The following is a 112,430-nucleotide window of genomic DNA, read 5'->3' as shown; positions in this document are numbered from 1 at the left end:
TAGGTACGCGTCACGTCATCCGAGAGGGTGTCCAAACAGAAGAGGAGCGTGCGCGAGATCAAATGCAGATGATCCGCGAGTTCAGCCGGGGAAACAAATCCTCGGCACGCTTCCATCAGCCAGTCGCTGAGCATTGCGTGCGAGAATCTGATGGCTCCCAGAACATCCACCTGCGGGATACTCCGGTGCACCAGGTCTCGAATATGGAAAGCCGCTTCCGGTGTTACCTGCCAGTGCACGAGTTTACCGTCGAAGATCTCGACGAGCCCGGTCAGCACCGTCGATTCGGTGGCGATGCGCAGTGTGTCGAACTGTGCGGGGCCACCGCGGAACGCCGGATATTTCTCAGTGACCAGCTCGGCGAGCGTGTACGCCTTTTCAATGGCCCATTCGACCGCCTCGGCGCCGATCACATCGATGGCGTCCACCACCGACTCCGACGACACCGCGGGCTGCAAGGAGCCGTAGCTTCCGCTTCTTCCACTGCTGAGGCTGGATACCCATCGGCCTTTGACTCGCACGGTTGCACCTCAGCTGATAGGGGCGGTCATGGAGCATCCCGGCAGTTCAGCCCAGGGAAAAACACCGGCCGCCGTCACCAAGTCCGCCGGGTTCACTTGGGCGTTACCTTGCCGAAAGGAGAGACAAACAAAATCAACGTAAAGTGAAGGTAGACCGACCTGTCTGCTAGTGTCAAGACATGTCTACCGCTGTACGTCCTTCCCCCCGCCGCCGGCTGTTGGACACCGCCCACCGACTGTTTTACGCACGGGGCATCCATGAGAGCGGCATCGACCGGCTGATCGCCGAGTCCGACGTGGCCAAGGCCACCTTCTACAAGCACTTCCCGTCCAAGGACGACCTGATCGCGGCGTACCTGGACGAGCGGAGCGAGCGGATGCGGGCCCGGGTCGTCGCTGAACTGCCCGGCCGGTCGGACGACCCCATCGAGCAGGTGCTGTGTGTCTTCGACCTGCTCGCGGAGAACTTCGGGTCCCCCACCTACCGAGGCTGCGCGTTCATCAACGCGGCGGGCGAGTGTCCCTCCGTGCCCGCCGTGCTGGAAGCCGTGGCCCGCCGGCGCCGCTCGCTCAGGGAGCTGTTCGCCGGTCTCCTGGACCGGGCGGGTCTGCGGGACACCGACGATCTGGTGGCTCAGCTCTGCCTGATCTACGACGGTGCCGCGGTGTCCGCCCAGCTCAAGGACGCGGAGGGCTCGGAGGTGCACCGCTGGGCGCGATCCGCGGCGGCTGCCGTGATCGCGTCCCGGCGGACCTGACCTCGCACCTGTCCGGCGATCTCCGCCGCACCGCCGCGGCTATCCGGCGATCTCCGCGCGCACCGCCGCGGTGATCTCGTCCGCGCCGATGACGATCCGATCGACCGTGCCGGCCGTGTTGCGGAGGTCGGTCCGGACGGCCGCATCGGTGATGCCGGGCAGATTCACCTCGACGTTGATGCGGGCGGTGACGGCCGCGGCGCGGACGGCCTCGGCAGCTGCGGCCACGTCCGCGAGCACGCTGCGGTTGCCTATCGTCCTGAGTTCCCGGGCCGCCGGGAGGAGGGCGTGGGCGAGACCTATCACGGCAGTGGGCGGCTGTGCCGCGAGGGTCAGGGCGCGGGCGATCGCCGCCGAGCGCGTCCGCCGGGCTTCCGGTGTGCCCTTGGGCAGGCCGTATGCCTTCGCCACAGCGCCGAACGCCTGCGCGTCGTCCTGTGCCGACCGGAGTGCGTCCGCCCGCCATCGGTCCGTCGCGTCGATCAGCTCGGTGATCCGCTCGGCGTGCTCGGCGTATCTGTGGCCGGTCGTGTAGCGGGCGACCATGCCGAGCAGCGCGGCGGCGACGGCCGCGTGGAGCCCGGCCGCGGCGCCGCCGCCGGGAGCCGGGACTCGCGCGGCGAGCGCGCCGAGGAACTCGCCGATCGTCTCGTGCTGCACGGAGAGCTGCGTAGCGGGCTGTGTGGCGGGCCGCGTGGTGCGCTGCGTAGAGAGCTGCATGGAGAGTCCTTGTCGTTCCTGGTCACAGCGGAATCGAAGCGAAACCGGCTCGGCGCCGGGCCCCGCTGCTCGCTACACGGGAGAGGACGTCCACAGGAGCGGGTCGGACTGATTGATCGCGAAGGGCAGGAACTCCTCGATCAGGCCGCCCGTGCCCCACTGGTCGTTCTCCTCCGGCGTCGCGGGCCAGACGCGTCCGCAGTAGTCGTCCTGGTGTGTCAGCGTCTTCAGTTCCGACGTGTACTCGGCCACGTTCCCGTTCGGGTCGACGAAGTACGAGAAGGTGTTGTCGCCCGGGCCGTGGCGTCCGGGCCCCCACACCGGGCGGACGCCCTGTCGCACCAGACGGCCGGTGCCCCGCAGGTATTCGTCCAGGCCGCGCATGTCGAACGCGATGTGGTTGAACGAGGAGTGGGGTGCGCGGGTGATCGCGATGATGTGGTGGTCGCCGCCCACGCGCAGGAAGGCCATGAAGTCGCCCAGCCAGTCGATCACCTGGAACCCGAGGTGGCGTACGTAGAAGGCGATCGTCTCCTCGATCTGTGCGCTGTTGAAGACGACATGGCTGACCTTGCGGGGTACCGATTCGCCGGGTTCGAGGGCGCGGAAGGGCCGGGGGGTGAGGTCCGCGCTGACTTCGATCAACCGGCCGTCGGGGTCGAAGACGCGCAGCCCGTAGCCTCCGCCGGGGGTGTCGAGCGCGCCCGGCGCGCGGTCGAGGAACATGCCTGACGCGAGCATCGATTCGGCGATCCGGTCGACGTCCGCGCGGTCCCGCACGGCGAGCGAGGCGAGGTCGAGATGCTTCTCCTTCGCGGCGCGCAGCCTCAGGACATAGGGCTCGGGGCTGCCTTCGGCGGCGAAGAACACGACGTCGCCGTCCCGCTCGACCTCCCGCAGTCCCCAGATGCCGCCGTAGAAACCCACCGAGGCGGACAGGTCGGGCACCGCCTCGGCCACGTACCGGACATGAGTGACCGGCGAGACCGGCCATTCGGTGGCCGGCTGACGAAAGGGTGAGGTCTGGTTCATGTGTGACTTGTTCAAGTGTGTCTTACTCATGTGCGTCTTACTCATGTGCTTCTCGTTCATGTGAATCGTGTCTCCGTTCCAGGATGGGCCCCGTGGGCCGTGCCCGGCGACTTCCGTTGCCGTCGCCGTATGCGCGCCGTGTCAGACGACACGGTTGCGAAGCTGTCCCAGGCCCTCCACCTCGGCCTCCACCACATCGCCCGACGTGAGGAAGCTGTCGGTGCCCTGGCCGACTCCGCCGGGTGTTCCGGTGGCGATGATGTCGCCGGGTTCGAGGGTGGTCATGCGCGAGGCGTACTCGATCTGCTCGGCCGGGCTGAAGATCAGGTTCCCGGTGCTGCCGTTCTGCTTGATCTCCCCGTTCACCGTCAGCCGCAGCCCGAGGTCCAGGTGGTCCGGCACGAAGGCGGCGGGGACGAACACCGGTCCCATCGGGGCGAACCCGTCGTGGCTCTTGCCGCCGAACCAGTCCGAGCGCAGCCTCTCGCGGTCCGGGCGGATCAGCAGATTCCGTGCGGAGAAGTCGTTGGTCGTCATGAAACCGGCGACATGGTCCAGCGCGTTCTCCGCCGTGACCCGCCTGGCCCGGCGCCCTATGGCCACCGCGAGTTCCACCTCCCAGTCCAGCTGGGTGACTTCCGGCGGAATGGGGATGTCGTCATAGGGACCGGCCAGGCAGCTGGGCGCCTTCAGGAACAGATACGGCCGGGCGCCCTCACGCCGGCCGGTGAAATCCCGTGCCTGGTCGATGGGCGTGTCATTGAATCCGTACGTCCGTGCCGCACGCATCTCCTGGACGTGGTCCGGGTAGTTCTGGGCGGCGTGCAGCATCTTGCTGGGGCGGGGAATCGGCGGCAGGATCGCGCATCCGTCGGCGACCAGTGGATAGCGGTCGGTGTCCAGGCCACTCCCGGTGATGCGGCCCGTCAGCGCGCACAGGTGGTCGAAGGTCCGTGTCCAGTCCGCGAGCAGATCCAGGACGCCGAATCGCGGGGTGTCCGGAACCAGGTCCACGGCGGCTGCGGCGGCGGCCCCGCGCAGGTCCCAGAGCTGTCCCCCGAGCAACAGGGCGGGTAGGGGCACGTCTGACTGCCGTACGGTCATCAAGGCGAAGTCCCCGAGCAAGGGGCTGCCTTGTGTCACCTGTTGCCGAACGGGGGTCATGGGGTGCCTCCTTCATGTGGGCCCGTCGTGCCGCGACCGTTGGTGGCGGGGAGCCGGAACAACCGGCGTGCGTTGCCGTCGAGGACGAGTTCGCGTTGTTCGGGGGGCAGGTCCAAGGCGTCGATCGCGGTGAGCGTGTCACTGATGAAGGACGGGCCGCCGTCCTGGCAGAAGGGCGCGTCGGTGCCGAAGAGGGATCGGGACGGGCCGAAGAACTCGTAGCCCGCCCGGAGTCCTGGTGCCCACCCGTTGAGTGCGGTGTCGGCGTAGAAGCGCCGGTAGTGCTCGCTTGCGGGAGCCTTGAGCCCGGCGTCCACGGCGAGCGGGTTGACGCCGCCGGGGCCGGTGAATATCTGCCGGAATCCGAGGTCGAGGCGGCCCGCGAACATCGGGAGCATGGCGCCGAAGTGGTGCAGCACGATCTTGAGGTCCGGCAGGGTGTCGAAGATGCCGGAGAACACCATGCGCGCGGCGAACGCGCTGGTCTCGTAGGGCCAGCCGAAGGTGAACCACACCTCGTCCTCGGAGGCGGACTCGGCGGTGTAGTCGGCCGCGGCCGCCGTGCGGTACGGGTGGACGAGGATCGGCAGGTCGAGGCGGGCCATCGCCTCGAACACCGGCCGGAACCGCGGGTCGCTGAGTGGCCGGCCACCGGCGTTGGTGAAGATCTGGATGCCGCGTGCGCCGAGTTGCTCGTGGGCGTGGTGGAGTTCCTGGAGCGCCAGGTCCACGTCGCCCATCGGCAGCACGGCGGTGAACGCGGGGAACCGGTCCGGATGTGCCGCGCACAGCGAGGCCAGTTCCGTGTTCGCCAGCCGGGCGAGTTCGGCGGCCACCGGGGGCGGGGCGAGGGAGTCGATCGGCGGGTTGCCGAAGTTGAGGATCTGCTGGAGGTCCGGAAATGCCTCCAGTGAACGCAGCCGAGCGTCCATGTCCCACAGCTCGGGGAGCCGCTCGAACAGCCCGAGAGCCGGATGCCCGGGGGCCAGCTCACGAAAGCGTTCGAGAACCGGGCGAGGCAGGAAGTGGCTGAACGCGTCCAGCACGGGATCACCTATCTCTGAGGTCTCTGAAGTCCCTGAAAATTCCTGAAAGTCCCTCAAAAATCTCTGAAGGTCTCTGAAGGTCTCTGACGGTCTTGATAAGCCTGGACAGTCTTCTACATAATGCATAATTGATGATCGGGCCTGGTCAACGTCTGTGTCGACCAAGGTCATGTCGTCACTCGCCTCTCAGCGAGCGGTGCCGGAATCCTCCAGCCGGGACTCCAGCGCCTCGACGCGCGCGTACAGGTGCGCGGACATCGCCGCGGCGGCGGCGTCGGCGTCGCGGGCCTCCAGTGCGGCCAGGACGGCCGCGTGCTCGGCGTGCGCCTCCTCCGCGCTGCTGGCGTCGACCCCGAGGAAGGCGACGAACGACGAGGTGGCGGCCTGCTCCGCGGCGACGAGCTTCGCCAGCCTGGCATTGCCGGAAGCCTGGGCGATCAGCGCGTGGAACTCCGCGTTGAGGCGGATGAACTCCTGCTGCTCGACCCCCGGCCGGTGCATCCGGCCCATGATCTCGCCCAGCGAGGCCAGCGCCTGGTCCGACAGCCGCACCGCCGCCAGTCGCGCCGCCTGCGCCTCCAGTCCCCCCCGGACCTCGTAGCCCTCCACCAGATCGCGCATGGACGGGCTGAAGACGCGCACACCGCGCCGGCCTTCCCGTTCGACCAGACCCATGCGTTCGAGCAGGTGGAACGCCTCGCGCACCGGGGTGCTGCTGACTCCGAGCCGCGCGGCCACGTCGTTCTGGCGCAGCGGTTCACCGGCCGCCAGGATGCCCTGCCTGATCTCGGAGCGCAGTTGCTCCGCCACCCGCTGGGCGATGGTCAATGTCAAAGTGTCGGTCATCGCTCACATCCTCGCGCAATACCGGCGGTGGATCATGCACCGGGGGTCGGTCGGGGCCGCTGTCAGCTGCTGAGCGGGCTGCCGGGCGCCACCGGGAAGGCCAGTGGTCGCATCGGTGCGGCGGTGGCCCCGCGCAGACGCAGACCGGCGCCGACGAACACGAACTCGTGCAGCCGGGCCGCGGCCAGATCTTCCAGGTAGGCATTCTCCATGATCGGGATGCCGCACTCCCCCAGCAGATAGGTGTGCACCGGGTGCCAGTTCTCCGGGTCCACGGAGGGCATGACCTCCAGCGCGACATTGTCCGCCCCGATGATCATGGCCCCCGCCTCGGCCAGCAGCGCCGCCGCGGCACGGTCGAGTCCGGCCTCGTTGTGGAGGTACCGGGGGCCGTCGTGCCACACGCGCATCCGCCCGGTCCGGATCAGCACGACGTCACCGACGCGGATCTGCGTGCCCTGGGCCTCGATCACTCCCGCGAGTTCCTCGGCCGTGATCCGGTGGGAGTCGGGCAGCAGGTCGACGCCCGCGGCGCCCGCGACATCGAGCAGCACTCCGCGCGCGATCACCGGGGGGTGCCGCTCGGCTCCGTTCTTGAGCCAGTGCCGGCTGCCGAGGTCCCGCGCGGCCGTACGGCCGTTCCACACCGAGCCGCCCAGTCCGAAGTGATTGAGGGCGTCGAGATGGGTCCCGGTGTGCGTGTACATCGAGATGCAGTCACCGGAGTAGGTCACCAGCTGATTCTGCTGCTCCCCCACCCCGAGCGCGTTCTCGTTCACACTGCCGGGAGGCGTGTGCGACATCCAGATCTGATACGTCGGGTCGCCCAGCCCGGCCCACGACGGCATCCCCACGTGGTAGTCGACGGACAGGTCGTAGATCACGGACGGGTCGGCGGAGGCGAGTGCCGCCCCGCGTGACTCCGCTGTCATCAGGTTCAGCATGCCGATCTCGTCGGACGGCCCGAAGGGGCTGGCACTCACCTCATGGCGACGTGCCGAACGAGCGGCGATGCTCTCACCTGCGACGATCCGCTCAGTTGCGGTCATGGTGCTCTCCTCACTCTCCCCTTCTATCGATTATGCATTATGTTTACTGCATCTGCTTGCCGTCAAGAACGGTCACGAACGGAGAGCCATGCCTGACCTTGAGTACGCGGTGTCCGAGGGGCTTGAGTACGCGGCGTCCGAAGGGCTTGAGTACGCGGTGTCCGAGGGGCTTGAGTACGCGGTGTCCGAGGGGATCGCCACCATCCGCCTCAACCGCCCGGACAAGCGCAACGCCTTCACGCTGGAGATGGTCGACGCGTGGGCGGACCGGCTCATCGACGCGCAGCACGACCCCGACGTGCGCGTCATCGTCGTGACCGGTGCCCCCGGCGCCTTCTGCGCGGGAATCGACCTGTCCTGGATCGAGGACACCGGCCAGCGCCCACTCGACCACAAGCTGACCCTCAGCGAGCACATCCACCGGGTGCCGCTCGCCCTGGAGACCGTCGACAAGCCCGTCCTCGCCGCCGTCAACGGTGTGGCCGTCGGGGCCGGCCTGGACATGGCGCTGATGTGCGACATGCGGCTCGCCTCCGCCGATGCCACGTTCGCCATGTCCTACGTCAAGGTCGGCCTGATCCCGGGCGACGGCGGCTGCTGGCTGCTGCCCCGGCTCATCGGGCTCCCCCGGGCGCTGGAGCTGCTGCTCACGGGCGACACGGTCTCCGCCGCCCGCGCCGATCAGCTCGGCATGATCAACAGCGTGCACGCGCCGGAGGACCTGATGACCGCCACGTACGCGCTGGCACGCAGACTCGCCGACGGGCCACCTCAGTTGATCCGCATGATCAAGCGGACCGCGATCCAGTCCCAGCGGCTCGACTTCCGCACGAGTCTGGAGCTGGTCTCCTCGCACATGGGGGTCATCAGAAGCACCGAGGACTCCGCCGAGGCGTATCGCGCGTTCCGCGAGAAGCGGCCCGCCCGCTATCAGGGGCGGTGAGCGCGATGAGCGACGGCAGGACCGAACCGACGGCGGCCCTGGCCGGGGTCCGGATCGCGGACTTCTCCCGGATTCTCGCGGGCCCGTTCGCCACGATGATCCTGGGCGACCTCGGCGCGCAGGTCATCAAGGTCGAGCGGCCTGGCGGGGGCGATGACACCCGCGCGTGGGGACCGCCGTACGACGCCTCCGGCACCGCCACCTACTTCCTGGCGGCGAACCGCAACAAGACAAGCGTGGTCATCGATCTCAGTACTCCGGACGGCAGGAAGCGGGCCAGGGAACTCGCCGTCGATTCCGGCATCGTGGTGGAGAACTTCCGGCCGGGAGTGATGACCCGGCTGGGCCTGGGCTATGACGAACTGCGGGCCGAGCGGGCCGATCTCATCTACTGCTCGATCAGCGCCTTCGGTTCCGGGCCGGGAGCGGCACTGCCCGGCTACGACCTCATCGTGCAGGCGACCGGCGGGCTGATGAGCATCACCGGCGACCCGTCCGGCGAGCCCCAGAAGGTCGGCGTCGCGCTGGTCGACGTACTCGCCGGGCTGTTCGCGTGCGTGGGACTGCTGTCGGCCGTACGGCACCGCGAGCGGACGGGCGAGGGGCAGCTGGTCGAGGTGAGTCTGCTGGGTTCGCTCCTCGCGGCGCTCGCCAACCAGGCGTCGGCCTTCACCGCGGCGGGAAGTGTGGCCACCCGGCTGGGCAACCAGCATCCGTCGATAGCGCCGTACGAGACCCTGCCCACCAAGGACGGTGAGATCGCCGTCGCGGTGGGCAACGACCGGCAGTTCGCCACGCTGTGCGCGGAGTTGGGCGCCCCTTCCCTGGCCCTGGACGCCCGGTACCTGACGAACACCGACCGGGTCGCCCACCGCCCGGCGCTGCGGCGGGAGCTTTCCGCGCTGCTGGCCGGCGAGGCGACCGCGCGGTGGGCCCGCAGACTGGGAGAGGCGGGTGTCCCGGCCGGGCCGGTGAACGACATCGCCGGTGCGTTCGCCCTCGCGGAGTCGCTCGGGCTCGACCCGATCGCACATGTCGGGGATGTGGCGGTGCCCAGCAACCCCATCCGGATGTCACGGACCCCACCGACGTATCGGCTGCCGCCGCCGTCGCTCCCCGGTCATGACTGAGGGGGGTGTGCGGGGAGCGGGCCGGGTGGTGCGGCGGGCACTGGGATGGTCGCTCACCATGGCCGACGTCCTGCGGCTGATACGGGCGGACGCCCATCCGGTGTGCCTGTCCGGGGACTGGGCGGGAGGGTTCGACGTCGTGGCGTCGGAGCCGGTCGCGGTGCGGACGGGGACGGGGACGGCGGAGGACGTTCTCGACGCCCCGTTTCCCGTCGGGTCCTCGGACGGCTCGGCGGTGGGGGGCTCATTCGAGGGAGGGCGGATGTGCTCGTTCGGGGGTGGGTGGATCGGGTATCTCGGGTACGCCGCCACCGGGGAGGCGCTCCCGCCTCGTCCTGGTCATCGTCTTCCCACGCTCTGGTTCGGGTTCTACGACCATGTGCTGGTACGGGATCGGGTGACGGGCGAGTGGGTCTTCGAGGCGTTGTGGTCCGAGGAGCGGGGCCGGGAGATCGAGCGGCGCTTCGCCGAACTGGTCCGGCGGGCCGAGGCGGTTCCGCCGGCCCGCGCCTACACGTTCTCGCCGTTCCGACTGCTTCCCGGGGGTGACGAGCACCGGGAAGCGGTGCGCGGGGCGGTGGAGTACATCCACCAGGGGGACATCTTCCAGGCCAACATCTGCCTGCGGGCCGAAGCGGGATTCGCCGGTGATCCGCTGGACGCCTTCTGCCTCGCGGCCGACGGACTCCGCCCGCCCTACGCCGCCTTCATCGGTGTCAGCGACCCGGGCGATACAGGGTTTTCGGGTGATACGGGCGATACTGGGACGGCTGGGCGGAGCGGGAGTGCGGGGGTCCGCGCCGCCGTCGCGTCGCTCTCGCCCGAGCTGTTCCTGCGACGCGAGGCGGGTGCCGGGCGCGCGGTGGTCGCCAAGCCCGTGAAAGGCACGGCGCCACGGTCCGGTGACGCGGCCGAGGCCGCTGCTCAGCGGGCCGGGCTGCTGGCCTCGGCGAAGAACCGGGCCGAGAATGTGATGATCGTGGATCTCCTGCGCAATGACCTCGCCCGGGTCTGTGTCCCCGGCAGCGTCACGGTCCCCGTCCTGCTCGGCGCCGAACCGCACCCCGGGGTCTGGCACCTGGTCTCGACGGTCGAGGGGGTACTCGCGCCGGGCAGGTCCGACGGCGACCTGATCCGGGCCACGTTCCCCCCGGGCTCGGTGACCGGCGCCCCGAAGGTCCGCGCCCTGGAGATCATCGACGAACTGGAGAGCACGGCCCGCGAGGTGTACACCGGCGCGGTCGGATACCGCTCCCCGGTCGCGGGCCTGGAGCTGAACGTGGCGATCCGCACGTTCGAGTTCGCCGAGGGCCGGTCGTGGCTGGGCGCGGGCGGCGGCATCGTCGCCGATTCCCGTCCGGACGACGAGTTCGCCGAGGCGATCCTCAAGGCACGTCCGTTGCTGGCCGCGATCGGGGCGACCCTCGGCACCGGGTCCATCGTCCCTGACTCGCCGGGGATGGTGGCGGAGTCTGACGCGGTCGGTTCGCCGGGGATGGTGGCGGAGTCTGACGCGGTCGGTTCGCCGAGCACGGTGGCGGGGCCTGACCCCTTCGGTTCGCAGAGGATGACGGCGATGCGCCACGCCGTCGGATCGGCGGGGACGACGGCGTTTCCCGACGCTGCAACGCGTCCTCGACCCACTGCGGGGGTCCGCACCGCCCTGAGGGTGTCGGACGGCAGGGCCAGGGATCTCACGGCGCATCTTGCCCGCCTGTCGGCGAGCGTGCTGACCCTCTACGGCAAGCGTCTCCCCGCTTCCCTGCCCGGTTCCCTGCGAGAGGCCGTGGCACGTCGCCCGACCGGCCAGCTGCACATCACGGTCCGTCCGAAGGGCGGCCCGCTACAGGTCACCGTCGAGGTGCTCCCGCAGTCGGGGACCGATACCGGTCCCCCGGCCGTACGACTGCGCCCAGCCGTCGTACCCGGTGGGATAGGTGAGCACGCCTACGCGGACAGGCGGCTGCTGGCCCTGCTGACGGCCCGGCTGAACGGCGCTCCGGACGAGCAGGTGCTGATCACGGACGGGACCGGTGAACTGCTGGAGACGGACCGGGCGAACGTCTTCGCGGTCATCGACGGTGTCCTGCTCACCCCGCCCGCCGACGGCCGCCTGCTGCCGGGCGTCACCCGCGCCGCGGTGCTGAGCGCCGCTCGCGGTCACGGCGTCCGGACCGGCCTCGCATCCCTGGTCCTGGGCGACTTGGCGTATGCCACAGAGGTCTTCGTCACCGACTCACTCACCGGCGTGACTCCCGTCGCGGCGGCCGATGGCTGCCCGGTGACGTGGCAGCCGGGTCCGGTGACCGCGGCGCTGGCACGGGCCCTGGCAGCCATGGCGACCATGCCTGTCGCCCACTGCCGCGCCGCATCCCCATCGACACGCCCCTCCGTCACTCAGAGGACCTGACTCATGGACCACATCTCCCGTCTCGGTGTCGTCGGCTGCGGCCTCATGGGCTCGGGCATCGCCGAGGTCGCCGCCCGCCGCGGCCTGGACGTCCTGGTCACCGAGACCACCGACGAAGCCGCCACCGCCGGCCGCACCCGCGTCACCGCCTCCCTCGACCGGGCCCTACGCCGCGCCAAACTCACCGAGGACGAACGCGATCACGCCCTGTCCCGCCTCACCTTCACCGCGGACCTCGACGCCCTCGCCGACCGCCAGATCGTCATCGAGGCCGCCGCCGAACACCGCGACCTCAAGACCGACCTCTTCACCCGACTCGACAAAACCGTCACCGACCCACACGCGATCCTGGCCACCAACACCTCCTCCATCCCGGTCATCGACGTGGCCACCGCCACCACCCGCCCCGAACAGGTCATCGGCCTGCACTTCTTCAACCCCGTCCCCGTCCAGCCCCTCGTAGAGATCATCCCCGCCCTCACCACCAGCACCGACACCCTCACCACCGCCCACCGCTTCGCCACCGAACAACTCGGCAAACAGACCGTCCAGGCCCCCGACCGCTCCGGATTCGTCGTCAACGCCCTCCTCGTGCCCTACCTGCTCGCCGCCGTCCGCATGGTCGAATCCGCCACCGCCACCCCCGACGACATCGACCACGGCATGGAACTCGGCTGCGCCCACCCCATGGGCCCCCTCCGCCTCCTCGACCTCATCGGCCTCGACACCGCCCAGGCCATCGCCGAGTCCCTCTACGCGGAATACAAGGAGCCCCTCTACGCCCCACCCCCGCTGCTGCGCCGCATGGTCGCCGCGGGCCGGCTCGGCCGCAAGAGCGGCCAGGGCTTCCACTCGTACTGAGCCCGTTCTCCTGAAGCAGGAGAACGGGACAACACAGCGGCCCCCTCTCGGCTCTGAAAGCCAGGAGGGGGCCGCTGTGTTGGGCCGGGGGGCGCGCTATGGACGCACTGCGGACGCGCGCTGTCTACGCGGCCTGCTCGGTGACGCGCCGCTGCCAGTCGACGGTCGCCTCGACCTGGTTGAAGGAGTAGAGATGTACGCCGCTCACCTTCAGCTCCGGGTCGGTCAGCGCGTCACCCATGCCGAGCAGCAGCCGCTCCGGCTGGTAGGCGTCGCCGCGGATCAGGTTGCCGACCAAGCCTCGCTGCTTGGAGAGGTACCTGAGGGAAGAGCCCACCCCTATGCGCAGCGAGAGTTCGGCCAGTTTCCGTGTGTTCATGGGTGCGGCCAGCCCGATGTGCAGCGGCAGGGTGATGCCCGACTCACGTGTGCGGCGCAGCCAGGCGACGAGTGCGGTGGGGTCGAAGCACAGCTGGCTCACCATGTAGTGGGCGTAGGGCTGCTTGCGGCGCAGTGCCGTGAGCAGAGCCTCGTCGGCGATCTTGGGGTGGCCTTCGGGATAGCACCCGACGCCGATCGAGGTGAGGCCGTGGTCCATCCCGGAGAGCGCCTCAAGGATCTCGGCGGCTTCGCTGAACTTGCCAGCCGGCTCGTCGGCGTCGCCGCCTATGACGTACAGACGGGTGATGCCGAGGTCGGTCAGACGCCCGACGAAGTCGCGCAGCTCGGCCTCATCCGCGACCTGCCGGGCGGCCAGGTGCGGGACGACCCGGTACCCGGCCCGTGCCGCGTGCGCGCTGTGCTCAAGGGTGCGCTCCAGCCCGAACTTCGGCGAACATGTGATGGTGACGGTCGTCCCCGCCGGCACCGCCTTGACCTTCTCCTCGGCTCCCTTGAGCGGGATGACCTCGATGGCCGCGGTACGGATCAGGTCAGCCATGGCGCTGCTGACAGGGGGGTGATGGCTCATCTGCGACGGCTCCTTGCTGGCTTGCTGGCTTGCTGGCTGCTGAATTTCTGGCTTGCTGGCTTTGCTGGCTTGCTGGCTTGCTGGTGAGGGTTCAGTGCTCGCGCGTCGGCCGGTCCTGACCGGTGCAGGCGAGGTCGAGGGTGACCGGCCGGGTGGTGCCCTTGACGGTCAGCTCCCCCGGGAGCCGGTAGCTGCCGCCGCCGGCCGAATCGATGCCCGTGGAGCGGAAGGTGATCCGGGGGTAGGTGTCGGCGGCGAAGAAGTCCCCGTTGCGCGGGTGCTGGTCGCGCTGGGCCCGCTGCGTGACGAACGGGACCCGCTAGCGGAAGACGACCGTGCGCAGACCGTCGAGGAGAACGCGGTTGTCGGCGTGCCAGCCGACCGCCCGGGAGAGGGCCAGGCACTCGTTGTCGCGCCCGAGCGCGGTGACCTGCGCCGCCGACATGGAGTGGTCGATCCGGGCCACTTCCTGCTCGATGATGGGGCCTTCGTCGAGGTCGGAGGTGACGTAGTGGGCGGTCGCGCCGACGAGCTTCACCCCACGCTCGTATGCCTGGTGGTAGGGACGGGCGCCTTTGAAGCTCGGCAGCATGGAGTGGTGGATGTTGATCGCGCGCCCCTCCAACTTGCCGCAGAGATCCCCGGACAGGATCTGCATGTACCGGGCGAGGACCACCAGGTCGATGTCCAGCTCGCCCACCAGCTCCAGGAGCCGGGCCTCGGCGGCCGACTTCGTCTCACGGGTGACCGGTACGTGGTGGAACGGCACGTCGAAGTTGTCCGCCATCACTCCGAGGTCGGGGTGGTTGGACACGACCGCCGGCACCACGATGTTCAGCGCACCGATCGAGGCCCGGTAGAGCAGGTCGTTGAGACAGTGCCCGAACTTGCTCACCATGATCAGGACGCGCTGTGGCTCACCCGCGCGGGTCAGCCGCCACGACATCATCAGCCGGGAGCCGATCGGTGTGAAGTCCCGGCGCAGCTCGGCGGGATCCAGTGCGCGGCCGTCGGTGTGCTCGAACTGCACGCGCATGTAGAAGCGGGCCTGGCGTTCGTCCCGGAACTGCTGGCTCTCCGTGATCGTGCATCCGTGCCCGGCCAGAAATCCGGCCACGGCCAGCACGATCCCGGACTGCTCCGGGCAGGAGAACGTCAGCACCAGCCCGGGGTCGGGGTTCTTGGGGGAAAGGGTCACGATGCCGGCCTCTCGGGCGTCGGGGTGATGGTCTCGACCGCGTTGTGGGCGGCGCGGATGGTGTTTCTGAGGAGCCACATGTCGGTGACGGGCCCGATGCCGCCCGGCACCGGAGTGACCGCCCTGGCGCGGGTGACCACGTCGTCCCAGGCGACGTCGCCCACGATCCGCGACTCGCCGTCGCCGGCTCCGCCGACGACATTGATCCCGACGTCCAGGACCACCGCGCCGGGCCGGATGTGCTCCGCCTTGATGAGTCCCGGCACACCGGCGGCCACGATGAGGACATCCGCCCTGCGGGTGTGGGTGCCCAGCTGTCCGCCGACGCTCGCCCACTCGTCCACGGAGGTGACCGCGGCTTCCCGGGCGAAGGCCAGGGACACGGCCGGTTTGCCGACGTTGTTCGAACGGCCCACCACCACCAGTCGCGCAGCGTGGTAGAACGCCGCCCGTTCCAGCCCTGCTTGGTCCAGCCACCAGTCCAGGACATGGAAGACGGCCGCCGCGGTGGACGGCACATACCGGGGCGTGCCCAGTGCCAGCAGGCCGGCGTTCTCCGGGTGCACGGCCTCGATGTCCTTGACCGGATCGAGCGCTTTGAACACCGTCGCCTCGTCGCTGCCGGCGGGCAGCGGGCGCAGCACGAGGATCCCTGACACCTCGGGGTCCTGATTGAGTCCCGCCACAGCGTCGATCACCGCGGACGTACTCGCGCTGCCGGGCAGCACCACCTCGCGTCGGGGTATGCCGAGCGCCGCCGCGGTCCGATCGATGCGTCGCACGTACGTCGCCGCCGCGGGGTCGTCACCGACCAGCACTGTGGCCAGGCCCACCGGCACGCCTGCCGCTCGGGCACCGCCCGCCTCGTCCGCGACCTGCTCACGCAAGGCGGCAGCAATCTTCCTGCCGTCGATGACCTCAGCCGTCACCACCGCACTCCTTTCGTCACACCGTCCGCCGCCCGCCAGGCGCGCTCGGGCATGTGTGGGCATCCGGTCGTGTTCGGTCGTTTCACGCGTCGCCCGGTGGTACCGGCGACGAACCCTGAGGCTGCTGGTGATGGCGCCCCGAAGGTGCTTGCTCGCGGCGCCCTGGAGGGTGCGTGTCCTCCTGCCCCGGAGGTGCTTGTTCTGGTGCCCCGGAGGTGCTTGTTCTGGTGCCTCGGAGGTGCTTGTTCTGGTGCCTCGGCAGGGACGGGCGTGGCGCACGCATCCGTGGGCGCACATGGCTGTTGTCGTTGAGAAACCGGTGCGCCGGGCCTCCGAAGGGCCACGTCGCCGGGTCGTTCTCGATCCCCGCCGCGCGCCGATGCCACCTGACGCCCTAAACTACGTCATCAAGAAGCTATAGAACAAGCTTTTCAGTGAGATATATTTCGGTGAGACACATACGACGGGCTCGCCCGGGTCGCCATCCTCCCCGCCGCGCACCGGACGCCGCGAGCGGCGCATATCCTTCTTGCATGGCTTCCCGAGGACCCCAGGCCAAGAGCGCTTCCCCGTCCCGGACAACGGGCGGGGACCGCCCCGACCCGCGCGGGCGCGACTTCGTCGATCACATCAGCGACGCGTGGCGTGCAACGCTGCCGTCGGCCGAACACCCCGAACTCGCTCTCGGCCGACGGGCCATCCGGCTCAGCACCATCCTCCAGGACCGTCTTTCCGTGCATCTGGCCAACTGGGACCTCACACGCGGCGACTACGACGTGCTGAATGTGCTCCGGTCGAGCGGGGCACCCTACGAGCTGCGCCCCACCGATCTCAAGGCGTCCTTGCTGCTGTCCTCGGGCGGAGTGACGAACATCCTGAACCGGCTTGAGGCGGCCGGCCTGGTCGAGCGGGAGAAGGACGGCCGCGACGGCCGCAGCTCCTGGGTACGTCTGACCAAGGCCGGAGCCAAGACGGCCGAGGACGTGTTCTACAGCTGGAGCGACACGCTGGCCGACGTCTTCCGCGCGGTGCCGCCCGAGGCCGTCCAGATCGCGACGGACGCGATGAGGGAAGTACTGATCGCGCTCGGCGATCTCGGACCCTCACCGGCGGCCAGTCGCGCGACGGGCGGGGACGGTCGCGGAAACGACGCGGCGCCGGACCGTCGCCCGAAGACCGGTCGCGACAGCGGCCGATGACCACAGACCGGTCGCGACGCACGAGCGACCGATAGCCGCACCACACCCACGCAGTCGCCGCAGGCCCGGACCTGGCCTGGTCCGGCCTGCTCCGGCCTGCCCTGGCCAGGGTCACGGCCAGGAGATCACACCCACGGCGCTCACCTGCGACGACCCGCTTCACGGCCCGCCTCAACAGTCGGAAACAAGCTTTTCATCTAGCTTTTCTCTGACGCAAGATGCATAGTGGAGCCACGCGGAGGAGCGAGCAGGCTCGGCATCGCCGTTGCCGCCTCCAGGCGGGCCACTCGGCTCCGCACGCGCTTCCAGACGGCACAGAGAGTCAGACGACGAGGTTCGACTTCTCAGGAGGCACGATGCCGGTCACCCCGGTGCACGACGGCACTCCCGCACCCACGCGGACACCCCAGTTGCTGAACCAGGCCAGGGTCCGACGACGACCAGCGCCTGCTTCACGCTAGATCCAGGGCTCCCGTCGCAAGGCGGCTGAGCGGATCGGCCGCACCTCACGCCGTCGCCCGGCGTCATCGCGCGGGCCGAAGGCCGCCTCGGCCTGCCGCGCAACCGCGTCACCTCACCCGATTCGGCACCCTCGGCCGCCGTTCGGAGCCCCCAGCCGCCGTTCGGAGCCCTCAGCCCGATTCGGCACACCCGGCATGAGCCGGCACCGGCACCCCTCAACAGCAGGAGAGAGCTATGCCCACAACGACCGTGCACGAGTACTCGCCGGTCCCGGACCGTATCGTCGCCCTCCAGGCGGCGGGCGCGAAGCGCGCGGCCCTGATCGACGGCCCCGGGGAGTACGCGGACGTCAAGCCGCGCACACCCGACAACGACGGGGACACCGAGATCCTGGGCACCACCACGGTGACGCACCGGTTCGTCGACGCTCCCGGAGACTCCGAGACGGTGCGCTGGCACTATGTCGAGGCGGGTTCGGGGCCGGTGGTCGTGTTCCTGCACGGCATCCCGGAGTCGTGGTTCATGTGGCACCGCCAGATCGACGCCCTCGCGGCCACCCATCGCGTGATCGCGATCGACCTCAAGGGATACGGGCAGTCCGAGAAGGGCACCGGCGACTACCGACAGGTGGGAGTCGCCGAGCAGCTCTCCGCCATGCTGACCCAGATCGGCGTCGACCGGTTCCAGCTGGTCGCGCACGACCGGGGCTCGGTCATCGGCGACTACTTCGCGGCGGCCGAGCCCGAACGGATCGTCAGCTATCTGCGCGCGTCCCAGCACCTGTATCACCTCAACCCCATCGTCCACCCGCAGGAGCGGCTCTTCACCGACCCGGCATGGGTGCAGACGCTGGCCAAGCCGGCCCAGCTGATCCGCACGCTCTACACCCTCGGCGCACGCGACACCGCGGCGGAGAGTGACATCGTCCGGACGATTCAGGAGTTCAGCTACGAGGACGTCGCCCGCGCGGTTCCCCGGTACTTCAACTCCTCCAGCTTCCGCAAGGAGTGGATCGACCGGCGTGAGCGCCTCATGCACGCCTGGGACTTCCCGGTGCTGCTCCTCCAGGGGTACGACGACGCGTTCCAGCCGCGCGAGTTCTACGAAGACGCGCACAAATGGGTGCCCAACTCGACGGTCGAGTTCATCGACGCGGGTCACTTCTTCCACTTCGAGAATCCGGCCGACACCACCGCGGCGATCGTCCGGTTCGTCACCGACAACTCATGACCTGCGCTCATGACCTGCGCTCATGACCTCCGCACGACAGCACGAAAGGACGGATCCGGTGTGAAGTGGTTCCTTGTCGTCCGGCCGTTCACGGTATCGATCGAGGAGTACTGGCCCGAGCTGGACGAGCATCTCGTCTGGATGAAGCAGCAGCACGATCTGGGCAACATCGTCCTCTCGGGCCCCGACTCCACCCGCCTGGTCGGCCTCTACCTGATCCGTGCCCGGTCGCTGGAGGCGGCGGAGGCCATCGCCGCCAGTGACCCGTTCACACTGAGCGGGAAGGCGCGCTACGAGATCACCGAGTGGGAGATCCACCAGGCTTTCGGTGTCGGTGCCTTCGCCGCCTCGGGAATCCCGCCCATCGACACTCACGCATAGTCACCTCGCGGGCGAGCAGCGGCTCTTCCGCGCCGACCGACGCCCACGACGGCGTATGGACCGAAAGAAGCACGACATGTCCGAGGCATCACTCGAAGACAAGATCAACCAGGCGGGCGGGCCCGTCAGCATGCTGCGTTCGTCGAACGCGGGCGCCTACCCCTTCCCGATCCCCAGCGAATACACGAACTGGCGTGACGAGCAGCGTGCGTGGCACGAGACCGCCGTCCTCTTCGACCAGTCGCACCACATGACCGACCTCTATGTGCAGGGGCCGGACGCCTTGGCACTCGTCAGCCACGTCGGTGTCAACAAGTTCACGGGGTTCGGTCGCAACAAGGCCAAGCAGTTCGTGACGTGCAACCAGGCCGGTCAGATCATCTCGGACTCCATACTCTTCGGCCACGACGACGACCGGTTCAGCCTGGTGGGAAACCCCTTCGGACTGGACTGGCTGGAGTACCAGGCGAAGACCGGAGGGTATGACGTCGAGATCACCCGGGACGAGCGGACCCTCGCCAACCGGCGGGGCCGCCTCATCTTCCGCTTCCAGTTGCAGGGCCCCGCCGCCCTGGAGATCGCCGCGAAGGCATCCGGCGGTTCGCTCCCGCGGATCAAGTTCTTCAACATCGGTGAGTTCGAGATCGCGGGCCATCCGGTGCGCGCGCTCAACCACACGATGGTCGGTGTTCCCGGACATGAGAACACGGGCCTGGAGATGTGGGGCCCGATGGAGCACGGCCCGGAGGTGTGGGCGGCCCTGTGCGCGGCGGGCGAGGAGTTCGGGCTTCGGCAGGGCGGCGCCATCGCGTACTCCACCACCGCGCTCGAATCGGGTTGGTACGGCATGTATGTGCCGGCGATCTACTCCGGCGACGACACCTTGCCGTACCGCCGGCATCTCAGGGCCGCCGGCTTCGAGGGCAACGCCTCGCTGGGCGGGAGCTTCGACACCCCTGGCATCGAGGACTTCTACTACACGCCGTTCGACGTCGGCTACGCCCACATCGTCAACTTCGACCACGACTTCATCGGTCGTGACGCTCTCCTGGAGCGCCGCGATGAGCCCTCGTCCAAGAAGGTGTGGCTCCGCTGGAACGACGAGGACGTGACCCGGCTGCTGGCGGGTGGGCTGTTGCCCGACGAGGGCGCCCGTACCAGGTACCTCAGTGTCCCGTACGGCGTCTACAACACGTTCCAGTACGACACGGTGACGTCGGGAGACCGCAGGGTCGGCGTGTCGAACCGCACCGGCTACACGGTCAACGTGGGTCACTGGTTCTCGCTGGCCATCGTCGACGAGGACATCGCGAGGGACGGTGCCGACGTCGTCGTACTGTGGGGAGAGCCGGACGGCGGTGCGACCAAGGCCGATGACGCCACCCACCGCCAGACCGTGGTCCGGGCGAAGGTGAGCCTGAACTCCCCCGTCCGGCCGTGAGGCGAGGGCCTTCCCGGCGGTTGGCCTGACAGAGTGCCGAGGTGTGATCGGGCCGTCCGTTCCGTGGGCGGCCCGATGAATGGCCCACGGTGCCCCTGCTCTCTCCCCGCCCCCGGTGTGGGTCGCTGCGATGCGATCCACACCGGGGGCGCCGGTCCACCGGGGAGTTGCCCTCAGCCCGGAAGGTCGTAGTAGATACCGAACCGGTCGGCGCACAGCTCGTCGAGCCGGCCGAGGAGACGTCGGTGAGCGGGGTGGGGCCAGTACTCGGACTTGAAGTCGTCTTCACTGGTCATACGCATATAGCAGCCGTGCGTGTAGCCATGTGCGAGGCCGGAGGGATTGCGATTCGCACCGAAGGTGAAATCGAGCACGCAGTCCAGGGCTCGGGCGGTCTCGGCGAACTCGGTCAGCGCGGACGTCAGGTTCTCCTCACGTCCTTCAAGTGCGTGGAAGACAACGAAGTGTTCGAACACCATCTTCTCCTCGGGACGAGCGCCTCGCGCAGACTGCGCGGATACGACCTGTGACGCCATCCCACTATTATGCATAATGCCTAATCCAGTCAAGATCGTGATCAACGGCACCCGTCGTAGGTGTGCGACGTCGGCAGCTCGACCCGGAGAGTCAGTCCGCCGGTGGGATTCGCGGTCGCGGTGACCGTACCCCGGTGGGAGGTGGCGATGGAGCGGACGATCGCCAGGCCCAGACCGTGGCCCGAACGGTCACTGCCGACCCGGGAACATGCCCGGTAGAAGGGCTCGAAGAGACGCTCCACCACTGCGTCGTCGACCTGTGGACCGGTGTTGTCCACTTCCAGCACCGCCGTCGCCCCGACCTGGAGGACGGCGAGATGGACCGAGCCCGCTTCGGGGATGTTGTGGGTGAGCGCGTTGTCGAGGAGGTTGAGGATCAGCTGGCGCAGGAGGGTGGCATTGCCCAGGACCTCGCAGCCGGGTTCGGTGTCCATGGTGAGGCGGACTCCGCTCGCCGCCGCCTGCTCAGCTCGGGCGGCGGCGGCCCGTTCCGCGAGGCCGGCGAGGTCCACCGGGTCGGGGTCGAAGGGGGCGTGGTCCGCGGCGGCGAGGTCGAGCAGGGCCCGTACGACGCTGATGTTGCGCTCGTTGGTCTCCTGGAGCAGTGGAGCCAGTTCGGCCAGTTCCTCGCCCGTCGGGGCGTCGGCGGCGATCTGGAGGGCGGCCCGGGTGGTGGCCAGGGGGGTGAGCAGTTCGTGGGAGGCGTTGGCGGCGAACCGCTGGTGTGCGGCGAAGGACTGTTCCAGGCGGGCCAGCATGGTGTCGAAGGTGTCGGCCAGTTGCTTCAGCTCGTCCTCTGGGCCCTGGGCGCGGATACGTTCCGTCAGGTTGCCGTCGGCCGCCTTGACCGCGGCCTCGCTGATGGTGTGCAGGGGGGCGAGCAGCCGTTTGGAGAGCAGCCAGCCGGTGCCGAGGCCCAGTGCCATCACCAGGAGCACTCCGCCGGACGACACCAGCAGAACCGTGTTCCAGACGTCCTCCTTGCTGGAGATGCTGCCCAGGTGTTCGACGCTCTGGCCCTCGGCCGGGGCGAAACTCCCCGGAGGGAAGGGCTCGGTGGTCGAGGCCGGGACGGGGGACGCGGGCCGGAAGAGGCCCTCGGGGGCGATGACGGTCCGGCTGAAGTCGTACGTGGGCAGAAAGCGCATGCCGACGTAGATGCTCGCGACCATCAGCGCGGCGCACACACCGAGGGCGGCGGCAAAGCCGAGGAAGAGCCGGCCGTGGATGCTCAGCGTCCGTTCCCGTGGCCGTGTCCGTTCCCGTGTCCGTGCGCGTGTCCGTGCCGGTGCGCCTGTCCGCTGCCTTCGCGTGCGCCCGCGCGGTCCTGGGCCGGGCCGTCTCATGGGGTGCCCAGGTAGTAGCCCACGCCGATGGTGGTGTGGAGAAGCTGGGGTTCGCCCAGTTTCTTGCGCAGGGTGTGCACCACGAGGCGGACCGCGTTGGTGAAGGGGTCGGTGTGCACGTCCCAGGCTTTGTCGAGGAGGTACTCGGCGCTCAGGACTCCGCCGTCGGCGCGCATCAGCAGCTCCAGGACGGCGAGTTCCTTCGGGGTGAGGCGGACCTCGGTGTCCGCGCGGGTGACCCGGCGGCGGTGGGTGTCCAGCCGCACATCGGCGAAGGTGAGGACCGGGGCGTGGGCCATGGGACTGCGGCGGTACAGCGCCCGCAGCCTGGCGACCAGCTCGGGGAAGTCGAAGGGTTTCGCCAGGTAGTCGTCGGCGCCGAGGCCGAGGCCCTCGACCTTGTCGCCCAGCCGTGCGGCGGCGGTCAGCATGAGGATGCGGCAGTCCAGGCCCATGGCGACGATCCGGCGGCACACGTCGTCGCCGTGGACCTCGGGCAGGTCCCGGTCGAGGACCACCGCGTCGTAGTCGTAGACGGTGAGCCGCTCCAGCGCCGCCGCCCCGTCGTACACCACGTCGACCGCGATCGCCTCCCTGCGCAACCCGATCTCCAGGACCCGCGCCATGTACTGCTCATCCTCGACCACCAGCACCCGCACCCGCGACAACCTTTGCTCCTGACCGGCGTGCTTACCGGCCTTGATCAGTGTGCTTACTACACCCGTCTTACCAAACGGGACCTTTGAACCGTGTATGAGACCTGTGCTGCGGGCCGCCGCGCGCAAACCTCCCTCAAAACTCCGTCCTCCTAGCGTGAGGGCCATGAATCTGTTCAAACGAGCCTGGTGGCGGCTTCGGGGCCAGCTGGGCAAGACCGTGATGCTCGTCGGTCTGTTCTTCGTCATCTGCACGCTGGTCCTGTCAGGGTTTCTGATCCAGTCCGCCGCGGCCCGCGCCGCGGAGTCGGCCAGGAGCAGCGTGGGTGTGGTGGCCACCATGCAGCTGGATCTGAACGCCTACCTGGACGCGGGCAAGGGGACTCCGGCCGGTGACGGCGGGCAGCCCGCGATGATCGGCGCCGACGCCGATCTGCCGCGTGCCCTGGTGGACAAGATCTGCGCATCGTCGGTGCTGGCCGCGTGCAATTACACGAACGACGGCGTGGCCGCCGCCACGGACCAGGTCAAGCTTCATCAGCCGGTTCCGCCACCGGCCGGCCAGGACACGACCGCGGTGGACTTCTTCAAGGCGGACGGTGTCCGTGCGCTGAACTCGGTCGATGACTTCCGCAACGGCGACTCGAAGCTGGTCTCCGGTTCGCCGATCACACCGGACAGCGAGAGCGACATGGTCGTGATCGAGGAGCGGGTCGCCAGGGACAACGGCCTCCAGGTGGGCGACGAGATCAAGCTCAACGCCAACATCATGAGGCCCGACGGCAGCCTGACCACCAAGGAAACCGACTTCGTCGTCAGCGGCATCTACCGGAACAGCAGCGCCGACCCCAGCACCTACGTCCCACCGATGATGGCGCCCTCGAACCAGATCTACGTCACCCCGGACGGCGCGACCCGCCTGGAAGGAAGGGAACTGAGCGCTGACGGCGGGGCCGTGAAGTCGGCCACCTTCACCCTGCGCGACCCCGATGATCTGGACCGGCTCAAGGAGGACGCGGAGGCGGCCGGTGCCGATCTCAAGATCTTCCCGCTGAGCGTCAACGACAAGCAGTACCAGACCCTGGTCGGCCCGATCGGCAAGACGGCGGACTTCGCCTCCCTCACCGTGTGGCTGGTCGCGGTCGCGGGCACCGTCATCCTCGCCCTGATCATCGCCTCGAACATGCGCGAGCGCCGCAAGGAGATGGGCGTACTGCTCTCCCTGGGCGAGAAGAAGCCCAAGCTGCTCGGCCAGCACCTGGTGGAGGTGGTCGCCTGCGCGGTCCTGGCGATCGGCTTCGCCACGGCCGGCAGTCAGTTCATCGCCCAGGGCGTCGGCGACCAGCTGCTCTCCGGTCAGGTCTCCTCCGCCGGGGACGCCGCCGACGACGAGGACCCCGAGCTGCACCTCACCGACCCCACCGGTGGTGCCAACCAGGAGGACACCCCGCCGGTCGAGCCCATCGACAGCATCGACATCAAGCTGGGCGCGGCCGACATCGGCGCCGTCGGCGCCACCGGTCTGGGTATCGCGGCCCTGGCCACGATCATCCCCGGCATCCGGGTCCTGCGCCTCAACCCGCGCGACATCCTCACGAAGGGCGACTGACATGCCGGACACCCCGACCCCGATCCTGCGTCTCACCGGCCTGAGCCGCACCTACCAGTCCGGCAACAGCCGCCGCACCGTCCTCAAGGACGTCAACTACTCCTTCGAACAGGGCCGGATGTACTCGATCGTCGGCCCCTCCGGCAGCGGCAAGACCACACTCCTCTCACTCGCCAGCGGACTCGACTCACCCACCGGGGGCACCGTCCTGTTCAAGGGCGAGGACGTCGCGGAGATGGGGCTGGGCCGGTACCGCAACCGCCATGTGGCCACGGTCTTCCAGTCACTGAACCTGCTCACCTACATGACGGCCGTCCAGAACATCACCTCCGCCATGGAGATCACCGGCGTGAAGGGCGTCCACAAGAGGAAGCGCGCCGCGGAACTCCTGGGCCTGCTCGGCGTGGAGGAGTCCGACCAGCACCGCCGCACGCTCCAGCTCTCCGGCGGCCAGCAGCAGCGTGTCGCCATCGCCCGAGCCCTCGCCTGCGAAGTGGACATCCTCTTCGCCGACGAACCCACCGGCAGCCTCGACCAGGACACCGCCGACGGGATCATCGAGGTGTTCCGGAAACTGGCGCACGACGACGGCAAGAGCGTGATCCTGGTGACCCACTCACGGCAGGTCGCCGACGCCTCCGACGAGGTGATCCGCCTGAAACGCGGCAAGCTCATGGCCGTGTGAGCCGGGGCCAGATGCGAGCGTGCCGACGGTCAGGGCCAGGTGTTCCGCCACGACCGCCCGGACCGCCCGGTCCAGGCCGGGTGCGGCGGCCTGTCGGCACTCGACGACCACGGCGACGTGCTCGGTGGGCGACGAGGGCCGGGGGGAAGGCCACCGCACCACCGGCACGGACCCTGGCACCGCCTTCACCAGCCATTCAAGGCGGATCGGGTCGCTGTCGCGGCCGTTGACGACGAGTACGTCCTCCAGTCGCCCCGTGAGATGCAGCTCGCCGTCGACGAGATAGCCCCGGCCCCGCGTGCGCAGCCAGCCGTCCTCGCCGAAGGTCCGTGCGGTGGCCTCGGCGTCACCGACGTACCCCGTGGCGACCGACGGGCCACGGACCCAGATCTCCCCGACAGCGCGGTCCGGGCATCGCGCCCCCAGCGCGTCGGCCACGGTGACCTCGTGGCCCGGGAACGGCCTGCCGCAGTTCATCACCGCGTTGACCGGCTCTCCGCCGCAGCCCAGGACGCGCACCCGGGACAGATCGAGACCGGCAGTCCGCGTGGTCATGGCGGGGGTCGGCCGGCAGTCCCTCCCGCGGGTTCCGGCTCGGCGGCGACCGGCGCGACCTGGTCTTCCGGGCGCAGCCCGGCGGCGAGCAGGTGCCCGGCCGAGGCGCGGACCGCGGCGAGCAGTTCGGCACGCGATATCGCCACCCGCTTTCCGTTTGTGCGGATCGTTCAGGGCTCCGGGTGCTCCAGTGCCGCGTCTCTGGCCTGCTGTTCGTAGAGGGAGAGGAGGTCGGTGTCACGCCAGCCGCAGCCGATGGCGGCCTGGATCCGCTGGTGCACCATGGACGCGACGGGCAGCGGCACTTCGAGGCCCCGGCCCTCGGCCAGACCGAGGTCGAAGTCCTTGCGGAGCAGTTCGTTGGTGAAGGTGGGCGTCCAGTCCCGTGCCGACAGTGCGGGGGTGCGGGCGCGGAGCCAGTCCGAGGCGACGACGGTGGAGCCGAGGAACTCCAGGAAGGCCGCGCGGTCCGTGCCTCCCTTCTCGGCGAGGGTGGTCACCTCGGCCAGCGCCTGGACGAGCATGCCGAGGTAGAGATTGTGGCACAGCTTGACGAGCCGGCTCTGGTCCTCCTGCCCGGCGTGCACGACCGCCTTGGCGATGGCGGCGAGGTGGGGACGGGCCAGTTCGTAGGCGTCGGTCGGGCCCGAGGCCACGATGGTGCAGTTTCCGGCGGCCACGACCTGGGGGTTTCCGCTGACCGGGGCGGCCACGAAGGCGACGCCGCGAGCCTGGAGCGCTGCGCGTACCCGCTGTGATGCGGCCGGGGAGACGGTCGAACAGTCGACGACGGCCTTGGGGGTCTCTTCGCCGCTGAGCAGTCCGCCTTCGCCGCTCACCACGTGTTCCAGGTCGGCGTCGCCGCTGACCATGACGAAGACGATGTCGAGCGGGGCCAGATCCGCGATGCTCGCGGCGACCTCGGCGCCTTTGGCGGCCAGTGGTGCGGTCTTGGCGGCCGTTCGGTTCCAGACGGTCAGGTTCCGGCCGGCGTCGAGGAGGCGTCCGGCCATGGCGGTTCCCATGCGTCCGGTGCCGAGCCAGCCCAGTCGTTCGGTCATGTCGTGGTCCTTGTCATCGGTCGGCCGGGTTGACGGAGAAGTCGACGCCGTTCCAGTAGCGGGTGCCCGCGACGAGGAGTTCATGGGCCGGGAAGCGGGTGATGACGCGGGGGCCGTCGGCCGTGACGACGACCTCCTCCTCGATGCGCGCCGCGGACGAGCCGTCCTTGGTGGGCCAGTAGGTCTCCAGCGCGAACACCATGCCCTCCTCGATCGGTACCGGGTGCTCCAGTGAGTGGTAGCGGCTGATCAGCGGCTGCTCCCACACCGACAGGCCGACGCCGTGGCAGTACTGGAGGCCGAACGCCTCTTCTTCGCTGGCGTAGCCCAGGTCGGCGGCGCTCGGCAGGGCGCGTGCCACATCCGCGCTGGTGGCACCCGGGCGTACGGCGGCGATGGCCTCGTCGATCGCCGCGCGGGCGCGTTTGTAGGCGTCGCGCTGCTGGGCGTTGGATCCGCCGACGTTCATGGTCCGGTAGTAACACGTCCGGTAGCCGTTGAACGAGTGGATGATGTCGAAGTAGGCCGTGTCGCCGGGCCGGGTCATGCGGTCGCTGAAGACATGCGGGTGGGGGCTGCATCGTTCACCGGAAATGGCGTTGACTGCTTCGACCTCCTCCGACCCACGCTCGTACAGCACCCGGTTGACCAGGGCGACCGCGTCGTTCTCGCGGGTGCCGACGGTCAGGAACCGGTACAGCTCGTCGTAGGCGGCATCGACCATGCCGGCGGCGTGGTCGAGCAGTGCGATCTCGTCGGCGGTCTTGATGCGGCGGGCCTGTTGCATCAGTTCCTGGCCGTTGACGATGTGCAGGCCCGTACGCTCCAGGGCGCGCAGGACGGGGATCTCGACGACGTCGACGCCGACCGGCTCGCCCGCGAGTCCGTTGTCCCGCAGCAGGTCGGCTATGCGCTGGGCGTTGCCCGCTTCGACTCCGACGCTCTCCGGGATGGATCCGCGCCAGCTGGAGATGCCCGCCCGCCAGTTCTCCTCAGGGATCCAGGTGGCGTGCGCCTTGTGCTGGCGGGCCGCGGAGCCGATGTCCCACAGGATGGGGTCGTGGCCGCGCATGAGCAGTGCGCAGCGGAACAGCTTGTCGCGGGCCCAGTTCCCGATGTGCGTGGCGGTGGTGTAGCGGATGTTATTCATGTCGAACAGCACGAGCGCGCCGAGGTCCGAGGCTTCCAGGGCGGCACGGGCGCGGGCCAGCCGTTCGGTGCGCAGCCGGTCGAAGTTGACGCGCTCCTCCCAGTCGACGCCGAGAACGGCGCCGGGGGAAGCGATGGTGGATGCGGTCATGAGAGGGATCTCCTTGGGGCGCATACCGGGCGGGCAGAGGTCAGAAAGTGCAGGGGTCATGCGGTCAGGGGCGGGTCGGTCGGGCAGCTATACGGGGGCGTACTCGCCGTCTTCGGCGGCGATGGCACGTGCCCGGGGTGCGGTCCCGCCGCGGCCGAGTGCGGACCAGGCGGCGTCCAGGATGTGCTGGGTGGTGAGTCCGTACTTCTCGAACAGGTAGGGTGCGCGGCGGGCGCCCTCGGCGAAGGTGTCGGGGACGCCGATGCGGCGCAGTGGGACGCCCAGTCCCGCCTCGGCGACTGCTTCGGCGACGGCCGAGCCGAGTCCCCCGATGACGCTGTGGTTCTCGACGGTGACGATCGCGTCCACCGACCCGGCGGCACGCAGGATGCCGTCGCGGTCGAGGGGTTTGATGACCGGCACGTTCAGCACGGCTGTCGCGATGCCCGCTTCGCGCAGGGTCGCGGCGGCCTGCAAGGTGGCGGGGAGCATCATGCCGCTGGAGATCAGCAGTACTTCGTCACCGGTGCCGAGCACCTCCGCGTGCTGGAGGGAGAAGGGGCGGTCCGGCTCGAAGATGGTGGGGATCTCACCGCGTTTGAGGCGCAGGTAGACGGGGCCGGGGTGGTCGACGACGGCGGGCAGCACGGAGCGGGTCTGCTGGGCGTCGGCGACATCGATGACGGTCATGTTGGGCAGCGCCCGCATGAGGGCCACGTCGTCGATCGCCTGGTGGCTCGGGCCGCCGGGTGAGGACAGTCCCGGCATGAAGCCGACGATGCGCACGGGCAGGTTGGGGTAGGCGATGGCGTTGGCGATCTGATCGAACGGGCGCCGGGTCGCGAAGACGCCGAAGGTGTGGACGAACGGGAGGAATCCCTGGCGGGCCAGTGCTCCGGCCATGGACATCATGTTCGCCTCGGCCATCCCGGCGTGGATGAACCGCTCCGGGATCTTCTCCTGGAACAGGTCGATCTCGCACTGCTTGGTGAGGTCTCCGGACAGGCACAGTACGTCGGGCCGGGTGGCGGCCAGTTCCACCAGGGCCTGCCCGTAGGGCTTGAGGACGGTTTTGAACGGCGGCTCAAACACAGGAGTTCGCCTCCCGGCGGGCGGTGAGTTCGGCGAGAGCGGCATCGGCGAGGGCCGGCGGCAGCTTGATGAAGTGGCCGTCCGCGTCCTCCGGCAGACAGTCCAGGCCGTGAACGGTGGAGGTCCGGCAGATCAGGACGCTGGGCCGCTCGGTCTCCGACTCGGCGACGGTCAGTGCCGCGGTGACCGCGGCGGCGTCGTGTCCGTCCACCTCCGTCACCTGCCAGCCGAACGCCGCCCACTTGGCCGCCATCGGCTCCAGTGTCGTGATGGCGTCCACCGGGCCGTCGACCTGCGAGTTGTTGGCGTCCAGGAGGACGTTCAGAGCGCCCAGGCGGTGATGGGCGGCGAAGACGGCCGCCTCCCACAGTTGCCCTTCCTCCATCTCGCCGTCGCTGATCAGGGCGTAGGTGTGGGCGTCACTGCCGTGCATGCGGTCGCCCAGGGCGAATCCGGCGGCGGCCGAGAGTCCCTGCCCGAGTGAGCCGCAGGTGTAGTCGAGCAGCGGCGAGCGCTCGGTGCCGATGGCCTCCACCGGCGAGCCGTCCTGCCCGTAGGTCTCCAGTGCCGACTCGTCCAGCAGTCCCAGTTCGACCATGGCGGCGTAGGGGGCGATCACGTAGTGGCCCGGGGAGCACACCATGCGGTCCTGGCCGGGCCTGGCCCGGGCGAACATGGCGGCCACCTGTTCCGCGGCCGACAGGGCCTGGCCGAGGTAGCCGAAACCCATCGGCGCGACCATCTGCACGGCGCGCAGCCGGATGGCGGTGGCGAGCCGCTCCACGCTGCCGACCGTCCAGGACGGCTCCGGTGCTGCCCGGGTCTGTGTGGTGCCCATCGTGACCTCCGTGGGAGAAGTGGCAGTGCGGTAAGGGGCGCTACTGCGTGAGTGGCAATGTGGCAGTGGTGGCAATGTGGTCATGCGGCTTAGCCAGATAGATGGTCCGTCCGTCGCCCGCCTGTGTCAACCCATGGGGACTGGCTGGGGAGCAGGGTCGGCGACCACGGGCATCCGGCGACGACCCGGCATGCGGCAAAATGGTCAGGCCAGGTGACCGACGAGAAGGGGATCCCACTGTGGACAGGGAGACGGGGCACAACGTCACAGCGCCGGGAGGACGCCGCCGCGGGCACGAGCTGGACGTGGCGCAGTTGCAGCCTGTCCGGGTGGAGCGGCTGGCCGACGAGGTGGCCGGCCAGATCCGTCGGCTGATCATCGACCAGAACCTTCAGGCCGGTGCCCGGCTGCCCTCGGAGCGGGACCTGTCAGGACTTCTACGGACGAGCCGGCCCACCGTGAGTCAGGCCCTGCGTCACCTGGCTTTCATGGGGCTGGTGGAGATCCGCCCCGGTTCCGGGGCCTACGTGCTGCGCAATCCCGCGTCGCTGATGGCCGCGGGACTGGACCTGATGCTCGACATGGAACCGGGCGCCGCCGGCCATCTGGCGAACCTGCGCCACTGGCTGGAGACGGTCGCGACCCAGCACGTGCTGCGCGGCGGGGTCAGCGAAGAGGCGCTGGCGTCGGTCGACGAGGCCCTGGAGCACCTGGAGCGGAGCCGCACCCCTGCGGCCTGGATCGCCGCGGACACGCTGTTCCATCTCGCCGTGGTGGGAACCGCGGGCAATCCGTATCTCGCGTCGATCTTCGAGAGCGTCCACTCGTCACTGATGTCGATGACCTACTCGGAATGGATCAAGCGGGGCGAGAGTCCGCCGTGGGCGGGCGGCAGCGTCCGTGACGTGCAGTGCCTGCTGCACCGGGACATCGCGCGGGCGCTGCGCGCCCAGGATCCGCTCGCGACCGAAGCAGCTCTCGCCGCCCACCAGCAGGCGCTGGTCGATCACATGGGTGAGGCCGCGAGGGACCGCCGGTCGTGACTTCGGGTCGGGTCGCTGTAGTGGGGTGCCGCGCGGCGCCACTGGGGCATACTCCGGGGCTTGACACGTCAGCGCAGCGAGGCGCGTCGTAAGCCAACAGGCTTGGCCGGTCGTCCGCATTCGCGAAGCGGCCAGCTCCTCACCGCGCCCGCCCTCTCTTCCCGGGTCGCGCCGGGGCGGAGCACCGTCCGGCCCGCGCAGCGAAGACGCCGGTGTCGCTCGGCGGCCATCGTCCAGCACAGCCCCTCCCACCTGCGCCCTCTGCTGACCTGGCGCCCGCATGGCCCGTCCGGCGGCGCGGCAAGATCCTGGTGCTGCGCCAGCCGGACGGGGTGTCGGTGCCGGTCGCGCCGTGGAACTTCCCGGCCACGGGCGTGTGCGCGAACGGTGGCGCCTCGCGGAGTGCCGGTCGCGCCGTGGAACTTCCCGGCCACGATGGCCGCCCGGAAGACCGGCCCGGCGCCGGCACCCCGGGTGCCACCGTCTACGCCGGCCCGCCCTCCCGCTCGTACAGCTCGGCCACGCAGGCGAAGTCGCGCTCGTCCCAGCCGCGTTCACGGCACTCGGCGTACATCTGCCGGGCGAGTTCCGTGACCGGCAGCGACTGGTCGACGCTCTCTCCGGCCGCGAGCGCCAGGTCGAGGTCCTTGAGCATGAGGGCGAGAGACGCGGTCGGGCTGTAGTCCCGTTCCGCCAGTGCGGTCGCCTTCGCCGTCACGAACGGCGATCCCACCGCACTGCGCTCCACGGCGTGCAGGAACCTGCCCCGGTCGATGCCCAGCCGTTCGGCCAGCGCGACGGCCTCCACCAGTGCTGCCATGCCGACACCCACCAGCATGTTGATCGCGATCTTGACGGACCGTGCCTCATCGGCCGGGCCCAGGTAGACGTGCCCGCGCCCCACCGACTCCAGCAAGGGCGCTACCCGCTCGTACGCGGTACGCGGTCCCGAGCACAGGAAACTGATCTGCCGTGACTCGGCGGCCGGTGCGCTGCCGCTGACCGCCACGCGGAGGAACGCGCACCCCGCTTCCTCGACCAGCTGAGCGTGTCCGGCGGACGCCGTCGGCGAGACCGTGCTGAGGTCCAGCACCACGGAGCCCTTCGGCAGTCCGGCGAGCAGGCCGTCCGGCCCGCTGAGCGCCTCGGTGAGATCCTCCGCAGTCCGCACGCAGGTGAACACCACGCCGCTGACCCGTCCGACACCGGCGGCGGAGTCCGCGGCATCCACACCACGGCGTGCCGCATCGGCCACCGCCTGGGGAAAGCGGTCGAAACCGGTCACCCGGTGGCCATCGGCCCTGAGGTTGCCCGCGATCGGGGCGCCAAGCCTGCCAAGTCCGATGAAACCCAGCTCACGGCCTTGGACATCAGTCTGTTCGTTCATTCCGTCACCACTTCGTGAGGAGATGTCGGCTTCGGTCGGGCCCCGGCGCCGAGTCTCACACCGCGCTCGAACCGATGTCAACAACTGGTCATGTGGCCAAGCCGCCGCACCAGAGACGCTCCAGACGCTCAGGTTGTACCGGATGCAACACGCACTCAGGGCTTCCACCGTTCTTGCCATACCCGACCTCGCTCGTGATACTTAAAGCGGCTAAGCCAGATGACCGGATAACGGGCGAGCGGACGCGGGGACACCGCGGGCCCTCCCGCTGCCGCCCGCCCTTGAGTCCCCGGGGCATCGCCGCGGGACGGAACAAGGAGGTTCATCCATGACAGCGCTGACCCAACCGGGTCATGGCCGCACCGTCCCCCCGGGCGGCGCGAACGGGCCCAGCGCGGTGGTCCGCCAGGACTGGTCGCACGCCGCCACGCCGTGGGCGCTCGCCACACGCGCCGACGGATTCGACCGGCTCGCCCTGCTCAACCCGGACATCGGGACCACGCACACCGACCTGGGGATCGGCCGGCTGGCGCCGGGCGGCAGAATCCAACCGCATGTCAACAGCTACGAGCAGGCCCTCTACGTCCTGACCGGCGAGTTCGCCCTCCAGATCGAGGAGCGCGCCTACCTGCTGCGGCCGGGCGACTTCGCCTTCATCCCGCTCGGGGCACTGCACGCCGTCGCGAACCGCTCCTCTTCGGAGGCGCGGTGGATGGACGTCAGCAGCCCCGTGACACTGCGCCGCGAGTCCGGGCGCAGCGACACCTTCTTCCCCGCAGGCGCCCCCGACCGCACGGCTGCCGCCGCACCGCCGGACTTCGCCGATCCCACACTGCGCCTGGTCGGCCACTACGAAGGGACCGAACCCGGTCACCTCGACACGGCCGTCTCCAGCCCGGCCCAGGGTCGCGCCTCGGCCGGTATGAACACCGCGCTCCTGGCCTACAGCGGCATCAGCGTGAAGATGCTGGTCGACAAGGAACGGGGCGCCCATCTGCTGACCATGTTCATGGTCGACTACGAGGTCGGCGGCGCGGCCCAGAACCACGACCACCCCTTCGAGGAGGCGTACTTCTTCCTCAAGGGCGAGACGGACTTCGAACTCGGCGGCGAGGTCCACCACTTCCGTCCCGGCGATGTCGCCTGGGCCGGGGTCGGCACCACGCACGCCTGCTACAACACCGAGGGCGGGCGCGTGCGATGGATCGAGACCCAGGCCCCGGTACCGCCGCAGCAGCACAGCTACCGCTGGCCCGCGGACTGGGACCGCTACCAGGCCGAACACTGCTGAGGAGGCAGAGAGACATGCTCGATCACTACGTGGTGTTCCGCCCTCTCGACGGCAACGGCCCGGCCCTGTCGGACGCCCTGCGCGCCTTCTGCGCGCACATCGCCGACCTGGACTGCGTCCGGGAACTGACCTGGGGCGAGAACACCAACCCCTCGGGACTCAAGCAGGGCTACACCCATGGCTGCTTCGTCCGGCTGACCGGTGAAGAGGCCCTGCGCGGCCCGTACTGGAACCACCCGGCCCACCAGAGGCTGCTGAGCGAACTCGACCGGCTGTGCGACGACCGGTTCGCGGTGGACTACCCCTCCCACGAAGGACGGCACCCATGACATCCGGGCAGGAGGGCGCCGACGGCGGCACATCCCTGGGCATCAGCCGGGCGGGCGCCACCACATGGCTGACCCTGCGGCGCCCGCCCGGCAACAAGCTCGACCTGGAGCTGACCCGGGCGCTGCACCGCGCCCTGACCGACGCCGACGCCGACCCTGAGGTGCGTGCCATCGTGCTCACCGGGTCCGACGGCGTCTTCTGCGGCGGAGCCGACCTTCCGGCCGTTCTCGCGGCTGATGTCCTGCACGAGTTCGCGGACGCGCTGGTCGACCTGTTCGGCGTGTTCCCGGACCTGGTGACCCCGGTCATCGCGGCGGTCAACGGCGACGCGCTCGCCGGGGGCTTCGGCCTGATGTGCAGCGCGGACATCGCCATCGCCGTCCATGACGCGCGGATCGGCACGATCGAGGCGCGGTTCGGGACCTGGCCGGTGGTCGCACAGGTCGCCGCGGCACGGCGCACCCCGTTCCCCGTACTGATGGCGAACGTGCTGACCGGCGTGCCGCTGTCGGCGGAGCGGGCCGCCCACTTCGGCATCGTGCACGAGACAGTGACCCCCGCCGAACTCGACCAGCGAGCCGCTGCCCTCGCCCGGGCGGTCACCGCCGCGGGCAGCGCGACGGCGGTGGGACGCCCTGCGCTCCACCAAGCACTCAACCTGCCGTACCGCGACGCACTCCGGGCCGGGGCGGAAGCGTTCGTCACGCTTGCCGATCCCAGGAACTCCGACAACGGATAGCCACCGGCGGGCTGGTGGTGCTCGGGTTCCGGGTCATGGTGAACCCGCACTGAGCTAGTCGTCCTGTTCTTCCTCTCCCCTCCCCCATGAGGGGATCCGTGGCCTCGCACCTGACTCCCGCGACCTCCCTGTCCGGAATCGTGGCCCTCCTGTCCGCTACTGCGGTTGGCCCGCCCCCCGCCCGGCGGGAAGGTGGACACCCACACCCACAACCACACCCACCCTCGAACCCGCCCTTCCGGAAGTCTGCGTGAAACACGTGAGTTGATCAGTTGATCAGTGAAAGGCGACTACGGCACGCATGAAGCTGCAACATCACTTGGGCGGCCTGGAGAATCTCGGCCCCGTCACCTTCGACCGCCGTGTCTTCGCCGAGGACTGGGAGCGGCGGATCTTCGGCATACATGTCGCCATGATGGGCCTGAGCGCCCATCTGCGCGACGCCCTTCCGGGCTATCCCGTCGAGGACGTGCCCACCTCCTTCTCCTCCGCCTGGACCTGGGCGGATCTACGCAAGGGTGCCGAAGCCATGCACCCGTTCGCCTACTTCCAGTACCGCTACTACGAGAAATGGCTCGGCGGCATCGCCGATCACTTCCTGGCCGAGGGCTATCTCACCGCCGAGGAATTGGAGGCGCGTACGGATGCCTACCTCCGCGATCCGGACGAGGAACTGCCCGGGGGCGGGGACGTACGCGTCGACGCCCAGGTGCTGCGCTATCTGCGCGAGGGTGACTCCCCTCGCCGAGGCCCGGCCCGCTCCCCGTCATTCGCCGTCGGGGACCTGGTCACCGTCAGGGACGTACCGCCGACCGAGCACACCCGGCTGCCCGGCAATCTGCGCGGCCGGACCGGCACCGTGGAGCGGGTCTTCGAGGGCGACTACGGCTACTTCTGCTCCACGGGCGCCGACGGCATCGGCGCGCCCATGCCCGTCTACGCCGTCCGTTTCGAACCGGCCAGCGTATGGGGTGACCTCGCCGAACCGGGCGCTGTGCTCTACGGCGAGCTGTACCAGGCGTATCTGACGCCCGCCACCGGGACCGCTGCCGCCCCCGCCCGCGACCAGGAGCATCCGGAGGAACCGAAGTGACCGTGCAGTTCGACCATCCCGAGGACCGTGAGGCCCGCAACGCCGCCCGGGTGCGTGCGCTGGAGGCCCTGCTCATCGAGAAGGGGGTGATCACGGACGCCACCGTGGACAAGGTGCTCGGCTACTTCGAGACCGACATGACCCCGCTCAACGGCGCCACCATCGTGGCTCGCGCGTGGACGGACCCGGCCTTCGCGGAACGGCTCGTCACCGACACCCCGGCCGCCATCGCGGAACTCGATCTGCCCATCGGCATGGACGGGGCCGAGGGTGAGCACCTTCAGGCGGTCGCCAACACCCCCGGCGTGCACAACCTGATCATCTGCACTCTGTGCTCCTGTTTCCCCTGGCCGGTGCTCGGCCTGCCGCCCTACTGGTACAAGGACCCGACCTTCCGCGCCCGAGCCGCCCGCGAACCCCGCGCGGTACTCCGGGAGATGGGGCTGGACCTCGACCCGTCCGTCGAACTGCGGGTCTGGGACAGCAGCGGCCACTCCCGCTGGTTCGTCATCCCCCGGCGGCCCGCCGGCACCGACGGCATGACCGAGGCGGAACTCGCCGCGCTGATCACCACGGAGGCGATGATCGGCGTCGCCGAGGTCCCGTCCCCCGCCGCCGCCTGACCCACCCCGGCCCCCTCGGAAGGCAGCCCTCATGGACACGCCCGTCACCGTCCGCCCGGTCATCACCACCCCCCTGCACGAAAGCTGTGTCACCGACACCCATGCCCCCACCTTCGACGCCGACTGGCAGCGTCGGGCGTTCGGCGTCGCCGTCGCCCTCTCGGAGTTCGGCCACTATCCGTGGGACGCGTTCCAGCAACGCCTGATCGCCGCCATCGGCACCTGGGAGACCAGCCCCACGGCCGAGCAGGGCGACTGGCGGTACTACGAGCACTGGCTCACCGCGCTGGAGCGTGTCCTCCTCGACCATGGCCTGATCGTTGAGAGCGACCTGCGCTGAAGGGCGAGTGCATCCTGAAATGAACAGCCCCGAATGGGCCGGCGCGATCCACGGGCGTGGACTGCGTGCGCTCGCCCGCGTGCTGGGCAGTACGTCGGTGGGGGGAGCGACCTTCGACGCCCCCGGTGTGTCCGCCTGCATCGTCCCGGCGGCGATCGACGAAAAGGGCGTGAACTTCGTCGCGCACACCGCGCGTGACGCACTCGTCCCCCGGCTTCCCCATATCGCCGGCATGTATCAGGCGGTCGGCATCCAGCAGTGGTCGGTGTATGTTCCCGAATCCGAACACACCGTCGCGAAGAGTCTTGAGGCTATGGGATATCGATCGCAGAAGCGCGCTCGGGCCATCCTCCTCGACCTGTCGGCCTTCGACCCGCGCCCGGTCGGCGATCTCGACTACTTATCGAACACGGACCTGTCGATGTTCGGCCGGATAAGCGCCGCCGCCTATGACCGCCCTGCGTTGGCGCGCGCCTTCGGCCAGAAGCCCGATACCCCGCACCTGCGGGTCTACCAGGCCCGCTTGGACGGCGCTCCGGTATGCGCGCTCCTCACCATCGACGTGGCGTCGGACCGGGGGCTGGACTGCGCCGCGTACTTCCTCGGCACGGTCCCGTCCGCGCGTGGCCGCGGTATCGCACCCCGGCTCTTCACGGCTGCCCTCCTTGAGGCGCGGTCTCGCGGTTGCGCAACGTGCTCCTGCCAGGCGTCAGCGATGGGTGCACCGCTCTGGGCCCGCATGGGATTTGAAACCGTCTTCTATTTCAACTGCTTCGCACCGGAGAAAGGGGCTCAAGCCTTGACTGGTGCGGCCGATCTGGCGGCCTGTTCGATCTTCGCGCAGTAGGCTGCACGCGCTTCCTCGTCGATCGGCTGCTCGTACTCGGCGCGCAACCCGGTCCGGCCGTCGAGGCCCTCGCGCAGGATATCGGCGTGCCCGGCATGCCGGATGGACTCGCCGAGGACATGCACCATGATGGCGAACAGGTTCGTATTGGGAGAAGGCTCCGGCCACCACGGCACATGGCCGGGGGTGTCGAGGGCAAGCTCGTTGATCGTCGCGTCCGAGTGCTCCCACGTGCGCCGGTAGAACCCGATGATCTGATCGCGGTTCTCGTCCTCGGTCGCCCACAGATCACTGCCGTCGGAGTCCTGCCACCGGGGCAGCGGCTGTGGGGAAGGGCGGTCGAAGACCTCGCCGAAGTATCTGGCCTCGACGATGGCCACGTGCTTGACCAGGCCGAGGAGGTTGGTCCCAGTCGCTGTCAAAGGCCGGCGGGCGTCGTACTCGGACAAGCCGTCGAGTTTCCAGAGCAGCGCCTCGCGGTCCCGCCGCAGTCTCCCATGCAGGTTGTCCTTCGCGAACTCATCGAACTCATCGATCATGCGGCATGAACCTTCCATGGGCTGTTCGTGGTCTCAAGATTCCCGTACGTGGTCCGCAACGACCGGCAGAGCCGGAGCCTGGCCATCGCCGCCCCCCTGACCTGATAGCTCAAGGGCTGCATGATCCGACCAGCCGCCCCATCCCGCCCCGTCCCCGGCTACATCAGGCCCGCGGCCCGCTCCGGGTCCTCGCCCATGTGCTCCAGCAAGGCCCGCTGGTGGGCGGCGAGGGCCGTGTGGATCGCGTCCGGGTCGCCTCCTCGCAGCGCAACGGCGATGTTCTTGTGCAGCGCGCGCTGAGCCTCCGAGTTCTCCCCGCTCGCCCACGGCGGACTCTCGCCCCGCTCGACCCACTCGGAGTAGGTCAGCGACATCAGCGACGAGTGCACACCCTCGAAGAGGGAGGCGAGGTAGGGGTTGCCCGCGACCTCCACGACAGCGATGTGGAAGAGCGTGTCCGCAGCGATCCAGGCCGATGGCCGACGGGCCTGTTCAAGCCGCTCCAGAGCCTCCTCGACCGCCGCCAGTGCCTGTTCGGACACCCCGGTCTGCACGGCCCGCTGGATCGCGACGGTCTCCAGCCAGTACCGCAGGTCGGCCAGATGGACCGCGGCATCGGGCTCCAGGTCGATCATCAGCTCAAGTCCGGCCGTCATCAGGGACGCGGGGTTGCGCAGCACATAGGCACCGGATCCCGGCCTGATCTCCACCAGTCCCATGAAGGCCAGCAGACGCAGTGCCTGGCTCACCGTCGGCCGACTGGTGTGCAGCAAAGCCGCCAGATCGCGCTCAGAGGGCAGGCGCGCGCCGGTCTGCAAGTTCTGCTTGATGATCAGCCGGCGGATCTGGCCCGCCACCTCGTCGGCCAGCCGCTCCACCCGGACCGGTTCCAGCTCGGCCACATTCAGCTCCGGCATGGCACGACGCCTACCCGCCCGGCCACTGCCCTCGGATTCCTTCGCCACGCTCAGCCTCTTCTCGTTCCACAACCTGCGGCTAGACCATTTTGCCGCATGATGCTCCCCCGTTCCTCAGTTCCTCGGTTCCGGTCGTCAACCAGACCCTCGCGCGCCGCCCGCGATTCGCCCCTTACGACTCCTTGACATGCGGATGTCGGCACCGCCACACTCCCAGAACAGGCGGCCATGTGGCCAAGCCACATAGACGCATAGACGCCTAGGCCCAGAGGACCGTAGATCCTTGGCCGCATCGCTGCACCGTCCTTCGCCCGACGTGGCGAGCACACCCGGCGGACGATCACCAGTCCGGGCAGACCTCCGGGCATGCGTGGGACGGCCGACCAGGAACAGGAGGATTCGTACGCCCAGAGGGGCTGCCGACGCAGGCCGCGTTCAGCGCCTGGCCTCACGTCAGGGCGACCGTCGCCCCCCTCGCGCAGTCTGTGCCGCAGACCCGCAACCGTGGCCGGCCACGCCGCACTGCGCCTTCGCACGGTGATCGTCGGCTGTTCCCGGTGCGCCGTTTCCCCGCCCGACCTCTTCGTATCCGTCAACGCCCGGCCGCACTCACCCGCGGTCGCAGCCGACAGGAGACCGCTCATGTCCTTTGCCAGACCGGCGTCTGCGCCCAGCAGGCCCTCCGCCGCCGGAACGACTCAACACGACCTGCCCCTGCGCACCGTCGTGACCGGCTCGCTGATTCTCCTCCTCTCCTTCCTGCTCAACGCCGTCGACCGGCAGGTCTTCGCCCCCGTCCTGCCGAGCATCCGTGAGGAGTACGGCTTCTCCCTGGCCGCGGGCGGCACCCTCGCGACCGGATTCACCCTCGGCATGGCGCTCGCCGGGCTGCCCACGGGGTATCTGATGGACCGCTTGAGCCGCAAGACGGTCCTGCTGGTGAGCATCGTGATCTACTCACTCGGCACGCTCGCCACGCCCGTCTCCGCCGGCTTCGCCGACATGGCTGTCTACCGGGTCATCTCGGGCTTCGGTGAAGGCATGCAGTCCGCCGCCCTGTTCGCGGCCGTGGGCACGTTCTTCGTCAAGCGCCGTACCTTCGCGCTGGGCTGCACGGCCACGGCCTACGGGCTCGGTACCTTCATCGGTCCGCTGGTCGGCGTCCAGTTGGAGAACTCCCTCGGCTCCTGGCGGGCACCCTTCATCGTGCTGGGGGTCGCGGGTCTCGTCATCACGGTGATCGCCCTCATCGGAGTCAGCCGCAGCCTCACCGAGCGGGCCGAGGACCGCACGGCCGTCGCCACGGATCACCGGCAACTGCCCGCCTCGCCCTACAACCGAGACAGTCTCGCCCTGGCCACCAGCGCCGCCGTGAGCGGCGTGGTCATCTACGGGTTCCTCGGCCTCTACCCGACCTACCTGATCAGCGAGTTGGACTACACCTCCACGCAGGCGGCACTGGCCACGAGCTTCGTGGGCTTCGGCGGGATGCTGGCGCCACTGTCCGGCTGGCTCGGGGACCGTATCGACCAGCGCAAACTGCTGATCACCACCTACGTCGCGCTGTCGGCGACGAGTCTGCTCGTCTACCAGACACAGGTGTCCGTGGGCTGGGAGTGTCTGTTCGCCTTTCTGATGGGGCTCTTCGGAGTCGGCACCCTCTACACGAACCACAACAGCGCGATCCAGCGCGCGGTCCGGCCCGACCAGGTGGGACGTGCCGCCGGGCTCTTCATCACCAGCTACTACACCTTCGCTGCCTTCTCCGGACTGCTGTTCGCCGCCCTGGTGAACGCGATCGGCTGGAGCGGAGCAGGGCTGTGGCAGGTCACCCTTCTCCCGCTGCTGGCCATATGCGTGCTGGCATTCGCCCGCAGGGACCGGTCAGCGGGCGGGCCGGCTTAGCGACCTTCCTGCGGTGAGCAGGCCGGTCACGGCGGTGGTGGGGTCGGCGGCCGCCTCCGGGTAGCCGTGTCTCCGGGGCGCCCCCACGCACGGGACGGCGCCGCCCCCGCCCCGCTCAGGGCCGTACGCCCAAGGCGGGCAGTACCGTCTCCGCCACCCGGTACGCCTCCTCCAGCAAGGGGTTCGCGGAGAGGATGAAGGTGTCGACGCCCAGTGCCTCGTACTCCTTGAGGCGGTCCACGACCTGGGCGGCGGAGCCGACCACCGCGGTGCCGGGTCCGGGCCGGAACAGGCTCATGCCGGGCCAGAGGTTGGGGTGGGTCTCCAGTTCGCGGGCGTGGGCGGGGACCCGGCCGCCGTGCTGGCGGAACTGGCGCTGCCAGCCGACGCCGTCCTCGCCCGACCGGTCGCCGAGCTGGCGGGTGTAGGTGGCTTCGCTGGTGACGTCGAGGAGGCGGTCGGCCGCGGCCCATGCCTGGTCCTCGGTGTCGCGGACGATCAGGTGCAGGCGCAGTCCGATGCGCAGGGTGCGGCCGTGGGCGGCGGCGCGTTCGCGGACGCGGTCGAGTTTCTCCTTCAGCAGGTGGGGTGGTTCGCCCCAGGTGAGGTAGACGTCGACATGCTGGGCGGCCATCTCGATGCCGGCCGGTGAGGAGCCGCCGAACCACAGGGGGACGTGGGGTGTCTGCACGGGCCTGAGGTCGCGGAAGGAGGCTCCGGCGCCCTTCAGGTCGTAGAAGCGGCCCTTGTGGTCGAAGACCTCGCCCGCGGTGAGGCGTTTGACCAGGGACCAGTACTCGGCGCTCAGGTCGTAGCGTTCGTCGTGCTCGACGTTCAGACCGTACTCGCGCAGGGTCTTCGTGGAGCCGTTGACGACGTTGAAGCGCAGCCGGGGGCCGAAGAGGGTGTCGAAGGTGAGGGCCATCTTGGCCAGGAGGGTGGGCGCGATCAGTCCGGGGTGGACGGCCAGCAGCGGCTGGAAGCCGGGGCCGGTGGCGGCGGCCAGGGCGCTGCCGAGCGGCCATACGTCATGGAGGTCGGTGGCGAGCAGGGCGCCGCTGAATCCCAGCCGTTCGACCGTTGCCGCGAGTTGCTGGAGATAGCCGAGGTCGACCGGGCGGCGGCCCTCGGGTTCCCAGGGATAGGCGCCTTCGCGCGGGATGATGTACCACAGTACTTCGGAGGGCATGGGTGGTGTCTCTTCCGGTCGGTCGCTCTTCCGGTCGGTCGCTGTCGGGTCAGTCGCGGCGCGCGACGGCGTCGGCGACCGTGACGGGGCGCTCGATGAAGCCGGTGCGGGCGAAGATGTCGGCGGCCTGCTGCTGTTCGGCGAGGAACTCCTCGGTCACGTCCTCGACGCGCCAGGGCAGATCGCGCAGCGCGGTCTCCCAGTCGTCGGCGGTGCCGCCCTGGTGGTCGGCGGCGATCGCGGCGGCCTCGCGCGGGTGGGCCTTTGCCCAGGCGTCGGCCCGGCGCAGGGCACGCAGCAGGGCGGCGACCACCTCGGGGCGCTGCTCGGCGAGGTCGCGCCGGGTGAAGAAGACGGAGCGGTTGGTGATGACATCGCCGGTGCGGACCAGGACGCGGACGCCTCCGGTGCGCAGGGCGGCGGCGAGCTGGGGTCCTTGGATGACCCAGGCGGTGATGGCGCCGTCCCGCAGCAGCTTCTCGCTGTCCTCGTTGGCGCGTGCGGCCGTGATGTCGGTGGCGTAGGAGAGTCCGGCGTCGTCCAGTGCCTTGGCCACCAGATGGGTCTGCCAGGAGCCGATCGCCAGGTGCAAGGTGCCGCCCTTGAGGTCGGCGACCGTCTGCACCGGGCTGTCCTGGGTGACCAGGATCGCGCCGTGGTCGGGGCGCGGGGCGGAGACGGCGGTGTAGACGAGGTCGTGGCCCGCGGCCTGGGCGGTGACGGGCGGGGTGGACCCGGTGCCGCCGAAGTCGATGACACCTTCGGTGAGGAGCTGTCCGGTGCGGACGCCGTTGGTGTACGTGTGGAAGGCGACGGTCTCACCCACGGTGGCGAGTTCCTCGGCGGCGTGATCGAGGCGGGAGAGGTAGTAGAGGGTGGGGTTGCTGTTGTGGACGCCGATGGTGATGGTCATTCAGATCACTCCATTGGGGATGGGGGTGGGGGTGGAAGTGGGGACGGTTGAGGTGTTGCTCGCCGGTGACTTCGTGAGCGGGTGCCGCGTGCCCGAAGAGGTCGTGCCCGGAGATGTAGTGGGTGGCGATGTAGTGGGTGGTACGCCCAGGTCGGTCAGGAGGCGGCGGCGGAGGGCGGCGACGCCGGGGTCTCCGGGGTCGCGGGGGCGGGGGATGTCGACGGGTTCGTCGGTGACGAGGTGTCCGTCGCGCAGGACGCAGACGCGGTCGGCGAGGCGTACGGCCTCCTCCACGTCGTGGGTGACCAGCAGGACGGCGGGCCGGTAGACCCGGCACAGCTCGCCGACCAGGTCCTGCATCCGCAGCCGGGTCAGGGCGTCCAGGGCGGCGAACGGTTCGTCGAGCAGGAGGAGTTCGGGTTCGCGGACCAGCGCGCGGGCCAGGGCGACGCGCTGGGCCTCGCCGCCCGACAGGGTCGCGGGCCAGGCACGGGTGTGGCTGTCGAGGCCGACCTCGGCGAGGGCGCGGCGGCCCCGGTCGGCCTGTGCCCGGGGCAGGGCGACGGTCACATTGGCCAGTACACGTTTGGAGGGGACCAGGCGCGGTTCCTGGAAGACGATGGTCCGCGCCTCCGGCACCCACACCTCGCCGCTGTCGGCGTCGTCCAGGGCGCCCAGGATGCGCAGCAGGGTGGTCTTGCCGCTGCCGCTGGCGCCTAGCAGGGCGACGAACTCACCGCGTCCGATGGTGAGATCCAGTCCGGCCAGCACGGACCGGTCACCGAACGTCTTGGTGAGGGCACGGACTTCGACGGCACTGGTCATCGGCCCGCCCTCCGCCAGGGCATCAGCACCCGTTCCAGGAGCCGTACGAACGCGTCGGCGAGAAGTCCGAGCAGGCCGTAGACGAGGATGCACACCATGAGGATGTCGGTGCGGGCGTAGCTCTGGGCCTGGGACATCAGATAGCCGATGCCCGCGGTGGCGTTGATCTCCTCGGCGGCGATCAGCGCGATCACGCTCAGGGTCATCGACAGCCGCAGCCCGGCGAGCAGGGAGGGCAGCGCGCCGGGGAGGACCACTTCGCGGACGATCGCGGTGCGGCTCATGCCGAAGCTGCGCATGGCCTCGACCAGCTTGGCGTCGGTGCTGCGGACGCCGCTGGAGGCGGAGACGTACATGGGGAAGGTGGTGGCGACGGCGATCAGCAGGATCTTGGCGATCTCGTTGATGCCGAACCACACCATGAACAGCGGGACCAGGGACAGGAAGGGGATGGTGCGCAGGGTCTGGAGGGAGGAGTCGAGGAGTTCGTCGCCGAGGCGGGTGAAGCCGGTGATCACGCCGAGGGTGAGACCGGCGGTGAGTCCGATGAGCAGGCCGGCGCCGGAGCGGGTGAGTGAGGTGACGAGAGCGTCGGGCAGTTGGCCGTTGCCCCACAGTTCGCCGACCGCGCGGAGCACGTCGGAGGGCGGGGCGAGCACGTCGGGGGTGAGCAGGCCGGTGGCGGACGCCGCCCACCACAGCACGACGAGGGTGATCGGGCCGAGGGCGCGGACGACGGCCCGGTAGCGGTGGGGGCGGGGCCGGGCGACGGTGGCGCGCGGGGTCACCAGGCCGGTGGGTGCCGGTTTCTCGTGGAGGGCGGTGGTCATGACAGCTCGGTCACATCGAGAAGATGGTCGGTGACGTCGATCTCGTCGGTGGTCACCTTCTGCTCGGCGTAGAAGCGGGCGACGTCCTGGAACCGGGTGATGTCGGCGTCCGTGATCGGTTCGACGGTGCCGCCCTGGCCGGTGAACTCGATCTCGATGGTCTTGGCCTCGCCGGTGAGCGCCTGGGGTCCGGCGTCGGTGGTGACATTGAGGTAGGCGGCGGGGTCCTGCTTCTCCTTGACGCTGCCCTCGTGGAGGTAGGTGTAGAGCGCCTTGACGACCTCGGGGTGCTGGTCGGCGAAGTCGGTGCGTACGGCGGTGAGGCTGTAGTTGTCGGAGCCGATGTCCTGTCCGTCGACCAGGAAGCGGGCCTCGCCCTGGCCCAGCTCGGCCACGGAGTATGTCGCCCAGACCGCCCAGGCGTCGACCTGGCCGGCGTTGAAGACGGCGGCCGTCTGGTCGGCCTGAAGATAGACGCGCTCGACGTCATCGGCCGGAATGCCCTTGTCGGCGAGGGCCTTGAGCAGCAGGTATTCGCCGGTGCCGCCCTTGTTGACGGCGACCTTCTTGCCGACCAGGTCCTCGACGGTGTCGATCCCCGAGTCCTTCTTGACCAGGATGCCCTCGCCGACCGGGTCGGGTGCGGTGGCGGCGAAGAACTTGAAGCCGGGGTTCTGGGAGAGGGAGGTGACGCCGGAGGTGATCGAGCCGGTGGCGATGTCCAGCTGGTCGGCGTTGAGGGCCTGTGCGGCGGGTGCGAAGGGTCCGGCGCTGCCGGTCCAGGCGACCTTGGCGTTCACCTTGGCGAGGGCCTTGTCGAGCGAGCCGTCCTTCTTGCCGACGGCGAGAACTCCGCTGTTGCCCGGGTCGGGGATGCGGACGGTGATGGTGGCGGCGGCGTCGGATCCGGTGTCGCTCTGCGCGGTACCGCAGGCAGTGAGAACGGCGAGCCCGGTGAGCAGGGCCAGGGTGGCGGTGAGCGGAGTCGGGATGCGCATGGTGGTCCTACGTGGTGTGGGTGGAGACGGCTGATGGTGGACTGCCGTGCCCGGCCGTGGGTCGGGCGGGGCTGTGCGGCGTGGTGGTGCGCGCCTGGTGGGCCCGGCGCAGTGGCTCGGGGTCGGCCCAGGCGTGGACGTCGACGGGTTCGGGCAGGAAGCCGTGCGCGCGCAGGGCCGTTTCCTGCTGGGCCAGCAGGGCGAGGCGTTCGGCGGAGAGGTCGGGGTGCAGGGCGCGGTGGGTGCCGGGGCGGTAGGCGCCCTGTACGCCTTCGGCTCCGGCGCCGGTCTCCGCGCCGAGGATGCGGGCGACGTCGTCCGGTGCGGCGGCGGCCCAGTCGGCGGCCCGCAGCAGCACGGCGAGGAAGCGGGCGACCAGGTCGGGGTGGTCGTCGAGGAGTCGCTGGTGGACGGTGATGGGGCGGGGGGTGCCGTTGTTGACACGGTGGGCCCGGTCGGGCAGTTCGTCGAGTTCGACGGCGGCCTCGGCACCGGCCCGCCGTGCCGCCTCGACGGCCAGGGCGCCCTTGACGTACACGGCGTCGACCTCGCCGCGGGTGAGCGCGGCCAGTTCCGCGGCCCACTGGCCGGTGTGCCCGTCGGCGGGTACGTCGACGAGTTCGGCGTCTTCGAGGCCGTACCCGGCGGAGGCCAGGGCGCCTTCGAAGCCGCGCAGGGCCATGGCCCGCCAGAAGTCGATGGCGATCGAGTGCCGGGGCACCGCCAGTCGCCGGCCGCGCAGGGCGGCGGCGCCACGGATGCCGGAGCCCGGTGCGACGAGGATGGTCTGGCGTTCCTCGATCCAGGTCAGTCCGATCAGCCGGGTCGCCTCACCCCTGGACCGGGCCCACAGTGCGGGGACGTTGCCGCCCTCGCGGAACAGGGCGGACAGGGAGTGGGTGTAGTGGGTGCCGCGGAGGCCGGGTGGCAGCTCGGACGACGGGGCCTGGAGGGAGCGGACGGTGATCCCGTCCGGTGCGAACTCCTCCGCGAGCCAGTGCCGGTCGGCGGCGATTCCGGTCGCGGTGGGGACGGGACAGCGGGTGAACCAGAGGGTTTCGGGCAGCGGGTGGTGCGGCATGGACTCTTCCCTGGGGGCGGGTGGTGGCGGCGAAAGGCGTACGTGGCCGGGTAGCCGACCGGGTCTTCCCTGGCGGCGGGGGTGGTGGACGTACGGCGGCCGGGTCACGGCGGGTGGGCCCGATGCGGGTCGGCGACGGGCGGAACTCCGCGACTCAGCGGCGTGCGCGGACGGTTGTTCCGGGTGAGGGACGGTGCCGGGAGCCCGGCCCGATGACCCGGGAGTGTCCGCTACGCGGAGGGCGGGGCGTCAGCGACAGACGGCGCTGGAGACGCGGCCGAGGTCGACATGACGGCGCACGGTCAGCAGGAGCACGGCGGTCTGGGACATCGCCACACTCCTTTCCGACGGCTCGCGCCGGACCTGTTCCGGCGGCGTGACCGCAGCCTGGCACGGGTGCCGAGGGGACGGCAAGCGGCTTCCCACCATGTGGGAACGAGCGTGAACAGGCTGTTTCAGCAGGCAGTACGGGCCCGGCGCGCATGCCGCCATATGGGAATGTCATGGCTGACCCAACCGGCTGCCGCCGCGTCTGACGGGCAGAGGGAACGGAAGGAAGGGTGGTACAGCAGTGACCCAGAGGGGCGGGACCGGCGGCGGGGTCGGCGGCGGAACGGCGGGGACGCCCGTCGCCGGGGCGCAGGCCGTGCAGCGGGCCCTTGACGTCCTGCACTGCTTCCATGACAACGCGCCCGACCTCAGCGCCTCGGAGATCTCCCGCAGGCTCGGGCTCTCACCGTCGACGGCCCACCGGCTGGCCCGCACGCTCCAGGGCGCCGGCTTCCTGGAGCAGGATCCTCGTACGGCCCGCTACCGGCTCGGTCCGGCGGTCACGGAGCTGGGGAGGCTGTCGTACCACCAGCGGGGCCTGCACCTGGCGTCCCCCGAGCTGACGGATCTGGCCCGGCGTACCGGCGCGACCGCGGACCTGGCGCTGCGCAGCGGCCCGCACGCGGTGATCGTGGCGGGCGGCTCGGTCACGCCGAAAGTGGGGCTGCGCCGCCCGCTGCACTCGACGGCGCTGGGCAAGGTGCTGCTGGCCTGGCCGCGTCCCGGGGAGAGCGGTGCGGAGTCGCTGCCGCCGCTGCGGGCGTTCACCGAGCGCACGATCGTCGACCGGGCGGCGCTGGCCGCCGAGCTGGAGCAGGTGCGCGCCCAGCACTTCGCGATCAACGACGGTGAGTCCGCCCAGGGCGTCCGCACCCTCGCGGTCCCGGTCCTCGACCATCTGGGAGCCGCCCGCTTCGCCGTCGCCCTGCGCGGCACGCCGGAACTGATCACCGCCGATCGCTTCGACTGGTTCCTCACCCAGGCCACGACCTGCGCCCACGCACTGGCGGTGCTGCTGCTTCCGCCGTCGCAGCGGGGTGGGGCGGCGGAGCGCTGACGGCGGAGCCGAATCCGGCATCGCCATCGCCATCGCCATCGCCATCGCCATCGCCATCGGGTGAACTGTCCCGGTTGACGCGTCTGTGCCCCGGCGCTACCGTGCCTAGAACATTGATTCTAGAATATCTATTCTAGACACGACGGTGAGGAGCCGACATGATCGGACAACCGCCCGCGGAGTCGGCGCTCCTCGGTGCGCCCGCAACCGCCCCGGCGCCCTCGGTGCTGTGGAAGGCGTTCCGGGTCCTCGGGGTGTTCAGCCACGGCCGGCGGGTGCTGACCCTGGCGCAGATCGTGCGGCGCAGCGGGCTGCCGAAGTCCACGGCGCACCGCGTGCTCGCCATGCTGGTCGAGGTCGGAGCCGTGGAACAGCACCGCGACGGATACCGCATGGGGCTGCGTATGTTCACCCTCGGCGCCATGCCGCCGGAGGTGGCTCTGCGGGACGCCGCGCTGGTGCATCTGGAGGAGCTGCACCGGGTGACCGGGCAGACCCTGCACCTGGCGATCGTGCGCGAGGGGAACTCGGTCTATCTGGAGAAGCTCCGCAGCCGCAGGTGCGCACCTTCCCCCGCCGTGGTCGGCGGGCGGCTGCCGGCCCACTGCACCGCGATCGGCAAGGCCGTGCTGGCGTTCTCGGAGGACCGGGTGGTGGCCGATGCGCTGGCCCGGCCGCTGGAGCGCCGCACGGCCCATTCCCTGGCGTCGGCGGACGGGGTGCGTGAGCAACTGGCCGTCATCAGGAGTGACGGTTTCGCGGTGGACCGGGAGGAAGCGGTCGAGGGACTGGCGTGTGTGGCGGTCCCGGTGCTCTTCCAGGACCGTGCCGTCGCGGCCGTATCGGTCGGCTTCGCCTCGTCGGCGGGCACCGGCCGGGTCCTCGTCAACGCGCTCCGGCAGACCGCCGGGGCCATCTCCCGCTCGCTGCTGTCCTGCTCGGCCGGACTTCTGCTCACGAGCGGTGAGTAGGCTGGCCGGTATGGGTACGAGCAGGGCCGGCCACGGCTCCAGCAGGGACCGGATCCTGGACGCCGCCGAGACGCTGTTCAGCACACGGGGCTACGCGGATGTCACCATCAGCCAGGTCTGCCGGGAGTCGGGACTCCCGGTCGGTTCGATCTACCACCACTTCACCAACAAGTTCGGGCTCCTGTCGGCCGTCGTCGAACGCGCCTCCGTCGAATTCTTCGACGCCATGCCCGTACCGGGCGAACTGCCCGGGGATCCCCTGGAGCGGCTCGGCGCCTACTACGACGGGGCCGTGGACGTCATCTCCGACCGGGTACGGCTCATGCGGCTGATGTACCTCCTGCGTCTCCAGGAGCACAACGACGGACAGATCGAGTCCTTGGTGCGGGAGGCCAACGACCGCGTGCGGGCCGAGCTGGCCGCCGCGATCGAGCCGGTCACCCTCGGCTGCGGTGTTCCCGACGCGGAGGCCCTCGCGAAGGAACTGGCGGAGCTGACCCTGTCGTTCACCGCCGGTCTCGTGGTCTTCACCGATGACAGGGGTGACCATCTCCGGACCGGCCTGCGTCGACTGCGTCAGCTCGTCCTGGGGGTCATCGCCGAGAGCGCCACCGAACAGTCAGCGGGCCTTCGCCGATAGCCGGGATTCCCCCTCGGCGGTCGGGGCGCCCTTATCGGCGCCACCCACATCCCTACGGGCGGACGGGGCGGGCAGCCCGAAACGGGCCAGGAGCACGACCGCGACGGCCACCAGCGCCCCCGTCCCGAAGAGCACGACGACCGCGTTCTCGTGCGGCGGCCCGTCGCCCGACGTGAAGGCGGCCAGTATCACCGCCACCAGACTGCCCGCCACCGCGCCGCCGATCCAGCGGGCCAGTGTGTTCGCGCTGTTGGCCGTTCCCATCCGCTCCCCCGGTACGGACCCGGCCAGCACCGCCGGGACGGCGGCGTACCCGAGGCTCACCATCACGCCGAGCGCGATGCCCGCCACCACCACCTGGTAGGGCCGGTCGTGGGCCAGGGTGAGCGCCGCGAAACCACCGGCGCCCGCGAATCCGGCGGCGGCCAGGGTGAAGCGGCTGCCGAAGCGGATGACCAGCCGGCCGCCGGCCGGGGCGGCGACCATGGACGCGACGGTGCTCGGCAGCAGATACACCACCGCGGTGGTCAGCGCCGAGGCGCCGAACCCGTATCCCGCCTCCCCGGGCTCGCTGCGGACCAGATGTGTCAGGCCGAGCGTCGCGAGGAACATGACGGCCCCGACCAGCGCCGACAGGAGGTTCGCGACCACGATCGGCCGACGGCGCAGCAGATCCATGGCCAGCAGCGGATCGGGGTGCCCGCGCTCCACTCGTACGAAGAGCCAGAGTACGGCCACGGCTGCCGCGAAAGCGCCGATGACCAGGGGTGAGGACCAGCCCAGGACCGCCCCTCGGGACAGGGGCAGCAGTACCAGCAGCAGGCCCGTGCCCAGCAGGGCGGCACCCGCCATGTCCACCCGGCCGCCGCTGCCGGACACCTCGCGACGCGGTACCAGGAGGGCCACCAGGAGCACCGCGAGCGCGCTCACCGCGGCACAGCACCAGAACAGCGTCTGATAGCCGGGCCGCACCCGGTGCAGCAGACCGGCGGCCGCCAGCCCCATGCCCCCGCCCACGGCGAGCGTTCCCGACAGCAGTGCGACGGCCGGGGTGCGGCGATGCCCGGTCAGCTCCCGGTGCAGCACCGTCACCGCCAGCGGGAACACGGCCCCGGCCGTGCCCTGGAGCGCCCGGCCGAGCAGGAACAGCCAGACCGACGGGGCGAGCGCGGACAGCACGGCACCGGCGGTGAGCACCGCCAGACACCACAGCAGCACACCCCGGCCGCCCCGCAGGTCGGCGATCCGGCCCAGCACGGGAACGGTGACCGCCGAGGTGAGCAGCCCCGCCGTCACGGCCCAGTTGGCGGTGCCGGCGGAGATCCGGAGCTGCTCCGAGAGGTCGGGCAGCACCGGTATGACGACGACGGGTACGGCCCCCGCGACCATCCCGGCGAAGCAGAGCGCGAACTGGGGTCGGCCGGTACGGGCGGGTGGTGGGTCCTGGTGGCTCGGCATGGCGGCACCGTAGGCATCGCGCGCCCTGCGGTGGCCGATCCGTCCCGGCCGCCGGGACGGATCGGCTGAAGGGACGGATCGGCCGACGGGGCGCGGGCGCCGGGCCGGGGGCGGTGGCCGTGGCGATGGCTATGGCGATGGCGGCGATGGTGCCAGTGCGGTGGGGTTCCGGCCACCGGAACGATTCCCGGCCGGCGGGGAGCGGCGGGCCGAGACTGCCAGTCGGTGAAGGCGACGGCGATGACGCCCCCACCGCGTACATCGCGGCCGCCCTTGACCCCGAGGTGACTCCCTCACGTGGAGCGAGCAAATGGAGCGAGGCAAATGAGTACGACGGTCGCCACATCCGAGGTCACGGTGGGGGAATTCTCCCTCCGCCTCAACCGCGCGGGCGAGGGCAACGCGGAAGCCGTTCTCTTCCTGCACGGTTCGGGCCCCGGCGCCACCGGCATGTCCAACTTCGGCGGCACGGTCGGGGCCTTCGCCGACACCTATGACTGTCTGGTCCCCGACCTGGTCGGATGGGGTGACTCCAGCCATCCGGAGAACACGCCGCCCGGCTCCCGGATCCGCCAGAACACCGACGCGGTTCTCGGGCTGCTCGACGAACTCGGCCTCGACCGGGTGCATCTGGTCGGCAACTCACTGGGAGGCGCCCTCGCACTGCACCTGGCGGCCCGCGCCCCCGAGCGGTTCGGCAAGGTCGTCTGCATGGGAGCCGCGGGCGCCGGGAACACGGCCGTACCGACCCCGGCGCTGATGAAACTGATCACCTTCTACGACGACCCCACCCCCCGCGCGATGGCCGAGCTGATCTCCTCCATGCTCCACGACCCCGGGCTGTTCGGCGACCGGCTCGGTGCCATCGCCGAGGAGCGGCTGGCGGCGGCGGTGCGGCCGGAGGTGGAGCGTTCCCACCGGCAGACCTTCGCCAGGGCACCCGGTGGCGGCATCGGACTGCCCGAGACGGCACTGAACCGCATCGGTCACGACGTGCTGCTGGTGCACGGGCGGGAGGACGTGATCGTCCCGCCCGAGGGGAGTCAGTGGTACGCGCGCCGGATCCCCAACGCCCGGATGTACCTGGTCCCGCACTGCGGGCACTGGGCGCAGATCGAGCAGGCCGACCGCTTCGCCGCCGTGGCCCGCGCGTTCCTCGCCGGACTGATCTAGATGTCCGGCGGCCAGAGCGGTCCCACCGAGCAACAGCAAAGGACAGGAACATGAGCATGGTCAGCGCCCTGGGCTATGTCGTCGTACGCGGCCCGCTGGAGCCCTGGCGGCAGTTCGGCACGGAGGTGCTCGGGCTTCAGCCGGGGCATTCCCCGGACTCCGGCACCCTCTTCTTCAGGAACGACGAGCGCGCCTGGCGGCTGGCGGTCGAGGACGGCGAACCGGCCGGTCCGGGGTCCCTCGTCGCACTCGGGCTGGAGGTCAGGTCCGCGGAGGCCCTGGACACCCTCGCCGGGACCCTGCGTTCGGCCGGTGTGGAGGTACGCGAGGACGCGGCGCTGGCCGAGCGGCGGCGTGTCCGCCGGCTGATCGCCTTCCGTGACGGTACGGGCAACGACGTCGAGGCGTACTGGGGCGCGACCGTCGAGAAGAGCGGCTTCGTCTCTCCCCTCGGGGTCACCTTCGTCGCCGGACGGACCCCGTACGGGGAGATCGGGATCGGGCACACCTTCCTGCTGGCCGAGGACGCCGAACAGGCCGCCGCCTTCTACTTGGGTCACCTCGGGTTCCGGCTCTCCGACACGATCGCGTTCGGCCCGCAGTCCGCGCACTTCCTGCACTGCAACCCCCGTCACCACTCGGTCGCGTTCGCCGCGCTGCCGGGCGCCCCGGCGTCAGGGATCGGCCATCTGATGCTGGAGGTCACCACGCTGGAGGCGGTCGGCCACGCACTGGACGCCGTGCACCGGATGGAGGCCCCGGTGCCGATCTCGCTCGGGGAGCACTCCAACGACCGGATGACCTCCTTCTATGTGCGCACCCCGTCCGGATTCGACATCGAGTACGGGTGGAACGGGCGCGTCATCGACGACCGGGACCGGACCGTCCACCACTACGAGTCGCCGAGCACCTGGGGCCACCGCTTCGCGGCCCCGTCCGTGCCCGTGACCGACCGAGCCGCGAGAGGTACGTCATGATCGATGTCAGTGAGCTGGTCCGGCCCGACGAAGGGCTGATCGATCCCAGCATCTACACCGACCCCGAGGTCTACGAACAGGAGCTGGAACAGGTCTTCGCCCGCAGCTGGCTCTTCCTCGCGCACGACAGTCAGCTGCCCAGGGCGGGCAGTTTCGTCCAGGCGTACATGGCGGAGGACCCGGTGCTGGTGGTCCGGCAGCGGGACGGGTCGGTGAAGGCGTTCCTCAACCAGTGCCGCCACCGGGGGATGCGCATCTGCCGCGCCGACGAGGGGGTGGCGCGGGCGTTCACGTGCAGTTATCACGGCTGGGGTTACAACCTGGCCGGTGAGCTGGTCAACGTACCGATGCGGGAGCGGGCGTACCACAACGAGATCGATCCGGCGGAGTGGGGGCCGCGGCCGGTACCGCGGCTGCATCACCACCGGGGCTTCTACTTCGGCACCTGGGACGAGGACGCCCCGCCGTTCGACGCGTATCTGGGTGACATGGCCTGGTACTTCGACGCGATGGCGGACCGCTACGACGAGGGGCTCACGCTGGTTCCGGGCGCCACGAAGTGGGTCATCGACTGCAACTGGAAGTTCGCCGCGGAGCAGTTCTGCAGCGACATGTACCACGTGCCGTTCTCCCACGCGTCCGCGTTCACCGCGCTGGTGGACGACCCCGCCGTGGTCGCCCGGATGACCGAGGCGCAGCTGACGCAACCGGGCCGTCAGTTCTCCGGCAACGGTCACGGCTCGGGTTTCGGGCTCCGCCCCGACATCGTCCCCCATCAGGTGGGCCCCGAGTTCGACGCCTGGCTCGCGGCCAACCGTGAGCGGATCCACGGCCGCCTCGGTGAGCAGCGGGCCCGGAACGTCCACGGCCACAACACGGTCTTCCCTAACTTCTCGTGGCTCGACATCAACAACACCATGCGGGTCTGGCATCCGCGCGGGCCGGGGCAGATGGAGGTGTGGGCCTGGACGTACGTCCCCAAGGGGGCGCCCGAGGAGGCCGTGCGGGAGATCCGGCAGGCCACCATCCGTACGTTCAGCCCGGCCGGGGTCTTCGAGACCGACGACGGGGAGAACTGGACCGAGATCCAGCAGGTCCTGCGCGGACACATGGCCCGCAGAACCCTGCTGAACGCACGGATGGGCCTCGGCCATGAGAAGCACGGCACCGACGGCATGCCCGGCCGGGTCACCGACGACATGTACAGCGAGATGGCGGCGCGGGGCATGTACCGCCGCTGGGCCGACCTCATGTCCGGGCTGACCTGGCAGCAGATCGCCGAGCTGGACCGGAGCAGACAGCGGGAGGAAGGGGTGCGGACACCATGACCACCACCACGGCAAGAACGCGCACACCGGTGAGCGCGCCGGTGCAGCACGAGATCGAGCAGTTCCTCTACCTGGAGGCCGAACTCCTCGACGACCAGCGGTTCGGCGAGTGGCTGGAGCTGTTCGCCGACGATACGCACTACTGGCTGCCGACCCGGATGACCCGGACCGTCCGGGAGCGGGACATCGAGGTCTGTGGCCCGGACGGCGCCGCCTTCTTCGACGACGACAAGGCGTTTCTGACCGGACGGGTACGGCGCCTGGCGTCCGGCCGGTCCTGGTCCGAGGAACCACCGTCGCGGACCCGTCGGCTGATCACCAACATCCGTGCCGCCGACCTGGGCGACGGCCGCTTCGAGGTACGGGCCAACTTCCATGTGCTGCGCAGCCGGAGCGAGCGCCACCACGACACCTTCTTCGGTGAGCGCACCGATGTACTGCGCCGGGTGTCCGGGGCGGCGGGGTTCCAGGTGGCCCGCCGAAAGATCGTGCTCGACACCACCACCCTGCTGGCACCGAGCCTGAGCGTGTTCCTGTGAGCGGGCACACCGAGGCACCGTGGATCCGTGCCTGCCGGGTCGACGAACTCCCGGACGAGCAGGCGGTACGGCTGGACACCACACCTCCCGTGTCGGTGTTCCGGTCCGGCGACGAGTTCTTGTGCGTCGACGACACGTGTACCCACGAGGACTTCTCGCTCGCTGACGGCTGGGTGGAGGAGGCCGCCGTCGAGTGTCCGCTGCATCTGGCCAGGTTCTGCCTGCGCACCGGCGCGGCGCTGTCCGCACCCGCGTTCCGGCCGCTCAGGACGCACGAGGTCCGGGTCGAGGGCGGCGATATCCAGGTACGCCTCGCCCGGCAGCCGCCCGGGGCGGTCGCGGGTGCGTCCGGGGAGGGGGCATGTGATGGGGTGGCTTGAGGGGGCGTCGGTACTCGTCACCGGAGGGGCGTCCGGTCTCGGCCGTGCCGTCGTGGAACGCTTCGTGGCCGAGGGCGCGCGCGTGGTCGTCCTCGACCGCTCCGGGCACCGGCTCGGCGAACTCTCCGCGGCTCTGGGTGACGCGGTCCGTACGGTGCCGGGTGATGTGACGTCGTACGAGGACAACGCGCGCGCGTGCGCGGTCGCCGAGGAGGAGTTCGGCGGCCTGGACACCTTCGTCGGCAACGCCGGGCTGTGGGACTTCTGCCGGACGCTCACCGACACACCGGCCGATGTGCTGTCCAGTGGCTTCGACGAGCTGTTCGCGGTCAATGTCAAGGGGTATCTGCTGGGGGCGAAGGCGGCGGTGCCGCTGCTGCGCAGGTCCGGGGGCAGCATCGTCTACACGCTCTCCAACGCCGCCCTCCACCCGGGTCCCGGAGGGGGCGCGGTCTATACGGCGTCCAAGCACGCGGGGCTCGGGCTGGTCCGGCAGCTGGCCTATGAACTGGCCCCGGCGATCCGGGTGAACGCGGTCGCGCCGGGCGTGATGGCGACCGGCCTCAGCGGGCCGCGGGCCATGGGGCTGGCGGACACATCCATCACCCGGGAGCTGCCCGTCGACCGCATCGCCTCCGAGCACACCGCGCTCAAGGTGGTGGTACGGCCCGAGGACGCCGTCGGACCCTATGTACTCCTCGCGGCGAAGGAGTCGGCGTCCACGACCGGGACGGTGATCGACATCAGCACGGTCGGTGTTCCGCCCCGGCCCGCCGGCCCCTGACGGGGGACCCATGACCGTACAGCCCGTTGCCGGTGCGTCGGCAACGGGCTGTACGGTTACGGGGGTCGCGAGGTCACTTCCCTGTCCGTACGGAGACCCGCCCGAGGCCGGTGATATGCGCGGTGAGGCTCTGTACGGGGCCCAGCCCGGTCATCGGACCCAGCGCACCGGTCAGCACGATGTCGCCCGCACGCAGGGGGGTGCCCAGCGCGCCGAGGGTGTCCGCCAGCCAGACGGCGGCCGTGAGCGGGTGGCCCAGACAATCGGTTCCTCTGCCCTTTGAGACGGTCTCACCGTGGCGGGTCAGGGTCATGGCGCAGCTGCGCAGGTCCACGGCGGTGAGCGGCACGGGGACCGTGCCCAGCACGAAGGCGCCTGAGGAGCCGTTGTCGGCGACGGTGTCCACCAGAGTGATGTCCCAGCCGGCGATGCGGCTGTCGACGATCTCCAGGGCGGGCAGCGCGAAGGCGGTGGCCCGGATGACATCGGCGACCGTGTGCCGCCCGAGATCCAGGTCCCGGTCAAGGACGAGGGCGACTTCCGCCTCCACCCGTGGCGCGATGAAGGCGCCGGGGTCGAGTTCGGCTCCGTCGGCGTATGCCATGTCCGCGAAGAGGGTGCCGAAGTCGGGCTCGGAGACGCCGAGTTGGCGTTGCACCGCCGCGGAGGTGAGGCCGATCTTGTAACCGACCCGGCGACGCCCCTCGGCCACCCAGCGTTCGGTGTTCCGGCGCTGCACGGCGTAGGCGGCGGCCGCGTCGGCGCCGGGGAGTTCGTCCCGTACGGGCGCGACGGCCACGCCGGTGCGGTGTGCCTCGTGGAGACGGGCCGCGACATTGTTGATGAGTTCGTCGGCGGGCTGCTCGGTCACGGTGTTTCCTCTCGTCGGGTTTCCCCGCAGGCGAGGGCGCGCAGGTCGGTGGCGGGTGACACCAGGGCCGGGGCGGCCACGCGGACGCGGCGCTCGATGAGGGTGCGTGCCGCCCGCAGGTCCTTGGGCCGGTTCATTCCCGCGGCGGCGACCAGGACGTCCCGGCGTGTCCAGAAGCCGAGGAAGCCGCCGTCCGCCGCTGCGGGTCCCTCTCGGCGCAGGACGAACTCGTCGTCGGGACAGGGTCGCCCGTACATCTGGAGGGTCTGGCCGTACTGCTCGGAGTAGAAGTACGGCAGCGCACTGTGCGCGCGTCGTACGCCTGCCATGACGGCTCCGGCGACCGCGCCCTGCCGCTGTGCGTTGTCCCAGTGCTCGATACGGCCCCGGGCGGTGAGAAAGGGGTGCGGCTGGTTGGTCACATCACCGGCCGCGAGGATCCAGGGCACGCTGGTGCGACAGTGCTGGTCGACGACTATGCCCCGGTCGCAGCGCACCCCGGCGTGTTCGGCGAGGGCGGTGTCGGGGCGCACGCCGACGCCGACCACGACGGTCGCCGCGGACAGCACCTCGCCGGTGGTGAGCCGGACCCCGGTGACCTCTCCCGAGCCGACGAAGGCGGCCACGGAGACTCCGGTACGCAGCCGGACCCCGGCCCTGCGGTGCAGGTCGGTCACCCGTTCCGCCAGTACGGTCCCGAGCGGACCCGCCAGCGGTTGGGGACCCAGTTCGGTGACGGTGACGTCCAGACCGGCCTCGCGGGCGACGGCCGCCACCTCCAGGCCGATGAAGCCGCCGCCGACCACGACCAGCGGGCCTCCGCACCGCAGTCGTGCCGCCAGGACTCGGGCGTCCCGCGCGTCGCGCAGGGTGACCACGCCGGTGAGTCCCGCGCCGGGGACCGGCAGGGTGAGCGGGACGACCCCGGTGGCCAGGAGCACCCGGTCGGCGTGGAGTGTCCGCCCGTCGTCCAGCACCACGGCCCGGCTCTCGGGTTCCAGGGCCAGGACCCGGGTGCCCAGGCGGAGGGTGACGCGCTGTTCGGCGTAGACGGACGCCGGGACGATGGGCCGCGCGAGGGCCTGGTCTCCGTCCGCGATCGCCTTGGACAACGGCGGTCGCTCGTACGGGAGATCGCCCCCGGCCTCCACCACCGTCACCTGTCCCTGGAATCCGTGCTGCCGCATGGACAGCGCGGCGGCGATCCCGGCCGCGCTGCCTCCGACGACGACATGGTGATGCGCTGTGCCGTCCACATGTACCTCCGCTCTCTTCCCGCTCTCCCATGGGCGGAAAGCCGCAAGACTAGGAGTGGACGCCGGGCCGGACGGTCGCGCGTTCCGGCGGCCGGAACACCGACCCACCATGGTCCTGCGCGCCGAACCCGGCCTGGAGCCGGTCCCCCGGTGTGGACCGGCCCGGCCGCGGATCCGGTGTCCTGGCTCATGCCGTGACGGTGAGGGTGTCCGGCGGGATCAGTCGTCGGTGTAGTGGAAGCGGACCCGACTGCCGAGCCAGACCGTGCGGGTGGTCTCCAGGAGGCGGCCGTCGTCGAGGCGGGAGACGGTCCAGACGACGAAGAGCGGGGCGTCGAGGGTGGCGTTGAGGAGTTCGGCCTCGTCGGAGGTGGCGGCGCCCACTTCGAGGTAGTTGGCGGCGGTGGCGGGGGTGAGCCCGTAGCCCTCCTGGAGGGTACGGGAGAGGGAGCCGTCCATGAGGGTGCGGCGGGACAGGCGGGGGGTGAGTGCCTGGACGACCCAGGAGTCGGTGATGCCGATGGCCCGGTGGTCCACGACATGCAGGCGCTTGAGGTGGACCCGCTTGGCCGCCGCCTCCTCTGGGGTGATGAGTTTGGTCAGCTCGTACGGCTCGGGCACCGCGGGCTCGTCACGCAGATGGACGGAGCGCGCGCTCTGGCCCGCGGCGGCGAAGCGGTCCCGCCACGGGGTGCGCAGGCCGAAATTGTGCTGGACCGGTTCGGGACGGTCCGCGACGAAGGTGCCCGAACCCTGCCGGCGCTCGACATAGCCGTCCGCGGCCAGGCCGCCCAGTGCCTGCCGGATGGTGATCCGGCTGACTCCATAGATCTCGGACAGCTCGCGCTCGGTGGGGAGTTGATACCCTGCCGGCAGTTCCTGGTCGATCTGCCGGCGCAGATCGCGCTGCACCTGGGCCCACGCGGGCATGGGTGAGCGCTTGTCGACGGGCCGGGCGAAGGTACGTACCGGATCGGTCGTCGGGACACGGGCGACGGACACGGGCGACAACTCCCCATCGGCTCTTTGCGGGCCGGCGGCACGCGGCAGCGCAATTGGTGCTGATGTTATCACCTAACAGCCCGTGCCGCGCACCACGGCAGGCTCAGACGTCGAGCTTGATGTGGCCGGCGTCCATGTTCACCGCCCCGCCCCGGAACGGCGGGCGTCCCCAGCGGGCGGCGGCACCGGCCGCGAACCAGGTACCGGCGACGGCGGTGGCGAGTTCACGCACCAGCCAGGCGTCCGGGGTACCGGCGGTCACCGGGGTACCGGTGGGCGGTTGGTCGGCCGCCGTTCCGGTGGCGGACAGATCGATCTGGCGGACGGTCTGCCCGGTCGAGCGCAGCGCCTCGGCGAGGCGGTCGAACCGGGCGCGGCCCTGGGAGCCGATCAGTTGCAGGGTCAGATGGGCCTGCGGGCCGATGAAGTAGTCGACGTGACCGCTCTCCTCCAGCGGCACATTGCGTGCCGCGAGCCCGCACGCCTCGATCAGCTTGAGCACCCAGAAGTCCGCCCCGCTGCGCAGCTCCGGCAGCGACAGGACCGAGATCGCGTCCGGGGCTTCGGCGGGCAGCCCGGCCAGCCCGGCGGTGACGAGATCCCGTACCCCGTCCAGGGTGGTCGCCAGGGCGGTCCCGACCGGTGCGGTGTCGACGCCGCAGACCGCGGCCACGCCCTGGGCGAGCATCACATGGCCCGCGCAGGGCACCTGCTCGTCCAGCCGCAGGGTCGGTACCAGTTGCACGGCGTCCGCGCTGTCCGCGAGCGGCGAGGACGGCTGGGAGGTGATCGCGACGGTTCGCATCCCGGCGTCGCGGGCCAGCCGCAGTGCCCGGACCGTGGCGCCCGAGGTGCCGGAGTGGGAGATGCCGACAACGGTGTCGCACGCCGCGGGCAGGGTCGCGCTCCAGGTGAGGTCGCCGGCCGACAGCGCGCGATGACCGAAGGCGGTGGCGAGCAGCGCCGAGGCGAGCGAGTCGCCCGAGCCGGTGAACACCGCCCGCGCCAGGTCCGGGACGGCCGCGGTCACCAGCGGTGCGGAATCGAGCAGCGCGGCTTTCAGGGCTCCACTCAGCCGGGCGGGGTCCGCGGATTCGGTGCGGTCCATGGGTCAGGGCTCCTTGCGTACGGTGATATCGGGAAACGGTCGGCTGAACGGGGTGGCCGCGGCCAGGGCCTCGTGGCCCCAGCCGGACAGGGCGACCCGGGCCACGCTGGTGCCGAACACGGCGGCGTCCACGGGCCCGGCGCCCGCCGCGAGGGCGGCGACGACCGCGGCGGCGGAGGAATCCCCCGCGCCGGTGGTCTCCACCACCTCGACGGCGGGGTCGTGCACGGACCAGGCTCCGTCGGCGGTGACGACGTAGCCGCCCTCGGCGTCGAGCCGGGCCACCACCGGCAGCCGCAGCGCGGCCGCCAGGCCGCGGGCGGCGCGGCGCGGGTCCGGGTCCAGCAGGGTCAGTTGCACCCGGCTGGGGAGCAGGACGGTTCGCGGCGTGACCACCTCGCGCAGGTAGTCCAGGCCCGTGGCGGCGACCAGGTCCTGGTGCGGGTCGAGACCGACCCACACCGCCGCGCCGCTCGGCGGCCTCTCCGCGGGCGAGGAGGCGACCAGCCCGTCGAGGCCGTCGTAGAAGACGTCCGGCGCGGCGGGCAGGTGGTCGTCGTCCGGATCCGGCAGCTCCGGCTGTTCCAGTTCGGTGCCGCCGGGCGCGTGCTGGCGGACGATGCGCCGCCCGAGCGCGGAGTTCAGGATCCACAGCCGCGGCACCTCGGGGACCGGGACGCAGGCGCTCCTGTCGACTCCGTATGTGTCGAAGAGCTGTGCGAACCGTGGGTCGTCGTCCGGCAGTGGACAGCTGACCCGTACCTGTGTCCCGGCGACCAGCCGGGCGCCGAGGGCGGCGAACAGGGCCGGGCCGCCGGGGCACGAGAAGCGCGCCCCGGCCTGCTCGGCGACCAGGTGGTCGACGGACAGTCCCGCGTGGATGCCGACCAGGGTCACGGGGTGAACCGGGAGAAGGCATAGCGGACGGTGCGATCGCGCGGGCCGTCCAGTTCGAGCAGGTAGACGCCCTGGCTGTGGCCGATCGCCAGCTCGCCGTCGATCACCGGCAGGGTGAGCGACTGCGCGCCGAACACACACCGCACATGGGCGGCGGCGTCCTGCGGTCCGTCGTGCAGGTGGACGAACGGGCGGCCGACCGGCACCTGCTGCTCGATGAACAGCCGGATGTCGTGCAGCGTGGTCCCGTCCACGCCGGAGTTGAGGATCAGCGTGCAGGTGGTGTGCGGGATGTAGACGGTGAGCGTTCCGTCGCCGAGACCGGCCGGCACTGCGGCTCTCAGCCGCGGGGTGACGTCGAGGAATCCGACGGGTGCGGCGAAGCCCTCCGCGGGCTTCGTGTTCACGTCGAAGCTCGACCACTTGCCGATCGTGGGGGTGCTCATCTTCATGCCTTTCGGTGGTGTGCTGACTGAAATGGGGGGTCTGGATGTGGTGGTGGGGGGGTGTGGTGGGCGTGCCGGAGTGGGGCCCCGGCCCGCCGGGGGGGGGGTCGTGCGGCTCGGATCGTGCGCTAGGCGGCCCGCGTGAGGTGTTGGATCCGTACCCCGTCGGCCGCGACGGCGCCGCGCTCGACGAGGAAGCCGGCGCCGCCGCCCAGGGAGTCGGGGGCGGTGCCGGTGAGCAGGGTGGCGCCGTCCACGAGGAGTTCGAGGTGGGTGCCGAGGCAGCGCAGTTCGACCGCGTAGGTGCGGTCCCGCTCGTAGGCGAACGCCGTCTCGGCCAGCACGTGGCGGTCCCCGTCGTGCTGGTGGATCAGCTGGAGCCGGTCCGAGCCGGTGAGGATCCCGGCGCAGAAGCGGCGGTGCCCGCGGCTGCGGACGACCAGGCCCGCCGTGTCGTGGAGGGACGGGGTGAGCCGGCTGGCGATGGCGTAGTCGGTCCAGTCCCGGGTGCCCGTGGTGACGACCCCGAGCGGGTCCGGGTGCGAGACGGAGTAGGTGGCGGCGAAGTCGGCCTCGAAGTTCTTCGCGGAGCTGACCCAGGGGGCGAGGGTCTGGGGTGTGGTGTCCCAGATCGAGGAGAGCAGGATGCCGGACTGCTCGAAGCGTTGGGGCGCTCCGCGCCAGTCGAGTCGGTGGACGAGTGCCTCGGTCGCGCTGCCGGGCATCGCGGTGAAGGCGAAACCGGCCCGGAAGGGTACGAGGTTGCCTTCCGCCGGTATCTGCCAGCTCACCGTCCGGGGAGCGCCGCCGAGGGCGTACGGCGGCCCGTAGTGGGTGGCTATGCCGTCGCCGCCGGTGGCTATGCCGTCGCCGTCGCGGAACAGGACGTACGGGCGGATGGTCACGCCGTCTCCGGCGGCGGACACCTGGGCGGTCATCGTCTGGCCGGGGTAGAGGGAGGGGCTGGCGACGGTGGAGAAGTCGCCGCCGTCCTGTTCCGGGTCGAGGAAGGTGGGCGTCGACACATGGGCCGCCGTCTGCCCGGCGCCGGTGAAGCGGATCCGGAGGGCGTCCTGGCCGCCGGCGTCGTTCGTGTTGCCCACTCGCACCGGCACCGTGTCGTCCCGGTGGCGGGGGCAGGCGGTGAAGCCCTGCACGGAACCCCGGTAGGCGAAGGTGAAGCGGGCGGGAGCGGGCCTTGCCGGGCGTCCGGCCAGTGTGCGGGCGGAGGCGCGGATGCGGTCGGTCTCCCGGGTCGCGTCGCTGACGCACTCCCCGCCGTCGGCGGTGACGACCAGCAGCCGGTCGGCGACCGGTGTTCTGAGGTCGACGCCGGTGCGCAGTGCGTCGAGCCCGAGCCGTACGCCGTTGAGGCAGCCCACGGTTCCGGCGTTGCTGTCGGTGTCGAAGCCCACCGAGGAGGCGATCATCACCGAGCGGTGGAAGTCGTCGCCGCCGCCGAGCAGCGCGCCGAGCGACATCGCCAGGTTGGGCAGTGCGTGGCAGGGGCCGGGGTAGGCGGCGTATCCGTAGCGGGCGTCCACCCAGTGGCGGAGATCGCGCCAGTCCTGGTCCGGTGAGCAGTGGGCCCGGACGTCGTCGAGGAGTTCACGGACCGCCGGGGTCCGGATGAAGGGGGTCGCGGCGTCCAGCAGCCGCCCGAGGTCGCTGTCGGTGAAGGCCAGTGCCCGCATCGCGGCCAGCAGCCCGGCGCAGTCGAGCGCGTGACCGTCGTGGCTGACGCTGGCCGCGGCCCGGGTCAGGGCCACGGCGTGCTCGGGGTCGCCGGGGCACATCAGGCCGAACGCGTCGCTGAAGATCTGCGCGCCGATCTGCTCGGCGAGCGTGCTGCCGTTCTGGGCGGCGCTGCCGCTGCGGGGCGCCGGTATGCCGCGGCGCAGGTTCAGGTAGGCGGTGTGTTCGGTCGATCTGCCCATGCCGCCCCACCACAGGATGGTGCGGTCCTCGATGACGTAGTTGAGCCAGGTGTCGCCGACCAGGGCGGGTTCTATCGGGCGGCCGGGGTTGTCCAGGACGACGCGGGCGAAGGCCAGGGTCCCGGAGATGTCGTCGTCCGCGACGATCAGCGGGGCGCCGAGTTCCTCGTTGACGTACCGGTCCACCTGGCCGAACCGGCTGATGATGTCCGGGTAGGGCCAGCCCTCCACCGGGCGGCCGAGGTAGACGCCGATGATCTTGCCGAGGACGCCGGCGTAGACGCGCTCGGCGAACAGGTCGGCGGCGACGTCCGGCTCGGCGGGGTGCGCGGGCGGAGCCGCGGGAGTGTGCCTCATCCCTTGACCGCGCCGTTCGCCATGCCGTCCACGACGTAGCGCTGGAGGGCCACGAAGACGCCGAGCACCGGCAGGATGAGGATGAGGGCGCCGGCCATCATGGCGCCGATCTGGGTGGAGAAGGTGCCGTTCATCGACAGGAACCCCAGGGTCGCCGTCTGCTGGGACGGATCGTGCAGGAAGGTCGAGGAGATCAGGAAGTCGTTCCAGGCGTTGAGTCCCACGATGACCCCCACGGTGATCAGACCGGGGCGTACCACCGGCAGCAGGACCCGCCAGACCAGCTGGAAGATGCCCGCGCCGTCGACCACTGCCGCCTCCTCCAGTTCCTTGGGAACATTGAGGAAGAAGGTGCGCATCAGAAACGTCGCGAAGGGCATGTTGATGGCGGCGAGGATGACGCCGACCACGAAGACGTTGTTGAGCAGTCCCAGCTCGGCGACCGCGGCGTACAGCGGGAAGATGAACAGCTGGATGGGCACCGTCATGGCCATCGTCAGATAGACCATGACCGCGGGCCAGACGCGGATCTTCTGTCCGGCGAGCACATAGCCGGCCAGGGACGAGCAGAGCAGGACCACGACGACCGTGGTGCCGGTCAGCAGGACGCTGTTGACGAAGCCGGTGGCGAAGTGGCCGTACTCCCAGGCGGTGCTGAAGTTGGACCACGAGAACGACTTCGGCAGCGCGAAGGGATTGGCGGTGACCTCGGCGTTGCTCTTGAAGCTGTTGACCAGGACCAGCAGCAGCGGGATCAGCGCGGTGGCGGCGAAGACCAGGAGCACGACATGGGCGGTGGCGCCCTTGAGCAGGGAGTTCAGGGAGTTCGACATGCTTGGGGACTTCGAGGTGCTCGGGGAGTTCGAGGTGCTCGGGGAGGGCCAGGGGTTCAGGGACTTCATGACGAGAGCTGCCTCCTGCTCATCCAGGTGTAGACGCAGGACGCGATCAGCCCGAAGAAGCTCATGATGAGTCCGACCGCCGACGCCTTGCCGAACTGGAACGCCGCGAACGCGAAGGCGTAGGCGTATGTCCCCATGACCTCACTGCCGTGGGCCGGGCCGCCCTGCGTGAGCAGATACACGTAGTCGAAGGCGAGGAAGGAGAAGATCACCGTCATCACGCCCATGAGCATCAGGGTGGACCGGATGCTCGGCAGGTAGACGTGCTTGAACACCTGCCAGGAGTTGGCGCCGTCGCAGATGGCCGCCTCGACCTGGTCCACCGGGGTCTGCCGCAGCGCGCCGAAGTAGACGATGGTGAGGAAGCCCCAGTAGTGCCACATGTCGACCGCGGCGGCCCCGTAGAGGGCCCCGTTCACACTGGACAGGGGGGAGTCGATGCCCAGGACCCCGATGACACCGCCGTAGGGGTTGTAGATGATGCTCAGCCACACCATCGCGTTGACGGCGGGCGCGAGCACATACGGCATCAGGTACACGACCTGGTAGAAGGTCCGCGTCCGGCGCCGGCGAAGGAGCAGCCAGGCGGTCAGGAGCCCGATCACGGCGGGGAGGGTGAGGAAGAGGACGACCCATTTGATGTTATTGCTCAGGGCCGTGGCGAAGACCGGGTCTTCGAGGATGTCCCGGAAGTTCTCCAGGCCCACGAAGTTGGCGTTGTAGCCGATACCGCTCCAGTCGGTGAAGGCGAAGACGGCGGTCAGGATGCCCGGCACCACGACGATCAGACCTGAGAGCAGCAGTGCGGGTGCCACCAGCAGGTAGTTGATGAGGGACTGGCGCCGCCGGTGGGCGGAGCGCCGGGGACGTCCGGAGGGGGGTGTCTGCGCAGTGGGGGCGGCAGTGGCTGCCGTGACGGTCATGATCACCCTCCGTGCGGTCGCGCTGGGACGGGGTAGGGGGTTGCCGGGTGGTTGATGGAGCCGTCTGTCTTGTCAGACGGGTCTCAGGGGGCCAGGCTCACGGGGCTTGTCAGCTCAGGTCGTCAGGCAGGTCTCATGAGGCCGGTTCCGGGACGGGTGGCACAAGGCCCTTGGCCTGCTCGGTCTCGAAGTCCGACTGGACCTTCTCCAGGAAGTCCGACGTACTCTGGGTGCCGAGCCACACACTGTCGATGTCGGTGAAGTCCGCGGCGGTGGCCGGTGGGAAGAAGGTGCCGGCGTAGAAGCCGTAGTTACCGGCCGAGACACCCTCGACGGTGTCCTTCATCGACTGGACGAAACTCTTCGAGAGCCCGGTGTAGTCGGCCGGGTCCAGGTCGAAGTTCTTCAGCGGGACCGCCCAGTAGCCGGGCCAGTCCTTGTTCATCTGCTCGGCGAACGAGTTGCTCATCATGTAGTCGATGACCTCGGCCGCCCCGTCCTTGTTCTGGGAGCTGGCGTTGATGGACAGCGAGGCGGTCGAGCCGAGGGTGTAGCTCGGGTCCGGCAGGCTGGTGTCGACGTTGGGGAAGGGGATGAAGCCCAGGTCGGCGGTGTTCCCGGCGCTGTCGTTGAAGTAGTCGCCGGCGAACTGGTAGGCCAGGGTGGGGCCGATGAAGAAGGGTGACTCACCCTGGGACAGCAACTGCATGGACTCGGTGAAGTCGAGGTTCTGGTAGTCGTCGCCGCCCAGGTACCCCTTCTCGTAGAAGTCGGCGGACTCCGTGACCGCCTGGGCGATCTTGGGGTCGGTCCACTTGATCTTGCCCTGGAGTGCGTCGTAGACGGCCTTGCCGCCCGAGTCATGGGTCAGGAACAGCGAGGCGTAGTTCTGGTTGACCGGCTTCCAGCCCTTGTTCCCGGTGACGGAGGGGTGCAGTCCGTCCGCCGCGGCCTTGTCCATGATGTCCGTCAGCTCGGTGAAGGTGGTGGGCACCGCGACACCCAGCTTGTCCAGAACGTCCTTGTTGTAGAAGACGCCGATGTTCAGCAGGGAGTTCGGCAGCGAGTAGAGCTTGCCGTCGACGGTCCCCGACTCGTACATCGGCTCAAGGATCCGGTCCTGCCAGCCGTATTTCTCGGCGTACGGGGTCATGTCGGCGAGCTTTCCCTCCGCCACGTACGCCGAGGCGAAGGAGGGGCCGGAGCCGTAGACGATGTCAGGTCCCTCATTGGCCGACAGGGCCACCTGGATGTTGGAGTCCACCGCGTTGTTGTACGTGACCTTGAGGTCGTACTCACTCTGCGACTGGTTGAACTCGTCGACCAGCACTGTCTGCATGGTCTTCTGCTGCGCGGGTGAGGCACCCCAGAACCACAGTTCGAGGGTTTTCCGGCCGTCCGCCGAGGTGCTGGAACCGGAACAGGCGGACAGCGCGAGCATGCCGCACGCCAGGCCCACGCCTATCGTCTTCATCCCTGGTCTGGCCATGGATCAACTCTTTCGATCTCAAGTCCGGATGGTGCTTTTCCTTTGTTGCCTGTGCTTTTCCTTTGGTGCTTCTTGCTCACAGCGCGGCGCCATGAGCATCGCCAAACTCGCCGTGATTGGTATGGATTTGAGTACCATAGAACCAATGATCGGGGGTGTCAACGCATCTCGGCGGCCGGTTCGGAGGCGTTGTCAAAGGCGTTGTCGGCGGCGTCGTGGCGGGCGAGGTGGGTGAGGCCGAGGAGGGCGACATCGATGGCCGCGACATGCCCCGCACCCGCTTCGAAGGGCCGGCCGCCGATGACGTTGTCCGCGACCGAGCAGACGGAACCACCGCGCCGGCCGAACAGCGCGGCGAGCGTGACGACCGCCGCGGACTCGCGGTCCCCGTTGAGCACGCCGGCCCTGGCCCAGCTCTCCAGGATGTCGGTGTGCCAGGGCTGGAAGTAGCCGCCCACGCCCGGCCGCCCCACCCCGCAGAAGTCGGAGTCGCTGGACCTGGTCACCCCCAGATGGTGCGGACAGCCCAGTTCTTCCGCGGCCCGGGCCATCGCCGGCACGATCTCGTGGTGCGCGACGGCGGGATACGAGGCCGGGACATACGCGCGCGTCATACCCTCGTCCCGTACGACGCCGGTCGAGACGACCAGGTCACCCGGCCGCACCCGGGGATGCACGCCACCGGAACCACCTACCCGGATGAAGGTGTCGGCCGTGGTGAACTCCAGCAGCTCATGCATGATCAGCTCCGCCTCGGGCGAGCCGCTGCCGCCCGACACGACCGTCACCGAGACCCCGTCGTAGCGCCCGGAGTACGTGGTGAACATGCCCGAGCGGCCGATCCGCTCCGGGTCGTCGAGCCGCCGGGCGATCTGCTCGGCCGGGTCCTCGTCATAGGCGCACAGCGGGTCGCGCACGGTGAGCAGCACGTAGCGTGCCACCCGGTCGGGGTCGAGGCCGGACAGGGCGGGTCGGCCGTCGACCAGGAGCCCGCGCCTGGGCAGACTGTCCGCGAAGCGGTAGGTGTCGTAGATCCGGGTCGGGTTCCAGTGGGAGTCGGTCATCGGCGCTCCTGGGAGGGGCTCTGGGAGAAGGGGGCGGAGGTAGGGGGCGGAGGTAGCGGGCGGACGTAGGGGGCGGAGGTAGCGGGTCGGCGGTTTCGGGGTCGGTGGGGCTACTGGGTCGGCCATGCCGAGGTCGGCGGCTTCGGGGTCGGCGGTTACTCGGTCGGCCATGCCCAGGTCAGCGGTTTCGGGGTCGTCGATTCCAGTGCCGGGACGACGGCGGCACGGTCTGGGGGCCGGGCGGGTCCGGGCGGAATCCGGCGCTAGGTGGCCGCCGTGGGCACTTCCATGGCGCCTCTTCGGACCTCCGCGCGGGTCGGCTCTCCGACTGCGGGGGCGCCGTACTCCCCGATGACCAGGGCGGCGGCGCTCGCCGCGAGCCGGGCGGCGGCCACGGCGTCGCCGCTCGCGGCGAAGGCGGCGAGGAAGGCGCCCGAGTAGGCGTTGCCACCACCGGTGGGGTCGACCACCCGCCCCGGAGCCACGCCGACCCGTACGCGCTCGCCCTCGTGGTGGACCAGGGAACCGGCCGGTCCGCAGCGCAGTACGACCGTGAGTCCTGTGCGTCTGAGCAGGTCAAGCGCGTCGAGCGGATCGGCGCGACCGGTGAGGGCGGCGGCTTCGGCGACGTTGAGGGACAGTACGTCGATCAGTGCGGCCAGTTCCAGCACCCGGGGCAGCTGCCGCGGCGCGCAGGCGTCGGCGGCGATCTCCCACAGCACGGGACCCGCGCAGCGGGCGCGCAGATCCGGCACCTCGCGCCAGAAGCGCACACCCGTGCCCGGCACATCCACACCATGGAAGAGATACGCTCCGGCCGGCCGTTTCGGCTCGACCGGCATCCGGCTGGGATAGGGGGTGTGGGCGGCGAAGTGCGCGTCCCCGAACCGGGAGTCCTCCACCCGCTCCCCGTCGGGGCGGTAGCGGACCCGGGTGACCGGACTGTGCTCCCCCACCTCGAAGAGCCCGCCGGGATCGATCTCCCGCTCGCGGAACCAGCCGGTCAGCCGCTTTCGGTCGGCGGCGCCCGCACCCGAGACGATCAGTGTGCGCCAGGCCGACGCGACCAGGCTCGCTCCGACGGCGGCGTACGCGCCCGCCCCGCCGACGGTCCGCGCCTGGAGGCGGCCGTCCGGGGTGTACACCTCGTCGGTCACCACATGCGAGAACACCGCGACAGGGTCCTGGCGTTCGGGGCCTTCGAGGCCCTCGGGGATGGGGGACATGGCGGCTTCCTCCCGTGGCGACGACAGCAGCCGTTGATTCTTCTTGTTGTCATGCCTACCATACCTTTCACGGCTTTACCCTCACCTCGTCACGGGCCTTCCTCGGTCACCGGTCCCGACGCCACCGTGCCCCGATACAACCCGCTCCGGTGTGACCCACGCTCCGACGTCCCCTGTGCTCCGATGCCACCGTGCGCCCCGAGCACCCACCACCGCTACAGACAGGCACGTATGAAGAATGTGCTGATCGACACCGACCCCGGCATGGACGACGCCCTCGCGATCGCCCTCGCCCTCCGGTCGCGCGCGCTGCGCACCCTCGCGGTGACCGCGGCGACCGGCAACCTGCCATCGGACCGGACCGCCGCGAACGCGATGCGTGTGCTGGACCTGCTCGGCCGTGAGGACATTCCGGTCGGCCAGGGCCCACTGCTGCCACTGGACGGCGACTATCCCGTCGACCCCTTCTCGCACGGCAGTGACGGGCTGGCCGAGTCCCACTTCCCCGCCTCGACCCGGGCACTGGACCCCCGGTCGGCCCCGCGGCTCATCGTGGAGACGGTCGACGCGCACGCCGGTGACATCTCCATCGCCGCCCTCGCCCCGCTGACCAACCTCGCCCTCGCTCTGGAGATCGACCCGCGGCTGCCGGAGAAGGTGACCGAGCTGGTCGTCATCGGCGGGGCCTACGGGCTGACCCCGTACGCCTGGTCCCAGGCCACCGGGGACAACGCGGTCAGTGAGTGGAACGTCTTCGTCGATCCCGAGGCTGCCCACCGGGTCTTCAACGCCGGTTTCCACCTCACGGCGGTCGGCCTCGACATCGCCACCCACCCCCGGATCAACTTCCGCCCGGGCGATCTGGAGCGGCTGCGGGCGGCGCACACCCCGGAGGCGGCCCTCGCCGTCCGGATCGTGGAGTACGTACAGGGCCGCGGCTATCAGTCGTACTGCTCGCTGATCGACAGTGTCGCGGTGGCCGCGCTGATCGACCCCACGCTGGTGACGTCCGTCGAGCTGCGCTGCGATGTCGAGCGGCGTGGTGAGCTGACCCGTGGCATGACGGTCGTGGAGCGCCGGGCCCACCACGGGCGGACCGACCTGCCCGTCATCCGGGCGGTGTCCGAGCTGGACTTCGACCGCTTCCTCGACCTCGTGACCGGAGTGCTCAGTGACGACCGCACCTGACAGCGATGCCCCCGACACCTTTGACACAGCTGGCATATCCACAGACCTTCCGGCACCGCTCGCCGAGCTGCACCTGCATCTGGAAGGCACGCTGGAGCCCGCGGTCATCTTCGAGCTGGCCCGGCGCAACGGGATCGCGCTGCCCTACGCCGGGGTGGACGATCTGGCGGGCCGGTATCGGTTCACCGACCTCCAGTCCTTTCTCGACCTCTACTTCGCCAACATGAGCACCTTGGTGACTCAGGCGGATTTCGAGGAGATGACCTGGCGGTATCTGCTGCGGGCCCATGCGGCCGGGGTGCGGCACGCCGAGGTGTTCGTGGATCCGCAGGCGCACTCCGTCCGCGCGATCACCGCGGAGACCGTACTGCGGGGTGTGCACACGGCGATGACACGGGCGGCCACGGAACTCGATGTGACCGGCGGCATCATCGTCTGCGTGTTGCGTGACCGGCCGGCCGCCGAAGCCATGGACATGCTGGAGGCGAGCCTGGCCACCGGTGTACCGCTGCTGGGGCTCGGCCTCAGTTCAGCCGAGGCCGGCCATCCGCCCGCCGACTTCCAGGAGGTCTTCGCGGCGGCCGGGCAGGCAGGTCTGCGGCGGGTCGCCCACGCGGGCGAGGAGGGGCCGCCCGACTACATCCGGCAGGCCCTGGACCTGCTCGGCGCGGAGCGCATCGACCATGGGGTGCGCTGTCTGGAGGACCCCGCGCTGGTCGCCCGGCTGGCGGCCGAGCGGATCCCGCTCACGGTCTGTCCTCTGTCCAATGTCCGCCTGCGTGTGGTGGACCAGCTCGCCGACCACCCGCTGCGGCGCATGCTCGACGCGGGCCTGGCCGTCTGTGTCAACTCCGACGACCCCGCCTACTTCGGCGGCTACCTCGACGACAATCTGCGCGCATGTGTGGACGCCCTCGGTCTCACCCCGGCCGAGCTGGACCTCCTCGCCGCCAACTCCATCGGCGCGTCCTTCGCCCCTGAGTCCCGTAAACGCGAACTGCTCGACCGCCTGACCGCCGCCCGCACCCTCTAGAAAGCGGGCCCTTTCGGCTGGTGCGGGCCCGGTGAGCGCGTGTGCCCGTCGGCGCTCAGGCCCAGTCCGGCGCAGGTCAGGTCCACCAGGCGCTGGACGGCGGCGGGGTCGGGTGCGGAGCCCGCCGCCGCCAGGGCGTGGAGGCAGTAGTTGGCGAGTTCGCCCGGGGGCGCGTCACTGTGGAGTGCCCCGGCGGCACCGGCTCGGGTGAGCAGGTCCGCGAAGAGTGCGGTGAGCTGCTGCTGGGCGCGCGCGATGGGCTCGCCGCGGTGGACCAGTGCCGCGATGACCGCCGACCGTCTGGTCGTCATCGGCCGTGCCCGGCTGATCGCCGAGACCAGCGTCGAGGACTTCCTCGCCGACGGCGACGGGAGCTTTGTCCAGGTCCGCACACCGCACAGTGCCGCACTGGCCGCCGGGCTGCGCGACCGCGGCGCCACGGTGACCGAGGCGGGCCCGGTGCCTGCGGGGTCAGGGTCGCGGACGAGTGCCTGCCGGGTCCGGGTCGCCGACGACTCCCTGCGGGGTCCAGGTCTCCGACGACTGCCTACGGGGTCCCGGGCGCCGACGACGGGCGGCGCGGCCGCGTCTCCGACCAGGAATCACACCCCTCAGTCGAGGTGGAAGACCTCCTCCGCCTCGGCCCACCACTCCCCCTCGGTCGCGCTGTCCAGTGGCTGCTGGCACGGGTCGGTCAATGCCCACCATTCGCGGCTGACCGGGTCGGCGGCGATCCGCGCGGTGTCGGCGGCGTAGTCGGTGCCGGTGTATTCGAGGTAGCTGAACAGCAGGCCGTCCCGCAGGAAGATGGAGTAGTTGCCGATGTTGGCCCGCTTGAGAGCGGCGAGCACGCCAGGCCACGCGGCGGCGTGCAAGGCGCGGTACTCCTGCTCTTTCTCGGGCCGGAGCCGGATCACGGCGGCGAAGCGCTGCATGCCGCTCAGCCCTCCTTCCGCAGCCGCAGCCGCAGTTTGTCCATGCCGCCGTCCACGACCGGTGCGATGCCTGTCGTGGAGCCGACGGCGGGGAAGGCCGGACAGCCGACGGCCGCGACGATTTCTCCGGCACCGGCCAGTCCGCGGATGCCCCGCACCACGGGGTCGGCCGCCATCGCCCGGGTCGGCGGGAGCACCGCGCCCACGGCCACCCCGCCCCCCAGGACCCCGGGAAGTGTGCCGGGCGTCAGTCCGCCGACGACGGGGCGCGGGTCGCGCCATGCTCCGTCGGCCCCGGACACCAGACCGCGTCCCGCTCCCGCCGTTCCGTGCCGTGCCAGTCTCATGAGGTCTCCCATCGAGGTCTCTCCCAACTGGTGTGCTCCCGAGCGGACACGCGCCCAGGACTTAGGGCTGCGCCCAGGACATAGGGGTGCGCCCGGGAGACAGAATCGCGCTCGGACATCCCGCCGCGCCAGCGGCGGACCGGATCGCAGGCCCGGACGGGCGCCACGTCGGCCGCCCGTCCGGACGCCACCGCAGGCCGTCCACCGCAGGCCGTCCACCGAGGAAGGATCTGCTTCATCCGGCACGCAGGACCCTAAGGATCAGATCACTCGTATGCAATAGCTCGCACAAGATGCCCCTTTTGGCGCGCTACGCCAGCGTTATACAACTGGATTCAACGAGTTTCCACCTCACTCTTCTCAACGCGTAACACCGATGCCATAGTTGCCCCCACCGATGAACCTGATTAATCCGAGCACGTTTCAGGGGGATGACGCAGTGGGAGCTTCAGCGCAGGTGTCCGGCGAGGGGAATGATGATGCGTCAGGCCGCTACCGGCCCGGTTACGAACTGGTCGCCGAGCAGCTGCTCAACTACATCGCCGAGCAGAACCTGCGGTCCGGGGACCGGCTGCCCACGGAACAGGGGCTGGCCCAGATCCTCGGCGCCTCCCGCAATGTCACCCGCGAGGCGGTGAAGGTCCTGGCCGCCATCGGCCGGCTCAGTGTGCGGCGCGGAGCGGGTATCTTCGTCGCCGACTCGGCCGGCGGGCTGGTGGACGACCCGCTCTCGCACTTCCGGCCGACGAGCATGGAAGACGTCCTGATGCTCCTGGACTACCGGACGGTGATCGAGTCGGAGACGGCCCGCCGTGCCGCCTCGCTCGCGACGCCGATCGAGGTCCGGGCCATCCGGGAGTGTGCCGAGACCTCACTCGCGGCGGCCAGAGCCAGCGATGGCTACGGCTTCGCCGAGGCCGACGCGGCGTTCCACGACGCCGTGGGTGCCGCCTCGCACAATGTGTTTCTGAGGTCGAGCGTCGCCGGAGTACGGCGCCTGGCCTCACAGTCCGATGTCCTGCTGTTCCACGGTGACGCACCCGGGTCACTGGAAGTGGCGGCGGAACAGCACCTCGCCATAGCCGAGGCGGTCGCCGCGGGGGAGACCGATCTCGCGGCGGAGCTGATGGTGGCGCACATAGCCACCACACAGAGTCAGTTCGAGCGAAAGATCCGCGACCGGCTGTTCAACCTGGACGGCCGGGCCCCCACCGGCACACCGGTGCAGCCATCGAGAAGGACCGGTGCCGCGGAGGAACCGCGGTCACCCGAGACGTCCGCCTCGTAGCACCGCACCACACCCCCCGGCTCGTGGCGGGCGCCCCGCCCTCACGAGCCACCCACGCCGGAGAATCCCGGAGGACGACCGGGGCTCCCCTCATATCACCTCATTCAGGCTGATTGGATGTCCGTGTCTGCACCGTCTGCTCGTGAACGAATACTCGTGCCGCTGCGAAGAGTTCTGGTAGCGGCCCTGTCCCTGGCCGCCGCGGCGGCTCCGCTGGCCGCCACGCCCGCCCTGGCGGCCACGCCCAAGGGCCTGAACGTCTATGTCTCACCGACCGGCAAGGACTCCGGCACCGGCACCGCCGCACAGCCCTTCAAGACGCTGGAACACGCGCGGGACTATGTCCGCAAGGCCAAGAAGAAGGTCAGCGGCGATGTCCATGTGCTGCTGATGTCCGGCACGTACCAGCTGAGCAGCACCTTCAGCCTCACCGCCGAGGACTCGGGCGAGGACGGCTCCCGGGTCATCTACGAAGCGGCCCCCGGCGCCAGCCCCGTCATCAGCGGCGGCAAGCAGATCACCGGCTGGACCCCGGCCGACTCGACGGGCACGGTCTACAAGGCCGACGTGGGCGACCTCGACACCCGTCAGCTGTACGTGGACGGCGAGCTTCAGACCCGGGCGCGGAGCGAACAGAACCCGTCGGGCTTCAGCAAGACGGCCACCGGCTACACCTTCACCGACAGCAGCATCAGCGACTACGCGCGCCCCGAGGACCTGGAGGTCGTCAGCAGCTGGGGCTGGAAGCTCCAGCGCTGCGGGGTGGAGTCGATCTCCGGCAACGCGATGACGATGGAACAGCCCTGCTGGGACAACGCCCACCTCCAGCAGGGCCAGGAGATCCAGAACCCCACCTGGCTGGAGAGCGCCCGCGAGCTGCTGGACACCCCGGGTGAGTGGTACCTGGACGAGGGCTCGGGCGAGATCTACTACATGCCCGAGGAGGGCCAGAACCTCGCGGAGGCGACCGTCACGGTGCCGGTCGTGCAGGATCTGGTCAACCTGGACGGCACCCGGGCCAAGCCCGTCACCGATGTGTCCTTCGAGGGCATCACCTTCTCCTACTCCACCTGGCTCGCCCCCAGCTCGCCCGACGGTCTCATCGAGGGCCAGGCCGGCTTCCGGATGGTCGGTGAGGACAACCCCACCTTCGACTCCACCCGCCTGAACTGGCAGAAGACACCCGGAGCCGTCAATGTGAGCTACGGCCATGACATCGGCTTCGAGGGCAACACCTTCACCCACCTCGGCGCGGTCGGCCTGAACCTGAACACCGGCACCCAGGGCACCGACATCACGGGCAACGTCTTCCAGCAGATCGCCGCCACCGGCATCCAGATCGGCGGCGTCGAGGCCATCGACGCCCACCCCGACGATCCTCGGGACATCACCAAGGACACCATGGTGGACAACAACGTTGTCACCAAGGTCGCCGACCAGTACAACGGCTCGGTGGGCATCCTGGCCGGTTACACCGACAACACGGTGATCACCCACAACAAGGTGTACGACCTGCCCTACACCGGTATCTCGGTGGGCTGGGGCTGGGGCCTGACCGACGCGGGCGGCAACTCCGCCTACCCGAACAACGCCGGTATTCCGGTCTGGGACACCCCGACCACCAGCCAGGACACCGTTGTCACGGACAACGAGATCAGCGACATCATGAAGTCGCAGGCCGACGGCGGCGCGATCTACACCCTCAGCAACAACCCGGGCGGCACCGTCTCCGGCAACTACATCCACGGCGTCCCGGCGCACGCGTACGGCGCCGTCTACCACGACGAGGGCAGCAGCGGCTGGGAGAACACCGGCAACGCCATGTGTGACATCTCCTTCCAGTGGCTGCTCATGAACCACGCGGAGGGGAACACCGCCACCGCCAACTACACCAGCAATCCCGCCTTCAGCGTCCAGTACCTCAGCTCCAACAACAACGTGTCGGGCAACACCACCGTCGGCTCCTGCGCCCAGCTGCCGGCCTCGATCGTGAACAACGCCGGCCTCCAGCCGGCCTACCGTCACCTCGACCCGGCCCCGCCCGCCACCGACACCAAGGCGCCCACCGCACCCGGCGGCCTGGCCGCGACCACCGACTTCCCGACGGTGGCGGACCTCAGCTGGACGGCGTCCAGCGACAAGACGGGCGTGACGGGCTACTCCGTCTACCGCGACGGCAAGCTCTTCAGCGCCACCGGCGGGACCTCGGTGCGGCTCTCCGGCCTCACCGCCGGCCAGACCTACACCTTCACGATCACCGCCCGTGACGCGGCCGGCAATGAGTCCGCCAAGAGCAAGAAGCTCAAGGTCACCATGCCGTCCGGCAGCGACCTGGCACTCGACCAGCCGGTGACCGCGTCCTCGGACTCGGAGCAGAACCTCCCCGAGAAGGCGGTGGACGGTGACCTGTCCACCCGCTGGGCCCAGGGCCTCGGCCTGCCCGACCCGTCCTGGATCCAGGTCGATCTCGGCGCCCAGTACGACGTGAACGGCGCGATCACCACCTTCGAGAAGAGCAGCGGCTACAAGTACCGCATCGAGGTGTCCGCGGACGAGATCACCTGGAAGACGCTGGAGGACCACACCGCCGCGAACACCACGGCGATGACCAACTACACCCACACCGACGAGCCGGTCACCGGCCGCTTCGTCCGGCTGACGATCACCGGCACCAGCGGCAACGGCGGAAGCGTCTTCGACTTCCAGGTGTACGGCCAGGCCGCGGCCCCCGGTGCCGACCAGAGCGCCCCCTCCACCCCGGCGAAGCCCGACGTCAAGCCGCTGCTGCCCAGCCTGGTCGAGCTGAGCTGGCCGGCCGCGACCGACAACACCGCGGTGACCGGCTACGCCGTGTACCAGGACGGCGAGCGGATCGCCCTCACCACCGCCACGACCCTGCGGGTCTCCGGCCTGACCCCTGACACGGAGTACTCCTTCGTGGTGGTGGCCCGGGACGCCGTACTGAACACCTCCGAGCCCAGTGAGGCGGCCGTCATCACCACACCGGCCGACCACAACCTGGCACTCGACCAGCCGGTGACCGCGTCCTCCGACTCGGAGCAGAACCTCCCCGAGAAGGCGGTGGACGGTGACCTGTCCACCCGCTGGGCCCAGGGCCTCGGCCTGCCCGACCCGTCCTGGATCCAGGTCGACCTGGGCAAGGACACCAGCGTCTCCAGCGTGGTGACCACGTTCGAGAAGTCCAGCGGCTACAAGTACCGCCTGGAGTACTCGACCGACGGCACGACCTGGTCGACGCTCGACGACCACACCGCCGAGAACACCACCTCGGCGGCCAACTACTCCTTCACCGACGAGCCCGTCACCGCCCGCTACGTGCGGCTGACCGTCACCGGATCCAGCTACAACGGCGGCAGCATCTACGAGCTCCAGGTGTACGGCGAGTTCTGACCCGAGGTGCCCTTCGGGGCGCCGCGTTCCCCATCGAAAACGAAAGCCACGATGAAGATCACCCATGTCGAAGTTCACCGGATCGATGTTCCGGCGGCCAGCCCTCCCTTCAAGTGGCGGGACGGACTGAGCGGAAGCGCTCCGGTGGGCGACGGCGCGGTCCTGCGCATCGGCACCGACGAGGGAGCCGAAGGGGTGGCCGTGTTCGCCCGGCCGGGAGCCTTCACCACCCTGCGCGAGCTGGTCGATCTGGTCTTCCGCGACGAACTGGTCGGGGCCGACCCGTTCCAGCGGGAGTGGCTGTGGCACCGGGTGTGGGAGCTGGACCGTATCCACGAACTCCCGCTCCCCACCCTGGGCCTCATCGACACCGCCCTGTGGGACCTCGCCGGCCGGTACCACGGCCAGCCGGTGTGGCGCCTGCTCGGCGGCTTCCGGGAGTCGATCCCGGCGTACGCCTCCACCTCGACGTTCTCCAGCATCACGGAGTTCCTGGAGGTGGCTGACCAGTGCCTCGAACTGGGCTACCGCGGTATCAAACTGCACGCCTGGGGTGACGCCCGCCGGGACGCCGAGCTGTGCCTGGCGCTGCGTGAGCACGTAGGCCCGTCGATCCCCCTCATGTACGACGGGTCGGCCGGATTCGACCTGCCCGACGCGATCCGCCTGGGCCGGGCGCTCTCCGAGGCCGACTACCTCTGGTACGAGGAGCCGATGCGCGAGTTCAGCATCTCCGCGTACCGTACGCTGGCGGCGGCCGTGGACGTACCCCTGCTGGTGGCGGAGACCTCCGACGGAGCGCACATGAACTCCGCGGACTTCATCCGGGCCGGTGCCGCCACCTTCGGCGTACGGGCCGGTACCACCCTGCGGGGGGGCATCACCGGAGCCATGCGCACCGCACACCTCGCCGACGCCTACCGTCTGCGGGCCGAGGTGCACGGTTCGGACATCCCGAACCATCACCTGTGCATGGCCATCTCCAACACCACCTACTACGAGTCCCTGGTGACCGCGGCGACCGTCGTCCGTGAGCGCCATGTGGACGCACAGGGCCTGGTGCACGCCCCCACGGGCCCAGGCATCTCCCTCCCGCTCGACTTCGGTTACGGCAGCGAGCTGCTGCCGTACGTCGAGCAGCCGCGCTGACCGGGCGGTGGAGGTCCCTTTCTCCCTCGTCGTTGACGGAGAGCGGGACCTCCACCGCGGCCGGCACCCCCCATCAGGCGTGCTACCTGTCCCCCGCAAGAACCCAGAAAGGCAAGACGATGAGGTCTTCCGGATCTCCGAGGGCCGGCTCTCCGGCAAACGGCTCCTCGACAGTTGACTCCTCGGCGGTCGGCGCTTCGGCGACCGGCTCTCCGACGACCGGCCGGCGCCGCACCGGCGCCGGTCTGCGCACCGCCGCCGCCGCGTTCTCCCTGGCCACGGCGGTCGTACTGACCGGCTGCGCCAGCGCCGACACCACCACCGACTCCCCCTCGACGGCAGCGGCCTTCGAACCGGTCACGCAGAAGGAGGGGTCGCAGATCACCGTCTGGGCGGACTCGACCCGGCTGCCGTCGGTGGAGGCGTACCAGAAGGCCAACCCGGACGTGAAGATGGACATCGTCACGTACGACGGAGGCGCCGACGGGTCCACGTATCTCCAGTCGAAGGTGCAGCTCTTCGACCGGACGGGCAGCGGCTGGCCGGATGTGGTGTTCGGCTCCCCCACCGACGTGACCTGGGCGTCCGAGCCCACGACGGCCGACGCGCAGCCCTTCGCCGCGCCCCTGGACAGCGATCTCGTACCGCAGAGCACGCTGGACGGCTTCGCCAAGGGCTCGCTCACCCCCTGCGAGTTCAACGATCACACCTACTGCCTGCGCAACGACATCGCACAGGTCGTCCTCTGGTACAACAAGGACCTCATGGACAAGTGGGGTTACGACGTCCCCACCACATGGGAGGAGTACGAGGCCCTCGGCAAGCAGGTCGCCGAGGACCACCCCGGCTACCTCGTCGGCTCGGTCGGCGACACCAACTCCCATGAGTCGTACTTCTGGTCCGGCCAGTGCCCGGCGTTCCAGGTGACGGAGCCGGACACCCTGCGCACCGACCTCCAGGACCCGAACTGCACCAACATGGCGGGCCTGCTGGACGGGTTGATCGACGCGGGCGCGGTCACCACCAAGGGATTCTTCAGCCAGGGATTCGCACAGGAGAGTGGCAGCAAGGTCCTGATGGCGTACGGCCCGTCCTGGTACGGGCAGTATCTGTTCAAGACCGCCTTCGAGACCCCGGCGGGGCAGATCGCCGCGGCGTCCCCGCTGAAGTGGGAGGGCCAGACCACGGCCGCGACCGGCAACGTCGGCGGCGGCGTGTGGATGGTGTCCTCGCACAGCGCCAACCTCAAGGCGTCCACGGACCTGGTCACCTGGCTGACCACCTCCGACGAGAACCAGGCGTCCGCGCCCACCTACCCGGCCTACACCCAGGCCGCCGAGGCGTGGCTGGCCAACCCCGCCAACAGTGACTACTTCGCCAATGATGTGAGCGAGCCCTTCAAGGAGGCCGCGAGCGAGGTGTGGACGGGCTGGTCGAACACCCGGTTCTCGGACGCCACCGCCTGGTCCAGCGTCGTCCTGCCGGCCCTGACCGAGGGCAAGAGCCTGACGTCGACCCTGCCTGCCTGGCAGACGGAGATCAGCAACGAGGCGAAGGCCGAGGGATATCAGGTGGTCAACGAATGACCTTGCTGGAGACCGAGCGGGCCGCCGTCTCCCCCCTGCGCCGTGGCACCAAGCCGCGGCGCGGGGGCGCCGGCCCCGCGGGCTATTTCTTCGTCGCCGGTTACGCGATTCTGCTGCTCGCCTTCGGGGTCTTCCCGACGGGCTACTCGTTCTACATGGCGCTCACCAACGACCAGGGCCAGTTCACCGGGCTCAACCAGTTCGTGAAGGTCGCGCAGGACTATCGCTTCGTCCCGGCCTTCACCAACATGCTGCTCTACCTGGTCATGTGGCTGGTCGTCCTGGTCGTCCTGGTCGTGCTCGTCGCGGTGGTGCTGCGCAGCAGGGTGCGGCCGGGTACGTCGGCGCTGTTCCGCTTCCTGTACTACATTCCCGGCGCCCTCGCCGGGGTCGCGAGCGTACTGGTGTGGCTGTTCATGCTGGACCCGGACGTCAGCCCGGTGTCCTGGCTGCTCAACAGCATGGGCATGCACAGTTTCGCGGCCGTGCTCGCACCCGGCAATCTGCCGCTGATCCTGATGCTGATCGCCTTCTGGACCGGCGCCGGCGGCTGGATGGTCGTGATGTACGGGGCGCTCAACAACATCCCCGACGAGGTGCTGGAGGCCGCCCGGATGGACGGCGCCGGGCCCTGGCGCACCGCCTGGCACATCCAGATCCCGATGATCCGGCAGTGGATCGTCTATATGACGATCATGGCGTTCGCGACCGGCACCCAGCTGTTCGTCGAGCCCCAGTTGCTCCAGACGGCCAGTCTCGGCCGGGTGAGCCCCACCTGGTCGCCCAATCAGCTGGCCTATGTCTACGCCTTCCAACAGGGCGACTTCAACGGCGCCGCCGCCATCTCCGTCTACCTGCTGGTGCTGGGACTCGTGGCCGCCGGGCTGCTGGTCGCCCGCTCGAATCTGTTCAAGCTGGATGAGAAATGACGCAATCCACTCTCTCCTCGGCGGCGACGAGCCGGCGTCCTCAGCCCTCCCGGGTCGTCTCCCTCCTCGTCGTGGGCCTGCTGCTGGCCCTGCTGCTGGTGTTCTTCGTCCTGCCGGTGATCTGGCTGCTGCTCGCGCCGTCCAAGACCGCGGCCGAAGTGGTGCGGGACAACCCGCTCTCCTTCGGGTCGTTCCAGCAGATCGGCGCCGCCTGGCAGCACCTGTTCGCGTTCCAGGACGGCGCGATGGTCACCTGGCTGCGCAATTCGGCGATCTACTCGGGAGGTTCACTGATCCTGACCCTTGCCGTCAGCATCCCGGCAGGCTATGCGCTGGCCCTGACGAACTTCCGGGGACGCAAGACGCTGCTGACGATCACCCTGGTGACGATGATCATGCCGCAGGCCACCTTGGTGCTGCCGATCTTCCTGGAACTCAACCAGTTCAATCTGATCGGCTCCGTCTGGTCGGTGATCCTGCCCTTCTCCTTCTATCCGTTCGGCGTGTATCTGGTCTACATCTACTTCGGGAGCAGCCTGCCCAGGGACCTGCTGTCGGCCGCGCGGATCGACGGCTGCAATGAGTGGCAGCTCTTCACCCGCATCGCGCTGCCGCTGGCCAAGCCGGTGATCGGCCTGGTCGCGTTCTTCAGCTTCGTCGGCAACTGGAACAACTTCTTCCTGCCGTATCTCGTCCTGCCGAAGAGCGAGCAGTTCCCCATTCAGGTGGGCCTGAACCAGCTGCTGACCTCCACCCCGTCGTTCAACCCGGTGGCCGGTGCGGGTCTCGACATCACCATCCCGGAACTGGCCCTGGCGATCGTCGTCGCCATCATGCCCGTGCTGGTGCTGTTCCTCTTCTCGCAGCGCACCTTGGTGTCCGGGATGCTCGCGGGCGCGACCAAGGAGTGAGCGCGGTGCGCCCGTCGGGTGGACCCAGGGCCATCGGCTTGGCGGACAGGAACTCGCCCAGTCCTCCATGAGGCACGGTTCAGCCGACGAGAAGGCGGAGGCCCAGCTCAGCCGCGTCAAGGGCGACGAGGTCACGGTTGCGCTCGGCCCACCGGCCCGAGGAGAGGTCGTCGCGCAGCCTCTCCACCGCCCGCTGTTCGGCCCGCGGCCCGACTCTGGTCCACACCGATACCGCCCGGCGCACCTGTTCGTCCAGGTACGCCTCGGGCCGACGCCAGTGGGCCTCGAAGAAGCCGTCGGCACAGTCCCACGGGATGAGCACCGGCTCCAGCCGGGCCCCGATCGCGCCGGCCAGCTGATCCACCGAGGGCCGCCCGGCCACCAGGCCGGCGACCTCGGGCAGATAGTCGCGGGTGAGCCAGAACCGGTGACGCCAGCCGGTGTCACTGGCGTCGTGCGTGAACACCACGACGCGCCGGGCCACTCGCCGCATCTCGCGCAGCCCGGCGATCGGGTCCTGCCAGTGGTGAACGGTGCTGAAGGCCATCGCGGCGTCGAAGGACCGGTCCTCGAACGGCAGGCGCTCCGCGGTGGCGGCCACGCAGGGCGCCGCGCCCTCGGGACGCTGTGCCCGCATGACCGCCGACGGCTCCACCGCGGTCACCTCACGGTCCGGGGGTTCGTAGGAGCCGGTGCCGGCGCCCACGTTCAGTACCGTCCGTGCGTCCCCGAGCGCGGCCCAGACCTGTGCGGCGATCCGCGGCTCGGTGCGTCGCGTCGCCGGGTAGGCGGATCCGATGGACTCGTACAGCTGTGCTCCGAACACCTTCAGTTGTTCCTCCGGTGTCGTCCTGATCCCCATGGCCCGTGCCTCCAGTTCCCTGTCTATGGCCGTCACCATGGCGGCGGCGCGGTCGCGCTGGTCGAGCAGCAGTCCGCGCAGCCGGCGCAGATGCGCGACCGCGTCGGTGGCCGGGTCGTCCACGAGATCCGCGATCTCGCGCAGTCCGAAGCCGAGCCGCCGGTAGCCGAGCACTTCCCGCAGCCGCTCCACGTCGCCCGGCGAGTAGACCCGGTATCCGGCCGAGTTCCGCGCGGACGGCCGCACGAGGCCGATCTCGTCGTAGTGATGCAGCGTGCGGACGCTCACACCGGCCAGCCCGGCCACCCGTCCCACGGTGAGGTGTTTCTCCACACCACCGACAATGCGGCATCACGCCACGTGAGGGTCAAGCGCTTCGCTGCCGAGGTCGCGGGTCGCTCCGCCCCGGAAGGGTCACAGAGCTGTGCGGTCACTGCATGTTGGTGTGACGTGCGTGCATCTGCTCGTGGGTGTCGCCGCGCTCGGCGGCGAGGGTCATGACGACGGCGTCGAGGATGAGCAGGGCTCCCTGCTCGAAGAGGCTGCCGCCGAACTGGCCGGTCTCCGCGCTCGGCACCGGCATGACGAGGTCGGCGAGGGCTGCGAGTGTGCTCGTCGGCCGCGCGGTCATGACCAGTGTGCGTGCCCCCAGTTTCGCCGCCGTACGGGCGAAGTGGACGGAGACGGGTGTCTCGCCGGAGCCGGAGATGACGAGCAGCCCGTCGCCCGCCCGCACGGACGGGGTGGTCGGCTCGCCCAGCACATGGACGTCCAGGCCGAGGTGCATCAGCCGCATGGCCGCCATCGACGCCACCAGACCTGAGCGGCCCTGCCCGGTGACGAACCATCGTCGTCGCGGGGTGAGCAGTTCGGTCACGGCGGTGCCGAAGGAGGTCTCGTCGACGTCGTTGAGGAGGGTCGCCACTTCATGCCGGACGGCCAGCCACGTACGGGCTTCCCGAGTCGGTCGCGGATCCACAGTGGGTCACTCCCCTCGGCCCTCGGCGCCCGCCGGTGCGGGTGCCGCGGCCAAGGCGTGTCCCGGTCCGCGGTCGCCATCGGTGACCCGGGCCGCGTGGCCGTTCAGCGTCGCCTTGTCCAGGACGCCCACTCACAGCACCACGATCGTCTTGAGGTTGCCGGGCAACCTGCCGGTGCCCAGGGCCTTCTCCGTCTCCTCCAGCGGGAACCGGGCGGTGACCAGGCTGTCCAGGTCCACCTGTCCGGACGCGACGAGCTGCGCGGCGAGCGGCCAGGTGTCCGTGTAGCGGAAGACACCGGTGATGATCAGCTCACGGCTCTGGATCACCCCGATGGGCATCGCGATCTCGTCCGCTCCCATGCCCACGAGGACGACGACGCCGCCGCCTCGGACGGCCTCGATGCCGCTGATGACCGCGGGTGTGGCACCGGAGGCGTCGATGAAGGCGTCCACCGCCAGATCGCGCACAGACTCCTGGGCCGGGTCGAGGGTACGGGTGGCGCCGAACCGCTCGGCCAGGGCGCGGCGGTCGGCCACCGGGTCGGAGATGATGACCTCGGCGGCGCCGAACGCCTTGGCCGCCTGGGCGCAGATGACGCCGATCGGCCCGGCACCGGCGATCAGCACCCGGGAGCCGGGCACGACACGGGCCTTGCGGGCGGCCCAGATGCCGACGGACAGCGGTTCGAGCAGGGCGGCGGCCTCGTCGGAGACCGAGTCGGGCACCCGGTGGGCGAAGTCGGCCTGGATGGTCACGTACTCGCAGAACGCGCCGTCGACGGGTGGCGTGGCGTAGAACTCCATGTCGGGGCAGAGGTTGTAGCGGCCCGCCTTGCACTGGCGGCAGACACGGCACGGGCGCTGCGGTTCGATGGCGACCCGTTCGCCGACCCGGGCGGCGTCCACGTCCGCGCCGACGGCGACGATGCGCCCGGAGACCTCGTGACCGAGAATGAGCGGTGCGTCGACGACGAAGTCACCGATGCGCCCTTCCCGGTAGTGGTGGAGGTCGGAGCCGCAGACCCCGACGGCGGCGACCCGGATCAGGACTTCGTCGCGCTCCGGACGGGGCACCTCGCGCTGCTGGAGGGCGATCTCGCCGACTCTGGTGAGGACGCTCGCGCGCATGGTCTCGGGGAGGGCCGATGGTGAGTCGGTCATGGTCGTACTCCTTCGGGCCGGTCGGGTGGGGCGACGGCGGCAGCGGTGGTGATGGAGAACAGGGCCCGGCCGGAGACGATGTAGCGGGCGCCTGCGCGCAGGCAGGCGTCGAGGTTCGTCTCGTCGACCCCTCCGTCGACACCCGCCGGAAGGAGGGGGCCGAGTTGCCGGATCTTCGCCAGCAGGGCCGGATCCGCGGTGTCCGAGGTGCCGGGCTCGATGAGCATGACGAGCACCCCGTCCACGGCCGCGAGGACAGGCCGGATGGCGGCGAGGCCGGTGCGCGGAGCCACGGCGAGCCAGGCTTCGGCTCCGCTGCGGCGGATCCGCTCGGCCACGGCCGCCACGTCGGAGCAGGACTCGAAAGGGAAGGTGACGCGGTCGACCCGCGCGGCACAGATCTCTTCGAGCGGGCCGTCGAGTCGCTCCGTGACGAGGCGGACATCCAGCGGGCCGAGCCCGCGGTCCTTCAGGGTTCGTACGAGGGACAGGTCGACGCCTCGGTGGGTGAGGTCGTCGACGATCACGTCGGCGTGGATCCAGAGCCGCTCCCGGGCCAGGCGCCGCGCGGCGGCCGGCCGGCTCGGCCCCGGGACCGCGTAGATGCTTCCGGCCAGGGCGGCGGTGCCGGCGTGCCGGGCCATCCTCTCGGTGATGGCCGGGTTCAGCGGTCCCGGGTGGCTGTTCACGACGGCCGTCGCGACGCGCCCGTGGGGTCGCCGTCCAGGGCGTCCCAGCCGGCGAGCACCGCGTAGCGTGCGGCGGCCTGCTCGCGCGCCTGGCCCGCGCCGGCGCGTGGCGCGGCGGTGACCCGGGTCGGGGGTGCCCACTGCCGGAGGACCTCCTGGACCGGGCGGCCCGACGCGATGGCCGCGGCCTGCACGCACGCTCCCCGCGCGGAAGCCTCCGGCGCGTCCGCGCTCAGGACCTCGCGGCCGGTCAGGTCGGCCAGCAACTGTGTGTAGGCCGGCGATCGGGCGCCGCCGCCCGTGGCGATCAGGCGACCGCTCGTGTCGACACCCGCCGCGTTGAGATGCTGTTCGCCGGAGACGAGCCCCAGGATCACGCCTTCGAAGGCGGCGCGGGCCAGGTCCTCCCGGGTGGTGCGGGAGGTGAGACCGGCCAGGAGTCCGTGCGCGCCGGGGCGGTTGGGTTTGCGTTCACCGTCGAGGAACGCCGCCAGCACCAGGCCGGAGCCGCCGGACGCGCGGAGCGCCAGTTCCGCGAGTCCGTCGTGATCGACCCCGAGGATCCGGGCGAAGGTGTCGGTGACCCGTGCGGCGTTCAGCGTGGACACCAGGGGCAGATAGCCGCCGGTCATGTCGGCGACCCCGTCGACGATGCCGTTCAGATCGAGGACCGGCGTACGGCTGGTGGTGTAGACGACACCGGACGTGGCGAAGGTGTAGACCACGTCCCCGGGTTCGATCCCCAGACCGAGGGCCGCCGCATGCTGGTCACCCCCGCCCGGCCCCACCAACGTCCCCCCGGACAGGCCGAGTTCACCGGCCGCCCGTGGACACAGTGTCCCCACGGGCAGTGAGTCGTCCACGACCTCGGGCAGCGCCTGGAGCCACTCGCGGCGATCATCGACCTGGGCCAGCAGTTCGGGCAGATAGCGGGATTGCGCCGCGCTGTAGTAGCCGGTGCCCGATGCTTCGGAGCGGTCGGTGACATAGCGTCCGGACAGCTTCCAGGTCAGCCAGTCGTGCGGCAGCAGGATGCGGCGCAGTCGCCGGAAGTTGTCCGGCTCGTTCTCGGCCAGCCAGGCCACCTTGCTGAGTGTGAAGGCGGCGGTGGGCAGTGATCCGACGGCGCGGATCCACTCAGGTGCCCCGATGCGCTGCCTCAGCCGTTCGAGCTGCGGTGCCGAGGTGGTGTCGTTCCACAGCTTCGCCGGCCGGATCACCTCGTCGTTCCCGTCCAGCGCCACGAGGCCGTGGCACTGGGCGTCGACGGAGAGGGCGGCGATGTCCGTCCCGGGAACGCCTGCCCTGCGCCGAGCGGCTTCCAGCGCGGACCTGAGGGCCACCCACCACGAGGCCGGGTCCTGCTCGCTGCTCGGCGGGAAGGCGGGCGCGTGCGGCGCGCTCCCGGAGCCGAGCAGCGAACCGTCGTCCAGGTCCCTGATCTCGACCTTGCACGACTGGGTCGAGCTGTCGACGCCGGCGACAACAGGCATGGAAGTGTGCTCCTTGGTCAGGTGAGTGACGGGTGGTGGTGGGTGACGGGTGATGGTGCGTATCGGGTGGCGGTGGGTGACGGGTGATGGTGCGTATCGGCACGAGTGGCCGGCTCACACCTCGGTCAGTCGTCGATGAAACCGGCCTCCCTGTACATCGACACATGGTCGGCGGCGTTCTCGCTGGTGATGAGGGGCGCGTCGATGTCGCGTTGGACACTCTCCTCGGCCCCGGTGAGCAGGGCGTGCACCGCCTCCATGTTCAGCTTCGCCGGCTCGCTCGCGGACTGGAGCGAGGTCGCCGTCATCTGCCCGTCCTGGATGAGAAGACTGGCTTCCGGAGTTCCGTCCACACCGTACGACTGGATGTTCCGGTACGTGTCACGCCCCGCGACCGCCTCCAGCGCGCCGGCGGCCATGTTGTCGTTCATCGAGACGATGGCGTCGATGCCGGGGTGGGCGAGGACCCAGTCCTCCATGAGGGTGAGTGCCTCGTCCTTGTTCCAGTTGGCGATGTCCTCGGCGACGATGTTCACATCGGGGCGCTGGTCGAAGAACTCGGTCTTCCATGCCTCGCGGCCCGGTCCGTGCTGACGACCTGGCCGTCGCGGAGCACGGTGATGTCGTCGGCGATCTCGAAGACCTCGTCCCTCTTGTGCGAGATGTAGATGACCGCGGCGCCCTCGGCCTTCAGCGTGTTGATCTGCTCGAAGAGACGCGCCACATCGCGCTGGGTGATGGCCGAGGTCGGCTCGTCCATGATGATGAGGTCCGCGTTGTGGTGGACCGCCCGGACGATCTCCAGCATCTGGATGCCCGAGACGGTCAGCGAGGACAGTTTCTGCGAGGGCTTGTACTCAAGGTGCTCGCTGTCGAGGATCTCCCGGGCCTCGCGCTTGATCCGGCGCCGGTCGACCCTGCCCCTCCTGACCGGCAACCGGCCCGGGAAGAAGTTCTCGGCGACGGTGATGTCCGGGACGTGGTGGAGTTCCTGGGCGATCATCGCGATGCCGAGGTCGCGCGCCTCGATCGGGTTCCTGATCCGGGTTTCCCGTCCCTTGACGAAGATCCGGCCCTCGTCGGGCTGGTACAACCCGTCGATGATCTTCATCAGGGTGGACTTTCCGGCGCCGTTCTCAGCGCACAGGGCGTGCACGGTGCCGGGCCGGATCGTGAAGCTGACGTCGTCGAGCGCCTTGACGCCGGGGAATGACTTCGAGATGCCTTCAACCCTCAGGCTGGTGCCGTCCCTGGTCATGCCCCTCGCCCCGCTTCCGCGGTCATGACCCGGCCGCCGTACGTCCGGCAACGCGTGCCCCGCCGCACGTCGCGCATTCTGTGAAGGGGACCTCCATTGGTCCCTCCTCCCATGTGTCAACTCACCTGACGCGTCCCGCGCGCCGGTGATGAACCTGGCTCGGCACGCTGCGCAGACCACGGCTCGCTGCCCATGTGCCAAATGAGGCACCCGTATGGGCGGGCACCTGGCCGTCAGTAGACGCAGTACCTCCAGCGTCCGTCAACGACAACGCCCATATGGGCGGCGATAGCCCGGTAAAGGGGACGCTTTCTACGCAGGGAGGGGTGAGTGCAGCATCGCCCACACATCAAAGGTGCCGCCCATACGGGCGCAGCAGGTACCGTGTGATCCGCGCACCTGCGCTTGATGAGGGAGATCCCATGGGTCCGTCCGAGATGCTTCGAGCGACGACGATCGCACGGCAGTACTTCCTGGAGGGTCGCGCGAAGATCGACATCGCCCGCGAGTTCGGCATCTCGCGCTACAAGGTCGCGCGCATCCTCGACGAGTGTCTCGAAAAGGGCATCGTCCGCATCGAGATCACCACCCCGACCGCGGTGGACGGCGAACTGTCGGAGAAACTGCGCGGCACGTTCGGCCTGCACCATGTGCTCGTCATCAAGACCACCGCGTCCGACGCCACCACACTCCGCCGCGAGCTGGGCACGGCAGCCGCCGCCCTGCTCACCGAGGTCGTGACCGAGGACGACGTCCTCGGCGTCAGCTGGGGCCGGACCCTGCACGCGATGGCCCGCTCACTCACCAGCCTGGCCCCCTGCACGATCGTGCAGATGACCGGCGTCACCGGCACGGTCAGCGCGAACTCGGCCGACCTGGTGCGACGGGTGGCCGCCGTCTCCAACGGCCCCGTCTATCCCATCTACGCGCCCCTCGTGGTGTCGGACGCCTCCACCGCCCAGGCCATCCTCGCCCAGCCCGGCATCGCCGCCGCGGTGTCGCGATTCGGCTCCATCACCAAGGCGGCCGTGGCCATCGGCAGCTGGGACGCCGAAGGATCCCAGCTCTACCCGCTGCTGGAACCCCACACCCTCGCCGCGCTGTCGACCAAGGACGTGGCGGCCGAGGCATGCTCCATCCCCCTCGCCGAGGACGGAACCCCCGTCGACACCGACCTCGCCCGGCGGACCATAGGCATCGACTTCGCCGCGCTCCGGCGCATCCCCGAGGTCATCGCCGTGGCCGGCGGCGAGTCCAAGGCACGAGCCATCCACACCGTCCTCAGCAGCAAGCTGGCCCACTCCCTGGTCGTCGACGACCGCGCGGCCCGCCGGGTGCTGGCCCTGCACTCCCGATAACCCCGAGGCGGCAGCGCGTCGTCGCACTCGCGCACGGAAGCCTTGGACCGGGCGAGACATCAGGCCGGCACTGACCGTGTGCCGGCCCGGTTGGACAGGACCCGCGCCCGGCGGCCGCCTGCCGGGTGCGGCCTCGCCGACCGGCGGGGGTTCGCTCTCGCGGTGCGCCGGGCGGCCGGTGGGTCAGGTGCTGCCGGTGGGGCGGGGCAGCGCGGTGCCGGGCCCGTTGAGCGCGTCTTCGAGGAACCGCTCCACCGGTACGTGGCGAATGGCGGCGTCGAGCACCTGCACGGTGTGCGCGACGGGCATACGGGTGCCCATCCGGGCCAGCGTGGTGGCGACCTGCATCCAGCAGCCGGGGTTCGCGGTGACCATCAGCTGCGCGCCGCTCTTCAGCACGGCGGCGGCCTTGCGCTCGCCGAGTTCGCGGGCCGGTTCCGGTTGCAGCATGTTGTAGGTGCCCGCGCTGCCGCAGCAGAGTTCGGCGTCATCCAGTTCGCGCAGCTCCACCCCGGGGATGCCGCGCAGCAGACTCCTGGGCTGACTGCGGACCCCCTGTGCGTGGGCGAGGTGGCACGCGTCCTGGTAGGCGAGGGTCATCGGCAGGGGGTGCCGCTCGGCCACCGGGCCCAGTTCGGCGAGGAACTCGGTGATGTCACGGGTTCGGCTCGCGAGCGCCTCGGCACGGGCGGCCCAGGCGGGTTCGTCCCGCAACTGGTGCGCGTATTCCTTGATGGTGGAACCGCAGCCGGCCGCGTTGACGACGATGGCGTCCACGTCGGCGCGCTCGAAGGTCTCGATCGTCTTTCTGGCGAAGTCGAGGGCCTGTTCCTCCCGGCCGCCGTGCGCGGACAGCGCGCCGCAGCAGCCCTGCCGCCGGGGCACCACCACGTCGCAGCCCTCGGCGGCCAGGACGCGCACCGTGGCCGCGTTGACGTCGGGGAAGAAGGTGCCCTGCACGCATCCGGCCAGCAGGCCGACCACGGCGCGGCGTTCACCGGCCGCCGGTGTCCGCTCGGGGATCACCGGCGGCTTGGCGAGCCTGGGTGCCAGCGACTCCATCGCCTGGAGCGGGGCGGGCAGCCTGTTCAGCAGTCCTGTGCGGGCGAGCAGTGAGCCGACCCGGCCGGCCTGGTAGGCGCGCAGCGGCCCCCGGAGCACCCGCAGCCGTCGTGGGTACGGGAACAGGCGGAAGATCAGCCCGCGGTACAGCTTGTCCGCCCTGGACCGTTCGTGGCGGCGCTCGATCTGCGGCCGGGTGGCCTCGATGAGCTTTCCGTACTGCACGCCCGAGGGACACGCGGTCACGCAGGCCATGCAGCCCAGACACTGGTCGATGTGACGCACCATCGCGGTGTCGAGCGGCTCTCCCTCCAGCGCCGTCTTCATCTGGTGGATGCGTCCGCGCGGGCTGTCCATCTCCTCGCCCCACAGCACATAGGTCGGGCAGGCGGGCAGGCAGAAGCCGCAGTGGACACAGTCGCCGATGAGGGCGCTGTCCGGGGGGTGGTGGTCGTCGAACGCGGGCGAGACCGCCTGCCGTACGAGTGGCAGTCCGAGCAGCACCGGGGTGCCGACGGTGGCCGCGCCGGTGCCACGGGGCAGGGCCGGATCCGGGTCGGGGCCGGGCCCGTGAGCGGTGCTCGCCGCCGGGGGTGCTTCCTGCCCCTGCCGGGCCTCGGCCGAGTCACCGAGGGAGCCGGACGGCGGGACCGCGTCGCCCTGGTCGCCGCCCTGGTTGGTGTCGGTCATGTGCCTACAGCCCTCCTGTGAAACGGCCCCGCGACAGCCGCCGCTCGGGGTCGAACCTCTCCTTGACCCGCCGCATCAGAGCGAACGAGTCGCCTACGGGACCCCAGTGGTCCAGCCCGGGCTGTACGCCCGCGGGGGCGTGCAGCAGCACCGCGGTTCCGTCGTACGGGGCGATGGCCGCCCGGAGCGACGGCAGCGCGTCGGCCGCACCGGCCGCCGGGAGCGCGGCGTAGGTGACACCGGAGCAGGCGTGCGCCGCCACCCGCGTCCCGGACGGCAGCAGGGCGAGGACCGCCGGGAGCGCCGCGGGGACGAAGGCCATGCGGAGCAGCACGTCCCCGGCGCCGCCCGGCCGCCGGCCGAAGTCATCGGGTACCTCGTCGGATTCCCGCCCGCCCCCGAGCAGCGCGCGGGCCGCCCGTGCCTGGGCGGCGACCGATTCCGCGATCGACTCGAAGACGACGACGAGACGGGCGGCGCCGTCCGCGGTGCCGATCAGTTCCACCGCCGTGGGGGTGAGCGCCGACCGGCTCAGGGCGAGCGCCGGTGGCCCGGCCGCGGCGGCGTCGTCGAGGTCCAGCGTGACCACGCGGCGGGCCGGTGGCACGGGGTGCAGACGCCAGGTCGTGGAGACCACCAGGCCGAGCGTGCCGTGGGCGCCGGTGTACAGCTTGCCGAGGTCGTATCCGGCCACGTTCTTGACGACTTTGCCGCCCGCGTGCGCGAGGGTGCCGTCCGCGAGGATCACCGAGATGCCGATGAGCAGGTCCCGGCCGGTGCCGTACCGCAGGCGCCGCGGGCCGGACGCGTTCGCGCTCACGATGCCGCCCAGGGTGGCGCCCTCCTCGGGCGGGTCGAGCGCCAGCATCTGCCGGGACTCGCCCACCTGTGACCGGAGGTCGGCCAGCCGGACCCCGGCCTGGGCCACCACGGTGAGGTCACCCGCGCTGTGTTCCACCACCCGGTCGAGGCCGCCGAGGTCGATCAGCAGGTCGCACGACTGCGGGGGCGCCGCCCAGCCGAGTTTGGTGCGTCCGCCGACCGGCACCACGGTGAGACCGTCGGCTGCCGCGGCTTTCAGCAGGTCGGCGGCCTCGCCGACCGTCCCGGGGCGGACGACCTCGCGTGGGACGACGCCCGAGATCGCGTCGGCCGGCGTACCGGGCCGCGCGTGGACAGCAGGCGCGGTCATCAGAAGACCTCGCCCAGTCCGGCGGCCTGCACGGGGTGCACGCCGGTGTGGACGCCCGGCCGTTCGCCGCAGAGCCGGGGGGTGGGGAAGATCTTGCCCGGGTTGGCGATGCCGTCCGGGTCGAAGGCGCACCGCAGAAGCTGCATCGTGTCCAGGTCCGCCGGGGTGAACTGGCTGGCCATCTTCTGCTGTTTCTCCTTGCCGACGCCGTGCTCCCCGGTGATCGAGCCCCCGGAGCGGACGCAGAGTTCGAGGATGTCACCGGCCAGTTCCTCGGCCTCGTGCGCCTGGCCCTCGATCGCGTCGTCGAAAAGGACGAGCGGGTGCAGATTGCCGTCCCCGGCGTGGAAGACGTTCGCCACGCGCAGGCCCCGGTCCCCGGCCATGCGCCCGATCTCGTCGAGCACCTCGGGGAGTTGGGTGCGCGGGATGACGCCGTCCTGGACGTAGTAGGCGGGGCTGATCCGGCCGACCGCGGCGAACGCCGATTTGCGGCCCTTCCACATCAGCGCCCGTTCCGCGTCGTCGGCGGCGATGCGGACCTCGAAGGCGTGGCGGTGCCGGGCGATCCGCTCGACCTGCCGGAACTGGGCCTCGACCTCCACCTGGGGGCCGTCCAGCTCCACGATCAGCACGGCGGTCGCCCCCTGCGGATAGCCGCAGGCGACGGCGGCTTCGGCGGCCTCGATGGACAGCGCGTCCATCATCTCGACGGCCGCGGGCAGGATGCCCGCCGCGATGATGTCGCCGACCGTGCCGGCGGCGTCCGCGACGGTGCGGTATCCGACCAGCATGGTCTGTACGGCCTCCGGTGCCCGGACGAGCCGCAGGGTGAGTTCGGTGGCCACGCCCAGGGTGCCCTCGCTGCCGATGAAGGCGCCGAGCAGGTCGTATCCGGGGTGTTCGGGTGCCCGGCCGCCGAGGTGCACGACGGAGCCGTCGGGGAGGACGACCTCGGCGCCGAGGACATGGTTGCCGGTGAAGCCGTACTTCAGGCAGTGTGCGCCGCCCGCGTTCTCGGCCACGTTGCCGCCGATCGAGCAGACGAGCTGGGACGACGGGTCGGGTGCGTAGAGCAGCGCGTGGGGTGCCGCGTCACGGGTGACCCACAGGTTGATGACGCCGGGCTCGACCGTCACCTGCGCGTTGTGCGGATCGACCGGGCCGAGCCTGCGCAGCCGGGAGAGGACCAGCAGTACCCCGTCCGCGTGGGGCAGGGCGCCGCCGGAGAGGCCGGTGCCCGATCCCCGGGCGACGAACGGCACCCCCGCCTCGGCGCAGAGCCGGACGCAGTCGATGACGTGACGGCGGCTTTCGGCGAGCACCACGATGGCCGGCGTCACGGTGAAGTTGGCCAGGCCGTCGCACTCGTAGGTCCGGGTCTGCGAGCGCTCGGTGAGCACGCGCTCGGCACCGATGGCCTCTTGGAGTCGACGGGCCAGGGCGTGGACGGCGTGGCCGGGGGCGGCTCCGGAGGGCGGCTCGGCGGATGGGGTGGCGGACGGGTTGGGGGAGGGCTCGGCGGGGGGATGAGCTGCCGGGTTGGCCGGGGGCGCGGCGCGCGCCCGATGGAGTCGGAAGGTCCGACTCCATCCCGTCGCCGGGGGCGTGCGTCGGGACCAGCGGCTCATCGGTGGGCCTCCCCTCTGTGTGCCGGAGCCCCGGGGGACCGCCCCTGACCGGGGGCCGGTGCGGTGAGCGGGATCTCGCTCAGATCGGCGATGATCCGGTCCGGGACCACGGACGCGGTGGCTGCGGCCGGCACTCCGGTCGTCACCAGGACCGAGAACAGGCCCGCCCGCTGCCCGGCGCGTACGTCCGTGTGCAGTTGGTCCCCCACCATGACGGTGTTCGCGGGGCTGGTGCCGAGGCTGCGCAGTGCCAGCGCGACGAGGGTCGGCTCCGGCTTGCCCACGACGAGCGGCTTCGTGATGTGTGCCGTGGCCGCCTCGACGGCGGCCACCAGGGTGCCGGCCCCGGGGTCCAGGTGCGGCCCGTGCGGAATCAGCCGGTCGGGGTTGGTGGCGATGAACTCCGCGCCGTCGAGGATCAGCCGTACGGCGGTCCGCAGCTTGTCGTAGGTCAGCGCGCGGTCCAGTCCGACCACGACGACGGCGGCGTCCTGGTCCGCGACGACGAAACCGGCGTCCGTGATCGCCCGGGACAGCGCGGGTGCCCCCAGGACATGGACGCGGGTGCCCGCGGGATGCCGCTGGGCGAGCAGGTGCCCGGTGGCATGGGCCGTGTTGACGATCTGTTCCGGTTCGGTGGGATGGCCCATCCCGGTCAGCTTGGCCGCGAACTCCTCGCGGCTCTGCGTGGAGTTGTTGGTGACGAACCTGACGGGAACGCCGTACGCGCGGCAGCGGGCCAGTGTCTCGAAGGCCCCGGGGAGGGGGATGTCACCTCGGTACACGGTCCCGTCCAGGTCGAGGACGAGCGCGTGGATGTCGGGCCAGGGGCGGTCGGTGCCGGTTCGGTGGTTCACGGTTCCATCACCATGCCGCCGTTGACGTGCAGGATCTGACCGGTGACGTATCCGGCACCGGGACTCGCGAGGAAGAGCGCGGGCCCGACGAAGTCCGTCGGCTTCCCCACCCGGCGCAGCGGGATCTTGCCGGCGTGCCGGGCCTCGGTCTCCTCGGTGGGCCGTCCGTGCATAGGGGTGTCGACGATGCCGGGGGCGATCGCGTTGACGGTGATGCCCAACGGCGCGGTCTCATAGGCCAGCAGCTGGGTGAGGGAGTGGACCATGGCCTTCGACAGGCAGTAGTCCGCGCCGCCCGCCTGGTAGTTCAGAACGGCCGCGCGCGAGGAGACGGAGGAGCCGGTGTTGATGATGGCTCCGCCGTGCTGCCGCATGGACTTCTCGACCACGAGCCGGGACAGGGCGAGCACCGAGCCGGCGTTGATGTCGAGGGTGCGGTCCCAGCGGTCGCGGGCGCCGGTCAGGATGGACTGGTCGGATTTGACACCGGCGTTGTTGATGAGGACGTCGATGCGACCGTGCCGGGCGACGGTGTCGTCCACGACGCGGCTGAGCTGTGCGGGGTCGGCGACGTCCAGGGCCACGCCCCGGACATCGCCGTCGTCCCCGTCGTCCCACTCGCCGGCGAGGGCCGTGACGGCGTCCTGCGCGAGGTCGGCGGCGATGACGGTGGCGCCGGCGTCGGCGAACCCCTTGACGAGGGCCCGGCCGATGCCGCCGGCGGCGCCCGTGATGACGACCACCTTGCCGGTGACGTCGAACAGCGGGTTCATGCGTACTCCTTGACATCGGTGCGGGAGGCGAGGAACTCGGCGGTCTCGGCCGCGCTGGGCATGGACGGTTGGGCGCCCCGCCGGGTGACGCTCAGCGCGGCCACGGCCTGGCCGTAGACGAGCGCCTCGGCGTCGCGGCGTCCGGACAGCAGGGCGACGGCCAGGCCGGCGTTGAACGCGTCGCTGGCGGCGGTGGTGTCCACCGGGGCGACGGAGAACGCCGGACGGACGCCGGAGCCCTGGTTGCCGCAGTAGGCGACCCCGCGTGCGCCGAGGGTGACGACGGCGAGCCGGGCGCCCAGCTCGCACAGCCGGGCGGCGGCGGCGAGCGCCGACCGGTCGTCGGTGATCGGCAGTCCGGTGAGGACCTCGGCCTCGGTCGCGTTCGGGGTGAGCACGTCGACCGCCCGCCAGAGGTCCTCGGGCAGCGGGGCGCTCACCGGCGCCGGGTTGAGGATCAGGGTGAACCCGGCGCGCGCCCTCAGTTCGCCCAGCCGGCGGATCACCGCGAGCGGTACGCCCAGTTCGGCCACCACCACGGTGGCCGGATCGAGCAGCTGCGGTATGCCGTCGAGATCGTCGGCCCGCATGTACCGATTGACCCCCTCGGCCACGCCGATGACGGTCTGGGCCTCATGGTCGACCATGATGAGCGCCATGCCGGAGGTGCCGTCCTCGATGCGGCGCACGCGCTCGGTCCCGACGCCCTCCCGGTTCAGTTCCCGGAGCAGTCTGCGGCCGTACTCGTCCGTGCCCACGCGGCTGACGAGGTCGACACGGGCACCCAGCCGGGCCGCGGCCACCGCTTGGTTGGCGGCCTTGCCGCCGCAGGCCGTGCTCAGGTCGCCGAGCACCGTTTCGCCGGAGGCGGGAAGGTGTGCCACGGAGAGGGTGAGGTCGATGTTCGACGTGCCGACGACAAGGATCGAGCCGACGGCACCGACGGCACCGAGGGCGGAGTGGGGCGATGAGTGGGGGGCTGTCATGTCCAGTCACCTCCCGTGCCGGTGCGGGAGGTGACCCAGGGGGCGTCCTCCGTTGTCTGTGCTCCCCGCCATCGCGGTGGGGCCGCCTTGAACTGGGTGACGACGTCCATGACCGCCCGTTCGATCGGGATGCGCTCGATGCTCGATGCCCCGACGAATCCGACGCACCGTGTCTGGGCGTACACGGCGTCGAGATCCGCCGGCTCGGACAGCGTGCCGCCGTGCGCGAGGTAGAGCAGGTCGTCGCGGACTCCGGCGGCGGCGGAGATCATCACCTCCAGGGCGTGGACCTGGCTCTCCCTGGTCTGGGTGGTCTCGTGGCCGACGAGTCCGCCCGCTGTCGCGCCGACATGGGGTACGAGACAGTCGACACCGGCCTGGGCCATCTTCTCGGCGTCCTCGGGGGTGGCGACGTACGCCATGGTGAAGAGGTCCCGGGCGCGTGCCAGCCGGATCAGCTCCACCTCCCGGGAGAAGCCGAGGCCGACCCGTTCGCGGCGCTCGCGCCAGGTCTGGCCCATGGTCGAGATGGTCGGATAGTTGATGACGCCGGAGAAGCCGGCGGCCTGGAAGCGGTCCAGCAGCCGGTCGAGGTCGAGCCGGGTCGGGTCCCAGGCTTCGGCTCCGCCGATGATCGGCACGCTGGAGACGACGTTGGTGATCTCTTCCGCCATCTCCAGGGTGCTGGCGTTGGAGTCACCGAACCGGCTGGTGGGCAGCCCCATGAGCCGGGAGCGGCCGGTGCTGTACACCATGATCAGGTCCGCGCCCGCGCGGGCCGCGCACTTCGCCACCAGACCGCAGCTGCTTCCGGCGGCCAGGATCGGGACGCTCCGGGCGACGGTCGTGGCCAGGGCGTCGAGAATCGCCGCGCGTGTGAAGGTGCTCATGCGGGACCACCCGGGGTAGCTGCGGCCAATGCACTCACCATCCATTCCACGGCTCCGGCGGCGACGGCCGGGGCGTTGATGTGTTCGTCGAGGGTCACCAGCTCGATGTCCGGATCGAGCCCGCTCTGTACGCCGCGCAGCCAGCCGAGGTCGGCGGCGGGGTCGTGGAAGGGACCGCCGGGCCGGTCGTAGTCGGAGAACCCGCCGCCGGTCCAGCAGACCCTGCGGGGGCCGTGGCCCGCGTTCAGCCGCTCGGCCACCGTCTCGCCGATCCGCCGGTTCTCCTCGGCGGAGGTGCGCATCAGGGTCGTGTACGGGCTGTGCCGGTAGAAGATGCGGTCACCGAACCGTTCGGGAACGGTGTTCGGTGCGCCGAAGTTCACCATGTCGACGGCGCCCGGTGCGATCCAGTGCGGGATGCCCGCACGGCCGGCGGCGCGCAGCCGGTCCGGTCCGGCGCTCGCCGCGCCGCCGAGCAGTTCGTCGGCCAGCTCGGTCGTGGTCAGGTCGATCAGGCCGTCGATCCGGCCCTCGTCGACGAGCCGCTCCAGAAGCCGCCCGCCCGCGCCGTTGGCGGGGAACACGAGGGTCTCGGCGCCCCGTTTCCGCAGCGCTGCGACGCAGGCCATCGCGGCGGTCGTGGTCACCCCGAAGGAGGTGACCGCGACGGTCCGCGGTGCGACGGGCGAGGTGCTGACCGGATCGCCGCTGCCTGCCAGGACCGCGGCCCGGTGGAGTGCCTGGCGGGTCAGCTGGTTCAGGCCCATGAGGTCGACCAGCGTCGGGAGGACGACGGTCGTCGAGGTGCTGGCGATCCGGGCCAGCACCTCGGCGCGGGCGCTGGCGACGAGGATCTTCAGCGAGGTCAGCGGCAGGTCCGCGCTCGCCGTGGCGAAGAGGGCGGCGCCCTTGCCTCCGGCGACGCCGACGACGGCCCTGAGGTGGCCGTGGGTATGCAGGTCCCGCAGCACCCGCCGGGCGCCCTCGGCCATGGCGTCGAGGGCGGTCGCGGGATCGCGCCCGGCTCTCAGGGTGCCGAGGTCGGCTCCCGCAGCGGCGGCGACCTGCGCGCGGGAGACCGCGGCGGAGGCGGACGGCTCGCCGAGGACGCCGGTGTCGATGACCCAGCCCCGCAGGCCGCGGGCCGCCAGGAGACCGAGCAGATACTCGATCTCCTCGCCCTTGGTGTCCAGCGTGGCCAGTACCGCCACCACCTCGGCGTCCGGTCTGGGCCAGGAGGGCCGGGTCATGCCGTGTCCTCCCGCTGCTGCGCCACGATGTCGCCGCCGGCGACATAACCCGAGGTCAGATTGGGGCCCAGCGTGCCGCCCGCGCCGGGATAGCCGCTGCCGGTGACCGCCGCCATGGTGTTGGAGCAGGCGTACAGCCCGGTGATGGGCGTGCCGAAGGTGTTCAGCACCCGGCCCCGGGTGTCGGTCTGGAGCCCTCCTCGGGTGCCGAGGGTGCCGACGATCACCGGGATCGCGTAGAACGGTGCCTGTGTCAGGGGGCCGAGGCAGGGGTTGGGGCCGTGCTGGGCGTCGCCGTAGTGCCGGTCGTGCCGGGACTCGCCGCGGTGGAAGTCCTCGTCGACGCCCGTGGCCGCGAAGCGGTTGAAGCGCTCGACGTACCGGGTCAGGCCCTCGGCGTCGATGCCCGCGCGGGCCGCGAGTGCCTCCAGGGTGTCGCCGGTGTGCACCCAGTCCGGGGTCTTGTCCTGGTCGGGCTTGAGGGTGGCGAAGGAGTAGCTGCGCCGGAATCGCTCGTCGAACACCATGAAGCTGGTGAGGTCGGGGAAGCCGAGCGCGTCCGGGTCGAACGCCTGGAACGCGGCGGCCATGTCGCTGTAGGAGCCGGCCTCGTTGACGATGCGCTGCCCCGCCGGGTTGACGATGATCGACCCGGGCAGCGCCCGTTCGCCGGAGATGAAGCGGGTGCGGGGGCGGCCGTCGACGGTCTCGCCCGGGATCTGGAAGGCGATGTGATAGGCCGCGCTGGTCATGTTGCGGACCGCGGCGCCGATGTCCATGCCCATGAGCAGGCCGTCGCCCTCGTTGTACGGGGGGCTCATGGGGCCGAGGTCGGGGCCGCGCAGGAAGTGGGTCTTCAGCTCCTCGTTCCATTCGAAGCCGCCGGTCGCCACCACGACCGCGCGCGAGGCGCGATAGGTGACCGTGCTGCCGTCGGGCGCCTCGGTGACGACGCCGGTCACCCGGTCGTCCTCCTTGATCAGCCGGGTGGCCCGCCGCTGGAGGCCGAACTCGACACCGGCGTCACGGCAGGCCCGTACCAGGCCGCCGACGAGAGCCCGGCCGAAACACCAGACGTTCTTCTGGAGGCGGTCCTCGATCAGGGCCTGGGTCGCCAGGCCGCGCCGACGCTCCTCGTAGGTGTAGGGCTCCGGGTACCAGTGGCTCGGTCTGATGAGGCCGGCCACCTCGCCGAGCTGAGCGGCGTCGACCGGCTGGTTGTCCAGGGCGCGGGCGCCGGCCTTGGCTCCCGGCAGCTCCGAGTGGTAGTCCGGGCGGTCGATCGGGTAGAGCCGGACGGGCGTGGTGTCCTCCAGCCAGCGCACCATCCGCGGTCCGTTGTCGACGAATGCCTCGATCAGTTCACGGGTGGTCTGCGGCCCCGAGGTCCGCACGAGGTACTCGATCGCCTCCTCGCGGCTGTCGGAGATCTCCGTCTCCTGCATGTGGTGGTTGTTCGGAATCCACAGCATCCCGGCCGACACCGCGGTCGTACCGCCGAGGAATTCCGTTCGCTCCAGCACGCGCACGCTCATCCCGGCCTGCGCGGGCCGCAGCGCGGCACACAGCGCCGCACCGCCCGAGCCGAGCACGATCACGTCTGTTTCCTCGTGGGTGTTCAATCTCTGTCCCTTTCGACAGCGTGAAGCTGAAGGTTTGCGGATACGGGGTCACACGGTGCGGTTACGGCGCTGGAAGCGGTCCAGTGCCAGCGCGGCGATGATCACGAAGCCCAGGGCGAGCTGCTGGTAGAACGCCTGGACGTTGACGAGGGTCAGTCCGGACTGGAGGGCCGCGATCAGCATGGCGCCGGTGACGGCACCGAAGACGCTGCCCTCGCCGCCCTTCAGCGCGGCGCCTCCCATGACGGCGGCGGCGATCGCCGGCAGCGCCAGGTCGGTGCCGACCGTCGGGTCGGCCGAGCCGAGCCGGGCCACCATGATCATGCCGCCCAGTGCCGCGAGGGCTCCGGACAGGACGTACGCGCCGATGAGGTAGGCCGACACCTTGATGCCGCACAGGCGCGCGACTTCCGGGTTGCTGCCGATGGCGACGAGGTACTCGCCGAAGCGGGTGTAGACGAGCAGCAGCACCGCCAGGACCGCGATGACGGCGAGGATGACCACCGGGATGGGGATCGCCGCGATGTTCCCGGCCAGCAGGTCGAGGTAGGGGCCGGGCAGCTGGTAGAGGATCTTGCCGTCGGTGACCAGGAAGGCCAGCCCGCCGAAGACACTGGTCGTGCCCAGGGTGACGATGAAGGGTGTGATCCGCAGCCTTGTGATGATCAGCCCGTTGGTCAGACCGGCGAGACAGCCGGTCGCGATGCCCGCGAGGACGCACAGCATGATCGGCACACCCTGGGTGAGCAGAATGCTGCCGATCATCGCGCCGAGCGCGAGCATCGTGCCCATCGACAGGTCGATCCCGGCGGTGATGATCACGAACATCTGGCCGATGGCGAGGATCGCGGTGACGGAGCCCTGGAGCGCGATGTTGATGAGGTTGTCCGAGGTCAGGAACGACGATGTCTGGCTGGCGAAGATCGCCACCAGGAGAGCGGTCGCGATCAGCAGGCCCGCCTGGCGTTGCAGGGGGGCCAGTCGACGCGATCGCGCGGCGTTGCGGGCCGACCGCTCCTCCGCCGGCTTCACCCGCGGTGGCGGCGTCGGCGGAGACGGTGGCTGCGGGGCGGTGGACATCGTGTGCACCGGACGGGGGTCGGTCATGATGTGCTCTCCAAGTCAAGGCTCGCGGCGGCCACGATCGCTTCTTCCGTCGCCTCGTCCCGCGTCAGCTCCGCGACGATGGAGCCCTTGCGCATCACCAGTACGCGGGTGCTCATCCGGATGACCTCGGGCAGTTCCGACGAGATCATCAGGATCCCGGCGCCGTTCGCGACCAGTTCGTCCATCAGCCGGTAGATCTCACTCTTCGCGGCGACATCGATCCCGCGGGTCGGCTCGTCGAAGAGGTAGATGTCCGCCGAGGTGGTCAGCCAGCGGGCGAGGACGACCTTCTGCTGGTTGCCCCCGCTGAGCGTCCCCGCCGGGCGGAGCACGGAGCCGGCCAGGGCCACCCGGGCCGCCTGTTTCTCGGCGAGCGCGCGCTGGCCGGCGCGGCTCAGTGCCCCGAACCTGCCCGGCGGACCGGGCAGACTCACGTTGGACGCGATGGACATCGCCAGCGCCAGCCCTTGCTCCTTGCGGTCCTCGGGCAGGAACGCGATGCCCGCTTCGATCGCTTTTCGCGGGGTGGGCAGCGGCAGGGGCCGGCCCCGCACGCTGATGGTTCCGCCGTCCAGGGGATCGGCGCCGACGATGCTGCGGGCGACCTCGGTCCGGCCCGCCCCCACCATCCCCGCCAGGCCGACGATCTCTCCCGCCGCGACGGTGAAGGACACATCCTCGAAGACACCGGTGCGGCTGAGCCCCTCGACCCGGAGCAGTTCCGGACCGATCGGTGCCGTCGGGGCGCCGGCCGCCCCGTCCAGTTCCCGGCCCACCATCATCCGCACGACATCGGCTTCGGTGAGGTCCGCGGCCATCGCCATCGTGCGGACCTCTCTGCCGTCGCGCAGTACGGTCATCCGGTCCCCCAGCTCGAAGACCTCGGGCATCCGGTGGGACACGAAGACCAGCGCGTGGCCCTCGGCCCGGAGCGTTTTCATGATCTCGAAGAGCCGCCGCGTCTCCGGCTCACTGAGCGTAGCCGTCGGCTCGTCGAAAATGATCAGCCGTGCCCGTACCGACAGGGCGCGGGCCAGTTCGACGATCTGCTGCTGGGCGACGCCCAGGGTGCCCACGGGCGCCGCCGGGTCCCCGTGGAAGCCGAGCCACTCCAGTACCTCCCGGGCCCGGCGTTCGCGGTCGGCCCGGTTCACCACGCCCCAGCGTGCCCGCTCCCGGCCGAGCATGACGTTGCGGACGGCGCTCACCTGCGGCACCAGGCTCAGTTCCTGGTTCACCATGGCGATCCCGTGGTGGTGGGCCTCGGCCGGTGAGTGCAGGACGACCGGCCGGCCGTCCACCCGGATCGTCCCCTCGTCGGGGAGCACCTGGCCGGACATGACCTTCAGCAGCGTGGACTTCCCGGCGCCGTTCTCCCCGACCAGCACATGGATCTCACCGGCCCGGACAGCGACGGTCACGCCGTTGAGGGCCCGGACGCCGGGGTAGCTCTTGCCGATGTTCTCCAGCTCCAGCAGCGGAACGCCGGGCACCGCTGTGGCGGTTCGATGGTCCATCGCCGATCACCTCGGGTCGGTGGACTGCCGGCCGTCCACGGCGTACATCTCCGCGACGTTCTCCTTGTCCACCAGTACGGCCGAGGTCAGGACGAACACCGGCACCTCCTTGCCCTGCACCAGTGCCAGGGCGCTCTGCACCGCCCAGTAGCCCTGTGAGTAGGGCAGCGGGGTCGTGGTGGCGCTCAGGGTGCCGCCGCGGATCGCCTTGACCGCGGACGGGACGCCGTCGGTGCCCACCACGATGACGTCGCCGGTCCGTCCGACATCAGCGACGGCCTTCACCACACCCAGGGCCATGGTGTCGTTGTTGGCGTAGATCGCGGCGAGGTCGGGGTTGGCCTTGAGCAGGGAGGACGCCTCGTTGTACGCCTTGCTCGCGTCCCAGTCGCCCGGCACGCTCGCCACCAGGTCCAGGTTGCCCGCCTTGGTCACCGCCTCCTTGAAGCCCCGGGTGCGCAGCTCGGCGGCGTTGGAACCCGCCGAGCCCTCGATCTGCGCCACCTTGCCGCCGTCCGGCAGCTGGGCCGCGATGTACTCGCCGGCCTTGCCGCCCTCGACCAGCGAGGCGGGACCGAGGAACGTGGTGGCGTCGATCCGCGCGTCCTCGACGTTGACGATCGGGACGTCCTTGGCCTGCATCTGCTTGATGGCCGGGGTGAGATTGGACGTCGACTCCGGCGAGACCAGAAACGCGTCGAAGTCCTGGCCGCTCATGGTCTGGGCGATCGACAGCTGCTGCGACTGGGAACTCTCCCCGGACGATGCCTGCACGGTCAGGTCGATGCCGTACTTCTGTGCGGCGGCTTCCATGCCGCGCTCGACCTCCTGCCAGTACTCGTTCGTCAGCGTCTTGAGGACCACACCGAAACGCAGCTCCTTGTCGGGCTTCGTCAGGCCCGCGAACAGCGGCTCCTCAAGGGTGGTCACATCCGTTCCGGTGATCGACTCGTCACCGCTGGTGTACGCGTAGGTGCCGGTGGCGTCGCCGCCGCCGGCGTCACTGTTGCTGCTCGCCGGGGAACAGGCGGCCAGTGCCGTCAGTCCGGCCGTGGCCACGAGCAGCCCGGCCTGGTGCCGTCTCGACCTCATGAAGATGCGCACGGTTCGTCTCGCTTTCGAACGTCGTTGGTCGGAAGAAGCGCGGGGTGAGGGGTGGAGTGGGTGGACGGGGGTGCCGCCGGGAGGTGCCGCTGGGGAGGTGCGGCCTGGAGGTGCCGCCGGCGGCAGCTGGATCGGCCCGTGCCCTGCACGGGGGCAGGGCGGGCCTGACGGGCATGACGGGTATGACGGGCGGCAGGGATCGCGAGGGAGCTGCCGGGGCTCCGTGCGTACACGAGCGTGGCGTCGACCGGCCCAGCCCCGGCCCCGGCCTCACGGGGCCGCGCTGCCGCGCTCCCCGATGCCGTGACCCTCGCCGAGCTAGCCATGCCGCGCTCCTCGCGTCTACGCTCTCGTAACGCTGTCGTAACGCGCCTTACTCTGGGCCTCGCCGTCCCGGACCGGTTAGACCACTTCACAGCGATTGGCCCAAGAAGGTGGCAACGGTGAGAAGCAAGCTTGATCGAGTCGACAGCGCCACGCTGTGCCGCCTGCTGGGCAGCTGGACCGAGAAGGGCGCCAACCTTCCCGGTCTGCTGGCGGACGCGCTCAGCGAGCTGATCACCAGTGGCGCGCTGCGCGAGGGCGCGGTGCTGCCCTCACAGCGTGAGCTGGCGACCGCGCTGGGCATCGCGCGCGGCACCGTGGCCACGGCGTACGAGATCCTTGAGTCCCGTGAGCATGTGTGCTCCTATCCCGGCTCCGGCTCACGGGTCAGGCGTCGCGGCATCGACCCGGCCGCGTCGCTGGACGGCCGGCTCGCCTCGTTCACCAGGAGCTACACACCCCTGCTCGACTTCTCCAGTGGCGCGCTCCCGGCACTGCCCCGGGTCGGTGAGGCGATCGACCGGCTGGACCGTGACGTGGTCGCGGCCGAACTCGCCACCGATGGCTACTACCCGGCCGGGCTGCCGCGTCTGCGGTCGGCGATCGCCGACCGCTACACACGTGACGGCCTCCCGACCGAGGAGCGGCAGATTCTGATCACCTCGGGCTCCCAGCAGGCGGTGTGGCTCATCTGCCATGTCTTCGTCGGGCACGGGGACGAGGTGATCGTCGAGGATCCCACCTACCGGGGCGCGCTCGAAGCCCTCAGCGCGGTGGGCGCGCGCATGATGACGGTTCCGGTGACCGATGACGGACTCGATGTGGACCACCTGGCGCGTGCCCTCACCACCAGACGGCCCCGCCTGCTGTACTGCCAGCCCCGCGCGCACAACCCCACGGGCGCGAGCATGCCGGCCGCCGCCGGCCATCGGCTGGCCGAGCTGGTCGAACACCATGGCCTGCTCACCGTCGAGGACGGCTCGAACGCGGACCTGATGCTGGGTGGTCACCGCCTGCGGCCGGTCCTCGGCGGCATCGGCCCCGAGAGCAGCGTGGTGAGCATCGGCACCACGTCCAAGCTGTTCTGGGGCGGTATGCGGGTCGGCTGGATACGCGGGAGCGTACCGATCATCACACGCCTGACCGAGGCCAAGAAGGCCATCGACCTGGCCTCCGCGGTCCTTGAGCAGCTGATCGCCGCCGAGCTGATCCTGCGGGCCGACGAGGCTCGTGAGGAACGGGCCGTGAGCCTCCAGTTCCAGCTGAACACCACCGAGCAGGTGGTGGGAGAGCGGAGACCGGACTGGAAGTGGACGCGCCCGACCGGCGGAACGGGACTGTGGATCGACACGGGCGCGGACGCGGTGGCCCTCGCCGAGCGCGCGTCCCGACGCGGTGTGCGCATCGTCCCCGGCCCGGCGTTCTCGGCCTACGGCGCGTTCCGCCGCTATCTCAGGCTGCCGATCTGGCATCCACGCCATGACCTCCAGGAAGCGCTGAACCGGCTGGATCTGTGACCGGCTGGATCTGTGACCGGGTGGATCTGTGGCTGGCTGGATCTGTGGCTGGCTGGACACATGACCGGCTGGACACATGACCGGCCGATTGCGCGACCTGCGGCCTAACAGGCCCACGTCCTGCTCTTCCTGCGCAGCACGGCCGCCGCCCGCGTCAACGGACTCAACCTGCCCGTCGACGCGAGGTAAGCCGCCGCCGCGGTCACCTAGCCTTCCCCGCCCTCGCCCTCCAACAGACGGCCGCCAGGACGGTTCGTCGGCCCGTTGTTCCTGTGGCTCAGCGGACGGTACGGCTAGCGCGCCACGCGGTAGCGGAGGTGGACGACCTTCGGCCCGATCGTGCGGGTCTCGGCGAGTTCGAGATCCACCCGGCGCTCGCGCCGGGGGAAGAACGGCACGCCGCCGCCGACCAGCACCGGGTAGACCCGGGCCCGGTACTCGTCGATCTCACCCAGCTCGGCCGCCTCGGCGGCGAGGCTCGCGCCGCCGATCGCGATGTCGCCCGCCCCCGGCTCGGCCCGCAACCGCGCGATCTCCGCCGCCAGGCCGCCGGAGGCCAGGCGGGCGTTGCCCTGCACCGTCGTGAGCGTGGTGGAGAACACCACCTTGGGGAGCCCCGTCCAGAGCGCGGTCCACTCACGCTTCGCGTCGTCGAGCGAGGGATCCTGGTCGGCGGTCTCCCAGTACAGCATCGACTCGTACAGCCGTCGTCCCAGCAGGTGGACGCCGACCTCGCGGATCTCGTCGATCCAGGAGCGGAAGACCTCCTCGTCGGGCCCCGACCAGTCGAAGCCGCCGTCCGGCCCCACGATGTAGCCGTCCAGTGAGACATTCATCGAATAGGTCACGCTGCGCATCAGAGGTCCTCCTCGGTGACGGGGGTTCGACACTACGACCGCCGGACGGCGCAGAACTCATCGGCGAGCGGGCGGGCAGTTCCGGGGCCTCCTACCGGCCGGCGGCGCGCACGTCACTCCCCGGCGTCGATCGCGGGACGCCGTACCTCGATCTCGGCACCGGTCTGCTTGAACGACTCCGGGGACACCGCGACCAGCACGGCGTCCCGGTGGAAGTCGGGCAGTGTGGTCGACCCGCAGCTGATCATCGTCGCGGTCAGCTTCGCCCGGGTCCGCTCCACGTTGTCGTACAGGCTTCCGGCGTAGGGTACGTAGCCGTCGACGCCCTCCTCGAAGACGAGTTGCCCGCGCTGGCCGTAACGGTCCGCGTTCTGCGCGCGCCGCGAGCCCTCGCCCCAGTACTCCTTGTACCACTGGCCGCCGATCTGCAGCCTCCGCGAGGGGCTTTCGTCCAGCCGGGCGAAGTAGCGGCCGAGCATGACGAAGTCCGACCCCATCGCCAGGGCCATCGCCATGTGCGAGTCGCTCAGAAGGCCGCCGTCGCAGCACAGCGGCACATACATCCCGGTCTCCTGGGCGTAGGCATCGCGCGCCTCGACCACATCGAGCAGCGCGGACGCCTGTCCTCGGCCGATGCCTTTCTGTTCCCGGGTCGTGCAGATGGCCCCGCTGCCGATCCCGACCTTCACGAACGCGGCGCCCGCGTCGGCCAGATAGCGGAAGGCACGCCCGTCGACGACATTCCCCGCGCCGACAGAAATGTCGTCCCCATACTCCTCCCGGGCGAATTCGAGTGTCTTCGCCTGGTAAGCGGAGTAGCCGTCGGAGGAGTCCAGACACAGTACGTCCGCACCGGCCTCCACCAGGGCGGGGATACGGTCCTTGAAGTCCCGGGAGTTGACACCGGCGCCCACCCTCAGACGCTTCTCGGCGTCGACGGTCGCACGGTGATACGTCTTGTGGGCCTGGTAGTCACTCCTGAGGACCAGGGAGACGGCGCGGCCGTTCTCCAGCACCGGCAGGACGTCCAAGTGGTGCTGCCAGATCAGTTCGTTCGCGTCGGACAGGGAGACCGAGGTGGAGGTGGTGACCAGGCTGTCACGGACCCGCATCCGGTTGCCGGCGGTCTCGTGGGCTCCGTGACGCTCCAGATGGAAGTCATCGAGGCCGATGACTCCCAGGAACTCGCCGTCCACTTCCCCGCTCTCCGTGACCACGGCCACGCCCTGCTCGGTGCCGGACAACAGCCGGGCCACCTCGCCGAGAGGCGTCCGCGGCGCCACCGTGAGCTCGCCGGTCCGGAAACCGGCCTTGTGCCGCTTCACCGCCCGTACGTCCCTGGCCTGGTCCTCGATCCGCTGGTTCTGGTGGATGAACGACAGCCCGCCCGCCTGCGCCAGGGCGATGGCCAGCGCGGGTGACGACACCGCCTGCATGATGGCGCTCACCATGGGGGTGGCGACCCTGATGGCCGGCTCCTCACCGACCCGGTGACGCACCAGGGGCGCTCCGAGATCCACGTTGTCCGGCGTGCAGTCTGCTGTGGTCAGGCCCGGGATGAGGAGGTACTCACTGAGCGTGCGGGAGATCTCGGGGAGGATTTTCACGACGTCTCCAAAGGGGAGCCTGCAAGCCGGTGGCGGCTGATCGGCAGGGCTCGGGCGGACAGTGCGGATCGACGCCGACCGGCGGCGCACTGTCGGAAGAGATCGCTCTGAAACATCCCAGGAGCGGGCGCGGCCGGCGGGGCGGTGCTCGCCCGCGCGGCCCGGATCGGCACCGAAGGAACAGACCCGAACGTGCGCGGGTTGGGCACAGGCGCTGACTTCCATGACGCCATGAGGGATCGTACCGCCCTGAACCTGTCCCCTCGTTCACCCCGATCAGCGAGCGGGACCGGCGCCCACGGTCGCCGCCCCGGCGCTCACTTGAGGCCGGAGTGGGACAGGCCCTCCACGAAGTGGCGCTGGGCCAGGACGAAGACGATCAGCATCGGGAGGACGGTCATGGTGGCCGCCGCGAGCTGGGTGTTCCACATCTGGCCGCCGTAGGCGTCGGTGAAGCGGGTCAGGGCCTGGGGCAGCGTGAACAGTTCGGGTGAGGTGAGGTACACCGTGGGTTCGAGGTAGAGGTTCCAGGAGGAGAGGAAGGTCAGGATCGCCACCGCCGACAGCGCCGGCTTGGCCAGCGGCAGGCAGATCCGCCACCAGATCGCGGGACGGCCGAGACCGTCGAGGCGGGCGGCCTCCTCCAGTTCCACCGGGAGGGTGATGAAGAACTGCCGCATGATGAACGTGGCCAGCACACACGGGGCGGCCAGCGCGGTCACCAGGATCAGCGGCCAGTGCGTATTGATCAGACCGGCCGACTTGAACAGCTGGAACAGCGGCACGATGGTCACTTCGCTGGGCACCAGCATGCCGGTCAGCACCACCAGGAACAGCGCGTTGGCCCCGGGGAACCGGATCCGGGCGAAGGCGTACCCGGCGAGGCTGGACACCGCCAGGGTGATCAGGGTGACCAGTACGGCGATGTACACACTGTTCAGATACTGCCGGGCGAAGGGCTGGAAGCTGAACGCCTCGGCGTAGGCGGACAGTGTCGGCGAGTCGGTCCACAGCGACGGCGGGGCGTCGAAGATCTCCGCCAGTGGTTTGACCGACGCCGCGACCATCCAGACGGTCGGCACCACGAAGGGGATCGCCAGCACGGCCAGGGCCGTCAGCAGCAGTACCGACCGGACTCTGTCAGTCCTCATAGAACACCCACTTACGGCGCAGCTGCCATTGCAGCAAGGTGAGCAGCATGACGAAGGACAGCAGCATCAGGGCCAGCGTCGAGCCGTAGCCGATGTCGTTGAACTCGAATGCCTGCTGGAACACGTAGTACACGAGGACCGTGGTGGACAGTTCCGGTCCGCCGCCGGTCAGTACGGCGATCTGGGCGAAGGACTGGAGCGCCCCGACCACGGTGACGATGACGGTCAGCAGCACCGTCGGGGAGATCAGCGGCAGCGTGATCCGGAAGAAGACCGACCGGCTGCTCGCGCCGTCGATGCGGGCGGCCTCGTACAGCTCCCGGGGTACGCCCTGCAAGGCGGCCAGGAAAAGCACCACATTGACCCCGACGCTGCGGACCACCTGGGTGAGGACCACGGACACCATCGCGGTGTCGCCCCGCTGGAGCCAGTTCGGTCCGTCGATGCCGACCGTGTCCAGCAGTCCGTTGATGCCTCCGTTGTCCTGGAGCAGAAAGCCCCAGACCAGGGTCCAGGCGACCACGGAGACGACCACCGGGGAGAAGAACAGCGTCCGGAACACCGTGACACCGCGGAACCTGCGGTTCAGCAGGACGGCGATCAGCAGTCCGAGGGAGATGTTGATGACCACCACCCCGCCGGAGAAGAGCCCGGTCGCCAGCAGCACCTCGGGCAGCTGTGGATCGTCGGCCAGGGCCGCGTAGTTGTCGGCGCCGACGAAGGTCTGTTCGCCGGTGAAGATGTTCCTCTCGTTGAGGCTGTACCAGATCGCCATGCCGACCGGCAGCAGGACGAACACCACCACCCCGGCGAGCTGCGGCAGGATGAAGAGGTAGCCGGTCAGCGTGTCCCGCCGACGGGTTGTCCAAAAGCCCGGCCCGGTCGCCTGTGCGGCCTTTGCGGCGGCGGGCCCCGCCGCCCGGCCGTCGGCCCGCACAGTGGTCTGTGCCGTGGTCACTTCGCCAGAATCGGTTCGATCGCGGCGCAGACCGAGCGCAGGACGGCTGGGATGTCGGCGTCGGGGCGCCACATCGCGTCCAGCGCCGTCTTGCCCTTCTGGGCTATCTCGGCCGGGCTGGCGTGGTTGGGCAGCGTGACGGCCTTCGGCAGCTGGTCGACGACCGCTTCCTGGAGCTGGGTGGCGTTCAGGACCTGGTTGTTGGCGGCGAGTTGGTCCCCGGTGAGCAGGGACTCGCGCGGCGGCGGGAAGTACTGGGCGAGCTTCTCGGCGTTCGCCGGGTTCGTCAGGTAGGCGAGGAAGTCCGCCGCCTGGTCCGGGTGCTTGCTGGAGGCCAGTACGCCCACCCCGGCCTGGCCGAGGACCGCATAGTCCCCCGCGGGGCCTTCGGGCAGGGGGTGGAGTTGGAAGTCGAACGCGCCGGTGAGCAGGGAGGCGCGGGAGACCTGGGCGACGGTGAAGGCGGCGTCACCGGCGAAGAAGTCGGCGGTGGTGCCCGGACCGGGCATCGCCTGGGTCCTGAACGCCGCGTCGTGCAGGAAGGTGAACGCCTGCTGCATCTCGGGGGTGGTGAAGGTGCAGGTCTTGCCGTCCGGCGTCCAGGCCGACGCGCCCCAGCCGGTCCATACCGTGGCCAGCATGTTCCACGCCTCGTAGTCGAAGTCGCGGATGACGAAGCCGGCCTTGCCGGTCTTGTCGTTCACGGCGGCTCCGGCGGCGGCGACCTGGTCCCAGGTCGCGGTGGCCGGGTCGATCTCCTGGCCGGCTTCGGCGAGCAGGTC

Annotated in this window: 108 protein-coding genes and 1 pseudogene (1 of these 109 running past the window's edge); 39 read left to right on the top strand and 70 right to left on the bottom strand. The window is 70.2% G+C overall.

What is annotated here, in order from left to right; genetic code table 11:
• Nucleotides 1-428, bottom strand: the 5' end (the start) of a protein-coding gene (locus tag ACFRFC_RS27760; RefSeq protein WP_382689336.1) for a PucR family transcriptional regulator. The gene continues 760 nt to the left of window position 1, outside the view; the window shows 428 of its 1,188 coding nt (coding positions 1-428); it begins with the start codon at nt 426-428; its stop codon lies off the left edge, out of view.
• A gap of 272 nt (nt 429-700) precedes the next feature.
• Here ACFRFC_RS27760 and ACFRFC_RS27755 point away from each other — a divergent pair, with 272 nt between their 5' ends.
• Nucleotides 701-1,279, top strand: a complete 579-nt coding sequence (locus ACFRFC_RS27755) for a TetR/AcrR family transcriptional regulator (RefSeq protein WP_382689338.1) — start codon at nt 701-703, stop codon at nt 1,277-1,279.
• 39 nt (nt 1,280-1,318) lie between these two features.
• On the opposite strand, the gene ACFRFC_RS27750 is transcribed toward ACFRFC_RS27755, so the two are convergent.
• The 6 genes from ACFRFC_RS27750 to ACFRFC_RS27725 form a co-directional block, all read right to left on the bottom strand.
• Nucleotides 1,319-1,999 carry a cyclodeaminase/cyclohydrolase family protein gene (locus ACFRFC_RS27750; RefSeq protein WP_382689340.1) on the bottom strand — a complete coding sequence of 227 codons (681 nt, stop codon included), beginning with the start codon at nt 1,997-1,999 and terminating at the stop codon, nt 1,319-1,321.
• A gap of 72 nt (nt 2,000-2,071) precedes the next feature.
• Entirely contained in the window at nt 2,072-3,031 is a 960-nt protein-coding gene (locus tag ACFRFC_RS27745) for a VOC family protein (protein WP_382689342.1), read from the bottom strand.
• 141 nt (nt 3,032-3,172) lie between these two features.
• Nucleotides 3,173-4,195 (bottom strand): fumarylacetoacetate hydrolase family protein, encoded by a 1,023-nt coding sequence (locus ACFRFC_RS27740; protein WP_382689344.1) that lies wholly within the window; start codon nt 4,193-4,195, stop codon nt 3,173-3,175.
• On the bottom strand, nt 4,192-5,241 hold the full coding sequence (locus ACFRFC_RS27735; protein WP_382689345.1) for an amidohydrolase family protein: 1,050 nt from the start codon (nt 5,239-5,241) through the stop codon (nt 4,192-4,194). The genes ACFRFC_RS27740 and ACFRFC_RS27735 overlap by 4 nt, the downstream gene beginning before the upstream one ends.
• A 186-nt stretch (nt 5,242-5,427) precedes the next feature.
• The gene (locus tag ACFRFC_RS27730) at nt 5,428-6,087 is read right to left on the bottom strand and encodes a GntR family transcriptional regulator (protein ID WP_382689347.1); all 660 of its coding nucleotides are present in this window, start codon (nt 6,085-6,087) and stop codon (nt 5,428-5,430) included.
• Nucleotides 6,088-6,149: 62 nt separating this feature from the next.
• Nucleotides 6,150-7,136, bottom strand: a complete 987-nt coding sequence (locus tag ACFRFC_RS27725) for a cyclase family protein (RefSeq protein ID WP_382689349.1) — start codon at nt 7,134-7,136, stop codon at nt 6,150-6,152.
• Between the two features lie 88 nt (nt 7,137-7,224).
• Between ACFRFC_RS27725 and ACFRFC_RS27720 the strand changes: the two genes are divergently transcribed.
• From ACFRFC_RS27720 to ACFRFC_RS27705, 4 genes are read left to right on the top strand one after another with little or no spacing between them, the layout of a single operon-like run.
• A complete protein-coding gene (locus ACFRFC_RS27720) occupies nt 7,225-8,079 on the top strand; it encodes an enoyl-CoA hydratase/isomerase family protein (protein WP_382689351.1) in 855 nt (284 codons plus the stop codon).
• A gap of 5 nt (nt 8,080-8,084) precedes the next feature.
• Nucleotides 8,085-9,209 (top strand): CaiB/BaiF CoA transferase family protein, encoded by a 1,125-nt coding sequence (locus ACFRFC_RS27715; protein ID WP_382689352.1) that lies wholly within the window; start codon nt 8,085-8,087, stop codon nt 9,207-9,209.
• A complete protein-coding gene (locus ACFRFC_RS27710) occupies nt 9,202-11,619 on the top strand; it encodes a bifunctional anthranilate synthase component I family protein/class IV aminotransferase (protein ID WP_382689354.1) in 2,418 nt (805 codons plus the stop codon). The genes ACFRFC_RS27715 and ACFRFC_RS27710 overlap by 8 nt, the downstream gene beginning before the upstream one ends.
• A 3-nt stretch (nt 11,620-11,622) precedes the next feature.
• Complete coding sequence (locus ACFRFC_RS27705) at nt 11,623-12,480, top strand: 3-hydroxybutyryl-CoA dehydrogenase (RefSeq protein WP_382689356.1); 858 nt, start codon at nt 11,623-11,625, stop codon at nt 12,478-12,480.
• Nucleotides 12,481-12,604: 124 nt separating this feature from the next.
• Here the strand turns inward: ACFRFC_RS27705 and ACFRFC_RS27700 are convergent, their stop codons facing one another.
• The 4 genes and pseudogenes from ACFRFC_RS27700 to ACFRFC_RS27685 all read right to left on the bottom strand — a co-directional run bounded on the left by ACFRFC_RS27700 (nt 12,605) and on the right by ACFRFC_RS27685 (nt 15,577).
• Nucleotides 12,605-13,450 (bottom strand): methylenetetrahydrofolate reductase, encoded by an 846-nt coding sequence (locus tag ACFRFC_RS27700; protein WP_382689358.1) that lies wholly within the window; start codon nt 13,448-13,450, stop codon nt 12,605-12,607.
• Between the two features lie 91 nt (nt 13,451-13,541).
• Nucleotides 13,542-13,742 (bottom strand): annotated as a pseudogene (locus ACFRFC_RS27695) (YceI family protein); the annotation flags it as partial.
• Nucleotides 13,743-13,769: 27 nt separating this feature from the next.
• Nucleotides 13,770-14,648, bottom strand: coding sequence for a formyltetrahydrofolate deformylase (gene purU, locus ACFRFC_RS27690; protein ID WP_382689360.1), 879 nt, complete (start codon nt 14,646-14,648; stop codon nt 13,770-13,772).
• The gene (locus ACFRFC_RS27685; protein ID WP_382689362.1) at nt 14,645-15,577 is read right to left on the bottom strand and encodes a bifunctional 5,10-methylenetetrahydrofolate dehydrogenase/5,10-methenyltetrahydrofolate cyclohydrolase; all 933 of its coding nucleotides are present in this window, start codon (nt 15,575-15,577) and stop codon (nt 14,645-14,647) included. The genes purU and ACFRFC_RS27685 overlap by 4 nt, the downstream gene beginning before the upstream one ends.
• A gap of 533 nt (nt 15,578-16,110) precedes the next feature.
• On the opposite strand from ACFRFC_RS27685, the gene ACFRFC_RS27680 reads away from it, so the two are divergent.
• From ACFRFC_RS27680 to ACFRFC_RS27665, 4 genes are all read left to right on the top strand, one after another.
• Nucleotides 16,111-16,776: a MarR family winged helix-turn-helix transcriptional regulator gene (locus tag ACFRFC_RS27680; protein WP_382689363.1), complete on the top strand. Its 666-nt coding sequence runs from the start codon at nt 16,111-16,113 to the stop codon at nt 16,774-16,776.
• Between the two features lie 696 nt (nt 16,777-17,472).
• Complete coding sequence (locus ACFRFC_RS27675) at nt 17,473-18,468, top strand: alpha/beta fold hydrolase (RefSeq protein WP_382689365.1); 996 nt, start codon at nt 17,473-17,475, stop codon at nt 18,466-18,468.
• A gap of 60 nt (nt 18,469-18,528) precedes the next feature.
• The gene (locus ACFRFC_RS27670) at nt 18,529-18,849 is read left to right on the top strand and encodes a YciI family protein (protein WP_382689366.1); all 321 of its coding nucleotides are present in this window, start codon (nt 18,529-18,531) and stop codon (nt 18,847-18,849) included.
• A gap of 76 nt (nt 18,850-18,925) precedes the next feature.
• Nucleotides 18,926-20,290: an aminomethyl transferase family protein gene (locus ACFRFC_RS27665; protein WP_382689368.1), complete on the top strand. Its 1,365-nt coding sequence runs from the start codon at nt 18,926-18,928 to the stop codon at nt 20,288-20,290.
• 173 nt (nt 20,291-20,463) lie between these two features.
• Here ACFRFC_RS27665 and ACFRFC_RS27660 read toward each other — a convergent pair whose 3' ends face one another.
• The 3 genes from ACFRFC_RS27660 to ACFRFC_RS27650 all read right to left on the bottom strand — a co-directional run bounded on the left by ACFRFC_RS27660 (nt 20,464) and on the right by ACFRFC_RS27650 (nt 22,831).
• Entirely contained in the window at nt 20,464-20,769 is a 306-nt protein-coding gene (locus ACFRFC_RS27660; RefSeq protein ID WP_382689370.1) for a Dabb family protein, read from the bottom strand.
• 98 nt (nt 20,770-20,867) lie between these two features.
• Complete coding sequence (locus ACFRFC_RS27655; protein ID WP_382689372.1) at nt 20,868-21,998, bottom strand: sensor histidine kinase; 1,131 nt, start codon at nt 21,996-21,998, stop codon at nt 20,868-20,870.
• Nucleotides 21,999-22,168: 170 nt separating this feature from the next.
• Nucleotides 22,169-22,831, bottom strand: a complete 663-nt coding sequence (locus ACFRFC_RS27650) for a response regulator transcription factor (RefSeq protein ID WP_382689578.1) — start codon at nt 22,829-22,831, stop codon at nt 22,169-22,171.
• A gap of 163 nt (nt 22,832-22,994) precedes the next feature.
• On the opposite strand from ACFRFC_RS27650, the gene ACFRFC_RS27645 reads away from it, so the two are divergent.
• Together ACFRFC_RS27645 and ACFRFC_RS27640 are read left to right on the top strand one after the other, a co-directional pair.
• On the top strand, nt 22,995-24,437 hold the full coding sequence (locus ACFRFC_RS27645; RefSeq protein ID WP_382689374.1) for an ABC transporter permease: 1,443 nt from the start codon (nt 22,995-22,997) through the stop codon (nt 24,435-24,437).
• Between the two features lies 1 nt (nt 24,438).
• Entirely contained in the window at nt 24,439-25,122 is a 684-nt protein-coding gene (locus ACFRFC_RS27640) for an ABC transporter ATP-binding protein (protein WP_382689376.1), read from the top strand.
• Here ACFRFC_RS27640 and ACFRFC_RS27635 read toward each other — a convergent pair.
• From ACFRFC_RS27635 to ACFRFC_RS27610, 6 genes are all read right to left on the bottom strand, one after another.
• Entirely contained in the window at nt 25,054-25,677 is a 624-nt protein-coding gene (locus tag ACFRFC_RS27635; RefSeq protein ID WP_382689378.1) for an AMP-binding protein, read from the bottom strand. The genes ACFRFC_RS27640 and ACFRFC_RS27635 overlap by 69 nt on opposite strands.
• The gene (locus ACFRFC_RS27630) at nt 25,674-25,823 is read right to left on the bottom strand and encodes a hypothetical protein (protein WP_382689380.1); all 150 of its coding nucleotides are present in this window, start codon (nt 25,821-25,823) and stop codon (nt 25,674-25,676) included. The genes ACFRFC_RS27635 and ACFRFC_RS27630 overlap by 4 nt, the downstream gene beginning before the upstream one ends.
• Before the next feature lie 24 nt (nt 25,824-25,847).
• Complete coding sequence (locus ACFRFC_RS27625) at nt 25,848-26,738, bottom strand: NAD(P)-dependent oxidoreductase (RefSeq protein WP_382689382.1); 891 nt, start codon at nt 26,736-26,738, stop codon at nt 25,848-25,850.
• Between the two features lie 13 nt (nt 26,739-26,751).
• On the bottom strand, nt 26,752-28,038 hold the full coding sequence (locus ACFRFC_RS27620) for a M24 family metallopeptidase (protein WP_382689384.1): 1,287 nt from the start codon (nt 28,036-28,038) through the stop codon (nt 26,752-26,754).
• 87 nt (nt 28,039-28,125) lie between these two features.
• A complete protein-coding gene (locus ACFRFC_RS27615; protein ID WP_382689386.1) occupies nt 28,126-29,130 on the bottom strand; it encodes a transketolase family protein in 1,005 nt (334 codons plus the stop codon).
• Nucleotides 29,123-29,968, bottom strand: coding sequence for a 1-deoxy-D-xylulose-5-phosphate synthase N-terminal domain-containing protein (locus ACFRFC_RS27610; protein ID WP_382689388.1), 846 nt, complete (start codon nt 29,966-29,968; stop codon nt 29,123-29,125). Before ACFRFC_RS27610 ends, ACFRFC_RS27615 begins: the two co-directional genes overlap by 8 nt.
• Nucleotides 29,969-30,207: 239 nt before the next feature.
• On the opposite strand from ACFRFC_RS27610, the gene ACFRFC_RS27605 reads away from it, so the two are divergent.
• On the top strand, nt 30,208-31,011 hold the full coding sequence (locus tag ACFRFC_RS27605) for a FadR/GntR family transcriptional regulator (protein ID WP_382689390.1): 804 nt from the start codon (nt 30,208-30,210) through the stop codon (nt 31,009-31,011).
• Between the two features lie 484 nt (nt 31,012-31,495).
• Here ACFRFC_RS27605 and ACFRFC_RS27600 read toward each other — a convergent pair whose 3' ends face one another.
• Nucleotides 31,496-32,398 (bottom strand): NAD(P)-dependent oxidoreductase, encoded by a 903-nt coding sequence (locus tag ACFRFC_RS27600; RefSeq protein ID WP_382689392.1) that lies wholly within the window; start codon nt 32,396-32,398, stop codon nt 31,496-31,498.
• Between the two features lie 328 nt (nt 32,399-32,726).
• Between ACFRFC_RS27600 and ACFRFC_RS27595 the strand changes: the two genes are divergently transcribed.
• From ACFRFC_RS27595 to ACFRFC_RS27565, 7 genes are all read left to right on the top strand, one after another.
• Nucleotides 32,727-33,689 carry a cupin domain-containing protein gene (locus ACFRFC_RS27595; RefSeq protein WP_382689394.1) on the top strand — a complete coding sequence of 321 codons (963 nt, stop codon included), beginning with the start codon at nt 32,727-32,729 and terminating at the stop codon, nt 33,687-33,689.
• 14 nt (nt 33,690-33,703) lie between these two features.
• A complete protein-coding gene (locus ACFRFC_RS27590) occupies nt 33,704-34,018 on the top strand; it encodes a Dabb family protein (protein ID WP_382689396.1) in 315 nt (104 codons plus the stop codon).
• The gene (locus ACFRFC_RS27585) at nt 34,015-34,758 is read left to right on the top strand and encodes an enoyl-CoA hydratase/isomerase family protein (RefSeq protein ID WP_382689398.1); all 744 of its coding nucleotides are present in this window, start codon (nt 34,015-34,017) and stop codon (nt 34,756-34,758) included. The genes ACFRFC_RS27590 and ACFRFC_RS27585 overlap by 4 nt, the downstream gene beginning before the upstream one ends.
• 301 nt (nt 34,759-35,059) lie before the next feature.
• Nucleotides 35,060-35,851 carry a nitrile hydratase subunit beta gene (gene nthB / locus ACFRFC_RS27580; RefSeq protein WP_382689400.1) on the top strand — a complete coding sequence of 264 codons (792 nt, stop codon included), beginning with the start codon at nt 35,060-35,062 and terminating at the stop codon, nt 35,849-35,851.
• On the top strand, nt 35,848-36,474 hold the full coding sequence (gene nthA, locus ACFRFC_RS27575; RefSeq protein WP_382689402.1) for a nitrile hydratase subunit alpha: 627 nt from the start codon (nt 35,848-35,850) through the stop codon (nt 36,472-36,474). Before nthB ends, nthA begins: the two co-directional genes overlap by 4 nt.
• A 31-nt stretch (nt 36,475-36,505) precedes the next feature.
• Complete coding sequence (locus ACFRFC_RS27570; protein ID WP_382689403.1) at nt 36,506-36,814, top strand: nitrile hydratase accessory protein; 309 nt, start codon at nt 36,506-36,508, stop codon at nt 36,812-36,814.
• Between the two features lie 19 nt (nt 36,815-36,833).
• Nucleotides 36,834-37,661: a GNAT family N-acetyltransferase gene (locus ACFRFC_RS27565; RefSeq protein WP_382689405.1), complete on the top strand. Its 828-nt coding sequence runs from the start codon at nt 36,834-36,836 to the stop codon at nt 37,659-37,661.
• Here the strand turns inward: ACFRFC_RS27565 and ACFRFC_RS27560 are convergent.
• Together ACFRFC_RS27560 and ACFRFC_RS27555 are read right to left on the bottom strand one after the other, a co-directional pair.
• A complete protein-coding gene (locus ACFRFC_RS27560; RefSeq protein WP_382689407.1) occupies nt 37,607-38,200 on the bottom strand; it encodes a DinB family protein in 594 nt (197 codons plus the stop codon). The genes ACFRFC_RS27565 and ACFRFC_RS27560 overlap by 55 nt on opposite strands.
• Nucleotides 38,201-38,358: 158 nt before the next feature.
• Entirely contained in the window at nt 38,359-39,117 is a 759-nt protein-coding gene (locus ACFRFC_RS27555; RefSeq protein ID WP_382689409.1) for a FadR/GntR family transcriptional regulator, read from the bottom strand.
• Between the two features lie 642 nt (nt 39,118-39,759).
• On the opposite strand from ACFRFC_RS27555, the gene ACFRFC_RS27550 reads away from it, so the two are divergent.
• Nucleotides 39,760-41,022 carry an MFS transporter gene (locus ACFRFC_RS27550; protein WP_382689411.1) on the top strand — a complete coding sequence of 421 codons (1,263 nt, stop codon included), beginning with the start codon at nt 39,760-39,762 and terminating at the stop codon, nt 41,020-41,022.
• Between the two features lie 115 nt (nt 41,023-41,137).
• On the opposite strand, the gene ACFRFC_RS27545 is transcribed toward ACFRFC_RS27550, so the two are convergent.
• The 7 genes from ACFRFC_RS27545 to ACFRFC_RS27515 all read right to left on the bottom strand — a co-directional run bounded on the left by ACFRFC_RS27545 (nt 41,138) and on the right by ACFRFC_RS27515 (nt 47,188).
• Entirely contained in the window at nt 41,138-42,211 is a 1,074-nt protein-coding gene (locus ACFRFC_RS27545) for an LLM class flavin-dependent oxidoreductase (RefSeq protein WP_382689413.1), read from the bottom strand.
• 49 nt (nt 42,212-42,260) lie between these two features.
• A complete protein-coding gene (locus ACFRFC_RS27540) occupies nt 42,261-43,124 on the bottom strand; it encodes an ABC transporter substrate-binding protein (protein ID WP_382689415.1) in 864 nt (287 codons plus the stop codon).
• Nucleotides 43,125-43,949: an ABC transporter ATP-binding protein gene (locus tag ACFRFC_RS27535; RefSeq protein WP_382689417.1), complete on the bottom strand. Its 825-nt coding sequence runs from the start codon at nt 43,947-43,949 to the stop codon at nt 43,125-43,127.
• A complete protein-coding gene (locus ACFRFC_RS27530) occupies nt 43,946-44,779 on the bottom strand; it encodes an ABC transporter permease (RefSeq protein ID WP_382689419.1) in 834 nt (277 codons plus the stop codon). The genes ACFRFC_RS27535 and ACFRFC_RS27530 overlap by 4 nt, the downstream gene beginning before the upstream one ends.
• On the bottom strand, nt 44,776-45,777 hold the full coding sequence (locus ACFRFC_RS27525) for an ABC transporter substrate-binding protein (RefSeq protein WP_382689421.1): 1,002 nt from the start codon (nt 45,775-45,777) through the stop codon (nt 44,776-44,778). The genes ACFRFC_RS27530 and ACFRFC_RS27525 overlap by 4 nt, the downstream gene beginning before the upstream one ends.
• Nucleotides 45,778-45,784: 7 nt before the next feature.
• Nucleotides 45,785-46,858, bottom strand: a complete 1,074-nt coding sequence (locus ACFRFC_RS27520) for an ABC transporter substrate-binding protein (protein WP_382689423.1) — start codon at nt 46,856-46,858, stop codon at nt 45,785-45,787.
• 249 nt (nt 46,859-47,107) lie between these two features.
• Entirely contained in the window at nt 47,108-47,188 is an 81-nt protein-coding gene (locus ACFRFC_RS27515) for a putative leader peptide (RefSeq protein ID WP_383112662.1), read from the bottom strand.
• 316 nt (nt 47,189-47,504) lie between these two features.
• Here ACFRFC_RS27515 and ACFRFC_RS27510 point away from each other — a divergent pair, with 316 nt between their 5' ends.
• The 3 genes from ACFRFC_RS27510 to ACFRFC_RS27500 all read left to right on the top strand — a co-directional run bounded on the left by ACFRFC_RS27510 (nt 47,505) and on the right by ACFRFC_RS27500 (nt 49,856).
• Complete coding sequence (locus tag ACFRFC_RS27510; RefSeq protein ID WP_382689580.1) at nt 47,505-48,245, top strand: IclR family transcriptional regulator; 741 nt, start codon at nt 47,505-47,507, stop codon at nt 48,243-48,245.
• 158 nt (nt 48,246-48,403) lie between these two features.
• Complete coding sequence (locus tag ACFRFC_RS27505; RefSeq protein WP_382689427.1) at nt 48,404-49,216, top strand: IclR family transcriptional regulator; 813 nt, start codon at nt 48,404-48,406, stop codon at nt 49,214-49,216.
• Nucleotides 49,217-49,226: 10 nt separating this feature from the next.
• Nucleotides 49,227-49,856 (top strand): TetR/AcrR family transcriptional regulator, encoded by a 630-nt coding sequence (locus ACFRFC_RS27500; protein WP_382689429.1) that lies wholly within the window; start codon nt 49,227-49,229, stop codon nt 49,854-49,856.
• On the opposite strand, the gene ACFRFC_RS27495 is transcribed toward ACFRFC_RS27500, so the two are convergent.
• Complete coding sequence (locus ACFRFC_RS27495) at nt 49,836-51,314, bottom strand: MFS transporter (protein WP_382689431.1); 1,479 nt, start codon at nt 51,312-51,314, stop codon at nt 49,836-49,838. The genes ACFRFC_RS27500 and ACFRFC_RS27495 overlap by 21 nt on opposite strands.
• A gap of 324 nt (nt 51,315-51,638) precedes the next feature.
• Between ACFRFC_RS27495 and ACFRFC_RS27490 the strand changes: the two genes are divergently transcribed.
• From ACFRFC_RS27490 to ACFRFC_RS27465, 6 genes are read left to right on the top strand one after another with little or no spacing between them, the layout of a single operon-like run.
• The gene (locus tag ACFRFC_RS27490) at nt 51,639-52,487 is read left to right on the top strand and encodes an alpha/beta fold hydrolase (RefSeq protein WP_382689433.1); all 849 of its coding nucleotides are present in this window, start codon (nt 51,639-51,641) and stop codon (nt 52,485-52,487) included.
• Nucleotides 52,488-52,537: 50 nt separating this feature from the next.
• The gene (locus tag ACFRFC_RS27485) at nt 52,538-53,464 is read left to right on the top strand and encodes a VOC family protein (protein WP_382689435.1); all 927 of its coding nucleotides are present in this window, start codon (nt 52,538-52,540) and stop codon (nt 53,462-53,464) included.
• Nucleotides 53,461-54,792, top strand: coding sequence for an aromatic ring-hydroxylating dioxygenase subunit alpha (locus tag ACFRFC_RS27480; protein WP_382689437.1), 1,332 nt, complete (start codon nt 53,461-53,463; stop codon nt 54,790-54,792). The genes ACFRFC_RS27485 and ACFRFC_RS27480 overlap by 4 nt, the downstream gene beginning before the upstream one ends.
• Entirely contained in the window at nt 54,789-55,331 is a 543-nt protein-coding gene (locus tag ACFRFC_RS27475) for an aromatic-ring-hydroxylating dioxygenase subunit beta (RefSeq protein ID WP_382689439.1), read from the top strand. Before ACFRFC_RS27480 ends, ACFRFC_RS27475 begins: the two co-directional genes overlap by 4 nt.
• A complete protein-coding gene (locus ACFRFC_RS27470) occupies nt 55,328-55,711 on the top strand; it encodes a bifunctional 3-phenylpropionate/cinnamic acid dioxygenase ferredoxin subunit (protein WP_382689441.1) in 384 nt (127 codons plus the stop codon). The genes ACFRFC_RS27475 and ACFRFC_RS27470 overlap by 4 nt, the downstream gene beginning before the upstream one ends.
• Nucleotides 55,698-56,495 (top strand): SDR family NAD(P)-dependent oxidoreductase, encoded by a 798-nt coding sequence (locus ACFRFC_RS27465; RefSeq protein WP_382689443.1) that lies wholly within the window; start codon nt 55,698-55,700, stop codon nt 56,493-56,495. Before ACFRFC_RS27470 ends, ACFRFC_RS27465 begins: the two co-directional genes overlap by 14 nt.
• A 73-nt stretch (nt 56,496-56,568) precedes the next feature.
• Here the strand turns inward: ACFRFC_RS27465 and ACFRFC_RS27460 are convergent, their stop codons facing one another.
• The 12 genes from ACFRFC_RS27460 to ACFRFC_RS27405 all read right to left on the bottom strand — a co-directional run bounded on the left by ACFRFC_RS27460 (nt 56,569) and on the right by ACFRFC_RS27405 (nt 69,973).
• A complete protein-coding gene (locus ACFRFC_RS27460; RefSeq protein WP_382689445.1) occupies nt 56,569-57,366 on the bottom strand; it encodes a 2-keto-4-pentenoate hydratase in 798 nt (265 codons plus the stop codon).
• Nucleotides 57,363-58,622, bottom strand: coding sequence for an NAD(P)/FAD-dependent oxidoreductase (locus ACFRFC_RS27455; RefSeq protein WP_382689447.1), 1,260 nt, complete (start codon nt 58,620-58,622; stop codon nt 57,363-57,365). Before ACFRFC_RS27455 ends, ACFRFC_RS27460 begins: the two co-directional genes overlap by 4 nt.
• Nucleotides 58,623-58,841: 219 nt before the next feature.
• Nucleotides 58,842-59,624: a GntR family transcriptional regulator gene (locus ACFRFC_RS27450; RefSeq protein ID WP_382689448.1), complete on the bottom strand. Its 783-nt coding sequence runs from the start codon at nt 59,622-59,624 to the stop codon at nt 58,842-58,844.
• Between the two features lie 103 nt (nt 59,625-59,727).
• Nucleotides 59,728-60,732 carry a MurR/RpiR family transcriptional regulator gene (locus ACFRFC_RS27445; protein WP_382689450.1) on the bottom strand — a complete coding sequence of 335 codons (1,005 nt, stop codon included), beginning with the start codon at nt 60,730-60,732 and terminating at the stop codon, nt 59,728-59,730.
• 3 nt (nt 60,733-60,735) lie between these two features.
• Nucleotides 60,736-61,629 carry a PfkB family carbohydrate kinase gene (locus ACFRFC_RS27440; protein WP_382689452.1) on the bottom strand — a complete coding sequence of 298 codons (894 nt, stop codon included), beginning with the start codon at nt 61,627-61,629 and terminating at the stop codon, nt 60,736-60,738.
• The gene (locus ACFRFC_RS27435; protein ID WP_382689454.1) at nt 61,626-62,075 is read right to left on the bottom strand and encodes a secondary thiamine-phosphate synthase enzyme YjbQ; all 450 of its coding nucleotides are present in this window, start codon (nt 62,073-62,075) and stop codon (nt 61,626-61,628) included. Before ACFRFC_RS27435 ends, ACFRFC_RS27440 begins: the two co-directional genes overlap by 4 nt.
• Before the next feature lie 128 nt (nt 62,076-62,203).
• Nucleotides 62,204-64,369 (bottom strand): ADP-ribosylglycohydrolase family protein, encoded by a 2,166-nt coding sequence (locus ACFRFC_RS27430; protein WP_382689456.1) that lies wholly within the window; start codon nt 64,367-64,369, stop codon nt 62,204-62,206.
• On the bottom strand, nt 64,366-65,202 hold the full coding sequence (locus ACFRFC_RS27425) for a carbohydrate ABC transporter permease (protein WP_382689458.1): 837 nt from the start codon (nt 65,200-65,202) through the stop codon (nt 64,366-64,368). The genes ACFRFC_RS27430 and ACFRFC_RS27425 overlap by 4 nt, the downstream gene beginning before the upstream one ends.
• 65 nt (nt 65,203-65,267) lie before the next feature.
• Entirely contained in the window at nt 65,268-66,194 is a 927-nt protein-coding gene (locus tag ACFRFC_RS27420) for a carbohydrate ABC transporter permease (protein WP_382689460.1), read from the bottom strand.
• A 133-nt stretch (nt 66,195-66,327) separates the two neighbouring features.
• Complete coding sequence (locus ACFRFC_RS27415) at nt 66,328-67,683, bottom strand: ABC transporter substrate-binding protein (protein ID WP_382689462.1); 1,356 nt, start codon at nt 67,681-67,683, stop codon at nt 66,328-66,330.
• Nucleotides 67,684-67,841: 158 nt separating this feature from the next.
• Nucleotides 67,842-68,747: a nucleoside phosphorylase gene (locus ACFRFC_RS27410; protein WP_382689464.1), complete on the bottom strand. Its 906-nt coding sequence runs from the start codon at nt 68,745-68,747 to the stop codon at nt 67,842-67,844.
• Between the two features lie 263 nt (nt 68,748-69,010).
• Entirely contained in the window at nt 69,011-69,973 is a 963-nt protein-coding gene (locus tag ACFRFC_RS27405; protein ID WP_382689466.1) for a carbohydrate kinase family protein, read from the bottom strand.
• 231 nt (nt 69,974-70,204) lie between these two features.
• Between ACFRFC_RS27405 and ACFRFC_RS27400 the strand changes: the two genes are divergently transcribed.
• Nucleotides 70,205-71,161 carry a nucleoside hydrolase gene (locus ACFRFC_RS27400; RefSeq protein ID WP_382689468.1) on the top strand — a complete coding sequence of 319 codons (957 nt, stop codon included), beginning with the start codon at nt 70,205-70,207 and terminating at the stop codon, nt 71,159-71,161.
• Nucleotides 71,162-71,195: 34 nt separating this feature from the next.
• Nucleotides 71,196-72,194 carry an adenosine deaminase gene (locus ACFRFC_RS27395; protein WP_382689582.1) on the top strand — a complete coding sequence of 333 codons (999 nt, stop codon included), beginning with the start codon at nt 71,196-71,198 and terminating at the stop codon, nt 72,192-72,194.
• On the opposite strand, the gene ACFRFC_RS27390 is transcribed toward ACFRFC_RS27395, so the two are convergent.
• From ACFRFC_RS27390 to ACFRFC_RS27380, 3 genes are all read right to left on the bottom strand, one after another.
• Nucleotides 72,191-72,586 (bottom strand): hypothetical protein, encoded by a 396-nt coding sequence (locus ACFRFC_RS27390; RefSeq protein ID WP_382689470.1) that lies wholly within the window; start codon nt 72,584-72,586, stop codon nt 72,191-72,193. The genes ACFRFC_RS27395 and ACFRFC_RS27390 overlap by 4 nt on opposite strands.
• 219 nt (nt 72,587-72,805) lie before the next feature.
• The gene (locus ACFRFC_RS27385; RefSeq protein ID WP_382689472.1) at nt 72,806-73,129 is read right to left on the bottom strand and encodes an L-rhamnose mutarotase; all 324 of its coding nucleotides are present in this window, start codon (nt 73,127-73,129) and stop codon (nt 72,806-72,808) included.
• 5 nt (nt 73,130-73,134) lie between these two features.
• Nucleotides 73,135-73,476 carry a hypothetical protein gene (locus ACFRFC_RS27380; RefSeq protein WP_382689473.1) on the bottom strand — a complete coding sequence of 114 codons (342 nt, stop codon included), beginning with the start codon at nt 73,474-73,476 and terminating at the stop codon, nt 73,135-73,137.
• A gap of 439 nt (nt 73,477-73,915) precedes the next feature.
• Between ACFRFC_RS27380 and ACFRFC_RS27375 the strand changes: the two genes are divergently transcribed.
• The 6 genes from ACFRFC_RS27375 (at nt 73,916) to ACFRFC_RS27350 (ending at nt 82,750) form a co-directional block, all read left to right on the top strand.
• Nucleotides 73,916-74,764, top strand: coding sequence for a FadR/GntR family transcriptional regulator (locus ACFRFC_RS27375; RefSeq protein ID WP_382689475.1), 849 nt, complete (start codon nt 73,916-73,918; stop codon nt 74,762-74,764).
• Nucleotides 74,765-74,881: 117 nt separating this feature from the next.
• Complete coding sequence (locus ACFRFC_RS27370; protein WP_382689477.1) at nt 74,882-78,175, top strand: discoidin domain-containing protein; 3,294 nt, start codon at nt 74,882-74,884, stop codon at nt 78,173-78,175.
• A 51-nt stretch (nt 78,176-78,226) separates the two neighbouring features.
• Nucleotides 78,227-79,324 carry an enolase C-terminal domain-like protein gene (locus tag ACFRFC_RS27365; protein WP_382689479.1) on the top strand — a complete coding sequence of 366 codons (1,098 nt, stop codon included), beginning with the start codon at nt 78,227-78,229 and terminating at the stop codon, nt 79,322-79,324.
• Nucleotides 79,325-79,443: 119 nt separating this feature from the next.
• Nucleotides 79,444-80,910, top strand: coding sequence for an ABC transporter substrate-binding protein (locus tag ACFRFC_RS27360; RefSeq protein WP_382689481.1), 1,467 nt, complete (start codon nt 79,444-79,446; stop codon nt 80,908-80,910).
• Nucleotides 80,907-81,839, top strand: a complete 933-nt coding sequence (locus tag ACFRFC_RS27355; RefSeq protein ID WP_382689483.1) for a carbohydrate ABC transporter permease — start codon at nt 80,907-80,909, stop codon at nt 81,837-81,839. Before ACFRFC_RS27360 ends, ACFRFC_RS27355 begins: the two co-directional genes overlap by 4 nt.
• The gene (locus ACFRFC_RS27350; RefSeq protein WP_382689485.1) at nt 81,836-82,750 is read left to right on the top strand and encodes a carbohydrate ABC transporter permease; all 915 of its coding nucleotides are present in this window, start codon (nt 81,836-81,838) and stop codon (nt 82,748-82,750) included. The genes ACFRFC_RS27355 and ACFRFC_RS27350 overlap by 4 nt, the downstream gene beginning before the upstream one ends.
• 79 nt (nt 82,751-82,829) lie before the next feature.
• Here the strand turns inward: ACFRFC_RS27350 and ACFRFC_RS27345 are convergent, their stop codons facing one another.
• The 7 genes from ACFRFC_RS27345 to ACFRFC_RS27315 form a co-directional block, all read right to left on the bottom strand.
• Nucleotides 82,830-83,945 (bottom strand): MerR family transcriptional regulator, encoded by a 1,116-nt coding sequence (locus ACFRFC_RS27345; protein ID WP_382689487.1) that lies wholly within the window; start codon nt 83,943-83,945, stop codon nt 82,830-82,832.
• A gap of 97 nt (nt 83,946-84,042) precedes the next feature.
• Nucleotides 84,043-84,591, bottom strand: coding sequence for a 6-phospho-3-hexuloisomerase (hxlB, locus tag ACFRFC_RS27340; RefSeq protein WP_382689489.1), 549 nt, complete (start codon nt 84,589-84,591; stop codon nt 84,043-84,045).
• 132 nt (nt 84,592-84,723) lie between these two features.
• Nucleotides 84,724-85,755, bottom strand: coding sequence for an NAD(P)-dependent alcohol dehydrogenase (locus ACFRFC_RS27335; protein WP_382689491.1), 1,032 nt, complete (start codon nt 85,753-85,755; stop codon nt 84,724-84,726).
• A complete protein-coding gene (locus ACFRFC_RS27330; RefSeq protein WP_382689493.1) occupies nt 85,752-86,399 on the bottom strand; it encodes a hypothetical protein in 648 nt (215 codons plus the stop codon). The genes ACFRFC_RS27335 and ACFRFC_RS27330 overlap by 4 nt, the downstream gene beginning before the upstream one ends.
• 41 nt (nt 86,400-86,440) lie before the next feature.
• Entirely contained in the window at nt 86,441-87,937 is a 1,497-nt protein-coding gene (gene xylB, locus ACFRFC_RS27325) for a xylulokinase (RefSeq protein ID WP_382689495.1), read from the bottom strand.
• 125 nt (nt 87,938-88,062) lie between these two features.
• On the bottom strand, nt 88,063-88,473 hold the full coding sequence (locus ACFRFC_RS27320) for a sugar ABC transporter substrate-binding protein (RefSeq protein WP_382689497.1): 411 nt from the start codon (nt 88,471-88,473) through the stop codon (nt 88,063-88,065).
• Nucleotides 88,470-89,195, bottom strand: coding sequence for an ATP-binding cassette domain-containing protein (locus ACFRFC_RS27315; RefSeq protein ID WP_382689499.1), 726 nt, complete (start codon nt 89,193-89,195; stop codon nt 88,470-88,472). Before ACFRFC_RS27315 ends, ACFRFC_RS27320 begins: the two co-directional genes overlap by 4 nt.
• A gap of 422 nt (nt 89,196-89,617) precedes the next feature.
• On the opposite strand from ACFRFC_RS27315, the gene ACFRFC_RS27310 reads away from it, so the two are divergent.
• On the top strand, nt 89,618-90,553 hold the full coding sequence (locus ACFRFC_RS27310) for a sugar-binding transcriptional regulator (protein WP_382689501.1): 936 nt from the start codon (nt 89,618-89,620) through the stop codon (nt 90,551-90,553).
• A gap of 183 nt (nt 90,554-90,736) precedes the next feature.
• Here the strand turns inward: ACFRFC_RS27310 and ACFRFC_RS27305 are convergent, their stop codons facing one another.
• The 12 genes from ACFRFC_RS27305 to ACFRFC_RS27250 form a co-directional block, all read right to left on the bottom strand.
• Nucleotides 90,737-92,305: a (Fe-S)-binding protein gene (locus ACFRFC_RS27305; protein ID WP_382689503.1), complete on the bottom strand. Its 1,569-nt coding sequence runs from the start codon at nt 92,303-92,305 to the stop codon at nt 90,737-90,739.
• Nucleotides 92,306-92,309: 4 nt separating this feature from the next.
• On the bottom strand, nt 92,310-93,497 hold the full coding sequence (locus ACFRFC_RS27300) for an FAD-binding oxidoreductase (protein ID WP_382689505.1): 1,188 nt from the start codon (nt 93,495-93,497) through the stop codon (nt 92,310-92,312).
• Nucleotides 93,497-94,900 (bottom strand): FAD-linked oxidase C-terminal domain-containing protein, encoded by a 1,404-nt coding sequence (locus ACFRFC_RS27295; RefSeq protein WP_382689507.1) that lies wholly within the window; start codon nt 94,898-94,900, stop codon nt 93,497-93,499. The genes ACFRFC_RS27300 and ACFRFC_RS27295 overlap by 1 nt, the downstream gene beginning before the upstream one ends.
• Before the next feature lie 224 nt (nt 94,901-95,124).
• Entirely contained in the window at nt 95,125-95,985 is an 861-nt protein-coding gene (locus ACFRFC_RS27290) for an HAD-IIA family hydrolase (protein WP_382689509.1), read from the bottom strand.
• The gene (locus tag ACFRFC_RS27285) at nt 95,982-96,758 is read right to left on the bottom strand and encodes an SDR family NAD(P)-dependent oxidoreductase (RefSeq protein WP_382689511.1); all 777 of its coding nucleotides are present in this window, start codon (nt 96,756-96,758) and stop codon (nt 95,982-95,984) included. The genes ACFRFC_RS27290 and ACFRFC_RS27285 overlap by 4 nt, the downstream gene beginning before the upstream one ends.
• Nucleotides 96,755-97,744 carry a ribokinase gene (locus ACFRFC_RS27280; RefSeq protein ID WP_382689513.1) on the bottom strand — a complete coding sequence of 330 codons (990 nt, stop codon included), beginning with the start codon at nt 97,742-97,744 and terminating at the stop codon, nt 96,755-96,757. The genes ACFRFC_RS27285 and ACFRFC_RS27280 overlap by 4 nt, the downstream gene beginning before the upstream one ends.
• Nucleotides 97,741-98,634, bottom strand: coding sequence for a phosphoenolpyruvate hydrolase family protein (locus ACFRFC_RS27275; protein ID WP_382689515.1), 894 nt, complete (start codon nt 98,632-98,634; stop codon nt 97,741-97,743). The genes ACFRFC_RS27280 and ACFRFC_RS27275 overlap by 4 nt, the downstream gene beginning before the upstream one ends.
• Complete coding sequence (locus ACFRFC_RS27270; protein ID WP_382689517.1) at nt 98,631-99,884, bottom strand: Tm-1-like ATP-binding domain-containing protein; 1,254 nt, start codon at nt 99,882-99,884, stop codon at nt 98,631-98,633. The genes ACFRFC_RS27275 and ACFRFC_RS27270 overlap by 4 nt, the downstream gene beginning before the upstream one ends.
• A complete protein-coding gene (locus ACFRFC_RS27265; RefSeq protein WP_382689518.1) occupies nt 99,881-101,506 on the bottom strand; it encodes an FAD-dependent oxidoreductase in 1,626 nt (541 codons plus the stop codon). Before ACFRFC_RS27265 ends, ACFRFC_RS27270 begins: the two co-directional genes overlap by 4 nt.
• Before the next feature lie 48 nt (nt 101,507-101,554).
• The gene (locus tag ACFRFC_RS27260) at nt 101,555-102,613 is read right to left on the bottom strand and encodes an ABC transporter permease (RefSeq protein ID WP_382689520.1); all 1,059 of its coding nucleotides are present in this window, start codon (nt 102,611-102,613) and stop codon (nt 101,555-101,557) included.
• Complete coding sequence (locus tag ACFRFC_RS27255) at nt 102,610-104,130, bottom strand: sugar ABC transporter ATP-binding protein (RefSeq protein ID WP_382689522.1); 1,521 nt, start codon at nt 104,128-104,130, stop codon at nt 102,610-102,612. The genes ACFRFC_RS27260 and ACFRFC_RS27255 overlap by 4 nt, the downstream gene beginning before the upstream one ends.
• A 6-nt stretch (nt 104,131-104,136) precedes the next feature.
• On the bottom strand, nt 104,137-105,222 hold the full coding sequence (locus tag ACFRFC_RS27250; RefSeq protein ID WP_382689523.1) for a substrate-binding domain-containing protein: 1,086 nt from the start codon (nt 105,220-105,222) through the stop codon (nt 104,137-104,139).
• A 455-nt stretch (nt 105,223-105,677) separates the two neighbouring features.
• Between ACFRFC_RS27250 and ACFRFC_RS27245 the strand changes: the two genes are divergently transcribed.
• Complete coding sequence (locus ACFRFC_RS27245; RefSeq protein WP_382689525.1) at nt 105,678-107,075, top strand: PLP-dependent aminotransferase family protein; 1,398 nt, start codon at nt 105,678-105,680, stop codon at nt 107,073-107,075.
• A gap of 293 nt (nt 107,076-107,368) precedes the next feature.
• Here ACFRFC_RS27245 and ACFRFC_RS27240 read toward each other — a convergent pair whose 3' ends face one another.
• The 5 genes from ACFRFC_RS27240 to ACFRFC_RS27220 form a co-directional block, all read right to left on the bottom strand.
• Nucleotides 107,369-107,932 (bottom strand): dihydrofolate reductase family protein, encoded by a 564-nt coding sequence (locus tag ACFRFC_RS27240; protein WP_382689527.1) that lies wholly within the window; start codon nt 107,930-107,932, stop codon nt 107,369-107,371.
• A 113-nt stretch (nt 107,933-108,045) separates the two neighbouring features.
• Nucleotides 108,046-109,539, bottom strand: coding sequence for an IMP dehydrogenase (locus tag ACFRFC_RS27235; protein WP_382689529.1), 1,494 nt, complete (start codon nt 109,537-109,539; stop codon nt 108,046-108,048).
• Between the two features lie 317 nt (nt 109,540-109,856).
• The gene (locus ACFRFC_RS27230; protein WP_382689530.1) at nt 109,857-110,690 is read right to left on the bottom strand and encodes a carbohydrate ABC transporter permease; all 834 of its coding nucleotides are present in this window, start codon (nt 110,688-110,690) and stop codon (nt 109,857-109,859) included.
• Nucleotides 110,680-111,648 carry a carbohydrate ABC transporter permease gene (locus ACFRFC_RS27225; RefSeq protein ID WP_382689532.1) on the bottom strand — a complete coding sequence of 323 codons (969 nt, stop codon included), beginning with the start codon at nt 111,646-111,648 and terminating at the stop codon, nt 110,680-110,682. Before ACFRFC_RS27225 ends, ACFRFC_RS27230 begins: the two co-directional genes overlap by 11 nt.
• Nucleotides 111,645-112,430, bottom strand: a 786-nt coding sequence (locus ACFRFC_RS27220; RefSeq protein WP_383112659.1) for an extracellular solute-binding protein, incomplete at its 5' end; no start/stop codon positions are given. The genes ACFRFC_RS27225 and ACFRFC_RS27220, both read right to left, overlap by 4 nt.

The sequence above is a fragment of the Streptomyces sp. NPDC056734 genome (genome assembly GCF_042790455.1).
In the GTDB taxonomy this organism is placed as follows: Bacteria; Actinomycetota; Actinomycetes; order Streptomycetales; family Streptomycetaceae; genus Streptomyces.
Note: the sequence above shows the minus strand (reverse complement) of the source record. Positions and strands in the feature narration are given on the sequence as shown.

Coding starts and splice junctions, on each gene's coding strand:
- ACFRFC_RS27755 (WP_382689338.1), top strand. CDS start 701: ATGTCTACCGCTGTACGTCCTTCCCCCCGCCGCCGGCTGTTGGACACC.
- ACFRFC_RS27750 (WP_382689340.1), bottom strand. CDS start 1,999: ATGCAGCTCTCTACGCAGCGCACCACGCGGCCCGCCACACAGCCCGCT.
- ACFRFC_RS27745 (WP_382689342.1), bottom strand. CDS start 3,031: ATGAACCAGACCTCACCCTTTCGTCAGCCGGCCACCGAATGGCCGGTC.
- ACFRFC_RS27740 (WP_382689344.1), bottom strand. CDS start 4,195: ATGACCCCCGTTCGGCAACAGGTGACACAAGGCAGCCCCTTGCTCGGG.
- ACFRFC_RS27730 (WP_382689347.1), bottom strand. CDS start 6,087: ATGACCGACACTTTGACATTGACCATCGCCCAGCGGGTGGCGGAGCAA.
- ACFRFC_RS27725 (WP_382689349.1), bottom strand. CDS start 7,136: ATGACCGCAACTGAGCGGATCGTCGCAGGTGAGAGCATCGCCGCTCGT.
- ACFRFC_RS27720 (WP_382689351.1), top strand. CDS start 7,225: ATGCCTGACCTTGAGTACGCGGTGTCCGAGGGGCTTGAGTACGCGGCG.
- ACFRFC_RS27715 (WP_382689352.1), top strand. CDS start 8,085: ATGAGCGACGGCAGGACCGAACCGACGGCGGCCCTGGCCGGGGTCCGG.
- ACFRFC_RS27710 (WP_382689354.1), top strand. CDS start 9,202: ATGACTGAGGGGGGTGTGCGGGGAGCGGGCCGGGTGGTGCGGCGGGCA.
- ACFRFC_RS27705 (WP_382689356.1), top strand. CDS start 11,623: ATGGACCACATCTCCCGTCTCGGTGTCGTCGGCTGCGGCCTCATGGGC.
- ACFRFC_RS27700 (WP_382689358.1), bottom strand. CDS start 13,450: ATGAGCCATCACCCCCCTGTCAGCAGCGCCATGGCTGACCTGATCCGT.
- ACFRFC_RS27680 (WP_382689363.1), top strand. CDS start 16,111: ATGGCTTCCCGAGGACCCCAGGCCAAGAGCGCTTCCCCGTCCCGGACA.
- ACFRFC_RS27675 (WP_382689365.1), top strand. CDS start 17,473: ATGCCCACAACGACCGTGCACGAGTACTCGCCGGTCCCGGACCGTATC.
- ACFRFC_RS27665 (WP_382689368.1), top strand. CDS start 18,926: ATGTCCGAGGCATCACTCGAAGACAAGATCAACCAGGCGGGCGGGCCC.
- ACFRFC_RS27660 (WP_382689370.1), bottom strand. CDS start 20,769: ATGGTGTTCGAACACTTCGTTGTCTTCCACGCACTTGAAGGACGTGAG.
- ACFRFC_RS27655 (WP_382689372.1), bottom strand. CDS start 21,998: ATGGTCGCGAGCATCTACGTCGGCATGCGCTTTCTGCCCACGTACGAC.
- ACFRFC_RS27645 (WP_382689374.1), top strand. CDS start 22,995: ATGAATCTGTTCAAACGAGCCTGGTGGCGGCTTCGGGGCCAGCTGGGC.
- ACFRFC_RS27640 (WP_382689376.1), top strand. CDS start 24,439: ATGCCGGACACCCCGACCCCGATCCTGCGTCTCACCGGCCTGAGCCGC.
- ACFRFC_RS27635 (WP_382689378.1), bottom strand. CDS start 25,677: ATGACCACGCGGACTGCCGGTCTCGATCTGTCCCGGGTGCGCGTCCTG.
- ACFRFC_RS27625 (WP_382689382.1), bottom strand. CDS start 26,738: ATGACCGAACGACTGGGCTGGCTCGGCACCGGACGCATGGGAACCGCC.
- ACFRFC_RS27620 (WP_382689384.1), bottom strand. CDS start 28,038: ATGACCGCATCCACCATCGCTTCCCCCGGCGCCGTTCTCGGCGTCGAC.
- ACFRFC_RS27610 (WP_382689388.1), bottom strand. CDS start 29,968: ATGGGCACCACACAGACCCGGGCAGCACCGGAGCCGTCCTGGACGGTC.
- ACFRFC_RS27600 (WP_382689392.1), bottom strand. CDS start 32,398: ATGAACGAACAGACTGATGTCCAAGGCCGTGAGCTGGGTTTCATCGGA.
- ACFRFC_RS27595 (WP_382689394.1), top strand. CDS start 32,727: ATGACAGCGCTGACCCAACCGGGTCATGGCCGCACCGTCCCCCCGGGC.
- ACFRFC_RS27590 (WP_382689396.1), top strand. CDS start 33,704: ATGCTCGATCACTACGTGGTGTTCCGCCCTCTCGACGGCAACGGCCCG.
- ACFRFC_RS27585 (WP_382689398.1), top strand. CDS start 34,015: ATGACATCCGGGCAGGAGGGCGCCGACGGCGGCACATCCCTGGGCATC.
- nthB (WP_382689400.1), top strand. CDS start 35,060: ATGAAGCTGCAACATCACTTGGGCGGCCTGGAGAATCTCGGCCCCGTC.
- ACFRFC_RS27570 (WP_382689403.1), top strand. CDS start 36,506: ATGGACACGCCCGTCACCGTCCGCCCGGTCATCACCACCCCCCTGCAC.
- ACFRFC_RS27565 (WP_382689405.1), top strand. CDS start 36,834: ATGAACAGCCCCGAATGGGCCGGCGCGATCCACGGGCGTGGACTGCGT.
- ACFRFC_RS27560 (WP_382689407.1), bottom strand. CDS start 38,200: ATGATCGATGAGTTCGATGAGTTCGCGAAGGACAACCTGCATGGGAGA.
- ACFRFC_RS27555 (WP_382689409.1), bottom strand. CDS start 39,117: ATGCCGGAGCTGAATGTGGCCGAGCTGGAACCGGTCCGGGTGGAGCGG.
- ACFRFC_RS27550 (WP_382689411.1), top strand. CDS start 39,760: ATGTCCTTTGCCAGACCGGCGTCTGCGCCCAGCAGGCCCTCCGCCGCC.
- ACFRFC_RS27545 (WP_382689413.1), bottom strand. CDS start 42,211: ATGCCCTCCGAAGTACTGTGGTACATCATCCCGCGCGAAGGCGCCTAT.
- ACFRFC_RS27540 (WP_382689415.1), bottom strand. CDS start 43,124: ATGACCATCACCATCGGCGTCCACAACAGCAACCCCACCCTCTACTAC.
- ACFRFC_RS27535 (WP_382689417.1), bottom strand. CDS start 43,949: ATGACCAGTGCCGTCGAAGTCCGTGCCCTCACCAAGACGTTCGGTGAC.
- ACFRFC_RS27530 (WP_382689419.1), bottom strand. CDS start 44,779: ATGACCACCGCCCTCCACGAGAAACCGGCACCCACCGGCCTGGTGACC.
- ACFRFC_RS27525 (WP_382689421.1), bottom strand. CDS start 45,777: ATGCGCATCCCGACTCCGCTCACCGCCACCCTGGCCCTGCTCACCGGG.
- ACFRFC_RS27520 (WP_382689423.1), bottom strand. CDS start 46,858: ATGCCGCACCACCCGCTGCCCGAAACCCTCTGGTTCACCCGCTGTCCC.
- ACFRFC_RS27515 (WP_383112662.1), bottom strand. CDS start 47,188: ATGTCCCAGACCGCCGTGCTCCTGCTGACCGTGCGCCGTCATGTCGAC.
- ACFRFC_RS27505 (WP_382689427.1), top strand. CDS start 48,404: ATGATCGGACAACCGCCCGCGGAGTCGGCGCTCCTCGGTGCGCCCGCA.
- ACFRFC_RS27500 (WP_382689429.1), top strand. CDS start 49,227: ATGGGTACGAGCAGGGCCGGCCACGGCTCCAGCAGGGACCGGATCCTG.
- ACFRFC_RS27495 (WP_382689431.1), bottom strand. CDS start 51,314: ATGCCGAGCCACCAGGACCCACCACCCGCCCGTACCGGCCGACCCCAG.
- ACFRFC_RS27490 (WP_382689433.1), top strand. CDS start 51,639: ATGAGTACGACGGTCGCCACATCCGAGGTCACGGTGGGGGAATTCTCC.
- ACFRFC_RS27485 (WP_382689435.1), top strand. CDS start 52,538: ATGAGCATGGTCAGCGCCCTGGGCTATGTCGTCGTACGCGGCCCGCTG.
- ACFRFC_RS27480 (WP_382689437.1), top strand. CDS start 53,461: ATGATCGATGTCAGTGAGCTGGTCCGGCCCGACGAAGGGCTGATCGAT.
- ACFRFC_RS27475 (WP_382689439.1), top strand. CDS start 54,789: ATGACCACCACCACGGCAAGAACGCGCACACCGGTGAGCGCGCCGGTG.
- ACFRFC_RS27465 (WP_382689443.1), top strand. CDS start 55,698: ATGGGGTGGCTTGAGGGGGCGTCGGTACTCGTCACCGGAGGGGCGTCC.
- ACFRFC_RS27445 (WP_382689450.1), bottom strand. CDS start 60,732: ATGGACCGCACCGAATCCGCGGACCCCGCCCGGCTGAGTGGAGCCCTG.
- ACFRFC_RS27435 (WP_382689454.1), bottom strand. CDS start 62,075: ATGAGCACCCCCACGATCGGCAAGTGGTCGAGCTTCGACGTGAACACG.
- ACFRFC_RS27430 (WP_382689456.1), bottom strand. CDS start 64,369: ATGAGGCACACTCCCGCGGCTCCGCCCGCGCACCCCGCCGAGCCGGAC.
- ACFRFC_RS27425 (WP_382689458.1), bottom strand. CDS start 65,202: ATGTCGAACTCCCTGAACTCCCTGCTCAAGGGCGCCACCGCCCATGTC.
- ACFRFC_RS27420 (WP_382689460.1), bottom strand. CDS start 66,194: ATGACCGTCACGGCAGCCACTGCCGCCCCCACTGCGCAGACACCCCCC.
- ACFRFC_RS27415 (WP_382689462.1), bottom strand. CDS start 67,683: ATGGCCAGACCAGGGATGAAGACGATAGGCGTGGGCCTGGCGTGCGGC.
- ACFRFC_RS27410 (WP_382689464.1), bottom strand. CDS start 68,747: ATGACCGACTCCCACTGGAACCCGACCCGGATCTACGACACCTACCGC.
- ACFRFC_RS27405 (WP_382689466.1), bottom strand. CDS start 69,973: ATGTCCCCCATCCCCGAGGGCCTCGAAGGCCCCGAACGCCAGGACCCT.
- ACFRFC_RS27400 (WP_382689468.1), top strand. CDS start 70,205: ATGAAGAATGTGCTGATCGACACCGACCCCGGCATGGACGACGCCCTC.
- ACFRFC_RS27385 (WP_382689472.1), bottom strand. CDS start 73,129: ATGCAGCGCTTCGCCGCCGTGATCCGGCTCCGGCCCGAGAAAGAGCAG.
- ACFRFC_RS27380 (WP_382689473.1), bottom strand. CDS start 73,476: ATGAGACTGGCACGGCACGGAACGGCGGGAGCGGGACGCGGTCTGGTG.
- ACFRFC_RS27370 (WP_382689477.1), top strand. CDS start 74,882: ATGTCCGTGTCTGCACCGTCTGCTCGTGAACGAATACTCGTGCCGCTG.
- ACFRFC_RS27365 (WP_382689479.1), top strand. CDS start 78,227: ATGAAGATCACCCATGTCGAAGTTCACCGGATCGATGTTCCGGCGGCC.
- ACFRFC_RS27360 (WP_382689481.1), top strand. CDS start 79,444: ATGAGGTCTTCCGGATCTCCGAGGGCCGGCTCTCCGGCAAACGGCTCC.
- ACFRFC_RS27355 (WP_382689483.1), top strand. CDS start 80,907: ATGACCTTGCTGGAGACCGAGCGGGCCGCCGTCTCCCCCCTGCGCCGT.
- ACFRFC_RS27350 (WP_382689485.1), top strand. CDS start 81,836: ATGACGCAATCCACTCTCTCCTCGGCGGCGACGAGCCGGCGTCCTCAG.
- ACFRFC_RS27335 (WP_382689491.1), bottom strand. CDS start 85,755: ATGACCGACTCACCATCGGCCCTCCCCGAGACCATGCGCGCGAGCGTC.
- ACFRFC_RS27330 (WP_382689493.1), bottom strand. CDS start 86,399: ATGGCCCGGCACGCCGGCACCGCCGCCCTGGCCGGAAGCATCTACGCG.
- xylB (WP_382689495.1), bottom strand. CDS start 87,937: ATGCCTGTTGTCGCCGGCGTCGACAGCTCGACCCAGTCGTGCAAGGTC.
- ACFRFC_RS27315 (WP_382689499.1), bottom strand. CDS start 89,195: ATGACCAGGGACGGCACCAGCCTGAGGGTTGAAGGCATCTCGAAGTCA.
- ACFRFC_RS27310 (WP_382689501.1), top strand. CDS start 89,618: ATGGGTCCGTCCGAGATGCTTCGAGCGACGACGATCGCACGGCAGTAC.
- ACFRFC_RS27305 (WP_382689503.1), bottom strand. CDS start 92,305: ATGACCGACACCAACCAGGGCGGCGACCAGGGCGACGCGGTCCCGCCG.
- ACFRFC_RS27300 (WP_382689505.1), bottom strand. CDS start 93,497: ATGACCGCGCCTGCTGTCCACGCGCGGCCCGGTACGCCGGCCGACGCG.
- ACFRFC_RS27285 (WP_382689511.1), bottom strand. CDS start 96,758: ATGAACCCGCTGTTCGACGTCACCGGCAAGGTGGTCGTCATCACGGGC.
- ACFRFC_RS27280 (WP_382689513.1), bottom strand. CDS start 97,744: ATGACAGCCCCCCACTCATCGCCCCACTCCGCCCTCGGTGCCGTCGGT.
- ACFRFC_RS27275 (WP_382689515.1), bottom strand. CDS start 98,634: ATGAGCACCTTCACACGCGCGGCGATTCTCGACGCCCTGGCCACGACC.
- ACFRFC_RS27270 (WP_382689517.1), bottom strand. CDS start 99,884: ATGACCCGGCCCTCCTGGCCCAGACCGGACGCCGAGGTGGTGGCGGTA.
- ACFRFC_RS27260 (WP_382689520.1), bottom strand. CDS start 102,613: ATGACCGACCCCCGTCCGGTGCACACGATGTCCACCGCCCCGCAGCCA.
- ACFRFC_RS27255 (WP_382689522.1), bottom strand. CDS start 104,130: ATGGACCATCGAACCGCCACAGCGGTGCCCGGCGTTCCGCTGCTGGAG.
- ACFRFC_RS27250 (WP_382689523.1), bottom strand. CDS start 105,222: ATGAGGTCGAGACGGCACCAGGCCGGGCTGCTCGTGGCCACGGCCGGA.
- ACFRFC_RS27240 (WP_382689527.1), bottom strand. CDS start 107,932: ATGCGCAGCGTGACCTATTCGATGAATGTCTCACTGGACGGCTACATC.
- ACFRFC_RS27230 (WP_382689530.1), bottom strand. CDS start 110,690: ATGAGGACTGACAGAGTCCGGTCGGTACTGCTGCTGACGGCCCTGGCC.